The sequence below is a fragment of the Azospirillum sp. ST 5-10 genome (assembly GCF_051225715.1).
In the GTDB taxonomy this organism is placed as follows: Bacteria; Pseudomonadota; Alphaproteobacteria; order Azospirillales; family Azospirillaceae; genus Azospirillum.
Genome location: NZ_JBPJSP010000010.1, coordinates 55,907 through 166,453, shown reverse-complemented (window position 1 = coordinate 166,453; position 110,547 = coordinate 55,907). Strand labels below are relative to the sequence as shown.

The window sequence follows — 110,547 nt, the reverse complement described above, 5'->3', positions numbered from 1 at the left end:
CGACCAGACGCACCACCCGCGACCGCTCGACGGCAAAGAGCTGGGCCAGGGCGATGAGCTTGGTGGTCATGCGGCGAAACGGAAGGACGGGGCTTCGGCATCGGCCGGGGCCGACGCCATCCCGTCTATCGCAAGTGACAATCATTTTCAAGAATGACCGGCCCGGCCGGGATGACCGGGCTCGGCTCCCCGCCCGTCCGGCAAAGCGCCGGGAAAGCCGGGCGCGGTCACGGTGCAGGCCCCTCACCCACCGTCGCGTTTGTGCTTGCCCGCCCGCGGGACGCGTGGTTCCTTGGACGGGTGCACGCTCCGAGTGGCGGAGGCAGGACCATGGGTGAACCGGGACGGTGGCTGCGCCGAGCGCTGTGGTGTTCGGTCGGGGTGGCGGCGGCCGTCGCCGCGCCCGCGGCGGCGCGCGCCGACGACACCCTGGCGCGGGTGCGCGAGCGGGGCGAGCTGCGCTGCGGCGTCGACCTGACGCCGGGCTTCAGCGGCATCGACGCCGAGGGCCGGGCGCGCGGCTTCGACGTGGACTTCTGCCGCGCCGTGGCCGCCGCCACGCTGGGCTCGGCCGACGCCATCTCCGTCCACCGCATCAACACCGCCAACAAGTTCAAGGCCCTGGTGGCCGGCGAGATCGACGTCGCCTTCGGCATGACCACCTGGACCTTCTCCCGCGACACCGCGCTGGGCACCGCCTTCCCGTCGGTCTATTTCTACGACGGCCAGGGCTTCATGGCGTGGCGCGACCTCGGCGTCGCCCGCGCCGCCGACGCCGCCGGCCGCACCGTGTGCGTGCAGGCCGGCACCACCTCGGAAGCCAACCTCGAGGGTGCCATCCGGCGCGGCGAGCTGGCCCTGGTGCCGCTGCGCGCCGGCAGTTCGGAGGAGAAGTTCGCCGCCTTCGCGCAGCGGCGCTGCGATCTCGTCACCGGCGACCGCAGCGAGCTGGCGGCGCGCGCCGCCACCATGACCGTGCGCCCCGGCCAATGGGTGGTCCTGGCCGAGACCATCTCCCGCGAACCGCTGGGGCCGGTGGTGGCGCAGGGCGACCCGCGCTGGTTCGCCATCGTCCGCTGGACCGTCCTGGCGACCATGGTCGCCGAGGCCAAAGGAGTCGCGTCCGGCAACGTCGCGACCCTGGCGGACAGCGACGACGGGGAGATCCGCCGGCTCGCCGGCGGCGACGCCGCCTTCGGCGACGCCCTCGGCCTCGACGCGCAATGGGCGCGGCGGGTGATCGCCTCGGTGGGCAACTACGGCGAGATCTTCGCGCGCAACCTGGGCACCGGCACGCCGCTCGGCCTGGAGCGCGGCCGCAACGCCCTGTGGCTGGACGGCGGCCTGCACTACGCGCCGCCGCTGCGGTGAGCGGCCGCCGGCCCGCCGGCGATCAGATCGCCAGATAGTCGCGCCGCAGCTCGGCGTTCTCCAGCACCTCCCTGGCGGTCCCGGTGTAGGCGACCGTGCCCATGTCGAGGATCACCGCGCTGTCGGCGAGCTCCAGGGCGGCGATGGCGTTCTGCTCGACGATGACGGTGGTGATGCCCAGGCGCTTGACCTCCTGCAGGATCGATTCGATCTCGCGGACGATCTGCGGCGCCAGCCCCTCGTAGGGCTCGTCCAGCAGCAGGAGCTTGAGGTCGCGGGCGAGCGCCCGGGCCACCGCCAGCATCTGCTGCTCGCCGCCCGACAGGGTCGTCGCCTCCTGGCGCCGCCGTTCGGCCAGCCGCGGGAAGTGCTCGTAGATCTGCTCGATCGGCCAGCCCAGCGGTGCCGCGACCTGGGCGAGGATCAGGTTCTCCTCGACCGTGATGCCGGGGATGATGCGGCGGTCCTCGGGGACGAGCTGGACGCCGGCGCGCGCCGCCTGGTGGGCCCGCATCTGGTGGAGCGGCTGGCCGGCCAGCCAGATCTCGCCCTGGCGCAGGGCCGGGTGGTCGGCGCGGGCGATGGTGCGCAGGGTGGAGGTCTTGCCGGCGCCGTTGCGGCCCAGCAACGCCACGATCTCGCGCTCGCGGATGGTGAAGTCGACGCCCTGGACGATGTAGCTCTCGCCGTAATAGGCGTGGACGTCGCGGCAGGCGAAGTAGGCGGCGCCGGCCGCCGCCGGTGTCCGCGCCTCGTCGATGGCAATCGCGGTCATTGGTGGTGCGCTCCCCCGAGATAGGCTTCCTGGACGCGCGGGTTGGCCCGCACCTGTTCGGGCGTGCCCTCGGCGATCACCGTCCCCTGGGCCAGCACGGTGATGCGCTCCGACAGGGAGAACACCACGTGCATGTCGTGCTCGATGACGATCTTCGTCATCCCCTTGCGCGAGAGGTGGCGCAGCAGGTCGATGGTCGTGTTGGTGTCGTGGCGCGACATGCCGGCCGTCGGCTCGTCGAGCAGCAGCAGCCGCGGCTTGGCGGCCAGGCACAGCGCCAGCTCCAGCCGCCGCTTGTCGCCGCGCGACAGGTGCTGGGCCTCGTCGCGCAGGTGGTCGCCGAGGCCGACGTCGTGCAGATGCTCGGCCGCCTCGTCGAGGATGGGGTGGCCGGGCTGCAGGGATTCCAGCACGCCGAAGCTGAACTGGCCGTCGCGCCGGGCCAGCGCGGCGATCGCCACGTTCTCCTGCAGGGTGAGGCCGGGGAAGATCTGCGGCGTCTGGAAGACCCGGGCGATCCCCTTCTGGATGATGGTGTGCGGCGACAGGCCCTTGAGCGCCTCGCCGGCGTAGGTGATGGTGCCGTGGTCGGCCTGGATCAGGCCGATCAGCACGTTGAGCAGGGTCGACTTGCCGGCCCCGTTGGGGCCGATGATGGCGTGGATGGTGCCCTCCTCCACCGTCAGGTTGACGTCGTTGAGGGCGCGCAGGCCGCCGAAGCTCTTCGACACGCCGCGCACCTCGAGGATCGGCCGACCGGCCATTCGCGTCTCCATGGGTTGGGGTCAGCCCCTTCAGTCTCAGCCTTCGTCGTCGCCGCGGTCGAGGCGGCGGTGCGGGCGGGAGTCGGCGGCCGGGGACATGTCGGGGACGTTGTGGCGCCGCGCCCGGATGCGGTGGCCGGTGGCGCGCCAGAGCTGGCGGCCGAGGTCGGCGAAGCCGCCGGGCAGGAAGATGACGATGCCGACGAAGATGATGCCGAGCACCAGCTTCCACTGCTCGCCGATGAAGGCCTGCACCACGTTCTCGAAGTACAGCATGAAGGCGGCCCCCGCCATCGGCCCGATCAGGGTGCCCACACCGCCGATCACCGACATGATCACCACCTCGCCCGAGGTCGACCAGTACAGGTACTTGGTCGCCACGTAGGGCTCGTAGATCACCATCAGCGCGCCGGCCAGCCCGGCGTACATGGCGCTGATGACGAAGCCGGCGAGCTTGTAGGCGAAGACGTTGACGCCGGTGTACTCCAGCCGCATCGGGTTCTCCTTGATGGAGCGCAGCATCAGCCCGAAGGGGGAGCGGCGGATCACCATCGCCACGGCGAAGCCGAGGATCAGCAGCACCGCCGACAGCAGGAACACGGCGTGCTCGCTGAGCGGCGAGCCGAACAGGCTGGGCGACTGCAGGCCGGTCAGGCCGTTGTCGCCGCCGGTCCAGGCCTGCAGCGTGGAGGACAGCACCAGCGCGTGGATCATCTCGGCGAACGCCAGGGTCAGCACCGAGAAGTAGATGCCCGAGCGCCGCAGGGTCAGGAAGCCGAGGATCAGGGCGATGACCAGGGTGCCGCCCAGGGAGAGCGCCAGCGCCGGCAGGATGTCCGCCGACAGGTGCTTCAGCGACAGTCCGGCGAAGTAGGCGGCCGCCCCGAAGAAGGCGGCATGGCCGAAGGAGAGATAGCCGGTGAAGCCCAGCAGGATGTCGAAGCCGAGCGCGAACAGCGCCCAGATCGCGATCTTGGTGGCCAGCGCCTCGTAGCCGGCGATCCACACCAGCCAGGTCGGCATCGTCACGACGACGACGGCGAAGACCGCCAGGACCACCCAGTCGATCCGCGGGAGCCGGACGGAGGGGCGCGCCGCCGGGCGCCGCCGGGCCGCGCCGCCGCGGTCGTTGGCGGTCTCGGTGCTCGAGCTCATTCGAAGACTCCCTTGGTGCCGAACAGGCCGCGCGGCCGGACGAGGAGCACGACCACGGCGATGAGGTAGACGACGATCTGCTGCAGGCCGGTCAGCACCGCCTTCACCGTCGGGTCGCCGACCACCGCCGCGAAGCCGGTGGTGAAGCTGAGCGCCATGCCCAGCAGCAGCGCCGCCGCCAGGGCTCCCAGCATGGACCCCATGCCGCCGATCACCACCACCAGGAAGGACGGCACCAGCAGCGCCATGCCCACCGTCGGCGAGACCTGCGTCACCGGCCCGCCGAACACGCCGGCCACGCCGGCGATCAGCGCGCCCAGGCCGAAGACGATGGAGAACCGCCGCGACACGTCGACGCCGAGGAACTTCAGCATCTCCGGATCGCGCATGCCGGCCCGCACCACCAGCCCGAAGCGGGTGAACTGCAGGAGCGCGAACAGGCCGGCGATGGTGAGGCAGGTGACGAGGATCAGCAGCAGCCGCCACGCCGGGAAGAAGGAGAAGCCCTCCAGGAAGGGCATGGGGATGCGGATGCCGGGGATCGCCGCCGGCACCACGGCGCCGGCGCCGTAGAACAGCACCTGCCCGGCCCCCCAGGCCGGCAGGGCGAAGGGGATGTTGTTGGCGCCGAACATCCATTTCAGCGCCTCCTCGACGACGATCGCCAGGCCGAAGGTCACCAGGATCTGGTCGGTGTGGGGGCGCCGGTAGAAGAACTGGATCAGCCCGCGCTCCATGGCGATGCCGACGACGAACAGGATGACCGGCACCAGCACGATGGCCAGCCCGAAGCCCAGCGACCCGGCGACGTAGACGGCGAAGTAGGCCGCGATGAGATAGAGCGCGCCGTGGGCGAAGTTCACGACGCCGAGCGTGCCGAAGATCAGGGTCAGCCCGAGCGCGATCAGGGCGTAGATCGCGCCGAGCTGGAGCCCCGTCAGCACCATCAGGAAGACGCTGTTGATGGTCACGGTGGTCCCGCCTTGTTCAGCCCATGCCGCGTTGCCCCCGGTGGGGGGCGTTGGGGTCGCCCCTGTGGGGGCCTTGGGAAAGAGGGGGCGGGCGCACGACGGCGCAGGGGAGAGCGTCGCGCAGCCGGCGCCGCCCCCTCTCCCATACCCCTCTCCCGCACCGGGAGAGGGGGTCGTCGCTCCGTCAGGCCTTCGGGACGTACGGCCCGAGCTCCGCGGCCTTGCCGCCGAACGCCTCGATGTCGGGATCGTAGGTCACCTGCTCGCGCGGCACCTGCTTGACGATCTTCAGCAGGTCGTACTGGTCCTTGCGGTCCGACGGGGCCCTGCCCTCCACCACCAGGATGTCGTGGAAGCACTGGTGGTCGGCGCCGCGGTAGATCGCCTTGCCCGGGCCGATGCCCTCGACCTCGAAGTCCTCCAGCGCCTTGATCACCTCGGGCGGGAAGAAGGTGCCGGCGCGCTCCACCGCGTCGGAATAGAGCAGGGTCTGCACGTAGGCGGTGTGCGCCGCCTGGGATGGCGGGAAGCCGTACGCGTCGGTGAAGGCCTTGATGAACGCCTGCGACCCCGGATCGTCCAGCTTCTCGTTGAAGTTGGCGGTGCCCAGCACGCCCTCGATGTTGTCGCCGGCGCCCTTGGCCATCAGCTCGGAGTAGAGCGGCACGACGACCTCGATCTGCTTGCCGTTCTTCTGCATCGAGCGCAGGCCGAACTGCACCGCCTGGGTCAGCGAGTTGACCATGTCCTTGCCGTAGTGGTTGAGCACCAGCACGTCGGCGTCGGAGTTGATGGCGGCGGTGAGGAACTGCGAGAAGTCGGGTGACCCCAGCGGCGTCATGATGTTGTTGACGGTGGTCCAGCCCTGCTTCTCCGTCGCCTCCTTGATCGACTGGTACTGCGTGTGGCCCCAGGTGTAGTCGGCCGTCAGGTGGAAGGCCCGGCGGTCCTTGCCGTAGCGCTCGGCGAGGATCGGCCCCAGCGCGATGCCCGACATGTAGGCGTTGAAGAAGTGGCGGAAGCCGTAGCGCCGGCGGTCCTTGCCGGTGGTGTCGTTGGAGTGGCTGAGGCCGTTCATGAAGATCACGCCCTTCTCCTGGGCGAGATACTGCTGGGCCACCGCCACCGCCGACGAGGAGCCGCCGGAGAACATGATGATGCCGTCGCGCTCGATGGCGCGCTGGGCCGCCTGGCGGGCGGCGTCCGGGTTGGTCTGGGTGTCGCCGGTGACGTACTTCAGCTTCTTGCCGAGCACGCCGTTGCCCTTGAGGCTGAGCGGCTTCATCGTCGAGAGCATGCCGCCGCCCTCGTTGATGTGCTTGACGGCGAGCTGGTAGGCGCGCAGCTCGTCCGCGCCCTCGTCGGCGTAGGCACCGGTCTGCGGCACGATGAAGCCGTAGGTGACCTCCGGCCCGTTGGTGCGGGCGGGGAAGTTGCCGACGGCCTGTTCCGCCCAGGCACCGCGGACGAAATGCAACGGGGCCGCCAGGGCAACCGTGGTCGCCGCCCCCGCCCGGAGGACGCCGCGCCGGCTGATCCTGCTGTCGATAAACTTCATGGCTGTCTCCCGAGGTTGGTTTCCTCCCCGACGTCTTTTGCCTGATCGGGAAAGCCTGATTGTCCGCGATGCGGACCATCAGAGGCTAAATCCACTTCGCGGCGGCCTCCAGCGGCGATTGCCGAAGCGCGAAAAGTTTGTAAATTCCGGTTCACCGCGGGCCGGCGGCGTGTAAGACTTGTAAAGCCTGGACGGCCGAGAACGGAGCAACGGGAGGACCAGCCGTGGCGCGCTTGCCGGTCGGCCTGCGCATACGCCAGCATCGCCGCCAGCGGGGTGTGACGCAGGCGGCCCTCGCCAGCCGGGTCGGCATCTCGGCGAGCTATCTCAACCTCATCGAGCACGGCAAGCGCGAGGTCGCCGGGAGCCTGCTGCGCCGCCTCGCCGGGGCGCTCGACCTGGAGCTGGAGGAGGTGGCGGGGGCCGACGCCGCGCGCCTCGTCCAGGACCTGACCGAAGTCACCACCGAGCCGCTGCTGCGCGACCTGGCGCTCGATCAGGCGGGAATCAACGACCTGGTCGGCCGGCGGCCGGAATGGGGGCGTGCGGCGGTCCGCCTGCACCGCTCCTACCGCCGCGCCGCCACGCTCGCCGAGGCGCTGTCGGACCGTCTGGCCCACGATTCCGCGCTGATCGAGGCGAGCCACGAGCTGCGCACCCGCATCGCCGCGGTGCGCGCCTTCGCCGAGATCCTGCACGACCACGCCGAGATCGAGCCGGAGCGCCGCGCCCGCTTCGTCGCCCTGATGGCCGGCGAGAGCGGCCGCCTCGGCGACATCGCCGAGGCCCTGTTCCACCGCCTGAGCGAACGCGGCGAGACCGGCCGGGCCAACACGCCGGCCGAGGATGTCGACGACTTCATCATCGACCACGACAACCACTTCCCCGACCTCGAGGAGCAGGCCGAGGCGATCGCCGCCGGGCTCGCCGCCGGGCCCGATGGCGACGGCACGGCGGAGGCCGCCCTCGCCCGCTGGCTGGCCGAGCGGCACGGCGTGCGCGTCGCCATCGGCGACCCCGGCCCGATCGCCGGCCCGCCGGCGCGGCGCGGCCGCTACGACGCCGAGACCCGCGTCTTCCACGCCGCCCGCGGGCTCGCCCAGCCGACCCTGCGCTTCGCGCTGGCGCGGCTCGCCTTCGCCCTGGCGGCGGCCCCCGTGGTCGCGGCCCACGCCGACGACTCCCGCCTGCGCTCGGAAGCGGCGCGGCGGCGCGCCGTCGACGCCCTCAACAGCTACGGCGCCGGGGCGGTGCTGTTCCCCTACGGGCCGTTCCGCGCCGCCGCCGAGGAGGCGCGTTACGACGTCGACCGGCTGGCCGGCCACTTCGCGGCGAGCGTGGAGCAGATCTGCCACCGCCTCGTGACCCTGCGCCGCCCCGGCGAGGAGGGGGTGCCCTTCGCCTTCCTGCGGGTCGACCCCGCCGGCAACATTTCCAAGCGCTTCAGCCTGCCGGTGCTGCGCCTGCCGCGGTTCGGCGGTGCCTGCCCGCTGTGGGCGGTCTACACGCCGCCGCGCAACCCGGCGGCCACGGCGGTGCAGCGCGTCCGCCTCGCCGAGGGACCGGAGTTCCTGTTCATCGCCCGCACCATCGCCAAGCCGCCGGTCGGCTACGGCCTGCCCGGCGAGACCTACGGCCTGATGATCGGCTGCGAGACGATTCACGCCAGCCGCACCGTCTACGGCGACGCGCCCGCGGGACCGGCGGTGGAGACCGGCATCAACTGCCATCTCTGCCCGCGCGAGGACTGCCCGCAGCGCGCGTTTCCGTCGACCCTGGGCTCGCCCTGAGGGCTGGACTGTGCCGCGGGCGGTTTCGTGCTAGGATGCGCCCGGTGCCGAAGACGGGAGGACCACGCCGTGCGCCCGCTGGTGCTGATCGCCGAAGACGAACCGACCATCATGGAGCCGCTCGCCTTCCTGGTGGAGAGGGCCGGGCTGGCGGTGGCGTCGGCGCGGGACGCGGCGCGCGCGCTGCAGGAGATCGCCGGCCGCCGCCCGGCGGTGGTGATCCTCGACCTGATGCTGCCGGGCGGCAGCGGCCTGGAGGTGCTGAAGGCGGTCAAGGGCGACCCGGCGTCGCGGGACATCCCCGTCCTCGTGCTCACCGCCTGCGGCCGCGACAGCGACCGCAGCCAGGCCCTGGCGCTGGGCGCCGACGCCTACGTCACCAAGCCCTTCTCCAACCGCGACCTGATGGCGCTGGTGTGCCGCCTCGCCGGCGTCGCCGGCACCGGCTGACCGGAGGTCACGGGTCGACGTCCTCGCGCTCGCGCTCCGTCGGGAACAGGGCGATGGTGAGGTCGCGCACCAGGGTCCGGAACGCCGGGTCGTCCGCTCCGTGCGGCGAGTCGAGCCAGCCGCTCGCCGTCGTCAGCGCGCCGCCGCCCAGCACGCCGAAGGCGCCGAGCGGCCCCTCCCGGCCGAACAGGCCGAGGAAGCCGACGTCGCGGCAGAAGGCGGCCTGCACGGCGACCGGACCGCCCGGCGGGGCGGTCGGCACCGGCTGGTCGCCGCAGAGGGCGGCGCCGGCGACCGTCCGCGCCGGGTTGAAGGCCAGCACCACCCGGTAGTCGGGATGGGCCGACGCGTTCGGCACGGCGGTGAAATGGGTCGGCACGCCGGCGGCGTTGTCCGGCATGGCCTCGGTGACCAGGCGGACGAAGCGGTCCTGGTCCATGCCGAAGGGGTTGCCGAGGACGACCACGTGCAGGTCGCGGTTGGACGCCGCGGCGGCGGCCTCCCCCGGGGTGTAGGCCGGGGAGGGAGACCCCGGCGTCACGCGCGGCACCGAACAGGCGGCGGACATCGCGCAGAGGGCGAGGACCGCAAGACGGGGAGAACGGGTCATCATCGGGGCTCCGAACTGCAGTGGCGCTGCCGGCCGGTGCGCACTGTGCCCCATCCGCCCGCCGCGGAGAAGGCCGAGCCGAAGATCGACGCCGGCGCGCCGGCGGTGCGCGCCGGCGGTGCGGCGTTCCGCCCCGGGCGGATTCCGGCGGTGGGGGAGCACACCGATCTTGCTCTAAACATTTGAATTTAAATCGGGATCGCTCCAGGTGGAATCACCGGGAGCGATCCCGCTCTAGGGAATGAGTACGGTCGCCCCCACGGTGGCGCGCGCCTCCAGCCGGCGGTGCGCCTCCGCCGCGTCGCGCAAGGGAAGGCGGGCGCCCAGCAGCGGACGGACCAGGCCGCGGCGCAGGGCATCGAACAGGCGGTCGCTGGACTGCCGGAGCTGCGCCGGCGTCCCGACGTAGTGGCCGTAGTTCGGGCGCGACAGGGTCGCCGACCGGCTGGCGAGCGCGGCGGCGTCCAGCAGGTCGAGGTGACCGGCCGCCTGGCCGTAGCTGACGATGTGGCCGCAGGGCGCCAGCAGGGCGAGGTCGCGCGCGAGGCTGTCGCGGCCCACCGCGTCGTAGACGACGTCGGCGCCGCGACCGCCGGTCAGCGCCAGCACCCGGGCCGGCACGTCCTCGTCGGCCAGCACGACGTGCGCCGCCCCGTGGGCGCGGGCGACGCGCGCCTTGTCGCCGCTGCCGACGATCCCGATGACCGTCGCCCCGAGCGCGCTCGCCCACTGGCAGAGCAGGATCCCGACACCGCCGGCGGCGGCATGGACGACCAGCGTGTCGCCGGGACGGACCGGGTGCACGCGGTGGAGCAGGAACTCCGCCGTCATCCCCTTCAACAGCACGCCGGCCGCCACCTCGTCGGGGAGATCGTCGGGCAGCGGCACCAGCCGGTCGGCCGGCAGGGTGCGCCGCACGGCGTAGGCGCCCGGGGGCATCCCGGCGTAGCCGACGCGATCCCCGGGAGCGAAGCCGACGACGTCCGGGCCGACCGCCTCGACCACCCCGGCCGCCTCCATGCCCGGCACCGCGGGCGGCGTCAGCAGGGGGAAATAGCCGGTGCGGCAATAGACGTCGATGAAGTTCACGCCGATCGCCGTGTGGCCGACGGTCACCTCGCCGGGGCCGGGGGGCGGCACGGGAACCCGGGTCCACGCCAGCGCCTCCGGACCGCCATGGGCCCGGACGACGACGGCGTCGGTCTCCGGCCCGCCGCGCCCGGCCGGCCGAACCGCCGCCGGTACGCGCGTGGGCGCCGCGAGGTGGGCACGCAGGCCGCGGAACCCGGCTTCGTAGACCTCCTCGGCGACCAGACGGGTCAGCTCCGCCTCGCGTTCCGGCGGACAGTCGAAGGCGCACGACCACTGCCAGAACGTCCCGCCGCCGTCGGTGACCGGCCGCAGCCACACCCGCGCCACGTATCCCAGAAGCGGAAGCGGCGCCTCCAGGATGCAGTAGGACAGGCTGCGGTCGCCATCGTCGAGGGTCAGCAACCGCTCGCGCAGGACGCCGCCGGACCGCAGGCGGAAGCGGCGCACGGCGCCGACGGCGTCACCCCGCCGGCCGTCCTCGATGACGCTGGTTTCCACCAGGGGGTGCCAGGCGGCGTGACCGTTGAAGTCGCGCAGCACGCTCCACACCGCCTCGACGGGCGCGTCGACGACGGTGGAACGGACGAGGCGCGGCATGGCGCTACCGGCCCCGCATGCGTTCCTTCAGCGTGTCGAACGCCGACTGGAAGACGCCGCCGCCGATCCCCTCGGCCAGCGCGGCCTCGCGGCCGGGCTCGCAGTCGAACTCGGCCGACCATTCGACGAAGCTGCGCATCCCGTCGGTGACCGGCGTCACCTTCAGGGTCGCCATGTAGTTGCGCACCCCGAGCGGGCTTTCCAGGATGGAATAGGAGCACTGGAAGTCGTAATCGGACAGCATCAGGAGCTGCTCGCGGATGACGCCGCCGTCGGCCAGGCGGAAGTTGCGGACGCAGCCGATGCGGTCGGCGGGATCGCCGTTCTCGATGCGGCTCTCGGTGGCGAAGCTCGTCCATCCCGGCAGGCCGTTGAAGTCGCGGACGGTGTCCCACACCCGTTCCGCCGGGGCGTCGACGACGGTGGACCGGTAGACCTTGACCATGATGCTCCTCCCGATGTGAGTGGTTTCAGTGCTTGGAGTCGTCCGGCGCGTCGGCGAGCGCGCGACGCCCGACCGACGAGGCGAGCTGCCCAAGGTCGCCGCCCTCGATGCCGATCTCGCGCAGGAGCTGGTCGACCAGCGGCGCCTGGGCGCGGAAGCGCAGGGCCGAATTCACCACGCTGTCGGCGATGCCGCCGCCGGCCTCGCCGTTGGCGTGGCCGTTGTGGCCCAGCCCGTCGACCTGCAGGATCTTGATGCCCTCGATCTTCTCCATGGGCCGCACGCTCTCGCGGATGATCGCGTCGAGCTTGTCGATCAGCTTCAGCCGCATCGCCGAGACGCGGCTGTCGGCGGTCAGCACGTTCTGCGCCTCGTTCATCAGACGCGCGCCCTCGGCCTCGATCTCGTAGCGCAGGCGGGCGGCCAGGGCGCGGATCTTGTCGGCCTCGGCCTCGCCCTCGGCGGCGGTGCGGGCGGCCGCGGCGCGGTCCTCGGCCGCCTTGCGTTCGGCCTCCGCCTCGATGCGCCGGCGCACGGCGTCGCGCTCGGCCTCCTGGGCGGCGGCGATCAGCTCGACGCGCTTGCGGCGCTCGGCCTGCTCCACCTCGCGGGCGGAGAACACCCGCTCCTCCGCCGCCACGGCGAGCGCCCGGGCCGCCTCGGCCTCGGCCTGGGCCTCGCTCTGCGCCCGGGACTGCTGGGCGATGGCGGTCTGGCGCTCCTGCTCGGCCAGCTCCAGCGCCTTGCGGCGCTCGACCTCCAGCCGCTGGGTCTCGCGCTCGCGCTGGATGCGCTCCTCGTCGAGGCGCCGCTCCGTGTGGATGCGGGCGCGCTCCACCTCCTCGCGGGCGGCGAGCTGCGCCTCCTCCGCCGCGCGGTCCTTGTCGGCGCGCTCGCGCGCCACCTCGGCGCGCTGGGCGGCGCGGCGGATCTCCAGCTCGCGCTCCTGGGCCAGCCGGGCGTACTCGGATTCCCGCTCGATCTCCAGGATCAGCTTCTCCGATTCCAGGTTCTTGTTGCGGATCTGGATGGCGGTGTCCTGCTCGATGTCGTTGCGCACCTTCTTGCGCTGCTCGATCTCGTGGGTCAGGCGGGTCAGGCCCTCGGCGTCGAAGGCGTTGGACGGGTTGAAGTATTCCATGGGCGTCTGGTCGAGCGCGGTCAGCGACACGCTCTCCAGTTCCAGCCCGATCAGCGCCAGCCCCTCGGCCACGGCGGCGCGCACGCGCCGGACGTACTCGCCGCGCTTCTCGTGCATCTCCTCCATGGACATCTCGGCGGCACAGGCGCGCAGGGAATCGACGAAGCGGCCCTCCACCAGCTCCTTCAGCCCGTCGGCCCGCAAGGTGCGGGAGCCGAGCGTCTGGGCGGCGATGGACACGGCGTCGGCGGTGGGCCCGACGCGCACGTAGAACTCGGCGACCACGTCGACCCGCATGCGGTCGCGGGTGATCAGCGCCGCCTCGCGGGCCCGCTTCACCTCCAGGCGCAGGGTCGACATGTTCACGGGCGTGGTGTCGTGGATGATCGGCAGGACGATGGCCCCGCCGTTCATCACCACCCGCTGCCCGCCGAAGCCGGTGCGCACGAAGCTGATCTCCTTGGTGGAGCGGCGGTAGAAGTGATGCAGGAAATAGGCGACCACAGCCACCACGACGGCGATGGCGATCAGCCAGACGATGACGGTGCCGATGGCCTGTCCCATGGGGTCCTCCCTTTCGTCTTCGCGGGTGCCTTCTCAGCCCCGCGTGATGGCCTTGAAGGCACGCGTCCGCTCGGTCAGCGCTCCTTCCACCGGCAGCCTCTCCATGGAGGAGGCGCCGTAGAAGCCGTTGCAGCCGGGACAGCGGTCGAGGATGAAGGCGGCGTCCTCGGGCATGGCGATGGGCCCGCCGTGGCACAGGACGATGACGTCGGGGCGCACGCGCCGCGCCGCCGCGGTCCACGCGTCGATCCGCTCCGCGCACTCCTCCAGGGTGAGCGCGGTCTCCGCGCCGATGGCGCCGCCGGTGGTCAGGCCCATGTGGCAGACCACGACGTCGGCGCCGGCCTCGGTCATCGCCTCGGCGTCGCCGGCCGAGAACACGTAGGGCGTGGTCAGCAGGTCGTGCGCGCGGGCGGCGCGGACCAGGTCGACCTCCAGCCCATAGCCCATGCCGGTCTCCTCCAGGTTGGCCCGGAACACGCCGTCGATCAGGCCGACCGTCGGGAAGTTCTGGATGCCCGAGAAGCCGAGCGCGGCGAGACGGTGCAGGAACTCGTCACGGATCATGAACGGGTCGGTGCCGTTGACCCCGGCCAGCACCGGCGTGCGCCGCACCACCGGCAGCACCTCGCGCGCCATCTCCACCACGATGTCGTTGGCGTTGCCGTAGGCCAGCAGCCCGGCCAGCGAGCCGCGCCCGGCCATGCGGTAGCGCCCGGAGTTGTAGATGACGATGAGGTCGATGCCGCCCGCCTCCTCGCACTTGGCCGAGAGCCCGGTGCCGGCGCCGCCGCCGACGATGGGCTCGCCGCGGGCGATCTTGGCGCGGAAGCCGTCGAGAATGGTCTGGCGTGGAATGCGCGGCATGTCAGGGGCTCCGATCGTTCGTGTGTGGGGAGGCCGTCGCGTCGGTCCCCCACCCAGACCCTCCCCCATCGTCGACGGGGGAGGGCTTCTCTCCTCCCCCCGCGAAGTGGGGGGAGGTCGGGAGGGGGGAGCGGTGCGACCACCTCATCGCGCCCCTCCCCCGCCGATCTCCAGGAACGCCGCGACCAGCGCCTCGGCGAAGGCGGGGTCGTTCAGGTTGTAGGGCAGGCGGACCAGCCGGCGGTTCGCCGCCGGGCGGACCGTCTCCTCCAGCGCCCGGAACAGGGCCGTGTCGGCGGCCGGGTCGTGGAAGGGCCGGCCGGGGGCGTCGAGCAGCGACACCCCGCCCTCCGGGAGCAGGAAGCGGACGGGACCCTCCATGCGGTTCAGCTTCTCGCCGATCCAGCGGCCGATGCGGGCGTTCTCCTCCGCCGTGGTCCGCATCAACGTCACCTGCGGGTTGTGGACGTGCAGCGTGCGCCCGCGGAACGCCGCCGGCACGCTGTCGAGCGGCCCCCAGTTGACCATGTCCAGCGCCCCGCAGGAGCCGACATAGGGCACGCGGGCGCGGGCGATCGCGTCCAGCCGCCCCTCGCCGGCGCTGAACACGCCGCCCATCAGCAGGTCGGCGATCTCGGTGGTGGTGACGTCGATCACCCCGGCGAGCAGGCCGGAGTCCACCAGCTTCTCCATCGACTGCCCGCCGGTGCCGGTGGCGTGGAAGACCAGACAGTCCCAGCGGTCCTCCAGGGTGCGCTGCACCATCTGCACGCACGGCGTGGTGACGCCGAACATGGTGAGGCCGATCGCCGGCTTTTCCGACAGCGCGCCGCGCGGGCGGTGCGCGATCATGCCGGCCAGCGCGTGGGCGGCGTTGGACAGCACCTGCTCGGAGATGCGGTTGATGCCCTGGACGTCGGTGACGGAATACATCATGCAGATGTCCGAGGGCCCGACATAGTCCTTCACGTTGCCGCTGGCGACCGTGGAGACCATCACCTTGGGCACGCCGACGGGCAGCCGGCGCATCGCCGGCGTGGCGAGCGCCGTGCCGCCGGAGCCGCCGGCCGAGATCAGCCCGCCGAGGTCGCGGCGGGCGAGGACGAAGCGCTCGAACGCCGCCGCCATGGCGGTGACGGCGGCGCCGCGGTCGTTGCCGAACACCGCCGCGGCACCCTTGGGATGGTGGCGCGCCACCTCCGGCGGGCCGACGTCGGCGGCGCTGGGCCGGCCGGCGGTGGAAAGGTCGACGGTGACGACGCTCAGCCCCAGCGCCTGGATGCGGTTCTTCAGGAAATTCAGCTCGCGCGCCTTGGTGTCGAAGGTGCCGGCGACGTAGGCGGCGCGGCCGACCAGGCGCGCCACCGGCGCCTGCATGGCGCGCGGCGGCCAGTCCTCCACCGCCGCGGCTTCCTCGTCCGCCACGGCCACCGGTGCCGGGCGGGCGGCCGGAGCGGTGCCCCAGCGCGTCGGCAGGCGCGGGATGGCGTAGACCGGCTGGTCGGCCGGCATCTCCAGTCCGGCCGGCGCTCCCGCCTCGCCGCCGGCGCGGCGCACGGTGAAGACGGCGGTCTCCTCCGGCTCCGGCGGTTCGGCGGGCCGGTCCGCCTCGCCGATCTCGTCCTCGTGCCCGTGGTCGCCGACGCCGACCAGCCGGCGCTGCAATTCGGCGTCGCGCGCGAGATCGGCCGAGGGCAGCTCGCGGGCGATCCGCCCGTTCAGCATGACCGCGACCCGCTCGGCGACGTCGAGGGCCACGCCCAGATTCTGCTCCACCAGGAGGACGGCGATGTCGCCCTCGCCGGCCAGGCGGCGCAGCATGCCCGCCACCTGCTCGACCACGACCGGCGCCAGCCCCTCGGTCGGTTCGTCCATCACCAGGATGCGCGGGTTGGCCAGCAGGGCACGGCCGATGGCGAGCATCTGCTGCTCGCCCCCCGAAAGCTGGGCGCCGCCGTTGCCGCGGCGCAGCTTCAGGCTGGGGAAGGCGTCGTAGACGCGCTCGACGGTCCAGGCGCCGCCGCGGCCCTTGGCGGCGAGGCGCAGGTGTTCGTCCACCGTCAGCGACGGCCAGACCCGGCGCCCCTGGGGGACGTAGCCGATGCCGCGGCCGACCACCGCGTTGGGCGCCAGCCCCAGCACCTCGGCGCCGCCCACCCGCACCGAGCCGCCGGCCGCCGGCACCAGCCCCATGATCGCGTTGCACAGGGTGGTCTTGCCCATGCCGTTGCGGCCGACCACCGCCAGCACGCCGCGCTCCAGGCGCAGCGTCACCCCCTGCAGCGCGTGGGACTGGCCGTAATAGACGTGGAGATCCCGCACCTCCAGCGCCGCGGCGGCCAGGGCGAGGCTGCCGTCAGCCATGGCCTGCCCTCCCGTGGTGGCCGCCGAGATAGATGCGCTGGACCTCGGGATCATCCTCGATCTCGTGCGGCCGCCCTTCCTTGAAGATGCGGCCCATGTGCATGACGGTGACCGTTTCGGCGACCTGCAGCGCCACCGACAGGTCGTGCTCGATGATGACGAAGCCGATGTGGGCGGGCAGCGCCTTGAGGATCTCCACCAGCTCGCGCCGCTCCGCCGGGCTGAGGCCGGCCGCCGGCTCGTCGAACAGGATGAAGCGCGGCGCCCCGGCCAGCGCCATGCCGATCTCGAGCTGGCGCTGCTGGCCGTGCGACAGCTCCGAGACCAGCCGGCCGGCGACGGCGTCGAGGTGGATGGCGTGGGCGAGCCGCCGGGCCGCCAGCCGCGACGGGTGGTCCTCGCCGGGCCGCAGCAGGCTCATGCGCCGGCGCCCCACCCCGCGCACCGCGAGGTAGAGGTTGTCCTCCACCGACAGCCCCTTGAACAGCAGCGAGTTCTGGTAGGTGCGGCGCAGCCCGCGGCGGATGCGCTCGTAGGGCGGCAGCGCGGTGATGTCCTCGCCGAAGAAGCGGATGCGCCCGGCCGTCGGCGGGAAGTCGCCGGTGATCGTGTTGAACAGCGTCGTCTTGCCCGCCCCGTTGGAGCCGAGCACGGCGCGCCGCTCCCCGGCCGCCACCGTCAGGTCGACACCGGCGACCGCCGTCAGCGCGCCGAAGCTGCGCTGCACCCCCACCAGTTCCAGCGCCTGCGCGCTCGCCACGGCCCGCAGCCGTTCCGCCCGTTCCATGGATGCTCCACGTTCCGACGTCGTCGCCGGCGCCCTTCCCGTGGAGAAGGGCGCTCCCTGCCCCTCTCCCCAGGGGGGAGAGGGGATCGCCGCTACTTGCACTCCGGGTTCGTCCGGCTCGGCGGGCCCAGCTTCATGAACTCGGCCTCCGGCATGCCCATGGTCTGGGGCACCTGCGGGATGACCTCCACCACCTTGTTGTAGAGGCTGCCGTCGGCGGCCCGGTCGACCTCGGTCAGGAAGATGTCGGCGACGGCCTGGCGGTTCTTGTCCAGGGTCACCTTGCCCGTCGGGGTGTCCAGCTCCAGCTTGGCCAGCGCCGCCTGGAAGCTCTTCTGGTTGTCCGAGAGATCGCCGCCGACCTTCTCCAGCCCGGCGATCATGGCCTTGCCGGCGAGATAGTAGGCGTGGGCGAACAGCGACGGGGACGGCAGGCCGTCGGGATATTCCTTCTGGTAGGCGGCGACGAACGCCTTCCATTTCGGATTGTCCCAGCTGTCGGCGATGGGGCCGGCCGACGGGGTGCCGACGAGGTAATCGCTGCGCTTGCCCTTGGAGCTGAGCACCGTCTGGTCGACGGTGATCGAGCCGGCGATCATCGGCTTGTCGCCGCCGGACTGCTCGTACTGCGACAGGAAGTTGATGGCGTCGGCACCGCCCAGCGCCACGTAGATGGCATCGATGTCGTCGGGCATCTGCGCGATGATCGACGAATAGTCCTTGTTGCCGATCGGCACCCAGTACTTCTCGACCACCTTGCCCCCGGCCTTGCAGTAATCGAGCATGAAGCCCATCACCTGGCTGTAGGGGAAGCTGTAGTCCTCGGCGACGACGACGGCGCGCTTCCAGCCCTTGCCGTAGGCGTGGCCGCCGAGGCCGGCCTGCCACTGCACGCCGTCGGTGGAGAAGCGGAAGAAGTTCGGCGCCGGGTCCTGCAGGGTGGTGTCCTGGGCGGCCGAGCTGCCGTTGATGAAGGTGATGGTGGGCTGCGTCTTGGCGTAGTCGCGCATCGCCACGCCCTCGGAGCCCGACAGCGGCCCGATCAGGATCTGCACGCCGTCCTGCTCCACCAGCTTGCGGGCGGCGCGGATGGCGGTGTCGGGGCGGGCGTCGGAGGAGCCCTTGATCAGCTCCAGCGTCTTGCCGCCGGCCGTATAGTTGCTCTCCTTCAGCGCCAGCTCCAGGCCGCGCAGGGAATCCTGGCCCATGACGGCGAAGGCGCCTTCCAGCGTGGCGAGGCCGCCCACCTTGATGGCGTCCTGGGCGTGGACCGGCGCCGCCGCCGCCACCGTGGCCACCGTCGCGGCGGCGAGCACGCCCTTCAGCGTCCTATGCATCCCTTGTCCTCCCCTGTGTTGCGTCCGCTGCGGCGGGACCTCCGCGCCGTCCGGACAGCTTGCGCCAGAGGCCGACGAGGCCGTCCGGCGATGCCAGCACGATCGCCAGGAACGCACCCCCGATGACGAGGTTGAAGCGCTCCGGGTCGACGAGGTCGATGGCGAAGTTCTGCAAGAGAATGAAGGCCAGCGCGCCGACATAGGGGCCGATGGGGTGCACCATGCCGCCCAGCACGGCCATGATCAGCACGTTGATCGACGGCCCGGCGTCGATGCTGTCGGGCGAGATGCGGCTGTTGAACCAGACGAACAGCAGCCCGCCGGCACCGGCGATCAGGCCCGACAGCGCGTAGGCCGCCACCCGGTGGGCGTAGACGTTGAAGCCCAGCGCCAGCATGCGCCGCGGGTTGTCGCGCACCCCCTGCAGGGCGAGCCCGAAGGTCGAGCGCGCGAGGTAGGTCACGCCGCCGTAGGCCAGCGCCGCCACCGCCAGGCAGAGATAGTAGAAGGGCACCGGCTCGCGCAGGCCGACGCCGGCGACCGCCGGCGGGGCGAGGCTGGCGAAGCCGTTGAAGCCGTTGAACAGGGCGTAGTTCTGCCGGCAGAACAGGGCGAAGGCCACGGCGATCGCCAGGGTGATCATGATGGTGTAGATGCCCTCGGTGCGCGCCGCCAGCATGCCGGTCAGGGTGGCGAACAGCACCGCCGCGAGCAGGGCCAGGGGCACCGCGACCCACCACGGCCAGCCCAGCGAGATCGTGTCGGCGTTGGAGGTGCCGAGGATCGCCAAGGTGTAGCCGGCGACGCCGGCCACCGTGAGCTGGGCCAGGCTGACCATGCCGCCATGGCCGCCGACCCACATCAGCGACAGGGCGATGGTGCCGAGGAAGAAGGTCTGCGCCGCCACCTGGACGGTCCAGAAATCGTCCGCCGCCAGGGGGAAGGCGAGCAGCAGTGCGGCGAGCGCCACGTGGGCGACGGCGGCGCCGTCGGGCCGGGCCGGACGGGCGGGCGCTGCGGCGCGGGCCGCGGGATCGTTGACGGCGATGGTCATGCGCGGCGCCCCAGCAGCCCCTGCGGCCGCAGCGCCAGCACGGCGACCAGGATCAGGAAGGTGTAGACCGCCCCGTAGGTCGGGGAGTAGGCGAGCCCGTACTGCTCGGCCAGCCCGATGATGAGGGCGCCGAGCGCGGCGCCGGTGATGCTGCCGAGCCCGCCGACGATGACGACGATGAGCGAGGCCAGGAGGTAGCGGACGTCCTCGCCGGGGGCGATCGACAGGGCGGTGCCGCCGATGACGCCGGCCAGCCCCGCCAGCCCGGCCCCGACCATGAAGGTGGTGGCGAAGACGCGCTGGACGTTGATGCCCGACGCCGCGAGCATGCCGCGGTCGTCGACCCCGGCGCGGATCATCATGCCGACCCGCGTGCGGTTGAGGAACAGCCACAGGGCGACGCCGATGGCCGCGGCCGCCCCCAGCAGGGCGACCCGGTAGAGCGGGTAACGCCAGCCCGGCGTCAGCGGCAGCTGCACCGCGCCGTAGAGCCAGTCCGGGATGTCGAACTGGTAGGTCTGGCCGCCCCACGTCCACAGCATCAGGTCGGCCAGCACGATGGAGATGCCGATGGTGACCAGGGTCTGGCGGAGGTCCTGCCCCTCCATGCGGCGGAAGATCACCACCTGCAGGAGCAGCCCCAGTAGCGCCGTCGCGACGAACCCCGCGGCCACGCCGAGCAGCCAGGACCCGCTGGCGTCCGCCGCCGTCCAGCCGACGTAGCCGCCCAGCAGGAACAGCGCGCCGTGGGCCAGATTGACGTTGCGCATCAGCCCGAAGACCAGCGTGAAGCCGCTCGCCACCAGGAAATAGAGCGCCGCCAGGGTCAGCCCGTTGAGGGTGGTGAGGACGAACTGCTTCACGGCAGGCCCCCCCACCGGGCGCCCTCCGCCGGCCGCCGCCGCGGCCCCCCGCACCTCACGCCACCACCCCCAGCCCGAAGCGGGCGCGCTGCGGGGTGACGTCGGGGGCCTTGTGGAACTGGCCGTCCTTCATGATGAAGAGGAAGCGCGAGCGGTCCTGGAGGATGCGGATGTTGGCGACGGGGTCGCCGTCCACCAGGACCAGATCGGCGAGGTAGCCTTCCTTCACCTGCCCCAGCTCGTCCCCCATGCCCATGATCTGGCCGCCGTACCTGGTGGTGGCGACGATCGCCTCCATGGGGGAGAAGCCCATGCGGTCGACGAAGTATTCCAGGTCCTTGGCGTTGGTGCCGTGGGGGATCCAGGCGAAGCCGTAGTCGCCGCCGGGCAGCACGCGGATGCCGCGCCTGCGCATCTTGCGCATGGTCTCGCAGGCGATCTCCGCCTCGCGCTTGTACTTGATCGCCAGCGGCGAGGAGGGGTCGACGCCGTAGGGTCCGGCGTTGTCGCCGGTCATGATCAGCCAGGCGATGGCCGGGGCGACGAAGTGCTTGTCCTTGTTGGCCTCCAGGAGGTCGAGCGCCTCCTCGTCGGCGTAGGAGGCGTGATAGATGATCTCGATGCCGTGCCGCACGCAGAGCTTCACCGACTCCGCCGAGCGGGCGTGGGCGCACACCCGCTTGCCGCGGCGCTTCGCCTCGGCGACGGCGACCGCCACCTCCTCCTCGGCCATCGGCGTCTCCTCGGCGCCGACGCCGGCGATCTCCTCGCCCGACAGGTTCAGCTTCAGGAGGTCGACGCCGTACTTGATGAACATGCGCACCGCCTTGCGCATCTCCTCGGGCCCCGAGACGACCCAGCCGAACGACAGGTCCTGGATCTCGATGTGCGGCGGCGAGGTGTCGCCGAGGCCGCCCAGCGTGGCGATCTCCTGGCCGTTGGCGAGGTAGCGCGGCCCCGGGATCAGGCCTGCGTTGATGGCGTTGCGGATCACCACGTCGAGCCGCGGCTTGGCCGCCGCCGCGCCGACGCACGAGGTGAAGCCGGCGTCGAGATAGGTCTTGGCGACCTTCGCCGCGAACAGCGTGTGCTCCTCCGGCGGCATCCGGTGGATGGCCTCCAGGCTCGGCTGGTCGTTCCAGGAGAAGTGGGTGTGCGCCTCGGTCATGCCGGGCATCAGGGTCGCCCCGGCGCCGTCGATGACGGTCGCCCCGGCGGTGGGCAGACTGCGCGTGCCGCGGGCCACCCGATGGATGCGGTTGCCCTGAACCAGCACCTCGCCGAGGTAGGGATAGTCGCCCGACCCGTCGAGGATGCGCACGTTGGTGATCAGTACGTTCGGCATGACCGTCCTCCCATGGTGCGGTCCGGGCCGTCTTGGCGCGGCCTCGGTCCCGCCGGTCTCGTCTCGTCGATCAGCTCACCGCAGCCACTCCCCCAGCGCCGCGGTGGCGTCCGCCGCCCGCTCCAGCGTGATCCAGTGGCCGCAGCGCGGCAGCAGGCGGACCTGGGCGCCGTCGATGCGTTCGCCCAGCAGCCGCGCCACGGAGGGCGGGGCGACCGGGTCGTCGTCCCCCGCCAGCAGCAGGGTGCGGGCGCGGATGCGCGCCGCCTCCGCCGCCCGCGCCGCGGCCAGCGCCTCGCAGGTGCGGGCGTAGCCCTCGGGGCACTGCCGCATCAGGCTCTCGCGCACGAAGGCGACGACCGCCGGCTGGTTGTGCCGGGTGTCGGCCGACAGGCTGGCCTGGGCCACCGCGTCGGCGACGGGCTGCATGCCGTCGGCCCGCGCCTTGGCGGCCCGCTCGCGCAGACCGCCGCGGGCCGCGTCGGGCGGCTCCGTCAGGGCGCCGAACAGGGTCAGCGTGCGCACCAGCGAGGGCCGCTCGACGGCCAGATGCTGGGCGACGACGGCGCCGAGCGAGTGGCCGACGACATGCGCCCGCTCGATCCCCAACACGCCGCAGATCCGCACCAGGCTGTCGACGAACAGGCCGATGGAGAGGGCCGCGTCGGGCGTCGGCGAGCGGCCCGAGCCCGGCAGGTCCGGGCGCACCACGCGGAACCGGCCGGCCAGCGCCAGGACCTGGGGGGTGAAGGTGTTGGACGTCCCGCCGAGGCCGTGGACCATCAGCACCGGATCGCCCTGCCCCTCCACCTCGACGGCCATGCGCTCGATGGTCACGGTGGCCATGGCGCCTACTCCACCGCGTTCTCGAGCACGCCGATGCCGCCGATCTCCAGCTTGACCCGGTCGCCGGGCCTGAGGAACCGCGGCGGCGTGAAGCCCAGCCCCACCCCGGCCGGGGTGCCGGTCATGATGAGATCGCCCGGCTTCAGGGTCAGGCCGGCCGACAGCGTCTCGATCAGCGACGGCACGTCGAAGATCAGGTCGCGGGTGTTGGCGTCCTGGCGCAGCTCGCCGTTGATCCAGGTGCGCACCGTCGTGTCGGCCAGGTCGATCTCGTCGGCGGTGGCGATCCACGGGCCCATCGGGCAGAAGCCGTCGATGTTCTTGCCGACGAACCACTGCTTGTGGCGCGCCTGGAGGTCGCGGGCGGTCACGTCGTTGGCGATGGTGTAGCCGAAGACGTGGTCCAGCGCCCGCTCGCGCGGGATGGCCCGGCCGCCCCTGCCGATCACCACGGTCAGCTCGACCTCGTAGTCGATCTGGTCGCTCAGCCCCCGCGGGAACGGGATCGGCGCGCCCGGCCCGATGACGATCTCCGGCACCTTCGAGAAGTAGATGGCGCAGTCGGGAACCGCCTCGCCACCCTTGCCCGCGCTGGTGTCGAACCCCGACCGCGCGAACTCGTGCGCGTGGTCGTGATAGTTCTTGCCGACGCAGAACACGTTGCGGAACGGCACCGGGATCGGCGCCAAGAACTCAAGCTCCGACAGCGCAATCCCCGGCCCGTGCGGGCGCAGTTGCGGTGCGTAATCGCGAAACCCCCGGATGAGCGCCAGCATGTCGAACGGCTGCGGAGCCCAGGCGGGCGGTTCGATCAACCACCCCCGGCCGGCAACAGCGTCGACGAGTGCCAGGCGCGCCCCATCCTCCCTGCGGACGGTCGCCAGCTTCATCGGCTGAACCTTATGGTTTGATTTTGCGGCTTGTTGGTCTACTATATGCACCAACAATCCGGGCAGTCAACAGACCAATAGGGCATAATCCTGAACCAATGCAGGAAAAGATCGGGAGGGACGCCGGAATGGTTCAAATTGGTTCAACCAATGACGACGGCCCGCCCGACTTCGGCGCGACGAAGACGCTGGGCAAGGCGCGCATCGCCTATGACCACCTGCACCACCACATCGCCGAAGGGCTCTGGACCGCCGGAGCGCGTCTGCCGACCGAGCGCAGCCTGGCCCAGGACCTCGGACTCGCCCGCAACACGGTGCGCCGAGCGCTCGACCGCATGGAGGCGGAGGGACTGATCGCCCGCGGCGTCGGTCGCGGCACCTTCCTGGTCCGCGGCCGCACACCGGGACCGCCGGCCGAGCCGGTTCCCTTTCCGCTGCCGGCGATCCTCGTCGACGCCAGCCCGGCCCAGGTGATGGAGCTGCGCATCCTTCTGGAACCCTCGGTCGCCGAGTGCGCGGTGGTCCGCGCCACCGCCGCCGACCTGGCGGCGATGCGCCGCTGCCTCGCCGAGAGCGAGGCCGCGGTCACCGTCCCTGAGTTCGAGCACTGGGACGGCGCGCTGCACGCCGCCATCATCGCCTGCTGCCGCAACGACCTGCTGGACGGCATCTACGCCCTCCTCAACCGGGTGCGCAATCAGGCGGAATGGAGCCGCCTGAAGGAGCGCAGCGTGACGCCGGAGCGCCGCGCCGCCTACCAGCAGGATCACCGCACCATCGTCGCCGCGCTGGAGGGCCGCGATCCGGCGGCGGCGCGCGAGGCAGTGCGCCGCCACCTCATCGCCGTGCGCGACAACCTGTTCGCACCGTGATGCGCGTCGGCGCGGCGTCCCGGCCGGCCGCGATCCGACAGGCTCGTCCCTCAATGGATCTCCGGTTCCGGCACGGCGCCCGCCGCCTCCAGCACGTCGAAGTCGCAGCCTTCGTCGGCCTGGCGGATGTGCCGGGCGAACAGGGCGCCGTAGCCGCGGGGATAATGCGGCGGCGGCGGCGTCCAGGCGGCGCGGCGGCGGGCCAGCTCGTCGTCGCCGACGTGGAGGTGCAGGCGCCGGGCCGGCACGTCGACCTCGATCTCGTCGCCGCTGCGCACCAGCGCCAGCGGCCCGCCGACGGCGCTCTCCGGCGCCACGTGCAGGATGCAGGCGCCGTAGCTGGTGCCGCTCATGCGCGCGTCGGAGATGCGGACCATGTCGCGCACCCCCTGGCGCACCAGCTTCCCGGGGATCGGCAGCATGCCCCACTCCGGCATGCCGGGGCCGCCCTGCGGGCCGGCGTTCTGCAGGACCAGCACGTGGTCGGGCGTGACCTCCAGGTCGTCGCGGTCGATCTCCGCCGCCATGTGGTTGTAGTCGCGGAACACCAGCGCCGGGCCGCGGTGGCGGCACAGCCGCGGCTCGGCCGCCGCCGGCTTCATCACGCAGCCCCGCGGCGCCAGGTTGCCGGTCAGCACCGCGGTGGCGCCCTCGGCGTAGATGGCGCGGTCGGGGGTGCGGATGACGTCGTCGTTCCACACCCGGGCCGTCGCCAGCGCCTCCCCCAGGGTGCGGCCGTCGACGGTGCGGCAGGACAGGTCGAGACGGTCGCGGATGCGGGTCAGCAGGGCCGGCAGGCCGCCGGCGTAGTAGAAGTCCTCCATCAGATAGGCGCCGGCGGGGCGCAGGTTGGCGATCACCGGGACCTCGCGCGACAGCCGGTCGAAGCGCTCCAGGCCGAGCGGCACGCCGGCGCGGCGCGCCATGGCGACGAGATGGATGATGGCGTTGGTCGACCCGCCGAGCGCCATGTGCGCGAGGATGCCGTTGTCGAAGGCGCCGGGGGTGAGGATGTCCGCCGGGGTCAGGTCCTCCCACACCATCCCGACGATGCGGCGGCCGGCGGCGGCGCACATCCGGGGGTGGTTGCTGTCGGCGGCGGGGATGGCCGAGGCGCCGGGCAGCGTCATCCCCATGGCTTCGGCGACCGACATCATGGTGGCCGCCGTGCCCATGGTCATGCAGGTGCCGTGCGAGCGGGCGATGCCGTTCTCGATCTCCGTCCAGTCCTGCTCGGTGATCGCGCCGGCCCGCATCTCGTCCCAGTACTTCCAGGCGTCCGACCCGGACCCCAGGACGCGCCCCTGCCAGTTCCCGCGCAGCATCGGCCCGGCCGGCACGAAGAGCGCCGGTATGCCCATGGAGATGGCTCCCATCAGCAGGGCCGGCGTGGTCTTGTCGCAGCCGCCCAGCAGCACCGCCCCGTCGATGGGGTGGGACCGCAGCAGCTCCTCGGCCTCCATCGCCAGGAAGTTGCGGTAGAGCATGGTGGTCGGCTTGACGAAGGGCTCCGACAGGGACATCGCCGGCAGCTCCAGCGGGAAGCCACCGGCCTGCAGCACGCCGCGCTTCACGTCCTCCGCCCGGGCCCGCAGGTGGGTGTGGCAGGGGTTGATGTCGCTCCAGGTGTTGACGACGGCGATCACCGGCTTGCCGGCGTAGTCGGCCGAATCGTGGCCGATCTGGCGCAGGCGCGAGCGGTGGCCGAAGCTGCGCAGGTCCTTCACCCCCAGCCAGCGGTGGCTGCGCAGATCCTGCGGGGTCTTGCGCGGTTTGCCGGTCATCGCCGTCTCCTCATTCGCCGGCGCCGAGCGGGGCGGCGGCCGGCCGGCGCTGCGCCCAGAGCTGGGCGGCGACCACCGTCCCGGCCAGCGCCAGCCCGGCGGCGTCGGTGAGCAGCCCCGGCTTGATCAGGGTGAAGGCGGCGGCCACCAGCAGCACCCGCTGCCAGGCGGTCGCCCGGACGATCAGGTAGCCGTGCAGGCCGGCGGCCAGGAAGACCACGCCGAAGGTGGCGGAGACGGCGGACCCCAGCACGGTCGTCCAATCGCCGACCATCAGCAGCGACGGCCCGAAGATGAACATGTAGGGGATGACGTAGCCGGTCAGGCCCAGCTTCACCGCCGCCACCGAGCTTTCCCACAGGGCCGCCCCCGACAGGCCGTTGGCGGCGTAGACGGCGATGGCGACGGGCGGCGTGATCGCCGACAGGATGGCGAAGTAGAAGACGAACATGTGCGCGCTCTCCACCGGCACGCCGAGCTTCACCAGGGCCGGCACCAGCAGCGCGACCTGGATGATGTAGGCCGGCGTCGTCGGCATCCCCATGCCCAGCACGATGCCCGCCGTCATGGTCAGCACCAGGGCCAGCAGCAGGGTCTCGTTGGCGGCGCCGATCACGAAGGCGCTGAAGCTGAGGCCGGCCCCGGTCAAGGTGATGACGCCGATGACGATGCCGGCGCTGGCGCAGGCCAGCGCCACCACCACCGATCCCAGCGCCCCGTCGCGCAGAGCCTCGACGATCATCCGCAGGTCGATGGCGTCGCGGGTCGACTTGCGCAGCAGGGCCGTCGGCACCACCGAGGCGATGCCGCACAGGGCCGAGAAGGGCGCGCTGTAGCCGGCCAGCAGGACGGCGACGATGACGACCAGCGGCAGGAACAGGTGGCCGCGCTCGCGCAGCACCGTCCCGAGGTGCGGCAGCTCGTGGCGCGGCAGGCCGACCAGGCCGATGCGCTTGGCCTCGAAGTGCACCGCGGCGAAGACGGCGAGGTAGTAGAGCAGCGCCGGGATGGCGGCGTAGGCGGCGACGGTGAGGTAGCTCACCCCGAGGAACTCGGCCATCACGAAGGCGGCCGCCCCCATGATCGGCGGCATGATCTGGCCGCCGGTGGAGGCGACCGCCTCGACCGCGCCGGCGAAGGCCGGGCGGTAGCCCAGCCGCTTCATCAGCGGGATCGTGAAGGCGCCCGTGGTCATGACGTTGGCGACGGCGCTGCCCGACACGCTGCCGAACAGGCCGCTGGTGATGCAGGCGACCTTGGCCGGGCCGCCGGCCTGGTGACCGGTCAGGCTGATCGCGAAGTCCATGAACAGCCGTCCCGCCCCGCTGCGCTCGACGAAGGCGCCGAACAGGATGAACAGCACCACGTAGGTGGCCGACACGCCGGCGGGGATGCCGAAGATGCCCTCGGTGGTGAGGTAGAGCTGCTCCAGCAGCAGCAGCGGCGCGGTGCCGGTCAGCAGCAGGGCGTAGCCGAGGAACAGCGCCACGGTGATGGGGAGCACCCAGCCCATGGCGCGCCGGGTCGCCTCGAAGATCAGCCCCACCATCAGCACCCCGAAGACGACGTCGCCGGTGCGCAGGTCGTCGATGTAGATGAAGCGGTTGAGGATGTAGTCGAGGTTGAGCACGGGATAGGCGGCGGCGGCCACGCTCAGCGCCACCAGCGCCCAGTCGTGGAGGCGCGGCCCCCGCCCGGCGTCGCCGGCGCGCCAGGGCAGCGTCAGGAACGCCAGCACCAGGGCGAAGCCGATGTGGGTGCTGCGCAGGGTGAAGGCGTCGGGCGGCCCGGAGAAGGCGATGTAGAGGTGGTAGAGGCTCATCGCCAGGGCGACCGCCAGCACGGCCGCCGTCGTCACGCGCGCGTACATGGGGACTCAATCCTCGCCGGAGGGCGGTGCCGGACCGCGGAAAGGCGCGGCTACATCGCGCCCTGTTCCTTGTAGAAACGCACCGCGCCCTTGTGCATGGGCACGCCGATGTCCTCGGCCATCTGCTGCGGCGTCAGCCCGGCCATGGCCTTGGCGATGGCCTGCAGGTCGCCGAGGCTGGCGTGGATGTTCTTCAGGATGGCGTAGGCCGTGTCCTCGGGCAGGTCGCAGCGGGCGATCAGGTGGGTGGCGTAGCCGATCGCCGGCACCGCCTCGCTCTGGCCGGGGTAGCTGCCGGCCTTGATCGTCAGCTTGGTGAAGCCGGGATTCATCTTGCGCATCTTCGCCATCATGTCCTCGGACAGGCCGATGAGCGTGATGTCGGCGGCGCTGGCGAGGTCCATGATCGACGAGGCCGGCACCGTGGTCCCCAGGGTCATCACCGCGGCGTTGTTGTCCTTCATCAGCGACACGCCGTCGGAGTAGGAGACGAAGTGCACCTTCGACAGGTCGTCGTAGCCGAGTTCGGCGGCCTGGAGGAGCTGACGGGTGATGTCCTCGGCGGTGTTGCCGCGGGGCTGGGTGGCCAGCGCGCGGCCCTTGAAGTCGCGCACGTCGTCGATGCCGCTGCTCTTGAGGGCGACGATCTGGAAATACTGCGGATAGAAGCTGGCGAGGTTGCAGACGTTCTTCGCCTTGGCGTCGAAGGGGCTGCGCCCCTCGATCGCGTCGACCGTCGACACCGAGTTGGCGAAGGCGATGTCGGCCTTGCCGGCCTCGACGCCCTTGACGTTGGCGACGCCGCCGCCCGGCAGCACCTGGACGTCGTTGCCGTTCATGCCCTTCTGCACGATGTTCTGGATCGCCCCGCCCAGCGGGTACCAGGAGCCGCCCTGCGGCCCGGTCATCAGCTTGAAGGTCTCGGCCGAGGCCGGCCCGGCCAGAGCGGCGGCGGCGGCGGCGGCGGCGACGGTGGCGGCGACGGCGGCAGCGGCCGCCAGCGGCAGGGACTTGGTGCGCATGTCTCTCCTCCCCTTCGTTCTCGTGACGAACTCACGCTGCCGGCCGCGCCAGCAGGTCCTCCGCCCCGGCGGCGCGGGCGATCGCACCGACCGTGTCGGCAAGGCTGCGGGGAACCGGGACGCCCTCGCGCAGCCGGCGCTCCCGCGTGCGGTGTTCGGGGTCGCCGGCGACCAGCACGGGCCGGGCCGGATCGACCGGTGCGGTGGCCCGCAGCGCCTCGACGACGGCGTCGAGATCGGCCTCGAAGCCACCGTCGTCGCGGAAGGCGTGCGGATCGAGCGCCAGGAAGAAATGGCCGACGTCGTTGCGCGCGGCGCCGTCCGGGCGCAACGGCGCGAAGCTGGCGCCCGCCAGCACCGTCGACAGCACCTCCACCATGGCGGCGAGGCCGTAGCCCTTGTGGCCGCCGAGCTCGCGCGAGCCGCCCAGCGGGGTGAGCAGCTTGTCCGCCAGGGCCCGGTCGGGATCGCTCTGGGAGCGGCCGTCCGGCGTCAGCGCCCAGCCCTCGGGCAGCGCCGTGCCGGCGCGCGCCGCCAGCTTCAGCTTGCCGACGGCGGCGGTGCTGGTGGCCATGTCCAGCAGGAAGGGCGGGTTCCGCCCGGCGGGGGCGGCGAAGGCGATGGGGTTGGTGCCCAGCATCGGCCGGGTGCCGAAAGTCGGCACGATGGCCGGCCGGTGCACCGCCGTGGTGGCGACGCCGATCAGCCCTTGGCCGGCGGCGCGCAGCGCGTACACCCCGGCGGCGCCGTGATGGTTGGAGTTGCGCACCGCCACGGCCCCCAGGCCGAAGGTGCGCGCCTTCGCCGCCGCCAGGTCCATGGCGCGCAGCGACGGGACCGCGCCCAGCCCGCCGCCGCCGTCGATCAGCCCCGTGGCCGCGCCGTCGCGGACGACGCGGACCTCGGCCGCCATCACCAGGCGGCCGGAACGGCGGAGCTCGTCGTAGAGCGGCAGCAGGGCGAAGCCGTGGCTGTCGATGCCGCGGAGGTCGGCCTCCAGCAGCACGTCGGCGGTCTCGCCGGCGTCGGACGCCGGCATGCCCCAGGCGCGGAGCACCGCGACGAGCTGGCGGTGCAGCCGTTCCGCCGGGACCAGCGTCGTGTCCATGGCGCGGGCCTCCGTCAGGCCGCGACGCGGGCGTTCGTGCGGTCGTAGGCGAGCAGCGCCCGGGCCGCCTCGGCGACGCGGCCGCGCTCGGGCTCCGGCAGGTTCTCCAGGAGCGGCAGCATCGGCCCCATGTCGGCGATGCCGGCCCCGGTCACCGCGTCGTGCAGGACACGGATCGGGCTCAGCGCGTCGCGCAGATCCTCCAGCGGCAGGAAGGCGGCGCGGATGCGTTCGGCCTCGTCGGCGGCGCCGGCCTTGAGCGCCGCCAGCAGCCGCATGGAGGCCGCCGGGGCGACGCAGACCGAGCCGGAGGTGAAGGCCGGCAGGCCGAAGTCCCGCATGTGGACGATGGCCGGACGCTCGCCGATGCCGCTGATGACGCGGTCGCGGCCGACGGCGTCGACGAGGCGGGCGAGATACGGGTCGTCGGCGGGGTCGGGGCGCACCACCGCGTACTTGATGGCGGCGACCAGGCCGTCGTCGCACAGCGCGCGGACGAGATCCACCGTCAGGTAGCCCTCGAACTTGATGTAGACGATGACGGGCCGTCCCAGCGCCTCGGCGAAGCGGCGGATGCCGCGGGCCGCCCCGCCGGGCGTCGCCGGAAAGGTCAGCGGCAGCACCATGGCGGTGGGAAAGGCGCGCTCCCGCAGCACGGCCACCTGGTCCATCATCTTGCCGAAGTCCGGCCCCGCCGACGGGATCACCCAGCTGTCCGCACCCGCCGCTTCGGCCAGGAGGTCCAGCGCCTCGGCGTACTCGTGCAGGCCGATGTGGTAGAAGTTCGCGTTGCCACCGTACATCAGGGTGCGCACCCCGCCGCCCTCGAGGTGGCGGATCAGGGCGGCGTTGGCGTCGCGGTTCAGCGTCAGGTCGGCGTGGCGCGCCAGCGGCGGCACCGCGAGAACCGAGCGCGCGACGTCGTCGACCGTGACGGCGGTCGTCTTCATGGCAACTCCTCCCCCGACCATTTTGTTCGTGCAGCCTTCAGTCCGCTTGGCGAACAGAGTCGGCTTGTCGGCACAACTTGTCAAGCGACGTTACAAGTTGCCGGGCCGCGCCGTTCGGTCTACCGTTTCCGGCGGAGGCGATCATGGAACGTGCGGTGTCGGACCCGGCGGACGGCGACGGCGATCGCGGCGCGGCGACGCCGGCCTTCTTCACGCCGCACCGGCAGAGCCCCCTGCCCGACCAGGTGTACGAGCAGCTGCTGCTGCAGATCGGCAGCGGCCGTTTGGCGGTCGGCGGGCGCCTGCCGTCGGAGCCGCGGCTGTGCGCGGCGTTCGGCGTGTCCCGGCCGGTGGTCCGGGCGGCCCTGGCGCGGCTGCGCGCCGACGGCGTCGTCGAGTCCCGCCGCGGCTCCGGCAGCTTCGTGCTGCGCGAGCCGAGCCGGGAGTTCCTGCGCGTCGCCCCCAGCGGCAGCATCGCCGAGCTGATGCGCTGCTACGAGATGCGCGTCGCCCTGGAGGGCGAGGCGGCGTTCCTGGCGGCGCAGCGGCGCGGCGCGGCGGAGCTGGCGGCGATGGAGGCGGCGGCGCGGCGGCTGGAGCAGGCGATCGCCGCCAACGACATCGGCGCCGACGCCGACGTCGCCTTCCACCACGCCGTCGCCGAGGCGACCCACAACCACCTCTTCGTCCAGGCGATGGAGAGCATGCGCCGGCCCCTGCGCGACGGCATCGCCACGGCGCGCCGCCTGTCGCAGATGGCCGCCGCCGAGCGCCTGACCCTGGTCCAGCGCGAGCACGCCGCCATCCTCGACGCCGTCCGCGCCGGCGACGGCGAGGCGGCGCGCACGGCGATGCGCCTGCACATCGAACGCTCGCGCGACCGCATGGTCGGGTTCATGGGCTAGCGTCGGCCCTCCGGACGGTCAGTCGGCTACCGCACCGCGTCGAGCGCCCACATCCAAGCGGCCAGCACCACCGCCCCGGCAAGCAGGAAGCGCCCGTTCCAGCCGCTCCCGGCGGTGCCGCCGGGCACCCCGGCCATGCGGGCGATCATCAGCGTCGCCGCCCCCACCGGCGTCGTGCAGGCCGACAGCGCCCAGGCACCCATCAGCCCGCTCGCCAGCACCATCGGCTCGATGCCGTGCTGGGTCAGGTGGGCGAAGCCCTGGCCGAACACGGTCACCGTGACGATCTGCGGCACGCCGTAACGGGCCAGCACCATGATCGCCCAGGCCAGCAGCACCATGATGGCGAGGCCGGGCAGCGGCAGCGCGGCGACGAGGCGGGCGGCCTCCTGCGGCGGGATGAAGGCGGCGCCGACGGTGCCGACGAAGGTGGCGCCGCCGATGATGACGAACTCGTTGCGGAACGCCGGCATGCTGACGGTCAGCCGGCCGCCCAGCCGGCGCGCCGCCTGCCAGGGAGCGGCGAAGCCGGCGCCGCGGTGCTGGGCGGTCAGCCACAGCCACGCCGCCACCGGCACCGCCATCATCGCCCCGGCGATCGGCCGCACCCCCAGCGCCAGCGCCAGCGCCATGGCGCCGGCCACCACGGCGGCGATCAGCCCCGTCAGCCCGGCGAGCGGCCGCCACGCCATCGCCGGGCGCTGCGGCGGCACGGCCGGCCGCGGGAATTCGGAGCGGTCGACCGCCCACGCCACCCCCAGCAGGATCGCCCCCAGCAGCATCTGCAGCGGCATCAGCCGCCACCAGTCGAGCCCCGGGATGGCCGCCGTGGTGACGGCGAAGGACACCGACAGCGGCGACCACACGGTCATCGTGACGAAGCCGCGCAGCACCGCCGTCAGCATCCGCCGCGTGCGGATCGCGGCGATGCGGGCGTCGCCGCCGGCGGCCTCCAGGGTGTTGCCGCGCAGGACCATGGTGCCCAGCAGGGTCAGGACGCCGAAGTTCAGCACCACGGCGATGAGGTGGCTGCCCACCGCCAGCACCAGGAAGCGGCGCCCCGGCGGCTGGCGCACCATCAGGTCGCCGCAGCGCTGCACCAGCGCCGAGCTCTGCGCGGCGTCGCGCAGCAGGCTGAGCGAGGCGAGCAGGCCGACGACCAGCGCCGCCCCGGTGAGGCCGCGCAGCACGGTGGCGCCGGGCGCGTCCAGCAGCGCCCAGGCGGCCGCCGCGCAGGCCAGGCAGGCGCCCAGCATGATCCGGCCGCCGCGGGCCAGCGCCGGCGCCTCGAGCGCCATGAACAGCAGCATGGCGGTCGCGGCGACGGCCTTGACGGCCGGCTGCCCGGTCAGCTCCCAGGCGACGGCGCCGCCGGCGATGACGGCGACCGCCAGCGTCGACAGCAGTGCGGCAAGACCCGGCGGCAGGCCGGACGAACGCAGGGGGATGGACAAGGGGTGTTCCTACCGGGCTCCGGGTGCGGCGGCGTGCGAGGTGCGGACATTGTCGTAGAAGCGGCGCTCGCCGCAACGCAGTTCCCGTCATGGCACCCCGTCGCACGGCGGGCGGGGGCGACGTCTGCCGGGGCCGTCCCGCCAGCGGACGGAAGCGCGCGGTTGTCCTGACGACCAACAATGCAGCGTATCGGCGATTCTTGTGCAACCGCGAACAGTGCTTCGGGTAGAGTGGCGTCGCCGCCGCCGCCGGGGCGGCGGCCCAGCAGGAGGAACGACGATGCTTCTGCACAGGAAACTCGACGAGATCCTCGGGGACGAAGGCGCGGTCCAGCGCAGCGCCCCGTCGGTGGAGATCACCGGCCACGACCCGATCTACCCCACGCCCTTCCGCGTCGGCGAGGCGGGGGCGGTGGCGCTCGCCGGCTACGCCATGGGCATCAACGAGATCTGGCGCCAGCGCAGCGGCCGCGGGCAGACGGCGGTGATCGACGTGGCGGCCGCCGCGGTGTCGCTGAAGAGCGTCGCCCACCTGCTGCAGCAGGGCTATCCCGTGCCCTTCCCCGATCCCGCCTACCCGCTGACCGACTTCCACCGCTGCCGCGACGGCCGCAGCATCTTCCTGCACGCGGGCTATCCGAAGCTGCGGGACGGGCTGCTGAAGCTGCTGGGCTGCCCCAACGACCGCGCCGCCATCGACGCCGCCGTGGCGACCTGGGATTCCGGGGAACTGGAGGACGCGGCGGCGGCGGCGGGCCTGTGCGCCGGCATCGCCCGCAGCGCCGCGGAATGGGAGGCGCACCCGCAGGGCCGCCTCCTCGCCGCCGAGCCGGTGGTGCGCATCGACCGCATCGGCGACGGCGCGCCGCAGCCCTTCGCCGCCGCCGCGCGGCCGCTGGCGGGCGTGCGCGTGCTCGACCTCACCCACGTGCTGGCGGGCCCCACCGCCACCCGCACCCTGGCCGAGCAGGGGGCGACGGTGCTGCGGGTGCGGGCGCCGCAGAACCCGACCATCCCCTCCTTCGTCATGGACACCGGCCACGGCAAGCTGTCCACCGTGCTCGACCTGACCCAGGCGGGCGCCGCCCGGCGCATCGAGGAGCTGATCGGCGAGGCCGACGTGCTCGTGCAGAGCTACCGCCCGGGTGCGCTCGACGCGCTCGGCTTCTCGCCGGCCGCGGTGGCGGCACGGCGGCCCGGCATCGTCTACGTCTCGGTGAGCTGCTACGGCGACGAGGGGCCGTGGGGCCAGCGCCGCGGCTGGGAGCAGCTGGCGCAGTCGGTCACCGGCATGGCGGTGGTCCAGGGCTCGCCCGACGCGCCGGCGCTGAGCCCGGTCTACCCCAACGACTACGTCACCGGCTACCTCGCCGCCTACGGCGTGACGGCGGCCCTGCTGCGCCGCGCCGAGACGGGCGGCAGCCACCACGTGCGGGTGTCGCTGTGCCGCACGGCGATGTGGCTGCAGTCCTTCGGCACCGTGCCGGCCGACCGCATCCCGGCCGAGCCGCAGGTCCCGCCCGGCCTGCTGCCCCGGCTGATGCTGGCGCGCCAGACGCCCTACGGCCGCCTCGACTTCCTCGGCCCGGTCAGCTCCTACTCGGAGACCGTTCCCTCCTGGGAGCGCCCGACCGTGCCGCTGGCGGCCGACCCGCCGGTGTGGCCGCGCTTCCCGGCGCTGGAACCGGACGAGGCCGCGACCGCCGAGGCCGTGGCGGTGTGACGGCGGCGGTCCGGCGGCCGCGCACCGGCCCTCCGCTCAGGGCGGCAGGCGCCGCGGCGGCGGCTGGGCGGGCGCCGCCGGCAGCCCGTTCTTCAGCCGCAGCACGTAGGTGATGACCTCGGCGACCGCCTGGTAGTGCTGCAGCGGGATCGGCGCGTCGACCTCGGCGGTGGCGTGCAGGGCGCGGGCGAGCGGCGGGTTCTCGACGATGGGCACGCCGTGCTCCTGGGCCACGGCGCGGATGCGCAGGGCGACCAGGTCGGCGCCCTTGGCCAGGCACATGGGCGCCGGCATGCGGCCGCGCTCGTACTCCAGGGCGACGGCGAAATGGGTCGGGTTGGTGATCACCACCGTCGCCTTGGGCACGTTCGCCATCATCCGCCGCTTGGAGCGCGAGCGGCGGATCTCCTTCAGCCGGGCGCGGGCGTGGGGATCGCCCTCGATCTGCTTGTACTCGTCCTTGACCTCCTGGAAACTCATGCGCAGGCGCTTGCGCCACTCCAGCCGGTTCCACAGCACGTCGACCGCCGCCATCAGGACGGTCGCCAGCAGGACCGCCAGCAGCAGGCGCAGCGTCACATCGCGCAACAGCACCGGCAAGCCGGCGACGTCCATGCCCACGCTCCCCTCCGTCCATGCGATGTAGGGCGCCACGGCGTACCACGCCGCGGCGCTGATGATGCCCAGCTTGACCAGGCTCTTGACGAACTCCACCACCGCTTGGCGCGAGGCGATCCGCTTCCAGCCGGACGCCGGCGACAGGTGCGACAGCTTCGGCCGGATGCGTTCGGTGGCGAACAGGAACGGCCCCTGGCCGAGCGCCGACACCACCACCCCGACCGCCAGCACCCCCAGCACCGGCAGCAGCGCCGCGCCGACCCCGAGGATCAGCCAGTGCAGCCGGTGGACGACGTCGAAGGCCGTGCCGTCGAGGCGGATGTCGTCGGGATTCTCGATCAGCGGCAGCAGCAGCGACGCCATGTTCGACATGGCGCCCGGCGCCACCAGCAGCACGATCATCCAGGCCGCCGCCATGGCGGCCAGCAGGCCGACGTCGCGGGCGCGCGGCACGTCGCCCTTCTCCGCGGCCTCGCGCAGGCGTTTCTCGGTCGGCTCCTCGGTCTTCTGGTCGTCGTCCTGCTCCGCCATCGCGCCGCCCCGCCTCAGTGCCCGTAGAGCCAGGTGGCGAGCGCGTCGACGAAGCCGCTGAGCATCGCCCCGGAGGTCACCATGAACAGGCCGAGCCCGACCAGCAGCAGGACCGGGGTGCCGACGAAGTAGACCGGCATCGCCGGCATCACCCGGTTCACCAGCCCGAGCGTGATGTTGAGCACCAGCCCGAACAGAAGGAACGGCGCGGCGAGGCCGACGCCGAGCCGGAAGGTGGCGGCCACCAGCTCGGCGAAGCGCCGGGCCAGCGCCCCCAGCTCCGGGAACACGCCGACCGGCCAGGTCGCGTAGGAACGGAGCAGGGCGCCGATCATGAGATAATGGACGTCGGAGGCGAACAGCAGCGCCAGCCCGCCGATCAGCAGCACGCCGGACAGCACCGAGCCGCCCTCGAAGCCGCCGGCGTCGACCGTGAAGGGGTTGCTGAGGCCGATCACCTGGGCGGCCAGCCCGCCGGTCGCCTGCAGGGCCGCCAGGAACAGCTTGGCCCCCAGGCCGAGGAAGGCGCCCACCAGGATCTCGCCGACGAACAGCCCGACCAGCACCGCCGGATCGTCCGGCACCGTCCCGGGCAGGCCGGGCACGGCCGGCAGCAGGACCAGGGTGACGAGCAGCGCCACCGCCAGCCGCACCGGCACGGGCACCGCGTTCTCGCCGAATCCCGGCATGGCGCCGACGGCGGCGGCGACCCGCACGAACACCAGGAAGGCCCGGAAGACCTCCTGGACCAGGAGCTGCGCCAGCGGGTCCGCCACCGGGTCCATGGCCGGCCTCACACCTGGTCGATGGTCTTGAGCGCCGCCTTGCGGTGCAGCTCGGCGTGGCTGAGCACCGGCGTCATCGGGCTCACCCGCTCCAGCAGCGAGCGCACGAAGGGCCGCACCTCGGCTCCCACCAGCAGGGCCGGCCAGACCTGCGGCGTGGCGTGCTTCTGGATCTTCAGGCGCAGCGCCGTCAGGAACTCCTGGACCTGGCTCGGCGGCATGACGAAGCGGCGGTCGTCGCCCTCGACGACGATGTTCTCCATCAGCACCTGCTCCCATTTCGGCGACAGCGCGATCACCGGCACGAAGCCGTCGGACCCGGCCAGGCCCTGGCAGATCTGCTGGCCGAGGCGGGCGCGGACGTGCTCGGTGATCAGGGTGATGTGGCGGGTCCAGCCCACCGCCTCGGCGACCGCCTCGACGATGATCGGCAGGTTGCGGATCGACACCCGCTCGGCCAGCAGCGCCTGCAGCACCCGCTGCAGCACGACCATGGAGATCTGGCTGGGCACCATGTCGTTGATCAGCTTCTGGTACTCGCGCCCCAGCCCGTCGATCAGCTTCTGCAGGGCGGCGAAGGTCAGCAGGGTCGGCAGATGGTCCTTGATGACCTCGGTGAGGTGGGTGGTGATGACGCTCTCCGGGTCGACCACCGTGTAGCCCTTGGCGACCGCCTCCTCGTGGCGGGCCGGGTCGATCCACTTGGCGTGCAGGCCGAAGGTGGGCTCGCGCGTCGATTCGCCCTGCACGTCGGCCACCTCGCCGCCGGTGGGATCGATGGCCAGCAGGTGCTTGGGCCGCACCTCGCCCTTGGCGACCTCCACCCCCATGATGCTGACGACGTAGCTCTTGGGCGCCAGGAAGCTGGAATCCTTGATGCGCACCGAGGGCAGGACGAAGCCGAACTCCATGGCGAAGCGCTTGCGCAGGGTCTTCACCTTGCTGGTCAGCGGGCCGTTCTTGTTGAGGATCAGCGGCACGAGGTGGTTGCCGACCTCGACCTTGACCTCGTCGACCTTGAGCATCTCCTCGACCGGCTCCTCCGGCGGCTGGGCGGCGGCCGGCTTGCGGCTCTCCTCCAGCTTGGCCAGCGCGGCCAGCCGGGCGCGTCGGCGCGGCGCGTACCAGCCGAGCGCGCCGAAGCCGCCGGCCACAGCCATGAAGGGCGCGAAGGGCAGGCCCGGCGTCAGGGCCAGCAGCCCGAGGAGGCCGGCCGCCACCATCAGCGCCTTGGGATGGGCGCCGAGCTGGTCGACCACCACCTTGTCGGCCGAGCCGGTGTTGCCGCCCTTGGTGACGAGCAGGCCGGCGGCCAGCGACACCACCAGCGCCGGGATCTGCGTCGCCAGCCCGTCGCCGACGGTGAGCGTGGTGTAGGCCGAGGCCGCCGCCTCGAAGCTCATGCCCTGCTGGACGATGCCGATGGCCATGCCGCCCAGCACGTTGATGCCGGTGATGATGAGGCCGGCCACGGCGTCGCCGCGCACGAACTTGGAGGCGCCGTCCATGGCGCCGTAGAAGGTGCTCTCGTCCTCCAGCTCCTTGCGCCGCCGGCGCGCCTCGACGTCGTCGATCATGCCGGCCGAGAGGTCGGCGTCGATCGCCATCTGCTTGCCCGGGATGGCGTCCAGGGTGAAGCGGGCGCCGACCTCGGCGATGCGGGTGGCGCCCTTGGTGATGACGACGAAGTTGATGACGACGAGGATGCAGAAGATCACCACGCCGATGACGAAGTTGCCGCCCATGATGAACTGGCTGAAGCCCTGGATCACATGGCCGGCGGCGGCGGTGCCGCTGTGGCCGTCGCTGAGGATCAGCCGGGTCGAGGCGATGTTGAGGGCGAGGCGCAGCATGGTGACGACCAGCAGCACCGTCGGGAACGACGAGAAGTCGAGCGGCTTGGGGATCCACAGCGACACCATCAGGATCAGCACGCTGACGGCGAAGGACAGGGTCAGCCCCATGTCGAGCATCCACGACGGCACCGGCAGGAACAGCACCGCCAGGACCAGCAGGATGGCGACCGCGAACAGCACGTCGCGGTTCGCCATGCCGAGGTCGCCGAGGATGCCGAAGCGGGTGCGGACGTGTTCGGTCAGCGTCATGGCGTCACGTTGGCTCCGAAGGAAGAGGCCCCCGCGGCCCCGCCGGGCATCCTAGGGGGGCGCGGTAAAACCGGGATTTAAGCCGGCCGCTCAGGGGCGGGCGTCGGGCAGCAGCGGCTGCGCCGGCGCGTCGGCGAACAGGCTCGACAGGAAGGCCAGCCGGCCCAGCTCGGCGGTCGTCCACACCGGCGCCGCGCCGCGGCGCTCCGCCGGCTGCCGCGGCCCGGCGGCCAGCGCCTCCAGGTAGCCGAGCGCGTGCGCCACCCAGCGCCGGTTGCCGACGACCCGCTCGCGGTAGGCGGCGCCGCGCTCGGACTGGGCGGAGTGGTAGCGGGCGATGGCGGCCTCCAGCGACCCCTGGTCGCGCCGCAGCCCGCCGAGGAAGGCGGCGGCGTAGGCGGCGTTGGCGCCGGGGTCGAACGCCGTGTCGAGATCGGCGAAGGCGTCGGGGTGCCACTTGAGGTTGATCTGCAGGCAGCCCACGTCGATCGAGCGCACGCCGCGGTCCTGCTCGGCCCGCACGAAGGCGACGGCGGCGGCGCGGCTGGCGAAGTAGCGCGACCGTCCCTCGCTGTTGACGGTCCACGGCCACACCGTGAAGAGGCGGTCGTCGGTGCGGCGCCCGGCCTCGGTGAACCCCATCGCCAGCAGCAGGTGGTCGGCGATGCCGGCCGCCCGCTCGGCGTCGAGGATGGCGGCGATGCACTGCGCCTCGGGCGGCAGGGCGCGGCGCGGCGGCACGGCGGCGCCGGCCCCCGGAGGCGGCGCCGGCAGGGCGTAGAGGGCCGGCGTCCAGGCGCCGATCTGCGACGGCGACGCCGCGGCCACCGCGGCGGCCCAGCCGCCCAGCAGAGCGGCCAGCGCGGCGGCGATCGTCCCGCGGCGGCGCGCCGGCCCCATGGCCCTACTCGACCGACACGATCAGATCGGTCAGCCGTTCCGAGTAGGTGGCGAGCGCGCCGTACATGAACGGCAGCGCCAGCACCACGACGACCAGGATGGCGACGATCTTGGGCACGAAGGTCAGGGTCATCTCCTGCACCTGGGTCAGGGCCTGGACCAGGGAGATCGCCACGCCCACCACCACGGCGACGGCCAGCGGCGGCGCGGCGACCAGCAGCACCGTCCAGATGCCGCTGCGCAGCACCTCCAGGACGTCGGCCTCGTTCATGGCGGCTGCCCTCACACGCCCATGCGCATGATTTCCTGATAGGCCTGGACCATCTTGTCGCGGATGGCGACCACCGACTGCACCGTCATCTCGGCGGCGAGCACGGCGCGGACCACCTCCTGGGCGCTGGCCTTGCCGGCCACCGCCGACATCGACACGCGCTCGCTCTCCTGCAGCGTGTCGACGGCGTCGGCGATCTGCCGGTCGAGGAAGGTGCCGAAGTCCGTCTCCGCGGCGCCGCCGGCCGGCGCCGTGCCGAAGGCGCCCTCGGCGGCGGTCGGCATCGTCGGCGCCGGGGCGGCCAGCGCACCGCCGCGGTTGGCGGCGTAGGCGGCGGCGACGCGGGCGATGGGCATCTCGATCATGGACAGGCTCCTCAGCTCCGCAGCAGGTCGACGACCCGGTTCATCATGGCGCGCGACTGTTCGATGACGTTCATGCTGGCCTCGAAGGCGCGGCCCGCCTCACGCATGTCCATCATCTCGATCAGCGGTTCGACGTTGGGCTGCTTGACGTAGCCCTTGTCGTCGGCCGCGGGGTGCGAGGGATCATAGGCGAGCGAGAAGTCGCTGCGGTCGCGGCCGATCTGCTTGACCCGCACCACCTCGGCGCCGAGCTCGCGGTCCATCACCGAATCGAAGGACACGGTCTTGCGGCGGTAGGGATCGCCGCCCCTGGTGGACGCCGTGGAATCGGCGTTGGCGAGGTTCTCCGCCACCACCCGCAGGCGCGTCGCCTGGGCCTGCAGACCCATGCCGGCGATCTTCAGGGTGGCGGTCAAGGCATCGTTCATGGTCTCTTTCCTCCTCCGCCGGGACGCGGGTCACGCCGGCCGTCAGCCGCCGGACCGCCACGCCAGGCGCAGCATCTGCATGTTTCGCTGGAACAGCCCGGTGGTCAGCGCGAAGGCGTCGCCGGTGTCGCTCGCCTTCGACATCTCCTGATCGAGCGACACGGCGTTGCCGGACGGCGTCGTCTCCCAGGGCACATAGGCGTGGTCCTCCCGGAAGCTGCCCGCCGGACGCGCGCTCGCGAGGTGCAGCGCCGCGGTGCGGGCCGGCACGACCGGTTGGATGTCGTTCAAAATCGCATCGAATGGCTTCAGGTCACGCGACTTGTAATCCGGAGTGTTGGCGTTCACGACGTTCTCGGCGATCACCTTCTGGCGCTGCGCCAGGTAATCGAGCCGAAGTCCCGCCAGCTTGAACACGCCGATTTGGCTAAAATCCATGGCGCCCTCTTCATGCGACGTTGGAAGGGACGATGAGGCGGGCGGTTTAAAACCGGATTTAAATCGGCCCGTCTATGGTGCCCGGCGCAGGAAGCGACGGAGAGACGGGCGCATGCGGGTGCTGGAAGCGTTGGCGGCGGAGATCGAACGCCTGCCGATGACCACGTGGCGAGGGAGCATCCGCGCCGCCACGGGCATGACGGTGGAGGTCGACGGGCTGCAGCGGGTGCTGTCGGTCGGCGACAAGTGCCACGCCGAGACCGTGCACGGGCGGCGCGTGCTGTGCGAGACCGTCGGCTTCCGCCACGGGCGCTCGCTGCTGATGGCGTTCGACGCCCTCGACGGCGTCGCCGAGGGCTGCGCGGTGCGCACCGACGACACCGCCTCCACCCTGCGCCCCGGCATCGGCTGGCTGGGGCGGGTGGTCGACGCGCTGGGCCAGCCGGTCGACGGCAAGGGGCCGCTGCGCAACGGCGAGCACCCCCGTTCCCTGCGCCAGCCGCCGCCGGCCGCCTGCGCGCGCCGCCGCGTCGGTGCGCGCATCGACACCGGCATCCGCGTGGTCGACGCCTTCGTGCCGCTGTGCCGCGGCCAGCGCCTCGGCGTGTTCGCCGCGTCGGGGGTCGGCAAGTCGACGCTGCTCTCCATGTTCGCCCGCAACGCCGCCGCCGACGTCATCGTCATCGGCCTGGTCGGCGAGCGCGGCCGCGAGGTGCGGGAGTTCATCCAGGACGACCTCGGGGCCGAGGGGCTGGCCCGCTCGGTGGTGGTGGTCGCCACCTCCGACGAGCCGCCGCTGATGCGCCGCCAAGCGGCGCTTTTGTGCATGACGGTGGCCGAGGAGCTGCGCGACCAGGGGCTTCACGTGCTGTGCCTGATGGACAGCGTCACCCGCTTCGCCATGGCGCAGCGCGAGATCGGGCTGGCCGCCGGCGAGCCGCCGACCAGCAAGAGCTATCCCCCCAGCGTCTTCGCCGAGCTGCCCCGCCTGCTGGAGCGCGCCGGCCCCGGTCCCGACGATTCCGGCGGCCGCCCGCCCGGCGACATCACCGCCATCTTCACGGTGCTGGTCGACGGCGACGACCACGACGAGCCGATCGCCGACGCCGTGCGCGGCATCCTCGACGGCCATCTCGTGCTCGACCGCAAGATCGCCGAACAGGGGCGCTACCCCGCGGTGGACGTGCTGCGCAGCGTGTCGCGCACCCTGCCCGGCTGCCACAGCGCCGCCGAGAACCGCAGCGTCGCCCGCGCCCGCGCCGCCATCGCCACCTACGAGAACATGCGCGAGATGATCCGGCTCGGCGCCTACAAGCGCGGCACCGACCCGGACGTCGATTCCGCCATCCTGCTCCAGCCCCGGCTGGACGAGTTCCTGCGCCAGGGCAAGGACGACCGCCTGGCCGCCGCCGCCACCTTCACCCGCCTCGACCAGCTGCTCGCTTCCCCGGGAGATCGGCCATGAGCGTCAACACCACCCTCGCCAGCCGGGCCCTGTCGCCGACCCAGGCCAAGGACCGCTCCACAGCCGAGGCCGACACGGTCCCGGCCGAGTCGCCGGGCATCGGCTTCGAGGACGTGCTCGACGCGGTCAACCCGCTGCAGCAGCTCCCCGTCGTCTCCGCCGTCTACCGCGAGACGACGGGCGACACCATCTCGATCCCGTCGCGGCTGGCCGGCGGTCTCCTGTTCGGCGGCGTCGCCGGCCTGATCGGCAGCGCCGCCATGGTGCTGTTCGAGGAGGCGACCGGCGACAGCGTGCTGGGCCACCTGCAGACCATCGCCGACGGCGCCCTGGCCGAGCCGGCCGCCGCACCCGGAGCCGCCCTGCCCTACCTGGCGCGGCCGGACGCGGCGCCCCCGGCCGGAACGGGCGAGCCCTCGGCGGCCGCCCTGGCCGAGGCGCTGAAGCGCAAGGTCAATGCCGCCGCTGCGGCCGGCGAGGCGCAGGCCGCCGCCGCGCCGGCGCTGGACCCGAAGCTGCTGGCCCAGCTCTACGAGCTGGAGGCGACCGACGCCCGCGAGGAGGGCGCGATCCGCCTGTAGCGGCGGCGCCGTCGCGGCCGGCCCGGCCCGGCGCCGCGCCCCCGTCGGCAAGCGCCGATTCCGTCGGCGCGCGGCGGCGGCACGCACCGGCGCCGGCGCCGTCGTGACCGGGCCGGTGCCGGCCGAGACGACCGTCCGGGGACCGGGCCCCCCGGAGACCGGCCGCCGCGAAACGTTAACGCCGCTTTTCCAGACCCCGCATAGCGTGGCTCCCGCATCCCGCCGAACGGAACGGACACCGCGATGAACCGCAAGCAGCGCAGGATTCAGGCGAAGACGGCTCCGCAGGCGGGGCCGGCGCGGACGTTCGATCTGGCCGTCCGCCATCACCAGGCCGGCCGACTGGCCGAAGCCGAAGCTCTCTACAACCGTGTCCTCGCGGTGGATGCCCGCCACGCCGACGCGCGGAACATGCTCGGGGTGATCGCCCACCAGACCGGCCGGCAGGAGCTGGCGCACCACCAGATCCGAACGGCGATCACGCTCCATCCGGACGCGCCGGATCATCATGCGAAGCTCGGCATCGTCCTGCGCGCGCTCGGTCGCCTGGAGGAGGCTCTGGCAGCCTACGACAGGGCGCTCCAGCTCGATCCGGGTGCGGCCGACGCTCACTCCAACGGCGCGATCGCGTTGTTGGACCTCGGCCGAGCGGACGAGGCCCTGAAAGCCTGCGACGCCGCCCTCGGCATCCAGTCCGACTACCCCGAAGCGCATTGCAACCGCAGCAACGCCCTGCGCAAGCTGGGGCGCCCGGCGGAAGCCCTGGCCGCCAGCGAAGAAGCGCTGCGGATCAGACCCGATTTCTCCGAGGCGCACTGCATCCGCAGCCAGGCCTTGCGCAAACTGGGACGCCTGGAGGAGGCGCTGGTCGCTTGCGACGAAGCGCTGCGGATCAAGCCGGACGACTTCGAGGCGCATTTCTACCGAGCCAAGGCTCTGACGGACCTCGGCCGCCTGGAGCAGGCACTGGCGGCGTACGAGGCGGTGCTGCGGCTCAAGACCGGCCACGCCGCGTCCCATTCCAACACGCTCATGAACTTGCATTACCGGGAGACGGACTCGAAGGGCGCCATTCTCGCGGCGGCCCGGTGCTTCGGTTCCGTGTTCGACCGGCCCCCTTGCGACCCCTTCGCCAATGCGCCGGTTCCCGGGCGCCGGCTGCGCGTCGGCTACGTCTCCGGCGACTTCTGCCAGCACCCCGTGGGCTATTTCATCGAAGCGGTCCTCGCCCATCACGATCCCGCCGCGGTCGAGGTCTTCTGCTACAGCACCCTCGACAAAAGCGACGACGTCACCGCCCGGCTGCGGGCCCATGCCGGCCACTGGCGCAGCCTCGTCGGCCTGAGCGACGACGCCGCCGCCGCCCTGATCCGCGCCGACGCCATCGACCTCCTGGTCGACCTGTCCGGCCACACCGCCGGCAACCGGCTGCTGGTGTTCGCCCGGAAGCCGGCCCCGGTGCAGGTCTCCTGGCTCGGCTATTTCGGCACCACCGGGCTCTCGGCGATGGACTACGTCCTGGCCGACCGCCACGTCGCCCCGGAGGCCGACGACGGCGCCTTCACCGAGCGGGTCTGGCGCCTGCCGGGCAGCTATCTCTGCTTCACGCCCCCCGATCTCGACGTCGCCGTCACGCCGCGCCCGCCGCGGCCGGTGACCTTCGGCAACTTCAACAACAACCCCAAGACCTCGCCCGCCACCATCGCCCTGTGGGCGCGGGTGCTGGCCCGGGTGCCGCAGTCCCGCCTGCTCCTCAAGACCAGGGCGCTGGGCGACGCGGCGGTCCGCCGGCACCTGACGGAGCGCTTCGCCGCCCACGGCGTCGCTGCGCCGCGCCTGATCCTGGAAGGGGGCGTGCCCCGCGCCGAGCTCCTGGCCGCCTACAACCGGGTCGACGTCGCCCTCGATCCCACCCCTTACGGCGGCGGCACGACGACGGCGGAAGCCCTGTGGATGGGGGTGCCGGTGGTGTCGCTGCGCGGCGGCACCTGGGTCGGGCGGGTCAGCGAGAGCATCCTGACGACCGTCGGGGTCGGCGAGCTCGTCGCCCCCGACGCGGACACCTACGTGTCCATCGCCGCCGCGCTGGCCGACGACGGCGCGTTGCGCGCCGTCCTGCACGCCCAGCTGCGCCGGATGCTCGAAACCTCCCCCCTTTGCGACGGCGCCGCCTTCACCCGCCAGTTGGAAGCCGCCTTCCGCGGCATGTGGCGCGCCTGGTGCAACAGCAAGACCACGGGACGGCGTGGCCACGGGCACGACCCGGCTCGTCCCGGCGGCGGACCGCCCGGGGCGCGGAGCGCCGTCGAAGACCGGCCACCGCGAAACGTTAACGCCGCTTTTCCCAGCCTCACGTAGCGTGGCCTCCGCATCCCGCCGAACGGAACGGACACCGCGATGAACCGCAACCAACGCAGGGCTCAGATGAGAGCGGCCCCGCAGCCGGCGTTGGCGCAGACGTTCGAGCTGGCCGTCCGCCATCACCGGGCCGGCCGACTGGCCGAGGCGGAAGCTCTCTACAACGGTATCCTCGCGGTGGACGCACGCCACGCCGATGCGCAGAACATGCTCGGCGTGATCGCCCATCAGACGGGCAAAAGCGCGTTGGCGGTCGAGCGGATCGAAAGGGCCATCGCCCTCGATCGGAACGCGCCGGGCTATCGTTCCAACATCGGCATCGTCTTGCGCGCGCTCGGTCGCCTGGAGGATGCCCTGGCGGCCTACGACGCGGCGCTCCGGCTCAATCCGCAATTGGCCGACGCCCATTCCCACCGCGGCGTGATCCTGTTGGACCTCAACCGCACGGCAGAAGCCCTCGCGGCCTTCGATGCGGCGCTCAGGTTCCGATCCGACTATCCCGAGGCTCACGCCAATCGCAGCATCGCCCTGCTTACCCTGGGACGCGTGGAAGACGCTCTCGCCGCCAGCGAGGACGCGCTGCGATTGAGGCCCGACTACGCCAAGGCCCATGTCCATCGGGCCAACGCCCTCACGGGTCTCGGTCGCTGGAAGGAAGCGCTGGCCGCTTGCAAAGACGCGTTGCGATTGCACCCCGACTATCCCAACGCGCATTTCGTCCGGGCGAACGCCCTCACGAATCTCGGTCGCTGGGAAGAAGCGCTGGCCGCCTGCAAAGACACGCTGCGTTTCAAGCCCGACCATGCCGAGGCCTGTTTCACCCGGGCCAACCTCCTCGTGCTTCTCGGTCGGCCGGAAGAAGCGCTCGCGGCGTACGACACGGCGCTGCGCTTGAAGATCGACGATCCCGACCCACACGACAACAGACTCCTCGCCCTGCATTATCGCGAGACGGATGCGCAAGGCGCCATTCTCGCGGCGGCCCGGTGCTTCGGTTCCGTGTTCGACCGGCCCCCTTGCGACCCCTTCGCCAATGCGCCGGTTCCCGGGCGCCGGCTGCGCGTCGGCTACGTCTCCGGCGACTTCTGCCAGCACCCCGTGGGCTATTTCATCGAAGCGGTCCTCGCCCATCACGATCCCGCCGCGGTCGAGGTCTTCTGCTACAGCACCCTCGACAAAAGCGACGACGTCACCGCCCGGCTGCGGGCCCATGCCGGCCACTGGCGCAGCCTCGTCGGCCTGAGCGACGACGCCGCCGCCGCCCTGATCCGCGCCGACGCCATCGACCTCCTGGTCGACCTGTCCGGCCACACCGCCGGCAACCGGCTGCTGGTGTTCGCCCGGAAGCCGGCCCCGGTGCAGGTCTCCTGGCTCGGCTATTTCGGCACCACCGGGCTCTCGGCGATGGACTACGTCCTGGCCGACCGCCACGTCGCCCCGGAGGCCGACGACGGCGCCTTCACCGAGCGGGTCTGGCGCCTGCCGGGCAGCTATCTCTGCTTCACGCCCCCCGATCTCGACGTCGCCGTCACGCCGCGCCCGCCGCGGCCGGTGACCTTCGGCAACTTCAACAACAACCCCAAGACCTCGCCCGCCACCATCGCCCTGTGGGCGCGGGTGCTGGCCCGGGTGCCGCAGTCCCGCCTGCTCCTCAAGACCAGGGCGCTGGGCGACGCGGCGGTCCGCCGGCACCTGACGGAGCGCTTCGCCGCCCACGGCGTCGCTGCGCCGCGCCTGATCCTGGAAGGGGGCGTGCCCCGCGCCGAGCTCCTGGCCGCCTACAACCGGGTCGACGTCGCCCTCGATCCCACCCCTTACGGCGGCGGCACGACGACGGCGGAAGCCCTGTGGATGGGGGTGCCGGTGGTGTCGCTGCGCGGCGGCACCTGGGTCGGGCGGGTCAGCGAGAGCATCCTGACGACCGTCGGGGTCGGCGAGCTCGTCGCCTCCGACGCGGACACCTACGTGTCCATCGCCGCCGCGCTGGCCGACGACGGCGCGTTGCGCGCCGTCCTGCACGCCCGGCTCCGCCGGATGCTCGAAACCTCCCCCCTTTGCGACGGCGCCGCCTTCACCCGCCAGTTGGAGGCCGCCTTCCGCGGCATGTGGCGCGCCTGGTGCAACAGCAAGGAATCCCGGTCATGAACGCTCCATTGTTCCGCGAGGCCACCTGCCCGGCCTGCGGGCACCACGTCGCGATCCCGTTCCTGGACGGCGGACTGCAGCCGCTGGCCACCATCGCCTGGCCCAGATCGGCCGCGGACGCCCGCAATCTGCCGCGCTACCCGCTCGACTTCGTCCGCTGCGTCGCCTGCGGCCACGTCTCGAATGTCGCGTTCGACTACGGCAAGGTGCCGTACACGGACAAGCCCAACCTGATGTTCAACCGGGCGGCCAAATGGTCGGCCTTCCTCGACGAGACCAGCAGCCGCGTTCTCTCCTTCCTCGGCGATGCGCCGACGGTCGTCGAGATCGGCTACGGCGACGGCAGCTTCCTGGCGGCGCTGGCCGAGCAGCGGCCCGGCGGGCGCTACATCGGCTTCGATCCGCACGGCGCCAGCGGCGGGGACGGCCCCCTCGAGTTTCGACGCATGCTGTTCGATCCCGCCGTTCATCTGGCCGAGCTGCGTCCGGACATGCTGATCAGCCGCCATGTCCTCGAGCACCTCGTCAACCCGCTCGGCTTCCTGCAGGGCATCGCCTTCGCCTCGGCGTCGCTCGACCTGTCGCCGCTCGCCTATTTCGAGGTTCCCTGCATCGACAACGCCCTGCGGCACGGACGGACCGTCGACTTCTACTACGAGCACAGCTCGCAGTTCACGACCACCTCGTTCCACCGCATGCTGTCGCGTTCCTCGTGCGAGATCATCGACCTCGGCCACGGCTACGGCGACGAGGTGGTCTACGGGCTCATCCGTCTGGACGGCGGCGCCGCCTTCCTCAAGTTCGCTCCCGGCGCCAAGACCTTCAACGAGGTCACCCGGGAGGCCATGAAGACGATTCCCGCCACCCTCGACGCCCTCCATCGCTCCGGCCAGCGGGTGGCGGTGTGGGGCGGGACCGGCAAGTCGGCGGCGTTCATGTGCCGCTACGGCGTCGACGCCGAGCGCTTCCCGCTGGTCGTCGATTCCGACCCTGCCAAGGTCGGCACCTTCGTGCCGGGCACGGGGCAGGAGATCCGCTCGCGCGACGCCCTGCGCGAGCCGCCGGTCGACGTGGTGATCATCCCGCCGCAGTGGCGCGCCGCCGACATCGTGCTGGAGATGGACAGGGCGGGGATCGCCGCGGCGGCGATCCTGATCGAGCATCAGGGCCGGCTGATCGATTTCCACAAGGACCGGCATCCCTACCGATGACGCCGGGGGCACCCGTCGGACGCTCCACCGCTGAACCGCGCCGGGATTGCCGGAGGCCATTCGGCTTGATCGCGCCGCGATGGCGACCTCTTCGGCTCGAGCATAGTAGCGCGCCTCGGCGGGACGAAGGTTGCCGATGGGTTCGAGCAGGCGCCGGTGGTTGAACCCGTGGCCCCATTCCAGGGTGGCGACCTCGACGGCTTCCAGAGTGCGCCACGGTCCGCGGCGCCGGATCACCCCGGTCTTGCAGAGGCCGTTGATCGTCTCCGCCAAGGCGTTGTGGCTGTGCTGGCCCTACGGGCCCGCAACGGTCGCCGACGCCGACCACGGAGGGTCCGCCGATCGCCCGGTCCCTCCCCTCACCACAGGGCGGCGCGCGACGACCGCTCGATGCCGCGGATCTGCGACAGGCCGGGGAGGATCTCGGAGCGGATGAACTCCAGGCGGCGGATCGGCCCGCCGCCACGGGCGAAGCGGGACTTCCACAGGCTCATCTTGACCGCCAGGCCGCACAGCACGCCGCCGATGGTCAGATGGTGGGTGATGATCAGGTTGCGGATGAAGTGGAAGCTCTCCGCGTTGATGTCGCGCCAGAACTCGCGGGAGCGGTTGTCGAAGCTCTCGAAGCGGCCGGTGATCGAGGTGGTGATCTCCGTGAGGTCGCGCCCCACCTCGTCGAGCATCCGCCCCTGGCGCGCGTCGCGGCGCACCTCGTTGGCCTCGTGCAGCTCCAGCATCCAGTCGAGGAAGGCCTGGACGTCGGGGACGATGTCGTCCAGGCAATGCTTGAAATAGGCCAGCGACAGGAAGATGTCGGCGTATTCCTCGAGGAAGCGCGGGATCGCCGAGAGCGGGATGTCGAGACGGTCGGCGGTGAGCTGCAGGCGGCGCCGCGCCTCCTCGACGTCGGGCGCGGCGAACATGCGGATGAGCTGCTCCAGGCTGGAGATGCTGTCGTCGCCGGTGCCGTAGACGTGCTCGATCAGCGGCCGGGTGAAGACCCGCATGTAGCCGGTCAGCTCGGCGCGCTTGGCGTCGGACAGGCGCAGGGAACGCGCCTCGTCGACGTCGATGTTGAGGCGCCGCAGCTCCAGGCGCAGGCTGTAGATGTCGAAGCTGGCGGCCGTGGCGATCTGCGACAGCATGTGGACGTCCTGCCGCATGACCGCCTCGTCGACGCCGAAGCACACCGGCAGCTGCTCGATGCGCACCTGGCCGCTGCCGGTCTGGGCGTCGTTGAAGACCTCGGCGACGGTCTCCAGGCGGACGTTCTTGATCAGCCGCGCCCGCCGCAGCGCCGGGTTGCTGAGAGGCAGGATCGACAGGGGCAGGATGTGCAGGGCGTCGCGCCCCTCGTCGGCGAGGTTGCGCCCGCCGCGCGGCGGAGGGGTGGCGGCAGCCGGCATCCGACTCCGGTAGCGCCCCCTGCCGTCCCGCGCCTCCAAATGCAAGCCCTCCCCCGCCGCCGTGCACGCCCGCGCGTTCAGAAGCGCGGGAAGTTCAGCAGGGTCATGGTGATGGATGGGTCGATCGAGATGATCGACGACCCGCCGCCCGACAGCGGACCGATCGACGGCGTGGCCGCGGCCACCGTCGCGCTCCCATTCTGGATGTCGTACATCACCGCGAACCGGTCGAGCATCTTCGCCACCTTCTCCGGATCCTTGAAGTCGGCGACGTCCATCCGCTTGGACAGGATCTCCTTCTGCTTGTCGACGTCGAGCATGCCCAACTCGTCGGGCAGGTCGAGCATCGTGTAGACGACCTCCCGCAGGGCCTTGTCGGCCATCACCTGGTACCAGTTCGTCAGGGTCGGCGCCTTGCGCTGGAAATAGAGGCCGAGACGCACCGCCGGGTTGGTCTCCTCGGATTCCACCTCCAGGTTCACCCGGACGTAGCGGTCGACGATCGCCTGGACGACCTTCGGCTCCTTGAGCGCCAAGCCGCCGGTCTCGGCGAAACTGAGGACCGTCGCCATCTCCTTGAACTTGCTGTCGTTCAGGCGGTTGGCGAGGGCCCCGTCATCGACCACGCCCTGCTCCAGCACCTTGCGGATCAGGGCTCTGGCGTAGATCTGCGATTCCAGGTCGAAGGCTTCCATGACGAAACGGTAGAGCCGGTCGTCGGCCATGAACGCGTCGACCGTGGACACCTTGCCGATGTTGGCCTTGAAGTATTCGATGTCGCGGGTCACCGACGGCTGCTTGAGGATCATCTGCTCGTAGCGGTCCTCGTTGGCGGTGACGAGCCGCAGGTCGGTGATCGTGGTCATGCCTCGATCTCCCCGCCTGGAGGCGCGGCGCGCCCGGTCCCGCCGTCGTCGCCCCCGCCGCCGTCGCCCTCCGCCTCTTCCACCTCGTCGGGGGAACGGTAGCCGGCGGGAATGCGCATGATGACGTCGCCGGTCGCGGTGTCGAGCACCTCGGTGTACATGCGGCCGGTGCCGCCTTCGAGGTTGACGCGGTAGGGCTGGACCATCGGCTTGCGGGCGATCTCCGCGGCATCGCTCCTGGCCGATTCCTCGACGACCTCGGTCGGCTTGGTGGTCTCCGCCTGGGCGGCGCGCAGCCGCTCGGCCTGGCGCAGGCGCGCCTCGGCGATGGTCTCGGCGCTGGCCGGCGGGCGCTCGCCCGAGGGGCCGGTCACGCCGGTGACGGGGGACGTCATGGCATCATCCTCCCGGATGGTGGTTGGCGGCGTCCGCGGCCGGCTTGGGCGGCGGCGACGCCAGCAGCGTGTCCTCGTACTCCATCACCGGCCGCAGCGCGGCCAGCGCCTTGTAGTAGTCGCGCTCGCCGATGTGCCCCATGGAACGGGCGATCCGGTCGCGGATCTCGGGCCGCAGGAAGGCGGTGTAGAGGGCGGCCATCATGTCGGTCACGGTGCCGATGCTGGTCGCCGCGAGTTGCGGGTCGAGCAGCATGCTCTGGATCAGGAAATAGGCGCGGCGCACCGGGGTGCGCGCCTCCTCCTCCTGCAGGATGTCGCTGCCACGGATGATCTGCGCGAAGTTGGACACCGTGAGCGTGTAGCGGCGGTTCTCGTTCTGCACCACGCAGCCGTTGATCACCACCCTTTCACTCGGTTTCAGGCGGAGCTTAAGAGCCATGGGCCAGATCCTCGGCGGGCTGGGGGACGCCTTGCAGGCCCTGCATCACCGCACGGTTGATGTCGATCAGCAGGGTGGGCGCCCCCTCGCCGCGCAGGATGCGCCTCGTCTCCCGGTCGACCGTGAAGGACAGGGAGACGAGGCCGGCGCGCAGCGCGTCGGGCAAAGCGTTCGCCTCGTCCAGGAGATCGGCGCGCAGGACGCTCCACAGCTCGAGGTTCCGCCACAGGGCGTCCTTGAGGGCGGGAGAGTTGCGGTCCGCGTCGCGGTGCTTCTCCAGGGCGACCGTGATCCGCAGGAAGACTCGGTACTCGATCCTGCGGGGAGGGTCGCACTCGGCGATGGTCTGCTGATAGGCGGCGATGCTCATAATCGCACCTTTGGCGTTTGTCAGGAAAGGCGTCGCGGCGGCACGATCTCGGCGCCGACCGTCGGTTCGACCACGCCGGGCACGGCAAGGCGGGGGAAGCCGGCGCCGGCCCCGAAGGGAACCGGCGCCGGTCCGGCGGGTTAGCGGAACAGCGACAGGATGTTCTGCGGACCCTGGTTGGCGATGGACAGCGCCTGCGTGGCGAGCTGCTGCTGGACCTGGAGGGCCTGCAGACGGCTCGATTCCTCGGTCAGGTCGGCGTCGACCAGGAGGCCGATGCCCTTGTTCATCGAGTCGGTCAGCTTCGACAGGAAGTCCGTCTGGATGCCGATGCGGTTCTCGATCGAGCCGAGCACGGCGGCCTTCTCGATGACCTTGGTCAGCATGTCGTCGATCGCCTGCAGCGAGCGAGCGGCGTTGTTCTCCATGTCGAGCTGCCGCAGCTGGGCGAGACCGCCGAACGCGTCGCTCTCCTTGGTCTCCATCCACACGCCCTCGATCTTGGCCGTGTAGTTGGTGTCCGCGACGGTGTTGGTCGCCGCCAGAGGATCGGTCGCCGTGTCGTCGGCCTTGTAGCCGCCGGCCACGGTGAACTGGAGCTGGCGCGAACCGCCGATGGTGGCGAAGGACACGCTGAGGATACGGTCCTTCAACTCATTCTCGGCGGTGGCGTAGTCGACCGGCGCGCCGGCCGTGTTGTCGCCGAGGAAGTCCTCCGCGATCGTCGCGATGTCCGCCTCGGCCTGGGCGATCGTGCCGAGCTTGATCGTCGTCGTGCCGGTGGTGGAGGTGACGCCGCCCGTGGTGGCGGCCGACAGGTCGTAGGTTTCCGCCGTGCCGTCCGCGTCGATGTCGTAGACGAAGGCGCTGTTGGCGCTGTCGAAGGCCGCGCCGACCGCCAGGGAGGTCGCCTCGGCGTAGGACGTCGCACCCTCGAAGTCGTTGGCGTTGGCGGCCAGGTACCCCGCATAGGCGGCGTCGTAGGCCGTCTTGACCGAAATCTCGCGCTCCTTGGCGACCGCGAGTTCCTTGGACTGCTCGAACACCGCCGGCAGCATCGCCGCGTAGGACTGCTTGGCGATGGTGTCGTTGATGCGCTCGACGATCGCCGCCTCGGTGGTCGCCTGGTCGGTGTCGTAGACGATGTCGCTGAGGTCGACCTCGATGTCCACCGCGACCGGATCCATCACGAGCGTCTGGACGTCGCCCGCGCTGTCCGTGTAGTTGATGGTCATCGCCTCGGTGGTGAACTTGAACGACAGGTTGTCGAGGCCGAGGTTCTGGCCATCGATGTAGGTGCCGGTCGCCGTGCCGACGTCGAACACCATGGAGGCCTTCGCCGAGACGGTGGAGTCCACCTCCTGCTCGATGGTCGCGCGGCCGATCACCGAGTCGGAGCGCATGTCCTGGCGGTTGAAGGAGATGTAGCTCGGGGTCACGCCGCCGTCGGCACGGCTCAGGGTCGACAGGACGTCGACCTCCAGGTCCTTGGCCGAGCCGTCCGGCGAGTAGCTGACCTCCAGCCAGTTGTCGCCGTTGAACGAGGCGGCGTTGACGATGCCCTCGATCTGGCCGATGAACTGGTTGACTTCGTCCTGGATGAACTTCGGATCGGTGCCTTCGGACTGAGCGGCGACGATGCGCTGCTTCATCTCCGTCAGCATGTCCTTGACGCTGTCGGCGCCGTTGGCGGCCGAGATGGCCGTGGAGGAGCCGAGGCCGAGCGCGTCGGAGACCGCCTTGAAGCCGGCGACGTCGGACTTCATGGTGGTGGCGATCGACCAGTAGGCGGCGTTGTCGCTCGCCATGGCGACCTTCAGGCCGGTCGAGATGCGGTCCTGGGTCGTCTCCAGATCGCTCGTGACCTTGCGCAGGGTCTGCAGCGCGGTCATCGCCGAGGCGTTGGTCAGAATCGAGGCCATGTGTATCTCCATTCGCGAGATTCATAGCGCCTTTCTGACGCCGGGGCCCGGTCGCGCAGGCCTTCCCGATCATGTGCGGGAGCGCGACTGGCAAAATCATCGTGACCAAACCGGTTTAAGCCGAGGTAAAAAATCCGGACGGGTTTCCCGTCGTTGGTTTTCCCTTACCCTCTCACCAGTACTGACCGGATTTTTAAAACAAATACATCACTCTTCCACGAGGTCAGCGGCCGACGGCCCGCAACGGCGCTCCCGCCACCGCCGGTGCGGCGGGATACATCGCCAGCCGGCCGGTTCCCTTGGGGGCCGTGTGCAGCAGGCGCTCGCGCAGCCGGGCGCTGATGTCGGTGACGACGTGCTCGGGCGGCGCCTCGAACTTGTAGCCCCGCCCATAGACGGTCTCGATGTAGCGGCCGCCGCCGGTCGCCTGGTCGATCTTCTTGCGCAGCTTGCAAATGTAGACGTCGATCACCTTGTCGAGCGGGTCCGATCCGGAGAGGCCGTAGACCTCCTCGTAGATGTGCTCCTTCGACACGACCCGGCAGTGGTTGAGCGCCAGGACGGTGAGGATGGCGTGCTCGCGCTGGCTGAGGCGCAGCCGCGTGCCGTCGACCTCCGGGTCGCGCCCGTCGAGGAACACGGTCAGGCGTCCGACGGTGACGGCGTTGCTGGTCAGCCCGTAGGAGCGCCGGCAGATCGCCTCCAGCCGGGCCCGGATCTCGGTGCTCACCACCGGCTTGACCAGGACGTCGTCGGCGCCCGCCCGCAGGATGTTGGCGGTGGTGTTGGCGCAGCGCCGGTCGATCAGGCAGACGATCGCCGCCGTCACATGGTTGGCGCGCAGCAGCGACACGCACCCCACGGTGTCGCCGACCTCCCCGATGATGATCGCGTTGTAGTTCAGGGCGACGTGCCCCCGGTCGTTCACCAACTCGTGAAGCCCGGCAAGGTCGATTCGGTCATGGTTAATCTTGCAGAGATCGAGCTGCCTCCCGATGGCTTCGGCGATCAGGTCTCCTGGTTCGATCAGCAACGTCCGCATGGGATTCTCCATCGCGCAGCAAGCAAGGGGAACACGTTGCCTTTTAGCCAATTTATTGCGTGTCACACCCTTATCACAGCACCAAAGAAGCCCGCACTTCCGCACGATGTCAATAGTCTGAGGTACCTTGTAAGGTTTATGCAAAACGGCGGATTAACCCGTTTTAAAGGATCAGTGCACGTCATAATGCCATATAAAATTTTAAGCGATGGCGGTTTTACTGTATTGGCGCAGCGAAAACTCAAAGCGAACGGCCATCCCCGCCCCTGACCGCTTGGTCGGACATGGTTAACGGCGAGGAGAGTCGGTTAAGCCGGCGTAGGAAAGCGTAAATGCGCGTTTAACCCTAACTTGATAATTAACCGGCCGTGGAAACTCTGGAGGCTCGCATGTGCGAAAGCGTCACGGCTGGAACTGCGATCGGGCTGTCCGCTGCTTTTGGATTGCTGGCCGCCGCCTGCACGCCGATCGCCGCCGCGCCCGACAGCGACTATCGCCAAGCGCTTGAAAATGCAGCGTACGCAGGACAGTGCAGCGGTCCGGCCGTGGACCGGCTTTGGACAGCATACCGGCGCTGGTACGCCGCCGGAACGGCGGTCGCCGGCTATGACCGGACCGACGAGGCCGCCGCCCTGCTGCGCCAAGCGGGCGTGTTCGCGACCATGGACTGCCCGGAACAGGCCCGGGCGTCCTACACCGCCGTGCTGGAGCGCTATCCCGAACCGGGCTTGGCGGGGCTGCGCGAGAGCGCCTCGGACGCCCTGCGGACCCTGCCGCCGGCGCCCGCCGAGTCACAGCCGGGAGCACCGCCCCCGCCGCCCCCGCTTCCGGAGAACCAGCCGGTCGTCCTCCATCCCTGAGGCGGAGCGCCTCAGCCCAGGCTGCGAATTGCCCGCACGCTCGCCTCGTGCTCGGCGCGCAGACGCGCCACCAGCGTCGGCGCCCCGCCGTCGCCGTGGCGCAGGGCGGCTTCCAGGGCCGCGGCGACGGCCGACAGCCCCCCGGCGCCGACGTACAGGCTGGACGACTTCAGCGAATGGGCGGCGGCAAGAGCCTCCGCCGGGGTGCCGCCGGGAGCCGTGCCGCGCTCGACCGCCGCCACCAGATCGGCCGCCGAGGCGACGAAGCTGTCCAGCGCGGCGCGGAGCGCCGCCGGCTCGTCGCCGACCAGCGCCTTGAGACGGGCCAGGTCGAGGGGCGCGGCCGCAGCCCCGGCGCGCCCCTCCCCCGCTTCCCCGGTGCCGGGCTCGGCCGGCCGGCGCAGCCGGTGCGCCACGGGAAGGTGGCGGGCGAGCGCCGCGTCCAGCGCCTCGATGCGGATCGGCTTGCTCAGGTGCTCGACCATGCCGGCGGCGCGGCAGGCTTCGGCCGTCCCCTTCACCGCGTCGGCGGACAGGGCGAGGATCGGCAGTGGCCGGCCGTCGCGATCCGGACGGGCGAGAAGGGCCCGCGCCAGCCCGTACCCGTCGAGGCCCGGCATGTGGAGGTCGGTCAGCACCAGGCCATGCCGGTCCGGCCGCAGCAGCGCCAGCGCCTCGGCGCCGTCGGCGGCGATGTCGTGGACGACGCCCAGCCGCTGCAGCACCCGCTGGAGCACGAGGCGGTTGGTCGGGTTGTCCTCCACGCACAGGACGACGGCGCGCTGCGCCTCGGCCTCGGCGCGGTCCGGCGCCCGCCAATGGCCGACGCCGCGCGGCGCGCCCTCCGCCGCCGCCGGCGCGTCGCAGGCCGGAGCGGCGATCTCGAACCAGAACAGGGAGCCGACCTCGGGCGTGCTCGACACGCCGATGGTGCCGTCCATCAGTTCGACCAGACCGCGGCAGATCGACAGGCCGAGGCCGCTGCCGCCGAACCGCCGGGCGATGCTGGCGTCGACCTGGACGAACGGGCGGAACAGGGTCAGCCGCTGCTCGCCGGAGATGCCGATGCCGCTGTCCTCGACCTCGACCCGCAGCCGGCCCGCCGCGGGCACCGAAAGGCGCACCGCCACCCAGCCGTGCTCGGTGAACTTGACGGCGTTGCCGACCAGGTTGATCAGCACCTGGCGCAGGCGCGCGCCGTCGCCACGCACCCATGCGGGAACCTCCGCCGCCAGCGCGACGCTGAAGCGGAGCCCCTTCTCGCGGGCGCGGGGCCGCAGGATGGCGGCCATGCCCTCGACGACGGACGCCGGCGCGTAGGGGCGGTCGTCGGTCTCCATCCGGCCCGCCTCGATCTTCGAGAAGTCGAGCACGTCGTCGAGGATCGACAGCAGCGATTCCGCCGACGCGCGGATGGTCTGCACCATGTCGCGCTGGTCGGCGTCGAGCGCCGTGCCGGCCAGGAGATCGGCGATGGTGGCGACGCCGTTCATCGGCGTGCGGATCTCGTGGCTCATGGTGGCCAGAAAGGCCGAGCGGTAGTGGGCGGCGCGCTCGGCCGCCTCGCGCGCCTGCTGCAGCTCGGTCACGTCGTAGACCCAGACGATCATGGCGTCGCCCGGCCCGTGGGCCACGGTGCCGAAGGAGAGCTGCAGGGTGCGCGTCCCGCCGTCGGGCCGGACCGCGTCGACGGCGACGGCCCGGCCGTTCATGCCCTGGGCGAGGATCGGCCCCTGCAGCATCGCCGCCACGGCCGCGCTCAGCGGTTCCCCCTCCACCCCGAGGATGTCGGCGATGCGGCTGTTGCGGTAGAGGACGGCGTAGGATTCGTCGAGGATCAGGGCACCGATCGGCGCCTCGTCGAGCATGTCGGCGAAGTCGGGCCCGATCGCCACGGGCACCGCCGGAAACGCGAACGGGTCCACCGTTCAGCCCTCGGTCGCGGCGATGACGAACACGACCGGCGGGATCATGTGCATGTCGGCGAGGTCGGACAGGCGGGCGATGAGGGCGCGGTCGAGCCGGATGTGCGACGGCACGATGATGGACCCGCCGTTGTGCGCCCGGACCGGCGCGGCCAGGATGGTGCCGGGCACGAGGTCAGCGACTGGCATCTCCGCCCGGGTGCTGCGCGGCGCCGGCTCGACGGCCGGTTCGGGCGGCGGCGTCGGCAGCGGCAGCGGCGCCACCGGCCGCCGCACCGTCTCCGCCGCCGCCGGGTCCGGGATCTCGACCTTGCGGTAGACCTCCGCCGGCTTGAGATCGAACGGAATGGTGCCGGCCCGTTCCATGCGCGTGAACAGCGTCTCCTTCGTCACCGGCTTGACCACGTACCCGTTGATGTCGAGCTCCATGGCGGTGCGGACCAGGCCGCTGTCGGCGCGGCCCGTCAGCATGACGATCGGCAGGTCCCGCGGCACGTGGCCGAGGCCGGAGCGGACGGCGCGCGCCACCTCCAGCCCGTTGCCCTGGGGCATGACGAAGTCGAGCAGGGCCAGGGAGATGGGCGGCTTGGGGGCGCACAGCCGGTCGATGGCGTCCCGCCCCGAGGCGGCGATCTCGACGTCGCAGCCCAGGGTGCTGCGGATGATGGCGGCAACGATGGACCGCATGAAGGCGTCGTCGTCGGCGAGAAGAACACGGTCCTGGCCGCTCCCGGTCCATGACGGCATGGCGCCCTCCCCAGATGCCCGTCGCAACACACCCGCATTCAGCAAGTACGGCCGAAGGCCGCGCCAGCGCAATGGTTCGTTTGCGAAGGAGAGCGCGCTTTTAAGGAGTTTTTAAGATGCATGACCGCCACGCCGCGGCCGGCCGCGACGCCCCCTACAGGGCGACGTCGGAGGCGAGGCCGTCCTCGAAGCGGAGCCAGTCGCCCGCCAGCGGCCCGACCGTCAGGCCGCCCCGCAGCCGGCAGGCGTCGAGGGCGGCGCCGGCGCTCTCGTGCAGTTCGGCCAGCAGGGGCGCGGGCAGGCCGCCGGCCGTCTGCAGCGCCACGTCGAGCCGGCGGCCGGCCATGGTCGCCGTGAGCTGGACCGCTCCCAGCGTCGCCGGCCGCAATTGCAGCACCACCGTGAAGCCCCCCTCCTCGGCGTCGTCGGCGAAGCTGGTGGCGCACAGCAGCCCCGCCGGCACCACCGCGCCGGTGACGGGATCGAGCAGAGGGACGCGGACGACCTGCCAGACGCGGCCGCCGACGAGACGCTGCCGCGGCTCCAGGGCGGCGTCGCATTCGTCGAGCACCAGCCCGTCGTCGAGATCCTCGAGCCGGGCCGCCGCGTCGGCCGTGAACCAGCCCCGGCAGCCGCCGGCGGTCATCGCCAGGAACAGCGCCAGCCCGGCCCCGAACGTGGAATCGCAGCGCGGCAGGCAGCCGCGGGCCAGCGCCGCCTCCTCCGGGTCGAGGGTCGCCAGCAGGTCGAGCAGACGCGCCACCGGGGCGGCGGCGTCCGCGTCGTCGGGCACGGCCGGCCCGGCGGCCGGGCGGGCGGCTTGGAAGCGGGCCGCCAACCCGCCGCCGAGGGGCGGCCGGAGCATCCGGCCGGCACCGTCGGGGTCGGGCACGGCCGGCGGCCAGGGATCGGCGCCACCCATCAGTAGACCACCGCGTCGCCGTCCTCGGACTGGGGAATGACGATGACCCCGTCGTCGGCGAGCGTCTTGGCCATGGCGACGATCTCCGCCTGGGCGTCGTTGATGTCGCGCATCCGCAACGGCCCCATGTTCTCGATCTCGTCGAGCAGGATGAGACGGGCCCGCTCCGACAGCACCGACAGGAAGTGCTCCCGCTGCGCCGCCTGGGCGCCCTTGAGGGCGATGGCGAGCTGGCCGGTGTCGCAGCGGCGGATCACGGTCTGCAGCGACACCCGGTCGAGGCGCATCAGGTCCTCGAAGGTGAACATGAGCTGCTTGATGCGCTGCGTCGGCTCGGGCAAAGCCGGCTCCAGGTCGGAGAAGATCTCGGCCATCGTGTCGCGGTCGATGCGGTTGAAGATGTCGGCCATGCGCTCCAGCGAATCGTTGCCGTGGGTGCGCGCGTAATTCGCCATGAATTCGTTGTGCAGGATCGACTCGATGTCGAGCAGCACCTCGCGCTGCACCGACTCGATCTGGATCATGCGCTCGATGACCTCGCCGCGCACCGCCTGCGGCAGCAGCACCAGCGCCTTGGCGGCGTGCTCGGGGCGCATCTTCGACAGGATGACGGCGGCGGTCTGCGGGTACTCGCCGGCGAGATAGTTGGCGAGCACCGTCTCGTTCACGTTCGACATCTTCTCCCACATGGTCCGGCCGGCCGGACCGCGGATCTCGCCCATGATCTCGGCGACGCGGTCGGACGGCAGGAAGCGGGTCAGCATGCGCTCGGTGCTGTCGTAGGAGCCGATCACCGACCCGGTCTTGGCGAACCGCTCGGTGAACACGCGCAGCAGCGATTCCACGAGGTTCGAGGTGACGTTGCCGAGCGTCGCCATGGCCCGGCTGACGATGCGGATCTCGTCGTCGTCGAGCCGCTCCATCAGCCGCGACCCGCGCTCCTCGCCGAGCGCCAGGAAGATGATGGCGCTCTTCTCGGCGCCGTTCAGGCTCTTGTAGTTCTCACGGATCTTCACGGGCGATCCCATGGCGGCACCTCAAAGGGAGCAGTCGGCGGAAGGGAGGTCGTCGGCGGGGCCGGCCGGCGGCTCGGCGAGCAGGCGGTCCTGGCGGAACGCCCCCGCCAGGACGGTGCCGGCGACCAGCAGGAGTTCGTGGGGGATCAGCGGGTGCGGTTCGAGCGCCGCCAGCACGTCGAGGATGGTCGCGTCGTCGGCCGGCGGGACCCCGCGCCGGCGCGCCAGAGCGATCAGGCTGTCGGCCAGGCTCGCGGCGGCGCCGGCCGGCGGCAGGGGGGAGGTCGCGGCGGCCATCGCGTCAGCCCCCCGTGCCGTAGGAGCGGATCAGGCTGCCGGCGATCAGGAACCAGCCGTCGGTCAGGACGAAGAAGATGATCTTGAAGGGAAGCGCGATCATCACCGGCGGCAGCATCATCATGCCCATGGCCATCAGGATCGCCGCGACGACCATGTCGATGACCAGGAAGGGCAGGAACAGCAGGAAGCCGATCTCGAAGGCGCGGCGCAGCTCCGACAACAGGAACGCCGGCATCAGCAGGCGCAGGTCGACGGACTGGGCGGTCGCCGGCGCCGACCGCGCCGCTCCGGCGGACGGCGCGGCGGCGGCCGGGCCGTCCGGCGCGGCGTCGGCCCGGGCGGGCCCGGAGAAGGCGGCGAAGGCGTTGAGGTCGCGGCCGCGCACGTGGGAGAACATGAACTCCCGGAACGGCTCCACCATCCGCTCCAGCCCCTGCTCCTGGGTCACCTGCTCGTTCAGCAGGGGGCGCAGGCCGTCCTGCCAGGCGCGGTCCATGACCGGCGCCATGATGTAGAAGGTCAGGAACATCGCCAGGCTGATCAGCACCATGTTCGGCGGCGACTGCTGCAGGCCCAGCGCCGAGCGCAGCAGCGACAGCACGACGATGATCCGCGTGAAGCAGGTGACCATGATCAGCAACCCCGGCGCCACGCTCAGCACCGTCAGGAGGACGATCCCCTGGATGATGCGCCCGGACAGGCTGCTGCTCTCGCCGAGTGCGCCCAGGCTGTCGAGCCCGAAGTCGAGCGACGCCGCGGCGGCGGGCGCCGCGACGGCGCTCAGGGCGCCCGCGGCCAGCGCGAGGAGGAGGACCGGGACGGCCGCGCGTCGGCGGTTCATGGCCGCAACCCCGCTCAATCGAGGTCCAGTTCCGCGTTGCGCACGATCTCCGTGAGGGTGACGCCGAGGCGCTGGTCCTCGACGATGACCACCTCGCCGCGGGCGACGAGGCGGTGATTGACCAGCACCTCGACCGGCTCGTCGACCTTGCGTTCGAGCTCCAGCACGGCGCCGCGGCCGAGCTTGAGGAGTTGGGCCACCAGCATGCTGGTGCGTCCCAGCACGACCTGAACGTCGACCGGCACGTTGTAGATGGCGTTGATCGGCCCGTCCAAGCCCTTGTCGCCGGTCTTGGTCTCGTCGATCAGGGTGTCGAGGTTCAAAGGAGGCATGATGCGTTCTCGCTTCTGTCGAAGACGGTGATGTCAGTGGGCCGCGCCGGCGGCGGGCCCGAGGGGCGCCGTCCCGCCGGCGTCGGCGAGGGTGCCGAGGGTGCGCTCGACGACGGCGGCGAGCGCGCGTTCCAGCTCGGCCGGGTCGCGCCGCAGGCCGCCGGCGTCCCACGCGGCGTCGAGCGCGCCGCGGGCCAGCCCGTCGTCGGCGACGACCTCGATGCGCCCGCGGAAGCCGGCGTCGGCGGCCATGGCGCCGAGCCGGCGGTCGAGCGCGTCTTGCAGATCGGGATGGACGCGCAGTTGCAGTTCGGGAGACGCGCCGGCCGCGCGCAGCGCGTCGCCGGCCGCCCGTTCGACGTCGGCCCGGGCGTTGGCGGCGAGCAGCCCCGGGGCGAGCCGCCCCACCAGGGCGACGATCAACGCCGCCCCATGGGCTTCCAGTCGGGCCATCAGGGCGCCGTGCCGCTCCTCCAGACCGGCCAGCTCGTCCAGCAGCCGGCCCACGGCACCGGCGAGGTCGGCCTCCACCCGCTCGCGCGCCTGGGCTTCGCCCTCGCGCCGGCCGCGCGCCACGCCCTCCGCCATGGCCTCGCGGCGCGCGCCGGCCAACGCGGCCTGCAGAGCGCGTTCGGAATGCCGCGGCACGTCCAGCGGATCGACCGGCTTGACCTCCTCGCGCGGCGGCGGCGGCGCCTCGCGGCGCTCGCCGAAGCTGCGGTCGAAGCAGTACCGCTGGTAGGCCATCACGCGGCCTCCTCATAGAGCCAGGAGCGCAGGATGTCGATCGCCTCGTCGGGATACTGGTCGACCATCTCGCCGAGACGGCGGATCGACGAGGCGCGCACCCGTCCCTCGACGGCCCGCAGCTCGATCAGCTGCTCCATCGTCTCCTCGATGCCCTGCATCGGCAGGGCGGTCTCCGGTCCGCCCTCCTCGCCGGCCTCCAGCGCCGCCGACGCGGCGGCGCCGGCCTCGCCTCCCGCCGCCGCCGAGGCCGGGCCGGCCAGCTGCGGGATCGCGCCGGCCGCCGGACCCGGCAGGGCGTCGGCGGCCTCCGCCGCCTCGGCGACGGGCGCCGGGAAGACGCGGCGGATCAGCGGCCGCAGGCCGACCAGGATCAGCAGGGCCGAGAGGATCAGCAGGATGACCCACTGGATCAGGGTCATGACGTTGCGGACCAGCGTGTCGGCGATCTCCTGCATCGGGTCGCGTTCCGCCAGCTCGGGCGCCAGCTCGACGAACTCGAGGTTCTCGACGGTCACCCGGTCGCCGCGCTCGGCGTCGAACCCCATGGCGGACTGCACCAGCTCGGTCAGGCGCTGCAGTTCCTCGGCCGAGCGCGGCTGGTAGGTGCGGGCACCGTCGGCCGCGGTCGTCCACAGCCCGTTGACCAGGACGGCGACGCTCAGCCGGCGGACGTCGCCGGGCTCGATCACCGTCTCCCGCGCCACGTTGGAGATCTCGTAGTTGATGGTCTCTTCCTGGCGCTTGGTGTCGTTGCTGGACTGGGTGTTCTGCCCCTGCGCCTGCACCTCGTTCTGCGGCAGGTTCTGCTCGGCGGTGACCGGCGGTTCGCCGCTGTTGTCGACGCTGCGTCCCTGCTCCTCGACGAGCTGGGTCGAGCGGACGACCTGGCTCGCCGGGTCGAAGGTCTGGCTGCGCACCACCTCGCGCTTGGTCTCCACCTCGGCGGCCACTTGCACGCGCACGTTGCCCGGCCCCAGGCGGGCCACCAGCATCTGCTCGATCGCCCGCGCCACGCGCTGTTCGGTGGCGGCGCGCATCCCGTCGGCGCGCGCCGACGCCAGGCCGGGCCCGTCGTCCTCGCTGAGCAGCAGGTCGCCCGAGGAGTCGAGCACGGTGACCGCGCTGGCCTTGAGGTTCGGCACCGCGGCGGAGACGAGGTGGCGGATCGCCAGCGCCTGGCGGCGCTCCAGGACGGCGCGCCCGCGCATGCGCACCACCACCGACGCGGTCGGCGTCGGCGCCTCGCGGGAGAACTCCTCGCGGTCGGGCAGCACGATGTGCACGCGCGCCGCCTCGACGCCGGCCAGGGTCTCGATGGTGCGGCCGAGCTCGCCTTCCAGGGCGCGCAGCCGGTTCATCCGCTGCATGAAGCTGGTGATGCCCAGCGGCTTGTCCGTGTCGAACAGCTCGTAGCCGACGCCGCCGGCGGACGGCAGCCCCTGCTCGGCCAGCAGCATGCGCACGCGCGACGCGTCGTCCTGCGGGACCTCCACGGTGGAGCCGTCGTAGGGGGCCGACACCGGCACGCCCATGCCCTCGATGGCCTTGACGATGCGGCCGGCCTCGGCCGGTTCCAGGCCGCTGTAGAGCGTGGTCATGTGCGGCCGCGACAACAGAAGGGCCATGCCGGCGATCGCGACCACGATCCCGATCCCGGTCCCGGCGAGCGCCAGGAGGCGTCCGCGCCCCAGCGATCGCAAAGTGTCGATCAGACTGTCCACGCCACCCGCACCTTTAAAGTTTCCGAAAATCGGGGGACCTACTGTGGGCCCCGAACGCCGGCTCAGACTATCGGCGGCACTTTTAAGCGGAGTAAAAAAACCGGGCTCCCATCAATCACAAATTCGATAAAACTCTATTCAACTAGGTTTCTGATAAAATTTCCGGCAATCGCTAGCGGGCGTGACAGCATGAATACACGAACGGACGAGCTCAACGCGGAGATGTTGAACAGCCTGACACGGTCGCGCAGTGTATTCGTGGTTGTCCTGCCGCTGGCTCGCCTGCTCCTCGGCGCCGCCGCCGTCGCCGCCATCGGCGCGGCCGGGATCACCGGCTACTGGCTGGCCGTCGGCCCGGAGGGGATCGAGCGGCTGATGGCGCCCCCGGCCGAGGAAGAGGTCGAGACGGAACGGCTGATCGACATCCCCGAGACGATCGTCAACCTGCGCCGGGACACGCCGTCGCGCTACCTGAAGATCGGCCTGACCCTGGTGGCGGCCCCCGGCCGCCAGGGGGCGGTCGAGGAGGCCATGCCGCTGCTGGTCGATTCCATGCAGGAGTTCCTGCGCAACCTCGACCAGGACGACCTCGACGGGTCGGCCGGCCTGCACCGGCTGCGCAGCGAGCTGAAGCGGCGTTTCAACCTCCTGCTCGTCCCACCCGGCGGCAACGGCCGGGACGTCGTCACCGACGTCCTGCTGCGCAGCCTGCTCACGCAATAGCGACCGCGATCCAACCGCAGAGGCACGGATGACCAATCCCACCGACGGCGAGACCCACGGGTCGGACCAACCTCAGCCCGACCAGCCCCGCACCGCCGCCCCCGACGGCGACGCAGGGCCGGCCGCCGACCGGAGCGCGGCACCGGTGGTCCCGCCGGCGGCCGAGCCGGCGCTCGACGCCGACTGGAGCCAGGCCATCCTGAACGCCGCCGGGGCCTCGGCCGCCGCCGGGGCGGCGGCCGGCGACGGCGAAATGGTGGCGGACTCGAAGATCCTCAATCAGGAGGAGATCGACCGCCTGCTCAACTTCGCCATGCCGTCCGCCGCCGACGAGCCGCCGAACGCCATCAAGCTGCTGGTCAGCTCGACGACGATCAACAAGGACCGCCTGCCGATGCTCGACGTGGTGTTCGACCGCATGGTGCGGTTGCTGAACACCTCGCTGCGCCAGTTCGCCTCGAGCAACGTCGAGGCGTCGCTGATGCGGATCGAGTGGCTGCGCTACACCGACTTCCTCGACACCATCGAGCTGCCGGCGCTGATCGGCGTCGCCCGTGCCGAGCAGTGGGACAACCAGATGCTGCTGTCGATCGACAGCGCGCTGATCTACTGCATGATGGACGTCCTGCTCGGCGGCCGCCGGGCGCGGCCGGGCCGGGTGGACGGGCGCGCCTACACCTCGATCGAACGCAAGATGACCGAGCGGCTGATGAAGGTGGTGCTCCAGGACCTGGGGCAGTCCTTCGACCCGCTGGCGCAGGTCGACTTCGTGTTCGACCGGCTGGAGGTGAACCCGCAGTTCGCCACCATCACCCGCGCCACCAACGCGGTCATCCGCGTCCGCATCGCCGTGGAGGTCGAGCGGCGCACCGGCCACATCGACGTGGTCATCCCCTACGCGACGCTGGAGCCGGTGCGCGGCAAGCTGGTGCAGATGTTCATGGGCGAGCGGTTCGGCCACGACACGGTGTGGGAGAACCACCTCAAGGGCGAGCTGATGCGCTCGAAGCTGGAGCTGGTCGCCGTGCTCAGCGAGACCCAGGTGCCGCTCGGCGAGGTCCTGAACTGGCAGAAGGGCCAGTCGCTCAAGCTGCGCATCAATCCCGACGCGCCGGTGCTGGTGCTCAGCAAGACCATCCCGCTGTTCGCCGGCCACATGGGCCAGCGCAACGGCAACATCGCCGTCAAGGTCGAGACCGACCTCGACACCAAACAGGAGCTGATCGATGGTCTCCTTTCTCATTGACGCCGCGCTGGCCGTCATGCTGGTGACGGCGACCGTCTATCTGGTCATCGTCAACCAGAGGCTGAAGCTGCTGCGCACCGGGCAGTCGGAGATCAACGCGCTGATCAGCACCTTCTCGCGGTCCATCGACGACACCGACGCCTCCATGAAGCGCCTGGTCGGATCGGCCTCCGACGTCGCCGGGCGGCTCTCGGAGGACCTCGACCGCGCCAAGGCGCTGAAGGAGGACATGGCGCTGATCCTCGGCTCGTGCGAGCGCACCATGGCGCGCATGGAGGAATCCGTGCAGCACGCCCGCGGCCTGCTGCGCCGTCTCGACGAAGGGGCGATGCAGCGCGCCGCCCGCCGCGTGCCGGCGCCGGCGCCGCGGCGCCTCGCCGAGGCCGCCGCCGCGACGGCGGAGATCGACGGGACGGCGGACGCCGACGAGACGGCACCGTCGATGGCCACGGGGGCGTCCCGGCTGCCGGTGTTCGCCGACGACGACGAGCCGCCGCCGGCGGACACCGCCCCGCACGCCGTCGCCATCCTCGACCGGGAGGTCCAGCCGGCCGCCGCGGAGGACGCCGGGGGGCCCGACCGGCAGCGGCCGATCGGCGCCTTCTACGCCCGCCTGCGCACCATCGGTTCGGAGGGCTGATCCATGCTGCGCATCCTGCCGATCACCCTGATCGCCGTCCTCATGGTGCTGCCCCTGAAGCTGGGTGCCCTGGTGGACGGCCTGCCGGCGATCGCCCAGCAGTTCGACCGCGAGTTCGGCAACCACGACCGCCCCTGGGCGACCGACCTGGCACCCGACGCGCCGGCGCCCGGCGCCCCCGGCAGCGCTGCGGCCGACCCGCCGCCCGCCGCCGCCAACACCGCCGCCGATGCCGCCCCCCCGGCGGGCGCCGACGGCGGAAGCCTGGCCCCCGTCGCCCTGGCCGCTCCGTCCTGCAGCGACCCGCTGCTGCGCGACGCCATCCGCGAGCAGAAGGCCGAGACCGCCGCCCGCGCCCAGAGGGTGCGCGAGACCGAAGCCGTGCTGACGGCGACCGAAGCGCGCATCGGCACGCAGATCCAGCGCCTCGGCGCGGTGAAGCGCGAGGTCGAGGCGCTGATGGCCCAGCGCTCCACCCTGCAGCAGGAGGATCTGCGCCGCATGGTCGCGATCTACGAGGCGATGAAGCCGCGCGACGCCGCCCGCATCCTCGACAGCCTGGAGACGGCCGAGGTCGTCGACGTCCTCGACCGCCTCGCCGAACGCCGCGCCGCGCCCATCCTGGCGGCGATGAGCGACACCAAGGCGCGCGAGGTCACCCAGGCGATCCTGCAGCGCCGCGCCCTGCCGGGCGATCGCAAGCCCGCCGCCGCCCTGCCCCGCACCACCCTGACGAACTGACCGCCATGACGAGCATGACCGACGTCCTCACCGCGCCGCCGCGGCCGGCGACCGACGTCCGCACCGCCGCGCCGGCCGCCGCCGACCGCGACGCCGACGGCGACTCCGGCTCCGCCTTCGACCGCCTCGTGGAGGAGCAGGACGGCGAACGCGACCGCCGGTCCGAGCGCTCCGGCGAACGCCCGCGCCGCCCCCGCCCCGACGCCACGGCCAGCGCCGCCACCGCCGGCCCGGACGCCGCCTGGCTGCCCGCCACGCCGCCCGCCCCCGCCGCGCCGCCGCCCGGCAGCGACGCGGCGCTGCCAGCCGCCGCCGGCGCGCCCGCCGCCGCCCCGGGCGAGGCCGGCGATCCCGCGGGCGCCCTCCTCTCCGCGACGGCGGCACCGTCGGCAACGGCCCTCGCCGCCGCAACCTCCGGCACCGGCCAGAGCGGCACGGCGACGGCGGCGGCGACCGCCGGCGCGGCGGCACCGACGGGAACTGCGGCTGCGGCGGGAGCGGCGGCGGCAACGGCGGCCACCGACGCGAGCGCCGTCGGCACCGTACCGGCGGCGGCCGTTCCCGCCCTCGCCGATGCCACCGGCGCCGCCCCGCCGCCGGCCGACGGTGCGGCCGCGGCGAACGCGGGACCGGCCGCGACGCCGACCGCGACACCGGCCCCGGCGTCGCCCGCCGTCGCCGCGACCGCGCAGCCGGTGGCGGTGCCGGCGGCCGGTCCGGCCCGCGACGCCGCCGCCGAGGCGGCCGGCGACCCGCGCCGGTCCGGCAAGAGCAGCGGGCGGACCGCCGCCGCGCCGCAGGGCAACGGCGGCGGCAAGCCCGACCCCGGGACGACGCTCGCCGGCGCGGGCACCGGACCGTCGGGCGGCGCCGGTCAGCCCGACGCCGGAACCCTGGCGGATCTCCCCTTCGCCGCCGCGCCGGCGGCAACCGGCGGCGCCGACACGGCGCCGGCGGACGGGCTGCCGTCGCCGTCGTCGGCCGCGGCGCCGGGCCAGCACGCGGCCGGCGCGACCGCCCAGGGCCGTGCCGCCGCACCGCCGCCGCCGATGGCACAGCTGGCGGCACCGCTGGTGCGCGTCGCCAGCGCCGGCGGCGGCACCTTCCACATCGACCTGTCGCCGGCGGAGCTCGGCCGGGTCCAGGTGATCGCCGACGTCAAGGAGGGTCACGTCACCCTGTCGGTGCAGGCGGAGCATGCCGACACGCTCTCGCTGCTGCGCCGCGACGTGACCCAGCTGGAGAAGGCGCTGGGGGATGCCGGCCTGACCCTGAACAACGCCACCCTGCAATTCTCGCTGCAAGGCGACGGGCAGTCGCGCGGCTTCGCCGCCTTCGACCAGGGCTCGGGTGGCCGTGGCGGCCGGCCCGGACCGGCCGCCGTGATCGCCGCGGAAGCCGCGCCCGAGCGCATCCTCACCCCGGTCGACGGGCTGGTCGACGTCATCGTCTGAAAGGAACCGCTCCCATGACCACCACGGGCGCCACGGGCGCGACCGGCGGCGGCGCCTCCGCCACCGCCACCGCCACCGCCGACAAGAAGTCTACGGTCGACTACGAATCGTTCCTCCAGCTGCTGACGGCGCAGCTGCGCAACCAGGACCCGCTGGCGCCGATGGACGCCACCCAGTTCATGACCCAGCTGGCCCAGCTCTCGACGGTCGAGCAGGCGATGCGGACCAACGACACGCTGACCGAGGTTCTCGACACGCTCAAGAGCAGCGGCATGCGGATGGACATGGCCTTCCTCGGCCGCAAGGTCGAGGTGGCGTCCGACACGCTGGCGCTGGTGGACGGGAAGGCGAGCGCGGCCTACACCGTGGACGGCGCGCCGGCGAGCGTGAAGATCGAGGTCCTCGACAGCGCCGGCAAAACCGTCTACAGCGCCGCCGGCACCCCGGCCACGGGGCGCCAGGCCTTCACCTGGGACGGCAAGCGCAGCGACGGCGCCACCGCCGCCGACGGGCTCTACACGCTGCGGATCACCGCCAAGGACAAGGACGGCGCCGCCCTGCAGACGGCCAGCGTCATGACCGACACGGTGACCGAGGTGCGCAACGTCGACGGCGCCACTCGGTTCGTCCTGAAGAACGGCGCCACCGTCGCCGCCGACGCCATCCTGTCGGCGTCCTGAGGCTCAGCGCCGGCTGTTGTCCTGGCGCAGAAGGCGGTCGATCAGGACCGCCTTCACCGGCCCGGCGGAGAACTGGCCGTTGGCGCTGGCGCGCAGGGCGCCGGCCACCGCGGCGGGATCGACGGCGGGGCCGTCGAAGGCGCCGGACTGGGCGAGACCGAACAAGCCCTCCAGCATGGCGCTGCGGGCGTGCGGCAGGCGCCGGCGCACCAGGTCGGCCCCTTCGCCGTCCCCGGCCTCCAGCGTGACCTGCGCCAGGATGAACGCCTCGGTGCGGCCCTGCGCCAGGACCGGCACGACGAACTGGCCGGCCTCGACGTAGTACGGGCCGGCGGCACCGTCCTCGCCGGCGCGGCCGGCCGGCTCTTCGGCCTCCTGCGCCCCGTCGGCCGGCGGCGCCGCCGCGCGGGCCGCCAGCTCGTAGCGCCCCGCCCCGTAACCGCCGGCAAACGCCAGCCCGGCGGCCACCGAGAACAGGAGCAGCGCCTTCATCGTCTTTCCCCTTCGTGGCACCGGCGTCGCCCGCCGTCGCGTCAGAACGGCAGCACCACGTCCAGCACCTGCTGGCCGTAGCGCGGCTGCTGCACGTCGGTGATCTGGCCGCGCCCGCCGTAGGTGATGCGCGCCTCGCCGATCTTGTCGTAGTCGATGGTGTTGGTGTTGGTGATGTCCTCGGGGCGGATGACCCCGGCGATGCGCAGTTCGCGCAGCTCGTAGTTGACGCGCATCTCCTGGCGCCCGGCGATGACGAAGTTGCCGTTGGGCAGCACCTGGGTGACGAAGGCGGCGACCCGCATGGCGATGCGCTCGTTGCGCTGGATCGTGCCGTTGCCGCTGGAGGTGCTGTTGCTGTCGAGATCGACGAGGCTCTCGGGATCGACGGCGTCGGGGAGGATGGCGGGCAGCCGGCTCTCCAGGCCGAAGAAGTTGGTGGCGCCGAACCCCTCGGCGTTGGTCCGCGCGCGCTGGGTGCGGTTCTGCAGCTGGGCCTGGTCGGAGATGTCGATGATCACCGTCAGCAGGTCGCCGACCGCCTTGGCACGGGGATCCCGGAAGAAGTTGCGCGACCCCGTCTGCCACAGCGAGCTCGGCGTCTGGTCGACGGCGACGGGCTGCGGCATCGGCATGGAGATGACCCGCGCCTCGGGCTGGAGCGCGGGGTTGGAGATCTCCGACAGCGCCGGGGCGCTGCCGATGTCCGACAGGCGGGAACACCCGGCCGCGGCGACCGAGAGCAGCATCAGGGGAACGACGGCGGCGCGCATGGCAAGGCTCCGTTTCACGGCATCGACGATTCGGCGCCCGTCGCGACGGCGCCGGGAAGCCGGGGTCCGTTCACCGACACCGTCTCGACCCCGGTGATGGTGCCGGTCACCACGGCGTTGCTGGACACGTTCATGACCCGGACGAGGTCGCCGACGCCGCCGTCCTGCAGCGCCCGGCCGCGGGCGGCGAGCAGCAGCGGCCCGTCCTCGTAGACCAGGGTCACCGGGCGGTTGCGCTGCACGACGATGGGCGCGCCGACCGCGTCGACGCGGATCAGCCGCCCCGCCATCATCGTCCGCCGGGGCGACAGGCCGATCAGCTGGTCGGCGGCGGTGACGAAGCCGCCGCCCAGGCGTTCCAGCGGCATGCGGATGGACGTCAGGTCGGCCGCGGTGATGATCTCGCCGGGGCGCATCCGCCGCACGCTGACGGGGACGGCGACCTCGACGGCGACCTGCCCGGCCAGCTCGACGAGACGGCCGGCGCTGCTCACCAGCGCGCGGAAGCTGCCGTCGCGGGGGTCGTACGACATCTCCCGCACCGCCTCGACGGCGCCGGCGAAGGGCCGGCCCAGGGTCAGCGACACCTCGGCGTCGGCCGGCACGGCGTCGCCCAGGGTCGCCCGCAGCTCTTCGGCCAGCCTCGACTCCACCGGTCCGGCGGCGGCGGGCGCCGCGGCCAGGGCGGCCAGCGCGAGCAGGGCGGCGACGAGCGGGCGGGCGCGCCGCCGCGACGGGGTGCAGCGGGCCATGGCGCTCACCGCATGTTGGTCAGGGTCGATGCCATCTGGTCGCCGGCTTCCACGACCTTGGCGTTCATCTCGTAGGCCCGTTGCGCCGAGATCAGCTCGGTGATCTCCTGGACCACGTTGACGTTCGAGGATTCCAGGTACTTCTGGCGGATGGTGCCGAATCCGGCCTGGCCGGCCAGGCCGTCCTGCGGTTCGCCCGACGCCGGCGTGGCGCGGAACAGGTTGTCGCCCAGCGCCTCCAGGCCGGATTCGTTGACGAACACCGTCATCGCCAGCTGGCCCTGGTTGAGGGGCTGGGTCTCGCCGTCCACGTAGGCGAAGACCTCGCCCGACTTGTTGATGACCACCTCGCGCGTGCCCTGGGGCACGGTGATGCCGGGGGCGATGGTGTAGCCGTCGGCGGTGACGATGGTGCCTTCCGGCGACAGCTTGAAGCTGCCGGCGCGGGTGTAGACGGTGTCGCCGCCGGGCTCGGTGACGTTGAAGTAGCCGCGCCCCTCGATCGCCAGGTCGAGCTCGTTGCCGGTCGAGGTCAGGCTGCCGATGGTGTTGATGCGGTTGACCGAGATCGGCCGCACGCCCAGGCCGACCTCGATGCCGGTGGGAATGATGGTGCCGGTGTCGGTGGACTGGGCGCCCTGGCGCCGCTCCGACTGGTACATCAGGTCCTGGAACTCGGCGCGGCCGCGCTTGAAGGCGGTCGTGTTGATGTTGGCGATGTTGTTGGAGATGACCTCGACGTTCAGCTGCTGGGCCATCATGCCGGTCGACGCGATGCTGAGCACGCGCATGAACGAAACTCCTTACTGGGGTTTGCCGAGGCGGTTGATGGCGTTGCGCAGCAGGTCCTGCCCCTCGTCCACCATCTTGCTCACCGCCTGATAGTCGCGGGACAGCTCCATCAGGCGCGTCACCTCGAGCACGCCCTGGACGTTCGACCGTTCCACCTTGCCCTGCACCAGCCGCGTGTCGGGTGCCGGCAGCGCCACCGCGTCGTCGCCCGCCTCGAACAGCAGGTCGCCGGTCTGCGTCAGCGCCTGCGGGTTCTCGAAGCGCACCACGGCCAGGCGCGCGATCACGTCGCCATCGGCCGACACCAGCCCGTCGCTGGCGATCGTCACCGTGCTGTATTCGGAATCGATGGTGATGGGCTGGCCGCCGTCGTCGAGCACGGGAAAGCCGTTGGCGGTGACCAGCTGCCCGTCGGCGTCGCGCCGCAGGCGGCCGTCGCGGGTGTAGCGCACCCCGTCCGGCGTGTTGACCGTCAGCAGGCCGTCGCCGTCGACCGCCACGTCGTAGGGGTTGCCGGTCTCGGAGAAGGTGCCCGGACGCAGATCGGTGTAGGTGGCGCGGTCGATGGTGAAGGCGATGCGGTCGGTGGGCTTGTTGCCCCCCCGCTCCATCGCCGCCTCGAACAGGCTGCGCTCGCCGCGGAATCCGACCGTGTTCATGTTGGCGATGTTGTTGGCGACCACATCGAGCTGCCGCCGCAGCGCCATCTGCCGCGACAGCCCGATGTAAAGTTGGTTCTCCATCGCTGGACACCTCTGGATTTGAACTCCGCCTTAATCTGGACGATGCAGTTTAAAGCCGGGTTTCAACTCCGGACGAGTGACGCCGGAGCCGGTCTCTTCTGCTCCGCCTTGAAATTGATTTAGATAAAATTCGGGATGACTGCGATGCATCGGCGCACCGAGCTCGGCATGACCGTCGCCTCCACCCTTGCCCTCGTCCTGATGGCGCTGCCCTCCTCCACCCGCTCCGAGGTGCCGGTGACCGCCCAGCTCGGCGACCACGGCGCCTTCTCGCGCCTGGTGGTGAGCGTCGCCGGCGGCGCGCTGCCGCGGGCGGTCTCCGATCCCTGCTCGGTGCGCCTCGAACGGGACGAGGCGACGGCGTGGCCGCTCGACACCCTGAACGGCGTCTGGGCCTCGCGGATGTCCGGGTTCCAGTCGCTCGACGACGGCCGCACCATGGCCGCGTCCATTCCCTGCGGCGCGCGGGTCACGGCCCTGCGCGAGCGCAACCTGCTGATCGTCGACGTGGCCGCCCCGCCGATCCCCGCGCGCAAGCCGGGATCCACGCCGCCGGCACCGGCCATGGCGGAGCCCGGCGGGCGGGAGGACGCACCCGCGGCGGTCGCCACGGCGGCGGCGCCTCCGCCGGCCGGAACGCCGGCGGCGCAGGACACCCCGTCGCCGCTGGCGGCGGTCGCCGCCGCGGTGAATCCGGTGGCGGTCGCCCAGGCGCAGCCGGTGGCGCCGGCGGCGGTCACGGCGATGCCGCCGGTGGGGGGCGCGGCGATGCCGCCGGCAGCGGCGACGCCCGCCACCGCGCCGGCCCCTGCTGCCGGGGCGCCGCCGCCCGCCGCCGATCCGGCGAGCCTCGAAGCCGCCGTCCAGCGCAGCGTCGAGCAGACCCTGCGGCTGCTCGAAGGCCGCCCCGCCAGCCAGCCGGCGGCGGCGGAACGGCGCGAGCCCGATCCGCCGCCGATCGGCCCGATGGACCTCGCCGCCTGGGCCGGCGACGACTTCACTGAGACGCGCGCGACCTTGCAGCAGGCGCTGTCCGACACCCTGGCGCGCGCCCGGGTCGACGCCTTCGTCGCCATGGCGCGCTTCGCCCTGGCGCGGGCGCTGGAGGAGGAAGGGCGCGCCACGCTCGACGCCGCGGCCGCCCAGAATCCGGCCGCCGACCAGCGCTACAGCCTGCAGGTGCTGAACGACGCCTTCCGCGCCCTCGACCGCAGCGCCGATCCCGACGCCAGCCTGTTCGTGCGCATCCCGCCCGGCGCCTCGCCGGACCATCACGTCTGGCGCAGCGCCACCCTGGCGCCCACCCGCTGGGCGGCGGCCCACGAGGGGCTGCCGATCGCCCTGAAGCGGCTGCTCGACTATCCCGCCGAGCTGCGCAGCCGGCTCCTCAGCCTGCTGGCCGAATCGGCGGACGCGGCGCGCGACGCCGACGCGCTGAACCTGATCGTGCTGGAGATGATCACCGTCGACGCCCGCAGCATGGCGGACGGACGGCTCGACTATTTCCGCGGCCGCCTCGCCGAGCTCCGCGACACGCCGGAGACGGCGCTGCAGCACTACCGCAAATCGGCGGACGTCCGCGGCGGCCCCTTCGGGCGGCGTGCCGAGGTGCGCGCCATCGAGCTGCGGCGGACCACCGGGGCGCTGGACGACGAAGGCGCCATCGCCGAGCTGGAGGCCCTGCGCTACGCCTGGCGGGGCGACGACGTCGAGATCGACGCTCTGGCGGCGCTCGGCGGCGCCTACGCCCGCACCGGGCGGACCGAGGCGGCGCTCGACATGTTCGGCATGCTGGGGCGGCGCTTCGGCGCCACGGCGCGCGGCCGCGATGCGCTCGCCGCCGGCCGCGGCCTGCTGAAGGCCGTGCTCGAGCGCATCGAGGGCGAGGCGCCCGGCGGTCTCTACGCCCTGGCGCTCCAGGCGCGCCACGGCCGTCTGGTGACGCTCGCCGACGACGACGAGGCCACCCTGCGCCAGCGCCTGGCGCGGGCGTTGGCGCGCGACGGCTTCACGGTCGAGGCGATCCGCGTCCTCGAAGGGCTGACCGGGCAGGCGACCGGGGCCCGCCAGGCCATGCTCGGCGCCGCCCTGGCCCGCACCCTGATCGATGCCGGGCGGGACGCCGACGCCCTCGACGTCCTGAACCGGACCGGCAACGCCGCGCTGGACGCCGGGCTCGCGGAGCGGCGCACGCTGCTGCGGGCGGAGGCGCTGATCGCCGGCGGCGAGACGGTGCGGGCGCTCGACAGCCTGCGCGGGATGCCCGGCGTCGCGGCGGCGCGCCTGCGGGCGCGCAGCCTGTTCGACTCCGGCGAATGGACCGCGGCGCGCGACGCCTTGGCCGAACTGGTCGACGGGCAGCCGGCACCGGCCGCCGAGGACGTGGCGCTGCTCGGGCTCGCCGCGCACCTGGCCGGCGACGGCGCGATGGTGCACGACCTCGCGGCGCGCCACGGCGCCCGCCTCGCCGGCACCCGCTGGAACGGGCTGCTCGACGCGCTGGCGCCGCTGCCGGCCGACGACCGGCCGGTCAAGGCGGACGACGTCGCCCGCCAGCTCGCCGCCGCCGACGCCATCGAGCGCCTGGCCCGCCGCTGGCAGACCATTCCCTGAATCGTAAAGCCGCTTTAAACGCCGGGGGTTAGCGTCGAATCACGGCGCTCCCGGCGAGCGGACGATGGCGCAGCCGTCCCGGAGAAGGAAACATGCGACTGTTACTCGGTTTGATCGCGGTGTTCGCCAGCGTGCTGGGCGGATTCTGGGCGATGGGCGGCCGGATGGCCGTGCTCTGGCAGCCGGTCGAGATCATCATCATCATCGGCGCGGGCTGCGGCGGCTACGTCATCGCCAACACGCCCACCGTCCTACGCGAGACCTGGCGCACCGTGGTCGCCATCGCACGCGGCCGCCGCACCTCCCGGAACGACTACATCGACGTGATCGCGCTGGTCTACGGCCTGCTGCGCGTCGCCAAGTCCAAGGGCATGTCGCAGATCGAGAGCGACATCGACCGGCCCTACGACAGCCCGCTGTTCACCCAGTATCCCACCGTCCTGCGGCACGAGCGCTGCATCACCTTCCTGTGCGACTACCTGCGCCTGGTGGCGCTGGGACAGGACAACCCGCACGACCTGGAATCGCTGATGACGGAGGAGCTGGACACCCTGGGCCGCGAGCTGAACCAGGTGCCCAAGGCGCTGCAGAACCTGGCCGACGCCCTGCCGGCGCTGGGCATCGTCGCCGCCGTGCTCGGCGTCATCAACGCCATGAGCGCCATCAACGAGGCGCCGGAGGTGCTCGGCCACATGATCGGCGGCGCGCTGACCGGCACCTTCCTCGGCGTCCTGCTGTCCTACGGCATGGTCGGCCCGATCGCTTCGGCGGCGCGCCAGCGCCGCGAGTCGGAGCTCAACATGTACATCTGCGTCAAGGCGGCGCTGTGCGCCTATCTCCGGGGCTGCCCGCCGCAGGTCTGCGCCGAGTTCGCGCGCAAGGTGCTGTACACCGACATCCAGCCGAGCCTCGCCGAAGTCGAGGTCGCCACCACCCTGTCCTCGCAGGCCAAGAGCCGCGAGGGACGCCAGGCCGCGTGAGCGCCCATGCCCCGCAAATCCACCGTCACCCCCATCGTCGTCAAGCGCCACGGCCTCGACCACGACGGCGACGAGCACAACGGCACCTGGAAGCTGGCCTACGCCGACTTCGTCACGGCGATGATGACCTTCTTCCTGGTGATGTGGTTGATGAACATCACCACCACCGAACAGCGCAAGGGCATCGCCGACTATTTCAACCCGGTCGCGGTGTCGGAGAGCAACTCGGGCGCCGACGGCATGCTGTCCGGCCGCTCCGTCGACGACACCGGGTCGCTCACCACCCCCAACGCCGCCGCCGACCAGGCCGCGCCGGTGGCGTCGCCGCCGGTCATCGCCTCGGTCGGCGACAGCGACCGCCAGCCCGCCGGGCGCAAGGATGCGATGCCCCACCCGCTGGGTTCCCCGGCGGCGCCGCGCGAGCCGGGCGACGCCGTCAACCTGCTCGGCCCCGCCGCGACGCCGGCGGCGCCCCGCCAGGAGGCGCCGGCCGGGGCGCCGCCGGCCGGCGGCGGCACCCTGGTGACGCGGGCCGAGCTCGAGGCGCTGCTCGACCACAAGTCGGCGGCGATCCAGGAGCAGGCGGCGCTGGAGTCCCTGGAGCGCGACCTGCGCCGGCAGATCGCCGCCTCGCCGGAGCTCAGCGCCCTGTCGGACAGCGTGCTCATCGAGCAGGTGCCGGAGGGGCTGCGCGTCCAGCTGACGGACCAGGCGCGCTTCTCCATGTTCCACGTCGGCTCGGCGCAGATGAACGAACCGGGCCGCCGCCTGATGGCGCTGGTGGCGTCGGCGCTGGCCGGGGTCGCCAACCCCATCAGCATCACCGGCCACACCGACGGGCTCGCCTACGCCGCCGCCGCCAAGTACGGCAACTGGGAGCTGTCGAGCGACCGCGCCAACGCGGCCCGGCGCGCGCTGATCGCCAGCGGCGTGCCGGCCGAACGGATCGTCCGCGTCGAAGGGCGCGCCGACCTCGACCACCTCGTCGCCGGCGCCCCGCTGGACCCCAGCAACCGGCGCATCAGCATCGTCCTGCTGCGCCGCCGGTCGGGATGACCCGGCCGGCGCCGTCCGGACGCTGAAGACAATCTGGCCGGTTTTTTAGGAAAACCGGCCGTTTTTCCTTTAAAGCGCCTTTAAAAGCAACCGCCTATCGTCACGCTCGACAGTCGTTCGTGGAGAAGCCCGGCACGGCTCGCCCCCTTCCGTTCGCAGGAACACCAGAGGATTCCACGATGAGCCTGTACAGCGCCATGCGGTCCGGTGTGAGCGGCATGTCCGCCCAAAGCTCTCGGCTCGCCGCGATCTCCGACAACATCAGCAACTCCGCGACGGTCGGCTACAAGCGGGCCACGGTGGACTTCTCGACCCTGGTGACCGCGCCGGGACAGACCACCACCTATTCCAGCGGCGGCGTCAGCTCGCACGTCCGCTACAAGGTGATGGAGGACGGCACGCCGATGGCGAGCGGCTCGGCGACCGACCTGGCGCTCAGCGGCCGCGGCTTCTTCGTCGTCGCCAACGGCACCACCGGCGCGGCGCAGTACTCGCTGACCCGCGCCGGCAGCTTCACCACCGACGACAACGGCTACCTCCGCAACACCGCGGGCCAGTACCTGGAGGCGTGGAAGCTCAATCCGGACGGCAGCCTGCCGGCGGTCAACGCCAGCGCCTTCGACGACCTGGTGCCGGTCAACGTCGGCAACCTGCTCTACGGCGGCAGCGCGACGACGCAGATGAGCTTCTCCGGCAACCTGCCGGCGCAGGCGGCGAACGGCGACACCTTCACGACGTCGCCCGCCTTCTACGACGGCCTGGGCAATCCCCAGACGGTCAATCTGACCTGGACCAAGACGGCGACCGCCAACCAGTGGACCCTGACCGCGACCGGACCGGCCGGCTACACCGTGGCCGGCGTGCCGGTAACTCTGGACTTCGCCGCCACCGGCCCCTACGCCGGCATGCCGATCGACACGGCGACCGGCGATCCGCTGGATCCCATGCCGACCTTCACCATCACCTCGCCGGCGACTCCGACGTCGGACGTGGTGACCTTCGGGTTCAGCAACGTCACCCAGCTCAACGGGGACTACGTGCCCCAGGTGGTGCGTGACGGCAGCGCCGTCGGCCGCGTCACCACCGTCGACATCGACGAGTCGGGCGTCCTCTGGGCCCTCTACGACAACGGCGCCAAGCAGGCGCTCTACCAGATCCCGGTGGCCGACGTCATGAACCCCGACGGGCTGGTCACCCAGGACGGCAACACCTACACCCTGGGCGCCGATTCCGGCGCGCTGAGCCTCAACCAGGGCGGGACCGGCTCGGTCGGCGCGGTGATCGGCTGGGCGCTGGAGCAGTCGAACGTCGACATCGCCGACGAGCTGGTCTCCCTCATCGAGACGCAGCGCGCCTACTCGTCGAACGCCACCATCGTCCGCACGGCCGACGAGATGGTCGACGAAACCAACCGCCTGAAGCGCTGAGCGCGCACGCAAGGGACCGCCGACCATGAGCATCCAGCTTGCCCTGGCCTCCGCCGCCTCCGGCCTGCGCGCGTCGCAGCAGCAGGCCGCGCTCGCCTCCCACAACATCGCCAACGCGACGACCGCCGGCTATGTCGGGCGCGACGTCGCCCTCTCCTCGGCGGCGGTGGCCGGCCGGGGGGCCGGCGTGCGCATCGAGGGAATTTCCCGCAACGTCGACGAGCTGCTGATCCGCGACGCCCGCCATGCCCAGAGCCTCTACGCCGGGCAGGAGGCGCGCGCGTCGGCGCTGGCCGACTACGCGCTGGTGCTGGGGCAGCCTCAGGACGAGCGCTCGGTCTCCACCGAGCTGTCGCAGCTCCAGCAGGCTTTCGAGCGGCTGCACGACATGCCGAACGACGCCGCCGCCCAGAGCGCGGTGGTGGCGCAGGCGTCGGCCCTGGTGGACAGCCTCCACGCCGCCGCCGATTCGGCCCTCTCGGTGCAGGCCGACGCCCGCGACCGGCTCGCCGACTCGGTGGACATCGTCAACGCCGCGCTGCACAAGGTCAGCGAACTCAACACGACGATCGCCGCGCTGGAGGCCCGGGGCGGCGACGCCGGCGACCTGCGCGACGAGCGCGACCGCCAGCTCGACCAGATCTCCGAGGAGATCGGCATCCGCACCTACAACCGCGACGACGGCCAGGTCGTGGTGATGACCCGCAACGGCCAGACCCTGCTCGACCACCCGCTGGCCGAGGGCGAGACGCCGCTGACCCTCGTCGGCACCGACCTCGCGGTGAACGGGTACGTCCTCTCCGACGATCCCGACAGCGAGATCCAGAGCGGGCGGATGATGGGCTACGTGCAGACCGCCTACCAGGACATGCCGCGCGCGCTCGACCAGCTCGACCAGCTCGCCGCCGGCCTCGTCCAGATGTTCCAGGGGGCGGAGGCCAACCCGACGCAGCAGGGCATGTTCACCGACGCCGGCGCCGCCTACAGCACGGACGCCGGCCTCGCCTCGCGGATCGAGGTCAACAGCGTCCTCTTCACCGAGAGCTGGCGGGTGCAGAGCGGCGTCCAGGCGGCCGCCCCCCTGGACGCCGGCGACCAGACGCAGATCACCCGCTACATCGACGCCTTCAACACGGACACGGCGTTCACCGCCGCCGACCTGCCGACGTCGGCGACGCTGGGCGGGTTCGCGTCGGCCCTGGTGTCGACCCAGCAGGGCTACCGCACCACCGCGGAAGCGGAGATGAACTCCCGCAAGATCGGCGCCGACACGCTGCAGAACGCGCGGGTCAACCGCGACGGCGTCAACATCGACGACGAGATGCAGAAGCTCCTGCTGATCGAGCAGAGCTACGGCGCCAGCGCCCAGGTGATCCAGGTGGCCGGGCGCATGATCGACCTCCTCCTGCAGATCAAGGCCTGAGCCATGCTGTACAACTCCGTCTCCACGCTCGGCATGAGCCGGCGCCTGCAGAGCACGATGACCGATCTGCAGATCGAGTACGTCCGGGCCAACGAAGAGGCCGCGACCCTGGTGCACGCCGACGTGGCCGCCACCATCGGCGCGCGCACCGGCCGCGACATCAGCCTGCGCAACCTGTTCGACCGCACCGAGGAGTACCACAAGACGACCACCCTGCTCGACGGGCGCATGGCGACCATGGACAGCGCCCTGACGAGCATCCTCGACGCCGGCACCGAGCTGATGGCCACCGCCTCGACCGGGCTCGGCCAGCAGTCGCCGACCGGCTCGTCGCTGCAGATCCAGGCGCGCGGCGTGATCGACCAGCTGGTGGCGCTGCTCAACGCCTCCGCCGGCGACAGCTACCTGTTCGCCGGCACCGCGCTCGACGAGCCGCCGATGCGCGCCGTCGACGCCGACGAGCCGCCGCTGCGCTCGCCCCTGCAGATCGTCCAGGACACCATCGCCCTGGCGGCCGACGGCTCGGCGATGCCGGTCACCGCCGCGCAGACGGGCGCGGTGATCGACGCCCTCGACGCCCTGTTCTCGGTGCGCGACCCGGCCACCTCGGCGCCCCTGGTCACGGTGGTGCCGGCGGACCCGACGGCGCCGCTGCCGCCGCCGGCCGCGTTGTCCGACACCTTCGAAGGCGGCTTCTACACCGGCACCACCACGCTGCGAGCCGGCGGCACCGCCAACCCGAGGGTCGCCGGCCGGCCCGCCGACGACACCACCATCGCCTACGGCATCCAGGCCAACGACCCGATGATCCGCGAGATCCTCGAGGGCGCCTACATGCTGGCGGCGGTCGACACCTCGAAGATGGAGCCGGCGGCCTACGACGATTACATGTACGCGGCCGTGAGCAAGCTGTCGGGCGGGCTGAACGACCTGCGCGACTCCATCGCCCAGCTCGGCATCCAGCGCAACCAGGTCACCACCCTGGCCGAGCAGCACAAGACGCAGATCGCCATCCTCAACACCCAGATCCACAACCTGGAAGGCGTCGATCCCTACGAGGCGAGCGTGCGCATCAGCCAGCTCGAGACGCAGATCGACGCCACCTCCAGCGCCACCGCGCGCATCGCCAAGCTGCACCTCACCAACTATCTCTAGGCGCCCGCCATGCCCGCTCCCGCGTTCCGGCTCGCCCGAACCGTCCGAAGGATCGCCGCCGCCGTCGCGCTGGCGGCGGCCGTCCTGCTCGCCCCGGTGGACGGTGGCGCGCCGGCCGTGGCGCAGACGCGGATCAAGGACCTCGTCAACTTCGACGGGGTGCGGCGCAACCAGCTCATCGGCTACGGCCTGGTGGTCGGCCTGGACGGCACCGGCGACCGGCTGATCAACACGCCCTTCACCGAGCAGAGCCTGAAGGGCATGCTGGAACGGCTCGGCATCAACACCCGCGGCGAGACCCTGCGCACGCGCAACACCGCCGCGGTGATGGTCAGCGCCACCCTGCCGCCCTTCGCCCGCCAGGGCTCGGCGGTGGACGTGACGGTGTCGGCGCTGGGCGACGCCACCAGCCTGCTGGGCGGCACCCTGGTGGTGACGCCGCTGCTGGGCGCCGACGGCGAGGCCTACGCGGTGGCCCAGGGGCCGCTGTCGGTCGGCGGCTTCTCCGCCGGCGGCGTCGCCGCGTCGGTGACCAAGGGCGTCCCCACCACCGCCCGCATCGCCAACGGCGCCACCGTCGAGCGCGAGCTGAAGTTCGCCCTCAACGACGTCGGCGCCGTGCGGATGGTGCTGCGCAACCCCGACTTCACCACCGCCAACCGCATCGCCGACGCGGTCAACCGCCGCCTCGGGCCGTCCGCCGCCCGGGTGCTCGACCTGTCCACCGTCGACGTCGCCATCGCCGGCCCCTACGTCGGCCAGGTGGCGCGCCTGATCGGCGCCATCGAGCAGCTGCCGATCCAGCCCGACAGCATCGCCCGCGTCGTCGTCGACGAGCGCTCCGGCACCATCGTCATCGGCGACGACGTGCGGGTCAGCCGGGTCGCCATCACCCAGGGCAACCTGACGGTGCGCGTGGTCGAGACGCCGCAGGTCTCGCAGCCGCAGCCCTTCGGCCGCGGCGAGACCGTCGTCGTGCCGCGCACCGACGTCCAGGTGGAGGAGGGCAACGGCCGGCAGTTCGTGACGGTCGGCGGCAACGTCAGCCTGCAGCAGCTGGTCAACGGCCTCAACGCGCTCGGCGTGGGGCCGCGCGACATGGTGGCGATCCTGCAGGCGATCAAGGCGGCCGGCGCCCTGCACGCCGACCTGGAGATCATCTGACCAGCAGCGCATGACCAATCAGCGCATGGGGGACCGCACATGGACATCAGCACGGTGAACGGCCGCCCGGCCGCCCGGACGGAGACGGCGCTCCCCGCGACCGGCACCGCCGAGCAGGTGGCCAGGGACTTCGAGGCGATGGTCGTCGGCCAGATGATGGAGACGATGTTCGCCGGGCTCGACGACAACACGGTGTTCGGCGGCGGCGACGCCGAGAAGCCGTGGCGCAGCTTCATGCTGCAGGAGTACGGCAAGGCCATCGCCGAGGCGGGGACCCTCGGCATCGGCGACCTCGTCCGCGAGGAGGTGGCGCGCCTCTACGCCGTCCAAGGGGCCGTCCAAGGGGCCGCTCAAGGGGAGGGCACGCCATGAGTCCTGCAACCGTCACCCTGAAGGACCTGATCCACGAATTCGCACCGGATGCGATGCCCGTGGCCGCCGCCGACGGGCCGGTGGCCGAGGGTCCGGCCTACGACGGGCCGACGGCCCTCGCCGTCACGGAGTTCCTCGACGCCGTCGAGGCGCTGGCGGCGGTGCTGGAGGAGGAGACGGCGTGCATCGGCGCGGGCACGCTGGACCGGCTGGAGGTCTTCGCCCACCGCAAGGCGGCGATGGCCGAACGGCTGCAGGCGGTCGCCGAACAGGCGCGGGCCGACGGCATCCGCCTGCCCGACGACCTGCGTTCCATGACCCTCGACCGGGTCGAGCGGCTGGAGAAGGCCATCGACGCCAACGCCAGCGGGCTGGTGGCGCTGCGCAAGGCGGTGCTGACGGTCAGCCGCAACCTGCTGACGGCCCTGGAGAAGGCCTCGAGCGACGGGCTCTACGCCCGCAGCGGACACGCCGTGCGGCCGGTCGAGCTGTCGGCCTCCGGCCTCAACACGACCCTGTGATGCCCCTCACGGCGAGCGGGGGCGCACGCTCGCCAGCTCCCCCGCCTCCTCCAGCTTGATGATGCAGGCGACCAGCGCCCGCTGGAAGGCACGGGACTCCGCGGGCAGCCCGACGCCCTGGCCGGTCGGCCAGAACTCGACGAAGGCGTGGTTGGCGTCGGCCTCGCCGGTCGGCCACTCGATCGTCAGGCCGATGCCGACCTCGGCGGTCTGGCGGCGGTGGTCGGTCACGCCGATCTTCGCCTCCCAGTGCATGCCGCCGCTTCCCCGCTCGGCGCGCTGCTGGCTCCACAGCCGGAGATAGTCGCGGAAGCTCTCGGACTTGCGGTCGAGCTGGACGTAGGTGGAGCGGTCCACCACCGGCGCCGCGAACCTGGCCGTGTAGCGCGCCTGCGCCAGCGCCTGGGTGACCTCGGCGCACAGCGCGTCGATCACGGAGAAGGTGCGGCGCACGTTGTCGGCCAGGGAGGTCGCCAAGGCCGCTCCGCTCAGCGCCCGCCGGGCTTCCCGGTCGCTGCGGTAGAGGTCGAACAGATCGTCGGAATCTCCCATCGGTGCCCTGGTTCCCCCAGCCGTGCGACCAGCCGCTGCGACACGCCTGAATCCAGCAAAAAGGTATTAATGCGATGTGAACCGGACGGAAGATTCCAGCCGGCGGCGGCGCGCCGCCGGGACGGGAGGGGACCGGCCCCGCGTGCGACATTGTGACCGCCGGCCGGCGACGCGCACATGGTCCTTGCCCCGATCTAATATACTAGTATACTCCAAGGCGGAACCGACGAGCCCGACGCCGGGAACGCCGCGGGCGGTGGGACCACCGCCGCGACCGCCGCGCCGTCCCGCCCGGGTGCCGACAGCCCCGCTAGGAAAGGCCAACGCCATGAAGATCACCACGCGGTACGCATCCCACCCGGATGCCGTGCGCGGGTTCGACACCCAGACCCTGCGCGACCATTTCCTGGTCACCTCCCTGTTCCAGGCCGACGAGATCGCGCTGACCTACAGCCACGTCGACCGCTTCGTGGTCGGTGGCGCGATGCCGGTCGCCGGCCCGCTGGACCTGGAAGGGGTCAAGGAGATCGGGTCGAAGACCTTCCTGGCGCGCCGTGAGCTGGGCGTCATCAACGTCGGCGGGCACGGCCGGGTGACGGTCGACGGCCAGGCGATCGACCTCGACACCCGCGACGGGCTCTACGTCGCCCAGGGTACCGAGGCGGTCCGCTTCGAGAGCCTCGACCGCCGCTCCCCGGCCAAGTTCTACCTCAACAGCACGCCCGCCCACGCCCGCTTCGAGACGCGGAAGATCTCCATCGCCGACGCCAAGCAGCGCCACCTCGGCGATCCGGCGACGTCCAACGAACGGACCATCTTCCAGATGATCCACCCCGACGTCTGCCGCACCGCCCAGCTCGTCATGGGCATGACCATGCTGAAGCCCAACAACATGTGGAACAGCATGCCCTGCCACACGCACGAGCGGCGCTGCGAGGTCTACTTCTACTTCGACCTGCCGGAGAGCGCCCGCGTCTTCCACTTCATGGGCGAGCCCAGCGAAACCCGCCACATCGTCATGGCCAACGAAGAGGCGGTGATCAGCCCGAGCTGGTCGATCCACTGCGGCGTGGGCACCCACAACTACACCTTCATCTGGGCCATGGGCGGCGACAACCAGGATTTCGACGACATGGACGCCGTGCCGCTGGCGACCATGCGCTGACGGGAGACACCGACATGCCCCATCCCTTCGACCTCTCCGGCAAGGTGGCGCTGGTCACCGGCGCCAACACCGGCATCGGCCAGGCCATCGCCGTCGCGCTCGCCACGGCCGGCGCCGACATCGCCGCCGTCGACATCGCCCCGCTCGACGAGACCCGGGAGCGGGTGACCGCCGCCGGCCGCCGCTTCCACGCCATGAAGGCCGACCTCACCTCGATCGCCCCGGTCCAGGGGCTAGTCGACGAGACGCTGGCCAACTTCGCCCAGCTCGACATCCTGGTGAACAACGCCGGCCTGATCCGCCGCGCTGACGCCGTCGACTTCACCGAGGCCGACTGGGACCTGGTGATGAACATCAACGTCAAGACGCTGTTCTTCCTGTGCCAGGCCTTCGGCCGCTACGCCATCGGCCAGGGCCGCAAGGGCAAGATCATCAACATCGCCTCGATGCTGTCCTTCCAGGGCGGCATCCGCGTCCCCTCCTACACCGCCTCCAAGAGCGGCGTCGCCGGCATCACCAAGCTGCTGGCCTGCGAATGGGCGGGCAAGGGCATCAACGTCAACGCCCTCGCCCCGGGCTACGTCGCCACCAACAACACCGCGGCACTGCGCGCCGACGAGCAGCGCAGCGCCGAGATCCTCGGCCGCATCCCGGCCGGACGCTGGAGCGAGCCGGCCGACCTCGGCGGTCCCGCCGTGTTCCTGGCCTCCGCGGCGTCCGACTACGTCCACGGCACCATCCTTCCCGTCGACGGCGGCTGGCTGGCGCGCTGACGCCGCCGGCCGCCCCGGCACGGTCTCTCCCCCGGCCGACGGGCCGGACACTCGACGGCGCCGGACACCCCCCGGGGACGTCCGGCGCCGCCTCCTTCCCACGCCTCCCCCCACGTCCCCCTTCCGACCGGAGCCGCTTCGCCATGAGCACAGGCATCCCCATCCGCCGTCACCGGCAGACCAAGATCGTCGCGACGCTGGGCCCCGCGTCGTCCACGCCGGCGATGGTCCGGACGCTGCTCGAGACGGGCGTCGACGTCTTCCGCCTGAACTTCAGCCACGGCAGCCACGACGACCACGGCGCGCGGGTGCGCGCCATCCGCGCCGCCGAGCGCGACACCGGCCGGCCGGTCGCCATCATGGCCGACCTGCAGGGACCGAAGCTGCGGCTCGGCCGCTTCGCCGCCGGCGCGGTCGCCCTGGTTCCCGGGCAGCGCCTGCGCCTCGACCTGTCGCCGGAGCCCGGCGACGCGACGCGCGTCGGCATGCCCCACCCCGAGATCTTCGCCGCCCTGAAGCCGGACGCCGAACTGCTGCTCGACGACGGCCGGGTGCGCCTGCGCGTCGCCGACTGCGGCCCCGACTTCGCCGACACCGTGGTGGTCACCGGCACCGCGCTGTCCGACCGCAAGGGCGTCAACGTGCCCGGCGTCGTTCTGCCGCTGTCGGCCCTGACCGCCAAGGACCGCGCCGACCTCGCCTTCGCGCTCGACCAGGGGGTCGACTGGGTGGCACTGTCCTTCGTGCAGCGCCCCGAGGACGTGGCGGAAGCCCGCCGCCTCATCGGCGGCCGTGCCGCCCTGCTCTCGAAGCTGGAGAAGCCGCAGGCGATCGACCATCTGGAGCGCATCGTCGAGATGTCGGACGGCGTCATGGTGGCGCGCGGCGATCTCGGCGTCGAGCTGCCGCCGGAGGACGTGCCCGCCATCCAGAAGCGCATCGTCCGCCAGGCGCGCGAGGCCGGGAAGCCGGTGATCGTCGCCACCCAGATGCTGGAGTCCATGGTCGCCGCCCCCGCCCCGACCCGCGCCGAGGCCTCCGACGTGGCGACCGCCGTCTACGACGGGGCGGACGCCGTCATGCTGTCGGCCGAAACCGCGTCGGGCGCCTATCCGGTCGAGGCGGTGTCGATCATGGACCGCATCGCCCGGCGGGTGGAATGCGATCCGCTCTACCGCACCGTCATGGACGCGCAGCACCCGGACCCGCAGGAGACCTCGTCCGACGCCATCACCGCGGCGGCCAGCCAAGTGGCCCACACGGTCCACGCCGCGGCGATCGTCACCTACACGACCTCGGGCTCGACGACGCTGCGCGCCGCCCGCGAGCGGCCGGAGGTGCCGATCCTCTGCCTGACCGCCAGCGTCGAGACGGCGCGCCGGCTGCAGATGGCCTACGGCGTCCACAGCGTGCACACCGAGGACGTCGGGACCTTCTCGGAGATGGTCCACAAGGCGGTGCGCCTGGCCAGCTCCCATGGGCTGGCCCGCGAGGGGCAGCGGGTGGTCATCACCGCCGGCGTCCCCTTCGGCATGCCGGGCAACACCAACATCCTGCGCATCGCCTGGGTGGAGCGCCCCTCCCAGCCATTGCCGGCGGCCCACGCCGAGGCCGACCTCGTGCCGGCCGGCGACGACTGACGCACCGGCCGGACCCCCGCGCACGGACCCGCCCCCCACCCTTCCCGCCGCGCGGGAACGGGAGGGGGGCGGTCGTCGTGCGTCCGGGAGGAACTGCCGCCCGGCGCCCCGCCGCCGTTCACCGGGCGGCGTTGCGCGACGGCGACACCGCCCGCGCCATCGGGCGGAATCCTCCTTCACCGGCCAATTTCCCCCTTGCGGAAGGAGTAATATATTAGTATTGTAGATTTGTTCTCGCCGTGTTGGCTCCCTCTTGCGGCCGGTACGGCGACGGGCGTTTCCTCCCTAGACTCGGGCCGCCGGACTCCGGCGGCCTTTTTTCTTGCACGCTCCCTGACCGGCGCCATCCCATCGGCGGGCGGCGGGGAGGCGCATGCGCGCCGTCCCGGGCGGGCGCGCGGTCATGCCGGACCATCCCCCGGAGCGGGCGCCCCGTAGCGGATCACGCGGACCCGCTCGAGGGTGACGGTGCCGGTCTCCATCATCCGGTCGAGCACCGGCAGGAAGGCGTTGATCCGGTCCTCGTCGTCGACGATCTCGACGACCAGCGGCAGGTCCAGCGAGAGGTCGAGGATCTTGCTGGTGTGGATGTGGCTGTCGTGGCCGTAGCCGATGACCCCGCGGAGCACGGTGGCCCCCCGCAACCCCAGCTCGCGGGCTTTCAGGACCACCGCCTCGTAGAAGGGCTTGCCATCGCACTTGTCCTGCTCGCTGGTGTGGACACGCAGCAGCACTGCATCGCTGGGTGTCTGCATGGCCTAAGCTCCCTTGAGTTGGTTCAGGCTGGCGGCGGCGACGTGGCCGAGCCAGACCGCGATCATGCACAGGACGACGGACAGGACGACGTTCCATCCCGCCTGAAGCCACTCGCCGTCCTGCATCAGGTTGAGGGTCTGAAGGCTGAAGGAGGAGAAGGTCGTGAAGCCGCCGCAGATGCCGACCATCACGAAGGTGCGGGCCTCCGACGGCACCATCAGGCGGCCGTCCGGACCGGTCAGCGTGGCGGTGAAGCCGATGATGAACGAGCCGACGACGTTCACCACCAGGGTGCCCCACGGGAAGGTCTGCCCGAACGCGGCGGCGACCAGGCCGGAGCACCAGAAGCGGGCGACGCTTCCCATGGCGCCACCCAGGGCGACCCACAGGTAGGTGGTCATGGCGCGCCTCCGGCGGTCCGCCGGGACGCCGCGGGGGTCCTGGCGACGGGTGCGTGCATCGAGGCTGGAGCGTCGTCTACGGGTGCGACCATGCGGATACTCCTGTGGTGACCGGCGGAGCGACGCATGGACGCGGGCGGGGTCCGGGCGGAGTCCCGCTGCGGGCATGCGCAGCAGGAGTCATCAGCCCTCGCGGGCGGTTTCGGGGGACCCCATCCCCATCGCCGGCTAGGTTACACGCATCGGCCGGGGAATCAACGGCCGACGGACCGGCGCCGCCTCCGGCCCACATGCCGCGGGACGGAGCCGGTCCGGGTGGGAGCCCGGCCGGCGGTGAGCGCCGGCCGCTGCCGCCAGGGCAAGATCGCTTTTGGCCGATCCGGACGAAAGCGTGAATCCTGCTCGAAACATCTGAGATTAGGGCGGGATTCACGCTCCAGGGGATTCCACCCGGAGTGATCCTGCTCTAGGGGGCGAGGCCCTCGGGCTCGCTCAAGGCTCTGCAAAGGAAGGCGAGGAATCGGCCGCCCATGGCGCCGTCGATGACCCGGTGGTCGTAGACCAGCGACAGCGGCAGCACGGGCCGGGACACCAGGCGGCCGTCGCCGGCGTCCACGATCTTGCGGCCGGCGCGCGCCACGCCGAGGACCGCCACCTCCGGCGCGTTGATGGTCGGGGTGAAGCCGTTGCCGCCGAGGGGACCGAGATTCGACACCGAGAAGCAGCCGCCTTCGGCGTCGCTGAAGGCCAGCGTCCCGGCGCGCGCCTTCTCGGCCAGTTCGGCGATCCCTGCGGCGATCTCGAAGACGTCCTTGCGGTCGACGTCCTTCAGGACGGGCGCCAGCAGCCCCACCGGCGTGTCGACGGCGAACGTGATGTGGCAGTACTTCTTGAGGACGAGATTGTTCCCCGTCGCGTCGAGCGACGCGTTGAAGTCGGGAAACTCCCGCAGGGCCAGCGCGCAGGCCTTGACGACGAACGGCAGGACGGTGAGCTTCAGCCCCCGCTCCTCGGCCTGCGGCCGGAGGCGCTGGCGCAGCGCCTCCAGGGCCGTGCTGTCGACGTCGTCGAACTGCGCGACCTGCGGCACGTTCACCCAGGCGGCGTGCAGCCGTCTGCCGATGATCTTCCGGACGTTGCTGAGCGGCCGGACCTCGACCGGCCCGAACAGGGCGTAGTCGTAGGTCTCCACCGTTGGCAGACCGGCACGCGTGTCGGATGGTGAAGCCATGGTCCGTGTCCTTCTCCGAAAGCCGCCGATGCCGCGGCGACGCGGGCGCCCGTGGGTCAGCCGGCGAACAGGTCGTCCCCGCTCTTGCCGCCCAGGCCGGGATGGCCGTCGAAGCGGACCACGCCGACCGCGGCGCGGCCGGCGACCGCCCGGGCGATCCGCGCCACCCCGGCGTTGCCGAAGCCGCCGCAGAGCTCGAACGCCTGCACGCCCTCGTCGAGGAGCGCGTGCACCGCGGCTTCGGCCTGGCGGTAGTCGGCGACGCCGACGGTGACGACCTCGACCTCGGGCGTCCGCACCGTCCCCCGGTGGACGGCGGGGTCGGCGCCCGGGGCGAGGAAGAGGAAGGCCGCTCTCAGAGTCATGATCGCCTCCTGCGATGATGCTGCACGACCGCGATCACGCCTGCTCCTCCGGCCGGAAGGCGGCGACGAAGGCGTCGATGGCGGTGTCGGGAACCTCCGCCGGCGCGATGACGCCGATCAGCGCGCCCACCGGCAGGGTCGCACCGCGTTCCGCCACCTGCCGCCGCAGGATGCCGGACGCCGGCGCGTCGTGGACCGCGGTGATCTTCGACGTCTCGACGTCGACGATCGGCTGACCTTCCGCGACCGCGCCGCCCGGCGCGACGTGCCAGGCGGCGACCGCCCCTTCACGCATGGTCAAGCCCAGCTTGGGCATGGTGAGGGCGTGGATGGTCGCGGGCATCAGCCGTACCTCACCGTCTCGCGGACGGCCGCCTGGATCTTGGCGGCGTCGGGAACGTAGAGGTCCTCCAACTCGGGGGCGAAGGGCACCGGCGTGTGCGGCGGCGTCACCATCCGCACCGGCGCCTTCAGCGACGCGAAGGCGTTCTGCGCCGCGAGGGCGGCGATGTCGCTCGCCATGCCGCAGCGCGGGCCGGCTTCGTCGACGACGATCAGCCGCCCGGTCCTCTCAACGCTGCCCAGGATCGCGCCGGTGTCGAGCGGCGAGGTCGTGCGCGGATCGAGGACGGTGCACTCGATCCCCTCGCGGTGCAGGGCCTCGGCGGCCCGGCTTGCGAACTGGACCATGCGGCCGATCGCCACGACGGTCGCGTCGGCGCCCTCCCGCACCGTCCGGGCCGTGCCGAAGGGGATGGCGTAGGGCTCGTCCGGCACCTCCTCGACGTCGTCGTACATCGCCTTGTGCTCGAAGAAGATCACCGGATCGTCGTCGCGGATCGACTGGATCATCAGTCCCTTCGCCTCGTACGGGGAGGACGGGACGACGACCTTCAGGCCGGGGATGTGGGTGAAGATCGGGTAGAGGCACTGGCTGTGCTGACTGGCGGCGCGCGCGCCGGCGCCGAACAGCGTGCGGATCACCACCGGAGTGGTCGCCTTGCCGCCGAACATGTAGCGGAACTTCGCCATCTGATTGATGATCTGGTCGCCGCACACGCCGAAGAAGTCGACGAACATCAGCTGGGCGATCGGCCGCAGCCCGTTCACCGCGGCGCCGGCGGCGGCGCCGATGAAGGCGCTTTCGCTGATCGGCGTGTCGAAGACGCGCTCGCGCCCGAACCGCTTCAGCAGCCCCTTGCTGGCGCCCAGCACGTCGCCCCACGCGTCCTGCTCGCCCTTGGCCCCCATGCCGCCGGCGATGTCCTCGCCCAGCACGATCACCGTGGGGTCGCGCTCCATCTCCTGCCGCATGGCCTCGTTGAGCGCCTGACGGAACGATTTCCTGCTCATCTTCCCCTCCCTCAGTAGGCCTTGTAGACGTCGCGGAGGAGATCGTCGGCCGGCGGCGGCGGCGCTTTCCGCGCCTCGGCCACACAGGTGTCGATCAGCCCGTCCACCTCGGCGTCCACGGCGTCGAGCGCGCCGTTCTCGACGAGCCCGGCACCGGTCACCCGGGCGCGGAAGATCTTCAGGCAGTCGAGGAGGGCGCGTTCCTCGGCCACCTCGCCGGGCGGCCGGTAGGTCATGGCGTCGCCCTCGAAATGGCCGTAGTAGCGGGTGAACTCGATGTGCAGGAAGCGCGGGCCGCCGCCGGACCGCAGGTGCCCCACGGCCTCCGCGGCGGCGCGGTAGACGGCGAAGAAGTCGTGGCCGTCGACGCGCGAGCCGGGAATACCGAAGCCTTCGGCGCGGCGCACCGGGTCGTGGCCGGCGATCGACCAGGAGCTGGCCGTCGACTCGGCGTACCCGTTGTCTTCCAGCACGAAGAACACGGGCAGCTTGTAGACGGCGGCGAAGTTCATGGACTCGAGGGTCGTTCCCTGGTTGAAGGCGCCGTCGCCGAAGAAGGCCACGGCGACGCCGCCGGTCTTCCGCACCACGGCGGAGAGCGCCGACCCGCACACCAGCGGCGGACCGCCGCCGACGATGCCGTTCGCGCCGAGCATGCCCCTGCTCACGTCGGCGATGTGCATCGAGCCGCCCTTGCCCTTGCACAGGCCCCCCTGGCGGCCGAAGATCTCCTTCATCATTCCGCCGACGTCGCACCCCTTGGCGATGGCGTGGCCGTGGCCGCGGTGGGTGCTGGCGATCTGGTCCCGCTCGTCGAGCTGCATGCACACCCCCACCGCCGACGCCTCCTCGCCGGCGTAGAGGTGGACGAAGCCGGGGATCTGTCCGGTGGCAAACTCCTTGTGGACGCGCTCCTCGAAGGCGCGGATGGTCCGCATGGTGCGGTATGCCGCCAGAATGTCATCGCGACTCAGTTTCATCGGCGTCACTCCCAAGGTCGGCCGCTCCCTTGGCCAGGATGCGGCATGGCGGCCGGGAAGGCCCGAGGCCCGCCGCGCCGAACCCCGGTCGATGGTCCAGGATCCGGCGGCGGCCCCCGTCGTGCTTTCTCGGCGGCCGTTCGCCGACCGGATCGGTTCACCCGCCGGCCGGCGACCGCGCCGCGGCGCGGACCGATTGCATGCATGCAGGATGCGGCGGCAACCTCCGGTGGGGCCTTAACCCAGATTAAGGTTCCCGGTTCGCCGCCCCTTCCCCTGCCGCCCTGCCGCCGCTATCGTCGCAGCGGCACGACCTTCGGATGGACCCGATGACAGACCCCGCGGCGGCGACCGGACCGGACTCCATGGTGACGCCCGCCGACATCGCCGCGGCGGCCCGCCGCTTGGCCGGCCACGCCGTGCGCACGCCGCTGCTGGCGGTGCCCGATCTCGACGCCCGGACCGGCGGGCGCGTCTTCCTCAAGGCCGAACCCCTGCAGCGCACCGGGTCGTTCAAGTTCCGCGGCGCCTTCAACCGCATCGCGCAGATCGACCCGGCCGCCGCGCCGGGCGGGGTGGTCGCCTTCTCGTCGGGCAACCACGGGCAGGCGGTGGCCGTCGCGGCGCGGCGGTTCGGCCTGCCGGCGACGGTCGTCATGCCGTCCGACGCGCCGGCCATCAAGATCGAGCTGACCAGGGCGCACGGCGCGCGGGTGGTGCTCTACGACCGCCACGGCGAGGACCGCGCGGCGATCGCCGGAGCCATCGTGCGCGACACCGGCGCCGTGCTCGTGCCGCCCTTCGACGACCCGCACGTCATCGCCGGCCAGGGCACCGTCGGTCTGGAGATCGTCGAGGATCTCGCAGCCCTCGGCCTGGCGCCGGACGTCGTGCTGTCCTGTTGCGGCGGCGGCGGGCTGACCGCCGGCACGGCGACCGCGGTCAAGGCCGCCGTGCCGGCGGCGGCGGTCTACGCCGTCGAGCCCGAGGGGTTCGACGACACCGCCCGCTCCCTCGCCTGCGGCGAGCGCCAGCGCAACGCCGCCGGGGCGGCGACGATCTGCGACGCCATCGTCACGCCGACGCCGGGCGACCTGACGTTCCCCATCAACCGCCGCCTGCTGGCGGGCGGCCTGAGCGTCAGCGACGACGCGGTGCGGGCGGCCATCGTCTACGCCGTGCGGCACCTCAAGCTGGTCGTCGAGCCGGGCGGCGCCGTCTCCCTGGCCGCCGTGCTGGCCGGCAAGCTCGACCTCGCCGGCAAGACCGTCGCGGTGATCCTGTCCGGCGGCAACATCGACGCCTCCCTGCTGGCGGCGATCCTGGCCGCCGCCTGACCGCAGCGCCCGCTCCGGCCCGTTCCGCGGTGCGGCATTTTGTCGATTCCCCCAATCGGCCTCCGGTCTTTGTTGCATCGCAACTAATATATTAGTATGTAATTCTTAGTCACCGGCGCCTGAGACGAAGCCCAGCCGCAGCGGCGCACGCAGCGCCGCCACCCGCCGGCCACCGGATGACCAAGCCTTTTTCAAGCGGAGTGTTCCGTTATGCCTGCCAGTGAAGGACCCAAGGTCCGCGGTGCCGGAGCCCCGATCGAGAACGTCCCGTTCGACGAGATCCGGATCGGCCAATCGGCGAGCCTGTCGCGCCGCCTCACCCCCACCGAGGTCGAGCTGTTCGCCGCCGTGTCCGGCAACATCGACCCCGCCCATCTCGATGCCAAGTTCGCGGCCGACGGCCGGTTCCAGAAGGTCATCGGCCACGGCATGTGGTCGGGGGCGCTGATCTCCGGCGTGCTCGGCACCAAGCTGCCGGGCGCCGGCACCATCTACGCCGGGCAGGACCTGCGCTTCCGCCGGCCGGTGACGCTCGGCGACGAGGTCACCGCGACCGTCACGGTGACGGAGAAGCGGCCGGAGAAGTCCCTGGTCGTCTTCGACTGCGTCTGCGTCAACCAGAACGGCGAGGTGGTCACCACCGGCACCGCCACCGTCATCGCGCCGACCCGCAAGGTGAGCCTGCCGGCCCACGAGCTGCCGCAGATCCAGATGATCCGCCACGACCAGCACGACGCGCTGCTGGCCCGCTGCGACGCCCTGCCGCCGGTGACCACCGCCGTCGCCCATCCCTGCGACGAGAGCGCCCTGCGCGGCGCCGTCGAGGCGGCCGAGGCCGGCCTGATCGCCCCCGTCCTGGTGGGTCCGGAGGCGAAGATCCGCGCCGTGGCCGAGGCCCACGGCCTCGACCTGACGCCGTACCGCATCGTCGACGTCCCGCATTCCCACGCCGCCGCCGAGACCGCGGTGGCGCTGGCCCGGTCCGGCGAGGCCGAGGCGGTGATGAAGGGATCGCTGCACACCGACGAGCTGATGGCCCAGGTGGTCAAGAAGGACACCGGCCTGCGCACCGCGCGCCGCATCAGCCACGTCTTCGTGATGAACGTCCCGACCTATCCGCGGGCCCTGCTGATCACCGACGCGGCGATCAACATCCAGCCGACGCTGGAGGACAAGGTCCACATCGTCCAGAACGCCATCGACCTCGCCAAGGTGCTGGGCGTCGACGTGCCGAAGGTGGCCATCCTGTCGGCGGTCGAGACCTTGAACCCGAAGATCGAGACGACCCTGCAGGCGGCGGCGCTCTGCAAGATGGCCGACCGCGGCCAGATCCGGGGCGGCGTGCTCGACGGCCCGCTCGCCTTCGACAACGCCATCTCCGCGGAGGCCGCGCGCACCAAGGGGATCACCTCGCCGGTCGCCGGCCAGCCCGACATCCTGCTGGTGCCCAACCTGGAGGCCGGCAACATGCTGGCCAAGCAGCTCTCGTTCCTCGCCAACGCGGACGCCGCCGGCATCGTCCTGGGCGCCAAGGTCCCGGTGATCCTGACCAGCCGCGCCGACACGGTCCGCGCCCGCCTGGCGTCGTGCGCCGTCGCCTCGCTGATCGCCGCCGCCCGCCGGGCGCCCGCCCTCACCCTCGCCGCCGAATGAGGGAAGCCGCCATGTCCCAACGCAACGCCTATCTCGTCATCAACGCCGGCTCGTCCAGCCTGAAGTTCTGCGTCTTCCGCGACCAGGGCGAGGATGGCCCGGCGCCGGCGGTCTCCGGACAGATCTCCGGCATCGGCACCGCCCCCCGGTTCGAGGCCAAGGACGCCGCCCGGCGGGTGCTCGCCGACGAGGCCCTGAGCGGGCCGTCCGCCGCCGACCGCACCGGCCTGCTGACCTTCCTGCTGGACTGGCTGGCCGCCAACCTGCGCGACGCCACCCTGGTGGCGGCCGGCCACCGCGTGGTGCACGGCGGCACCCGGTTCGCCGCCCCGGTGCGCATCACCGCGGAGGTGATGGAGGCGCTGGAGCGGCTGGTGCCGCTGGCGCCGCTGCACCAGCCCCACAACCTGGCCGCCATCCGGGCGCTCGCCGGGGCCTTTCCCGACCTGCCGCAGGTGGCCTGCTTCGACACCGCCTTCCATCAGGACCGGCCATGGCAGGCGCAGGCCTTCGCCCTGCCGCGGGCGCTGACCGACGAGGGCATCCGCCGCTACGGCTTCCATGGCCTGTCCTACGAGTACATCGCCCGCCGCCTGCCGCAGATCGACCCGGCCCTGGCCGCCGGCCGCGTCGTCGTCTGCCATCTCGGCAGCGGGTCCAGCCTGTGCGCCCTCAGGGCCGGGCGCAGCGTCGACACCACCATGGGGTTCACGGCGCTCGACGGCGTGCCCATGGGCACCCGCCCCGGCGCCATCGATCCCGGCGTGCTGATCTACCTCATGCGCGAGAAGGGGATGGACGCCGACGCCCTGGAGACGCTGCTGTACAAGCAGTCGGGCCTGCTCGGCGTGTCCGGGGTGTCGAACGACATGCGCGACCTCCTCGACTCCGACGATCCCCACGCCGCGGAGGCGGTGGAGCTGTTCTGCTTCCGCGTCGCCAAGGAGGTGGCCGCGCTGGCGGCGTCGCTGGGCGGCCTGGACGGGCTGGTGTTCACCGCCGGCGTCGGCGAGAACTCCGCGCCGATCCGGGCGCGGCTGGGCGAACGGCTGGGCTGGCTGGGCGTCGACCTGGACCAGGCGGCCAACCGGGCGCGCGCCTCGCGGATCTCCACGGCGGCCAGCCGCATCCCGGTGTACGTCATCCCCACCGACGAGGAGCGGATGATCGCGATGCACACCCTCGCCGTCCTCGCCGGCACCGCCCCCGTCGCGGCGGCGGCGTGACGCCGCCCCGGGGCACGGAGACCGCCATGATCGACCGCGACGAACGCACCCTGGCCCGCCGGCGTCTGCTCGACGAAGGACACCGTCTCGGCCTGCCTGCGGACTGGCTGCGCCACCTGCCGCGGGCGTTGTCGCTGCCGGGCAACTGCCCGGCGGCGGCGCGCGGCATGGACACCTTTCTCACCTGGAAGCGGCAGGAGATGCTGGCCCGCCAGGGCCGTCTCGACGAGCTGGCGCCCGGCCTCGTGGTCCGGGCGTTGGAGGAGGCCGCCGCCGCCGACGGACCGCGGCGCCTGCGCGAGGCCGCGGAATGGCTGATGTTCGCGCTGGTCTGGCCGCGCCGCGGCGCCAGCCTGCTGGCCCAGCAGGCCACCGCGCTCGCCGATCTGCGCCACTGCCTCGCGCAGTCGCCGTCGATGCACCTGTTCGCCGATCTTCCCGACCTCTGGCGCAGCGCCCGCGACGCGGCCCTGCGCCTCGACGACCGCCTCGACCTGCCGAGCGCCTGTCCCTGGCCGTCGCTCGCCGCCCTGATGGAGGCCGCCGAGGTCCCCGCGTCGCCACGGGCGTCCGCCGCCTGAGCGCCGCGGACGCCGCCCGCAACCGGCAAGGAGGCCGGTTCCCATGGCAACCCTCAACCCCGTTCTCTACGCCCTCACGGCCGTCTTCTTCATCCTCGCCCTCAGGGACGCGCCGAAGCGCGCCACGGCGCGCCGCGGCTCCGTCTGGTTCCTGACCGCGCTCTCCCTCTTCGTCGGCATGGTCACGGCGAACGTCTTCCAGCCGTCGGCCGCCATGCTGCTCGCCCAGATCGTCACCTCGCTGTCGGTGGCCCTGATCGGCTTCTTCGCCCTCGACCACCGCCTGCGGCGGTCGGACACGCGGTCCTTCGGGGATGACTGACGTCGAGGCCGGCCCATCCGCTGCCGCCGCGCCGCCGGCGGCGCTCGCCGACGACGCGCGCTCCGGCATCCTGTCGATGCTGGCGGCGGTGGCGCTGATGGCCGTCATGAACGCGGTGTCCAAGCTCCTCGCCGACGGCTACTCGCTGGCCGAGATCGCCTTCTTCCGCAATCTCTTCGCCCTGCTGCCGGCGACCGCCATGGTGGCGGCGGCCGGCGGCGCGACGGTGCTGCGGACCGCCCACCCGCTGGGCCATCTCTGGCGCTCGCTGATCGGCCTGACGTCGATGGTCCTGCTGTTCTGGTCGTACCGCCTGCTGCCGCTGGCCGACGCGGTGGCGATCTCCTATTCCGCGCCGCTGTTCCTCACCGCGCTCTCCGTGCCGCTGCTGGGCGAGCGCGTCGGCCCGGTGCGCTGGGGCGCCGTCGCCCTCGGCTTCGCCGGCGTGGCGGTGATCGCCCAGCCGGGCGGCAGCGTGGAGCCGGGCGCCCTGGTGGCGCTCGCCGCGGCGGTCGCCTACGCGCTGGCCCAGATCGCCATGCGCCAGCTCGGCCGGACCGAACGTCCGGTGACCACCGTCTTCCACTTCACCGCCCTGTCGACCGTGCTGTGCGCGCTCGCCCTGCCCTTCGCCTGGACCACGCCGTCGGCGCGCGACCTCGCGCTGATGGCGGTCATGGGCCTGGCCGGCGGCGCCTCCCAGCACTTCATCACCCGCGCCTACGCCCGCGCCCCGGCCGCCCTGGTCAGCCCCTTCGGCTACACCGGGATCGTCTGGGCGGCCCTGTTCGGCTGGCTGCTGTGGGGCGACGCCCCTGCCCCCCACGTGGTCGCCGGAACCGCCATCATCGTCGCCGGCGGCCTCGTCATCCTGATCCGCGAAGCCCGCCGCGCCCCCACGCCGCGCTGATCCCTGCGACACGGTGTCCGGGCCGGAACGGCCCGGCACGGGCCGCTTGCCAACAGAACTGATATACTAGTATTCTTTGACAACCGTGGGAAAGGGGATCATGGCTGTGCGGATAGCGATCGACGAGTCGGGCCGCAGCGGCGCCGGCGCCGTCGACGGCACCACCGTCGCCATGGCCGCCACCCGCTGATCGTCCCAGCCGGAACCGGGCCGCGGCGTTCGGCGGCGGCCCAGAGCCAACCGACCCAGACCCAACCGGCCCAGACCCAACCGCCCTCGCCGGGGAGAAGCATCATGGCTGTACCCACCCGCGCCGTCGCCGCCCTCGGCGAATGCATGATCGAGCTGTTCCGCCGTTCCGACGGCGCGCTCACCATCGGATTCGGCGGCGACACGCTGAACACGGCGGTCTATCTCGCCCGCCTCGGCACCGCGGTCGACTACGTCACGGCGCTCGGCGACGACACCATCAGCGACGGCATGGTCACCGCCTGGGCGGCCGAGGGCGTCGGCACCGACCGCGTGCTGCGCGTGCCGGGGCGCCTGCCCGGCCTGTACCTGATCGAGACCGACGAGGACGGCGAACGCCACTTCCTCTACTGGCGCGACCGCGCGCCGGCGCGCGACCTCTTCGTCCTGCCGCAGTCGCCCGCCCTGCTGGCGGCGTTGGAGGGCTACGACGTGCTGTACCTCTCCGGCATCAGCCTCGCGATCTGGGGCGAGGCCGGCCGCGACGTGCTGTTCCAGCTGCTCGACCGCGTGCGCCGGCGCGGCGGGCGCGTCGTCTTCGACACCAATTGGCGGCCGCGCCTGTGGCCCGACCGGAAGACGGCGCAGCGCGCCTACGACGCCATGCTGGAACGCACCGACATCGCCCTGCCCGGAGTCGCCGACCTGCGCGACCTCTACGGCGACGACGGGGTCGAGGCGATCGTCGACCGCGTGCGCGCGGCCGGCGTCGCCGAGATGGTCGTCAAGCTGGCGACGCCCGGCTGCCGGGTGATCGCCGAGGGCGAGGACGCGCTGGTTCCGGCGACGCCGGTCGCCACGGTGGTCGACACCACGGCGGCCGGCGACAGCTTCAGCGCCGGCTACTTGGCGGCGCGCCTCGCCGGCGCCACGGCCGAGGCCGCCGCACGCTCCGGCCACCGCCTGGCGGCGCAGGTGATCCAGCACCGCGGCGCCATCATCCCCCGCGAGGCCATGGCCGCCGCCGCGCCGTGACCCGTTCCCGTCGAGCCGGCCCGCCGCCGGAAAGGAGCAACCGTCATGGCACCCGCCCCCCGCGAGGTCCATCGCGGCAGCACCGCGACCACCGTCTACCGCGCCCTGCGCGAGGACATCGTCTCCCTGCGCCGCAAGCCGGGCGATCCGATCGTCGAGAAGCAACTCGCCGAAACCTTCGGCGTCAGCCGGACACCGGTGCGTGAGGCGGTCCTGAAGCTCGCCGACGAGGGCCTCGTCGAGATCTTCCCGCAGTCGGGCACCTTCGTGTCGCGCATTCCCCTGCCGGCCCTGCCGGAGGCCGGGCTGATCCGCCGTTCGCTGGAGGGCACGGTGGTCCGTCTGGCGGCGGAGCGGGCCTCGCGCAGCCAGATCGCCCAGCTGCGGACGCACCTCGCCAAGCAGCTCGAGGCCGACGCCGCCCACGACCTCGACGGCTTCCACCAGGCCGACGAGGCGTTCCACGCGACCATCGCCGAGATCGCCGGCGCCCCCGGCGTCTGGACGGTGGTCCGCGCGGTCAAGGTCCAGGTCGACCGCTGCCGGCGCCTGACCCTGCCGGTGGCCGGGCACATCGCCAAGGCCATCGCCGAGCACGAGGCCATCGTCGACGCCATCGCCGCGCACGACCCCGAGCGCGCCGCCCGGGCGGTCTCCGACCACCTGGACGGGCTCGAGCTGACCATCGACGACATCCGCCACGCCACCCCGCTCTACTTCTCCCGGACCCTCACCAACCGGGAGTGGAGCACCGCCTGATCCCCATCGCCCCCCACCCGTCCCCCACCGCGAGACCCCCATGCCCGCCACTCCGCCGCCCGCCCTGCCGCGCCTCGAACCCGCCCTGACGGGACCGCGCGTCGTTCCCGTGCTCGTCCTCGACGACCCCGGCGAGGCCGTCGACCTCGCCCACGCCCTGGTCGCCGGCGGCCTGCGCACCCTGGAGGTGACGTTGCGCACCCCGGCCGCCCTCGCCTGCGCCGAGGCCATCGCCGCCGCCGTGCCGGCCGCGCTGGTCGGCCTCGGCACCCTGACGCGTCCCGAGCACTTCGCCCAGGCGCGCGACGCCGGCGCGCGGTTCCTGGTCAGCCCCGGCCTGACCGACCGGCTGGCCGCGGCGGCGCTCGCCACCGGCCTGCCCTACCTGCCCGGCATCGCCACCCTGTCCGAAGCGCTGATCGCCCGCGAGCACGGATTCGTCGAGCAGAAGTTCTTTCCCGCCATGCTCAACGGCGGCGTGCCGGCGCTGCGGGGCATGGTGCCGCTGCTGCCCGACGTCCGCTTCTGCCCCACCGGCGGCATCCGCGCCGAGCACGTCGGCGAGTTCCTCGCCCTCCCCAACGTCTTTGCGCTGGGCGGCACCTGGCTGACGCCGGAGGCCCTGGTGAAGGAACGGCGCTGGGGCGACATCGAGCGGCTGGCCCGTGCCGCCGCCGAAGCCGCCCGCCCCGCCTGACCCGGCGCGACCGGCCAAGTCTCTCCCGCCGCTTCGGCAAATCCTTTGCTGCGCCCGCTCCCTCTTCGTCCAGAGGAGCGGGCGCACTGCTTTTCCGGAACGCTTCCCGGCACCCCGCCAATACTGGGTGCGACATTGTGTCAGGCGGCGCCTTCCGCCTCCGTCGGTCCTTGCCGCCTAACTGATATACTAGTATAACTGTGGCGACGGACAGGAACGGCCACCGACGGGTCCGTCACCGACCTCGACCGCTGGACCGGACGCCCGCATCGCCGGAAGCCGTCCGGCCGAGGCCTGGAGAGGAGCAATCCAATGATCTGGCTCAACACCCGGGGCGCCCGCCGCGGCGACACTGGACACGCACGCCCGAACCGCGCGAACGGACCCCGCCCGGACCACAGCCATCGATGCCTGCGACCGTCCTCCGCCCATGGGCACCGCCGCCGACGACGACCGCGCTGACCGGCGCGTCCCGCCTGCACCGCGCGTGGCCGCCGGAGGCCGCCGAACCGCCCTACGCACCGCATCGCTCCAGCGATCCCAAGGGAACAACGAAGCGCTGGACGGCCCAAGGAGTACCGACATGAACATCAAAGCGCGGATCGACCGCATTCCCGGCGGAATGATGATCGTCCCCCTCTTCCTCGGCGCCTGCCTCAACACCTTCGCCCCCTGGACGGCGGACTTCTTCGGCTCCTTCACCAAGGGGCTGATCACCGGCACCTTGCCGATCCTGTCCGTGTGGTTCTTCTGCATCGGCGCCAGCATCAGCCTGAAGGCGACGCCGCTGGTGCTGCGCAAGAGCGGCGTGCTGGTGTCGGTCAAGGTCTTCACCGCCGCCATGGCCGGCGTGATCGCCTCCTGGTTCATCCCCACCGAAGGCATCACCTCGGGCTTCTTCACCGGCCTGTCGGTGCTCGCCATCATCGCCGCCATGAACGACACCAACGGCGGCATGTACATGGCGCTGATGCAGCAGTACGGCACCAAGGAGGAATCCGGCGCCTTCTGCCTGATGTGCCTGGAATCGGGTCCCTTCATGACGATGGTCACGCTGGGCCTGGCGGGTCTCGCCAGCTTCCCCTGGCAGACCATGGTCGGCGCCCTGCTGCCGTTCCTGGCCGGCTTCGCGCTGGGCAACCTCGACAAGGACCTGCGCGCCTTCTTCAGCCAGGGCGTGTCGGTGATGGTGCCCTTCTTCGCCTTCGCGCTCGGCAACGGCCTCAACTTCAGCGTCATCCTGAACACCGGCCTGCTCGGCATCGTGCTCGGCCTGGCGGTGATCCTGGTGACCGGCACCACGCTGGTGCTGGCCGACATCTTCCTGGCCAAGGGCAACGGCACCGCCGGCGTGGGCGCCGCCTCGACGGCCGGCGCCGCGGTGACGGTCCCGCCGATCATCGCCTCGATCGAGCCGTCCTTCGCCTCGGTCGCGCCGGCCGCCACCGCCCTGGTCGCCACCAGCGTCGTCGTCACCGCCCTGCTGACGCCGGTCCTGACGGCTTGGTGGGCCCGGCGCTGGGGCGTCCTGTCGGCGCGCTACCAGGAGACCGAGCGCCGCGCCGCCGAGGCCGCCGTCCTGAAGGTCGCCACCCCGGCGGAATGACCGGACCGGTCCCAGCCACGGCCGCCGCGGCCGGGAGAGGCGCCCCCGCACCGGGCGTCCTCCCCTCCGGGGCGGCCCTTCCCACGAGGTTCTCGCCATGCCCGACACCCTGACCGTCGCCCCGGCCCTGGCCGCCGCCGTCGACGCCCTGCTCACGGCCCGCCGCACCGGCACCCGGCTGGACGCGCTGCCGCGGTCCGCCCGCCCCACCACCAAGGACGAGGCCTACGCCATCCAGAACGCGGTGGCCCGCGAGCTCGGCCCGGTGACCGCCTGGAAGGTGGGAGCCCCCGCCCCCGACGCCGAGCCGAGCTGCGCGCCGATCAACCCGGACACGCTGTTCTTCGAGATCGACGAGCTGCCGGCCGACCGCTTCCACGTCATCGGCATCGAGGCGGAGATCGTCTACCGCCTCGCCCGCGATCTGCCGACCGACGGCCGGATCTGGACGCGTGCCGAGGTCCTCGACGCCGTCGCCTCCGTCCATCCCGCCTTCGAGATCTGCGACACCCGCTTCGCCGAATACGGCGCGCAGGACCCGCTCAGCCACCTCGCCGACCAGGCCAACCATGGCGCCCTGATCGTCGGCCCGGCCGCCGCCGACGGACGGTCGATCGACCCGGTGCGCCAGCCGATCACGCTGGAGATCAACGGCCGCACGGCGGTCGAGGTGATCGGCGGCAACTCCGCCGGCGACCCCGTCAACCTGCTGCTGTGGCTCGCCAACGTGGGATCCCGGCCGTTCGGCGGTCTGCGCGCCGGTGACTGCGTGACAACCGGCTCCTGCACAGGCACGCTCTTCATCCAGCCGGGCAGCCGCGCCGTCGCCCGCTATCCCGGCCTCGGCACCATCGCCCTGGCCGTTCCCTGACCCGCGGCCGCCGCGCCCGCCCCGACGGCGGGCGCGGCGGCACCCCGACCATTGGAAGGCCCCATGGACCGCAAGCGCATCGCCCTGGTCGCCCACGACGCCCGCAAGAGCGACCTCATCGCCTGGATCGGCGCCAATCTGGGACGGCTGGAAGGCCACGCCTTCTGGGCCACCGGCACCACCGGGCGGCAGGTCCGCGACGCCCACCCCGGCCTGGAGGTCACCGCGCTGAAGAGCGGCCCGCTCGGCGGCGACCAGCAGATCGGCGCGATGATCGCCGAGGGACGGATCGACCTTCTGGTGTTCTTCGTCGACCCCATGACGGCGCAGCCCCACGACGTCGACGTCAAGGCGCTGACCCGGCTGGCCACCCTCTACAACATCCCGATGGCGTGCAACCAGGCGACCGCCGACATGATCGTCGCCTCGCCGCTGTTCAGCGACGGCTACGCGCCGCGGCCCGCCGACTTCGGCGGCTACGAGTCCCGTCCCTTGTGAGGGCGGTCACCGGCCGACGTGGAGCAGGGCGGTCGCGATCACCAGCCCCATGAGCGCGGCGCCGACCGCCGCCGCCGCCGCGAACGCGGCCGGCGGCACGACGCGCTCGCGCAGCGCGGCCCCCGCCACCACCGCCGAGACCGGACCATAGAGCAGGACCGCGGTCGCCAGGCCCGGGGAATAGCGCCCGTACAGCATCGTGGTCACCGCGTGGAAGACGGCGTTCCAGAACAGGTGGCCGCTCGCCCAGGACAGGAGGACGAAGGCCGACACCCGTGACGGGCGCGCCCAGGCCCAGGCCGTCAGGCCGAGCAGGACCGCCATGAACACGGCGTTGTTCTGCAGGAAGGCCGGCACCGTCATCGGGCTGCCGAGCGTCGTCGTCGCCCAGTCCGGGAAACCCGCCGCGTACTCCTCGGCGAGGTGCGGCACGAACGCCGCCGGCATCAGCCACACCGCGGTCCGGAAACGGGGACGGCCGGTCGGGAAGGCGGCGGCGGGCACCGGTCACGCCACGAAATATTCGGGCGTCTGCCGTTGGGCGTCGTTGATGCCGAGCTGCAGGTCGTCGAGGTGGTGCGTGATCTCCCGCGCGGCGCGGTCCGGGTCGCCGGCGGCGATGGCGTCCAGGATCGCCTCGTGCTCGGCGATGGCCTTCTGCACGCGCCCGACCACCGGCAGGGTCAGGTGGCGGTAGCGGTCGACGTGGATCTTGACCTGCTGGGTCACCGTCCAGAAGCCGGGATAGCCCGCCGTCTCCGCCAGCAGCGCGTGGAACGCCTCGTCGGCGTCGTGGAAGCCGTCGAGGTCGCCGGCCGCCTCCTTCTCGTGCTGCAGTTCCAGATTGGCGCGCAGCGCCGCGACCTGGCTGCGGCTCGCCCGCTCGGCCGCGTAGCGCACCGTCGCCTCCTCCAGCACCCGGCGGATGGCGATCGCTTCGGGCAGGCCGGCGAGCGGGATGCGGGCGACGAAGGTGCCGGACTGCGGAAAGATCTCGATGAGGCCCTCGTCGGCGAGCTTGAGCACCGCCTCGCGCACCGGCGTCCGGCTCACCCCGTACGTCTCGGCGATCTGCTTCTCGACGATCGGCTCCCCCGGCTTGCGGTGGACGGCGATGATGGCGTCCCGCAGATCCCGGTAGATCGTCGCCGCCGCCGACGTCCCACGCTGCACGGGGCGCCCGACCGCCTTGGCGGGACCGCGGCGCCGTGTCTGGAGTTCGGTCGAGGCATCCCGTTGCGTGTTCGGATCCATCATTTCCCGCGTTCCGTCGGGCCGTCGTTCCACGGCATCTAATATACGACGTCGCGGACTGTGATGGAAAGGACTTGTCCGGGATCGGCGACGACCAGCGCGGCGGCGGCGATGCCGCGGTCCAGCAGGCGCGAGTTCAGGGTCGGCGCCGGCCGGCCGTTGACATTGCGGAGCGGCGCCCCGAACCTGCGACCTTTCTTCGCCGCCGGTGAAGCATGGACCATCTCGACCCGAGCCTCCTGCGCACCTTCCTGGCCTTCGTCGACAGCGGCTCGCTGAGCCGGGCGTCGGCCGTCGTCGGGCGGTCGCCGTCGGCGGTCACCGCGCAGATGCAGCGCCTGGAGGAGGCCGTCGGCGAGCCGCTGGTGCTGCCGTCGGGCCGCGGCCGCACCCTGACCCCGGCGGGGCAGGAGCTGGCCGGCCACGCCCGGCGGATTCTCGCCGCCCACCGCGCCGCCCTGCTGAGCCTGAAGGGAAGCCGCGCCGAGGGACGGCTGGCGATCGCCACCACCCAGGACTTCGCCGAGCACGGGCTGGCCCCCCTGCTCCGCCTGTTCGCCGCGACCCATCCGCGGGTGCGGCTGAACCTGCGGGTCGGCCGGTCGGCCGAGCTGGGGCGGGCGTTCGCGGCCGGGGAGAGCGACGTGCTGGTGGCGATGCGCGCGGCGCCCGGCGCCGACGAGGTCGCGGTCGTCCGCGAGCCGATGGTCTGGCTGGCGGGCGGCGACGGTCCGGCGGCACCGGACGACGAGGTGCCGCTCGCCCTGCTCGATCCGCCCTGCGGCTTCCGCGACGCGGCGCTGTCGGCCCTCGACCGCGCCGGGCGCCGCTACCGCATCGTCGCCACCAGCCAGAGCCTGTCGGGGCTGCGCACCGCCGTGGCGGCGGGGCTGGCGGTCACCGTGCGCACGCCGCGCTGGAGCCGCGACGGCGTCGGGCCGGCGCCGCCGGCCCTCGGCCTGCCGGAGCTGGAGGACGCCGCCTTCGCCATCCGGGTGCGCCCCGACGCCGTGCCGATGGCGCACGACCTGGGCCGGCTCCTGGCGGAGGGGCTGGCGGTCGATCTCGATCCGTGAGGCGGGCGCGATCCGTGAGGCGGGTCGGGCGCCGGCGCTACAGCACCCGCGCGCCGGGGCGCGCGGCGGCCGTCGCCGCGGAGCCGGGGCCACGCCGAAGGCGTCGATGAAGGACGCCGCCATGGCTGGTGCTTCCGGATGGGGGTTGGGCGGAAGGATGTCTGAACCGCGGCGTTGCCCCCGGTCTACACACTCCGCCGGGGGAGGGTCAGACCGGATCGCCCTTCAGGAGATGTGCGAATCCGCCGGCCCGGAGTGGGAGAGGGCGGCAACGGCCGGTCACCGGCCGTCCGGCGCGAGGTGGCGGTGCAGGAAGTCCCAGCCGGCGCCGGCGGCGCTCCGCAGGTCGTTCACGGTGGTGAAGTGCCGCGCCCCGGGCAGCTCCTGCAGCCGGTTTCCGGGCGACGCCGGCAGGCGGGCGTGGAATTCCGCCGACTGCCGGCGGAACTCGTCGGACTCGTCGCCGCCGACCACCACCATGGTGGGCGGCACGACGCCGGTCAGCCGGCCGGTCACGCTGGCCGCGGCGACCTCCGCCGCGCTCAGGCCGAGCGCCGCGTTGCGGCTCGACCGGGCGACCGGCTCCAGGTCGTACATGCCGCTCACCAGATAGGCGCAGGCCGGCGGCCGCGGACCGCCGGCCAGCCCGGTCGCCAGCGCCAGCGCGGCGAGGTGCGCCCCCGAGGAATGCCCGGCGAGCGCGATCCGCTCGGGCCGCACGCCGAAGCGTCCGGCGTGCGCCTGCAGGTGGCGGAAGGCGCGGGTGACGGCGGCGGCGATCGCCGGCAGGCGGGTGTCCGGCATCTTCGGCAGGTTGACGGCGACGAAGGCGACTCCCTGCCCGGTCACGCAGTCGGCCCAGAAGCTGGTCTCCGCCGTCGTGTTGAACCGCCACTGGCCGCCGTGCACGAAGAGCAGCGCCGGCGCCGGGCCCGCTCCCGGCGGCGCGAACACGTCATAGGTCTCCAGCGCCGCGGCGCCGTAGGGGACGTCGGCCGCGAAGGGCAGCGCGCCGCGGTTGCGCCGGCTCTGCGCGCGCAGGGCGGCGAGATCGGCGTCCGCCTGCGGCGTGCCGGTGTTGGTGTACTGGGCGTCCAGTTCGGCCTGGCTGTAGCGCTCGTGATACGCCGGGGCGGTCATTGCTCTCTTGCCATAATACATTGCCCGTGACACATCGGAAGCGATGAGACATCGGGCGACCGTAACGCGCCCGCCTGCGGGGGAACAAGCACCATGACCAGCGTCGAGGCGACCGCCCTCGCCATGCCGCTCGACCGCGACGGCGGCAAGCCGGTCTTCGCGCAGATCCGCGACCGTCTGGTCGGGATGATCGGTTCCGGCGCGCTCGCCGACGGCGCCCGGCTGCCGCCGATCCGGACGCTGGCCGAGGCCCTGGGCGTCAACGCCATGACGGTCGCCAAGGCCTACCGCGAGCTGGCGCAGGGCGGCTTCACCGAGGCCCGCGCCGGCGGCGGCACCTACGTGCGTGCGCCGGCGCCGCCGGGGCGGCCCGCGCCGGCCGGTGCCGGCGTCGCGGCGGGCGAGGCCGGCGAGGCCGAGCCGGTGCCGCTGACCGCCCGCCTCTTCGAGCTGGCCCGGGCGCCCGGCGTCATCGGCTTCACCGGCAACTACCCCGGCGCCGAGGAGAGCCGGGTCGAGCTGTTCCGGCGGCGGATCGCGGCGCTGGCGGCCGGCCCCGCGGCCGACCGCTTCTTCCGCTACGACCCGCCGAACGGCCGCCAGTGCCTGCGCGAGGCCACGGCCTCCTTCCTGGCCGACCAGGGAATCGCGGCGCGGCCCGGCGAGATCATGGTGACGTCGGGCGGCCAGCAGGCGATCGACCTGGCGGTCCGCGCCCTGGTCCGTCCGGGCGACCTGGTGGTCGTCGAGCGGCCGACCTATCACGGTGCCCTCGCCGCCCTGCGCGAGGCCGGCGCCCGGCTCGCCGAGGTGCCGCTCACCGAGGACGGCCCCGACCTCGACCGGCTGGACGCGCTGCTGGCCGGCGAGCGGCCGCGCCTCGTCTATCTCAACCCGACCTTCCAGAACCCCACCGGCACCACCATCGGCCTGACGGCGCGCCAAGCCATCCTCGACCGGCTGCGCGCCCGCGGCGTGCCGCTGCTGGAGGACGACCACTGCCCGGAGCTGCGCTTCCGCGGCGCCCCCGTCCCCGCCTTCCGGGCGC

General features: G+C 72.2%; 110 protein-coding genes, 1 pseudogene and 1 riboswitch (2 of these 112 only partly in view). Of the genes and pseudogenes, 44 read left to right on the top strand and 67 right to left on the bottom strand.

Features of this window, described 5'->3' with window-relative positions:
* Positions 1–70 carry the 5' portion of an RNA polymerase sigma factor gene (locus ACSBPG_RS14135; RefSeq protein WP_435537818.1) on the bottom strand. 428 nt of this gene lie to the left of the window's left edge, so 70 of the gene's 498 nt are visible here — the first part of the coding sequence; its start codon is at positions 68–70; its stop codon lies beyond the left edge, outside the window.
* A 260-nt stretch (positions 71–330) separates the two neighbouring features.
* On the opposite strand from ACSBPG_RS14135, the gene ACSBPG_RS14130 reads away from it, so the two are divergent.
* The gene (locus ACSBPG_RS14130; protein WP_435537817.1) at positions 331–1,371 is read left to right on the top strand and encodes an amino acid ABC transporter substrate-binding protein; all 1,041 of its coding nucleotides are present in this window, start codon (positions 331–333) and stop codon (positions 1,369–1,371) included.
* A 22-nt stretch (positions 1,372–1,393) separates the two neighbouring features.
* On the opposite strand, the gene ACSBPG_RS14125 is transcribed toward ACSBPG_RS14130, so the two are convergent.
* The 5 genes from ACSBPG_RS14125 to ACSBPG_RS14105 form a co-directional block, all read right to left on the bottom strand.
* The gene (locus ACSBPG_RS14125) at positions 1,394–2,146 is read right to left on the bottom strand and encodes an ABC transporter ATP-binding protein (protein ID WP_435537816.1); all 753 of its coding nucleotides are present in this window, start codon (positions 2,144–2,146) and stop codon (positions 1,394–1,396) included.
* On the bottom strand, positions 2,143–2,910 hold the full coding sequence (locus tag ACSBPG_RS14120; protein ID WP_435537815.1) for an ABC transporter ATP-binding protein: 768 nt from the start codon (positions 2,908–2,910) through the stop codon (positions 2,143–2,145). Before ACSBPG_RS14120 ends, ACSBPG_RS14125 begins: the two co-directional genes overlap by 4 nt.
* Positions 2,911–2,946: 36 nt before the next feature.
* Positions 2,947–4,065, bottom strand: coding sequence for a branched-chain amino acid ABC transporter permease (locus ACSBPG_RS14115; RefSeq protein ID WP_435537814.1), 1,119 nt, complete (start codon positions 4,063–4,065; stop codon positions 2,947–2,949).
* Entirely contained in the window at positions 4,062–5,036 is a 975-nt protein-coding gene (locus ACSBPG_RS14110) for a branched-chain amino acid ABC transporter permease (protein WP_435537813.1), read from the bottom strand. Before ACSBPG_RS14110 ends, ACSBPG_RS14115 begins: the two co-directional genes overlap by 4 nt.
* 184 nt (positions 5,037–5,220) lie before the next feature.
* On the bottom strand, positions 5,221–6,594 hold the full coding sequence (locus tag ACSBPG_RS14105; protein WP_435537812.1) for a substrate-binding protein: 1,374 nt from the start codon (positions 6,592–6,594) through the stop codon (positions 5,221–5,223).
* 224 nt (positions 6,595–6,818) lie between these two features.
* Between ACSBPG_RS14105 and ACSBPG_RS14100 the strand changes: the two genes are divergently transcribed.
* On the top strand, positions 6,819–8,384 hold the full coding sequence (locus ACSBPG_RS14100) for a helix-turn-helix domain-containing protein (RefSeq protein WP_435537811.1): 1,566 nt from the start codon (positions 6,819–6,821) through the stop codon (positions 8,382–8,384).
* A 69-nt stretch (positions 8,385–8,453) separates the two neighbouring features.
* On the top strand, positions 8,454–8,834 hold the full coding sequence (locus ACSBPG_RS14095; protein WP_435537810.1) for a response regulator transcription factor: 381 nt from the start codon (positions 8,454–8,456) through the stop codon (positions 8,832–8,834).
* A 7-nt stretch (positions 8,835–8,841) separates the two neighbouring features.
* Here ACSBPG_RS14095 and ACSBPG_RS14090 read toward each other — a convergent pair whose 3' ends face one another.
* The 13 genes from ACSBPG_RS14090 to ACSBPG_RS14030 form a co-directional block, all read right to left on the bottom strand.
* Positions 8,842–9,444 (bottom strand): hypothetical protein, encoded by a 603-nt coding sequence (locus ACSBPG_RS14090; RefSeq protein WP_435537809.1) that lies wholly within the window; start codon positions 9,442–9,444, stop codon positions 8,842–8,844.
* 234 nt (positions 9,445–9,678) lie between these two features.
* On the bottom strand, positions 9,679–11,133 hold the full coding sequence (locus ACSBPG_RS14085) for a zinc-binding dehydrogenase (protein WP_435537808.1): 1,455 nt from the start codon (positions 11,131–11,133) through the stop codon (positions 9,679–9,681).
* A gap of 4 nt (positions 11,134–11,137) precedes the next feature.
* Entirely contained in the window at positions 11,138–11,578 is a 441-nt protein-coding gene (locus ACSBPG_RS14080; protein WP_435537807.1) for an SRPBCC family protein, read from the bottom strand.
* A 25-nt stretch (positions 11,579–11,603) separates the two neighbouring features.
* On the bottom strand, positions 11,604–13,283 hold the full coding sequence (locus ACSBPG_RS14075) for a flotillin family protein (protein WP_435537806.1): 1,680 nt from the start codon (positions 13,281–13,283) through the stop codon (positions 11,604–11,606).
* A 33-nt stretch (positions 13,284–13,316) separates the two neighbouring features.
* Complete coding sequence (locus tag ACSBPG_RS14070; RefSeq protein ID WP_435537805.1) at positions 13,317–14,150, bottom strand: phosphoenolpyruvate hydrolase family protein; 834 nt, start codon at positions 14,148–14,150, stop codon at positions 13,317–13,319.
* A 144-nt stretch (positions 14,151–14,294) separates the two neighbouring features.
* Positions 14,295–16,514 (bottom strand): ABC transporter permease, encoded by a 2,220-nt coding sequence (locus tag ACSBPG_RS14065; protein WP_435537804.1) that lies wholly within the window; start codon positions 16,512–16,514, stop codon positions 14,295–14,297.
* Positions 16,507–17,301, bottom strand: a complete 795-nt coding sequence (locus tag ACSBPG_RS14060) for an ABC transporter ATP-binding protein (protein ID WP_435537803.1) — start codon at positions 17,299–17,301, stop codon at positions 16,507–16,509. The genes ACSBPG_RS14065 and ACSBPG_RS14060 overlap by 8 nt, the downstream gene beginning before the upstream one ends.
* A 92-nt stretch (positions 17,302–17,393) precedes the next feature.
* Positions 17,394–18,638 carry an ABC transporter substrate-binding protein gene (locus ACSBPG_RS14055; RefSeq protein ID WP_435537802.1) on the bottom strand — a complete coding sequence of 415 codons (1,245 nt, stop codon included), beginning with the start codon at positions 18,636–18,638 and terminating at the stop codon, positions 17,394–17,396.
* Positions 18,631–19,692 (bottom strand): branched-chain amino acid ABC transporter permease, encoded by a 1,062-nt coding sequence (locus tag ACSBPG_RS14050; RefSeq protein ID WP_435537801.1) that lies wholly within the window; start codon positions 19,690–19,692, stop codon positions 18,631–18,633. The genes ACSBPG_RS14055 and ACSBPG_RS14050 overlap by 8 nt, the downstream gene beginning before the upstream one ends.
* The gene (locus ACSBPG_RS14045; protein WP_435537800.1) at positions 19,689–20,555 is read right to left on the bottom strand and encodes a branched-chain amino acid ABC transporter permease; all 867 of its coding nucleotides are present in this window, start codon (positions 20,553–20,555) and stop codon (positions 19,689–19,691) included. Before ACSBPG_RS14045 ends, ACSBPG_RS14050 begins: the two co-directional genes overlap by 4 nt.
* 55 nt (positions 20,556–20,610) lie before the next feature.
* A complete protein-coding gene (locus ACSBPG_RS14040; protein WP_435537799.1) occupies positions 20,611–21,900 on the bottom strand; it encodes an amidohydrolase family protein in 1,290 nt (429 codons plus the stop codon).
* Between the two features lie 75 nt (positions 21,901–21,975).
* On the bottom strand, positions 21,976–22,746 hold the full coding sequence (locus ACSBPG_RS14035; protein ID WP_435537798.1) for an alpha/beta fold hydrolase: 771 nt from the start codon (positions 22,744–22,746) through the stop codon (positions 21,976–21,978).
* A gap of 5 nt (positions 22,747–22,751) precedes the next feature.
* Positions 22,752–23,435, bottom strand: coding sequence for a fumarylacetoacetate hydrolase family protein (locus ACSBPG_RS14030; RefSeq protein WP_435537797.1), 684 nt, complete (start codon positions 23,433–23,435; stop codon positions 22,752–22,754).
* A gap of 329 nt (positions 23,436–23,764) precedes the next feature.
* Here ACSBPG_RS14030 and ACSBPG_RS14025 point away from each other — a divergent pair, with 329 nt between their 5' ends.
* Entirely contained in the window at positions 23,765–24,508 is a 744-nt protein-coding gene (locus ACSBPG_RS14025; protein WP_435537796.1) for a FadR/GntR family transcriptional regulator, read from the top strand.
* A 50-nt stretch (positions 24,509–24,558) separates the two neighbouring features.
* On the opposite strand, the gene araD is transcribed toward ACSBPG_RS14025, so the two are convergent.
* Genes araD through ACSBPG_RS14000 form a run of 5 tightly spaced genes read right to left on the bottom strand, consistent with a single transcriptional unit; the run spans position 24,559 to position 31,242 of the window.
* On the bottom strand, positions 24,559–26,292 hold the full coding sequence (gene araD / locus ACSBPG_RS14020) for an L-arabinonate dehydratase (protein WP_435537795.1): 1,734 nt from the start codon (positions 26,290–26,292) through the stop codon (positions 24,559–24,561).
* A gap of 10 nt (positions 26,293–26,302) precedes the next feature.
* Positions 26,303–28,162 (bottom strand): TRAP transporter permease, encoded by a 1,860-nt coding sequence (locus tag ACSBPG_RS14015; RefSeq protein ID WP_435537794.1) that lies wholly within the window; start codon positions 28,160–28,162, stop codon positions 26,303–26,305.
* Positions 28,163–28,212: 50 nt separating this feature from the next.
* Positions 28,213–29,184, bottom strand: a complete 972-nt coding sequence (locus ACSBPG_RS14010; protein WP_435537793.1) for a TAXI family TRAP transporter solute-binding subunit — start codon at positions 29,182–29,184, stop codon at positions 28,213–28,215.
* Positions 29,185–29,215: 31 nt separating this feature from the next.
* The gene (locus ACSBPG_RS14005) at positions 29,216–30,292 is read right to left on the bottom strand and encodes an Ldh family oxidoreductase (protein WP_435537792.1); all 1,077 of its coding nucleotides are present in this window, start codon (positions 30,290–30,292) and stop codon (positions 29,216–29,218) included.
* A 14-nt stretch (positions 30,293–30,306) separates the two neighbouring features.
* A complete protein-coding gene (locus ACSBPG_RS14000; RefSeq protein WP_435537791.1) occupies positions 30,307–31,242 on the bottom strand; it encodes a dihydrodipicolinate synthase family protein in 936 nt (311 codons plus the stop codon).
* Between the two features lie 143 nt (positions 31,243–31,385).
* Here ACSBPG_RS14000 and ACSBPG_RS13995 point away from each other — a divergent pair, with 143 nt between their 5' ends.
* Positions 31,386–32,147, top strand: coding sequence for a FadR/GntR family transcriptional regulator (locus ACSBPG_RS13995; protein WP_435537790.1), 762 nt, complete (start codon positions 31,386–31,388; stop codon positions 32,145–32,147).
* Between the two features lie 26 nt (positions 32,148–32,173).
* Here the strand turns inward: ACSBPG_RS13995 and ACSBPG_RS13990 are convergent, their stop codons facing one another.
* A complete protein-coding gene (locus ACSBPG_RS13990; RefSeq protein ID WP_435537789.1) occupies positions 32,174–33,601 on the bottom strand; it encodes a hypothetical protein in 1,428 nt (475 codons plus the stop codon).
* 280 nt (positions 33,602–33,881) lie between these two features.
* On the opposite strand from ACSBPG_RS13990, the gene ACSBPG_RS13985 reads away from it, so the two are divergent.
* On the top strand, positions 33,882–35,324 hold the full coding sequence (locus ACSBPG_RS13985; protein ID WP_435537788.1) for a CoA transferase: 1,443 nt from the start codon (positions 33,882–33,884) through the stop codon (positions 35,322–35,324).
* 36 nt (positions 35,325–35,360) lie between these two features.
* On the opposite strand, the gene flhB is transcribed toward ACSBPG_RS13985, so the two are convergent.
* The 8 genes from flhB to ACSBPG_RS13945 form a co-directional block, all read right to left on the bottom strand.
* Positions 35,361–36,473 carry a flagellar biosynthesis protein FlhB gene (flhB, locus tag ACSBPG_RS13980; protein ID WP_435537787.1) on the bottom strand — a complete coding sequence of 371 codons (1,113 nt, stop codon included), beginning with the start codon at positions 36,471–36,473 and terminating at the stop codon, positions 35,361–35,363.
* A 14-nt stretch (positions 36,474–36,487) separates the two neighbouring features.
* Positions 36,488–37,258, bottom strand: a complete 771-nt coding sequence (locus ACSBPG_RS13975) for a flagellar biosynthetic protein FliR (RefSeq protein ID WP_435537786.1) — start codon at positions 37,256–37,258, stop codon at positions 36,488–36,490.
* Positions 37,259–37,266: 8 nt separating this feature from the next.
* Positions 37,267–39,363, bottom strand: coding sequence for a flagellar biosynthesis protein FlhA (flhA, locus tag ACSBPG_RS13970; RefSeq protein WP_435537785.1), 2,097 nt, complete (start codon positions 39,361–39,363; stop codon positions 37,267–37,269).
* A gap of 90 nt (positions 39,364–39,453) precedes the next feature.
* Positions 39,454–40,263 carry a lytic transglycosylase domain-containing protein gene (locus ACSBPG_RS13965; RefSeq protein ID WP_435537784.1) on the bottom strand — a complete coding sequence of 270 codons (810 nt, stop codon included), beginning with the start codon at positions 40,261–40,263 and terminating at the stop codon, positions 39,454–39,456.
* A gap of 4 nt (positions 40,264–40,267) precedes the next feature.
* Positions 40,268–40,534, bottom strand: coding sequence for a flagellar biosynthesis protein FliQ (fliQ, locus tag ACSBPG_RS13960; protein ID WP_435537783.1), 267 nt, complete (start codon positions 40,532–40,534; stop codon positions 40,268–40,270).
* A gap of 11 nt (positions 40,535–40,545) precedes the next feature.
* Positions 40,546–40,899, bottom strand: a complete 354-nt coding sequence (locus ACSBPG_RS13955; RefSeq protein ID WP_435537782.1) for a flagellar hook-basal body complex protein FliE — start codon at positions 40,897–40,899, stop codon at positions 40,546–40,548.
* Positions 40,900–40,910: 11 nt separating this feature from the next.
* Positions 40,911–41,327 carry a flagellar basal body rod protein FlgC gene (gene flgC / locus ACSBPG_RS13950; RefSeq protein WP_435537781.1) on the bottom strand — a complete coding sequence of 139 codons (417 nt, stop codon included), beginning with the start codon at positions 41,325–41,327 and terminating at the stop codon, positions 40,911–40,913.
* Positions 41,328–41,369: 42 nt separating this feature from the next.
* The gene (locus ACSBPG_RS13945; RefSeq protein WP_435537780.1) at positions 41,370–41,765 is read right to left on the bottom strand and encodes a flagellar biosynthesis protein FlgG; all 396 of its coding nucleotides are present in this window, start codon (positions 41,763–41,765) and stop codon (positions 41,370–41,372) included.
* A 112-nt stretch (positions 41,766–41,877) separates the two neighbouring features.
* On the opposite strand from ACSBPG_RS13945, the gene fliI reads away from it, so the two are divergent.
* The 5 genes from fliI (at position 41,878) to ACSBPG_RS13920 (ending at position 49,525) form a co-directional block, all read left to right on the top strand.
* Complete coding sequence (fliI, locus tag ACSBPG_RS13940; RefSeq protein WP_435537779.1) at positions 41,878–43,230, top strand: flagellar protein export ATPase FliI; 1,353 nt, start codon at positions 41,878–41,880, stop codon at positions 43,228–43,230.
* On the top strand, positions 43,227–43,811 hold the full coding sequence (locus ACSBPG_RS13935) for a hypothetical protein (protein ID WP_435537778.1): 585 nt from the start codon (positions 43,227–43,229) through the stop codon (positions 43,809–43,811). The genes fliI and ACSBPG_RS13935 overlap by 4 nt, the downstream gene beginning before the upstream one ends.
* A 243-nt stretch (positions 43,812–44,054) precedes the next feature.
* On the top strand, positions 44,055–46,169 hold the full coding sequence (locus ACSBPG_RS13930; protein WP_435537777.1) for a tetratricopeptide repeat protein: 2,115 nt from the start codon (positions 44,055–44,057) through the stop codon (positions 46,167–46,169).
* A gap of 39 nt (positions 46,170–46,208) precedes the next feature.
* Entirely contained in the window at positions 46,209–48,314 is a 2,106-nt protein-coding gene (locus ACSBPG_RS13925; RefSeq protein ID WP_435537776.1) for a tetratricopeptide repeat protein, read from the top strand.
* Positions 48,311–49,525 carry a methyltransferase domain-containing protein gene (locus ACSBPG_RS13920; protein ID WP_435537775.1) on the top strand — a complete coding sequence of 405 codons (1,215 nt, stop codon included), beginning with the start codon at positions 48,311–48,313 and terminating at the stop codon, positions 49,523–49,525. Before ACSBPG_RS13925 ends, ACSBPG_RS13920 begins: the two co-directional genes overlap by 4 nt.
* Positions 49,526–49,597: 72 nt before the next feature.
* On the opposite strand, the pseudogene ACSBPG_RS13915 reads toward ACSBPG_RS13920, so the two are convergent.
* The 8 genes and pseudogenes from ACSBPG_RS13915 to ACSBPG_RS13880 form a co-directional block, all read right to left on the bottom strand.
* Positions 49,598–49,819: pseudogene (locus ACSBPG_RS13915) on the bottom strand (IS3 family transposase); the annotation flags it as partial.
* Between the two features lie 65 nt (positions 49,820–49,884).
* On the bottom strand, positions 49,885–50,931 hold the full coding sequence (locus ACSBPG_RS13910; RefSeq protein ID WP_435537774.1) for a hypothetical protein: 1,047 nt from the start codon (positions 50,929–50,931) through the stop codon (positions 49,885–49,887).
* A gap of 77 nt (positions 50,932–51,008) precedes the next feature.
* Entirely contained in the window at positions 51,009–51,797 is a 789-nt protein-coding gene (locus ACSBPG_RS13905; RefSeq protein WP_435537773.1) for a DUF1217 domain-containing protein, read from the bottom strand.
* Positions 51,794–52,192 carry a hypothetical protein gene (locus ACSBPG_RS13900; protein WP_435537772.1) on the bottom strand — a complete coding sequence of 133 codons (399 nt, stop codon included), beginning with the start codon at positions 52,190–52,192 and terminating at the stop codon, positions 51,794–51,796. Before ACSBPG_RS13900 ends, ACSBPG_RS13905 begins: the two co-directional genes overlap by 4 nt.
* Positions 52,193–52,196: 4 nt before the next feature.
* Positions 52,197–52,634, bottom strand: a complete 438-nt coding sequence (locus ACSBPG_RS13895; protein ID WP_435537771.1) for a flagellar biosynthesis repressor FlbT — start codon at positions 52,632–52,634, stop codon at positions 52,197–52,199.
* Positions 52,624–53,004 carry a flagellar biosynthesis regulator FlaF gene (flaF, locus tag ACSBPG_RS13890; protein ID WP_435537770.1) on the bottom strand — a complete coding sequence of 127 codons (381 nt, stop codon included), beginning with the start codon at positions 53,002–53,004 and terminating at the stop codon, positions 52,624–52,626. The genes ACSBPG_RS13895 and flaF overlap by 11 nt, the downstream gene beginning before the upstream one ends.
* 140 nt (positions 53,005–53,144) lie before the next feature.
* The gene (locus ACSBPG_RS13885; protein ID WP_435537769.1) at positions 53,145–54,926 is read right to left on the bottom strand and encodes a flagellin; all 1,782 of its coding nucleotides are present in this window, start codon (positions 54,924–54,926) and stop codon (positions 53,145–53,147) included.
* A 223-nt stretch (positions 54,927–55,149) separates the two neighbouring features.
* Complete coding sequence (locus tag ACSBPG_RS13880; protein ID WP_435537768.1) at positions 55,150–55,968, bottom strand: response regulator transcription factor; 819 nt, start codon at positions 55,966–55,968, stop codon at positions 55,150–55,152.
* Between the two features lie 545 nt (positions 55,969–56,513).
* Between ACSBPG_RS13880 and ACSBPG_RS13875 the strand changes: the two genes are divergently transcribed.
* Positions 56,514–56,828 (top strand): hypothetical protein, encoded by a 315-nt coding sequence (locus ACSBPG_RS13875; protein WP_435537767.1) that lies wholly within the window; start codon positions 56,514–56,516, stop codon positions 56,826–56,828.
* Positions 56,829–56,839: 11 nt separating this feature from the next.
* On the opposite strand, the gene ACSBPG_RS13870 is transcribed toward ACSBPG_RS13875, so the two are convergent.
* From ACSBPG_RS13870 to fliF, 9 genes are all read right to left on the bottom strand, one after another.
* Positions 56,840–58,753, bottom strand: a complete 1,914-nt coding sequence (locus tag ACSBPG_RS13870; protein ID WP_435537766.1) for an ATP-binding protein — start codon at positions 58,751–58,753, stop codon at positions 56,840–56,842.
* Between the two features lie 3 nt (positions 58,754–58,756).
* Positions 58,757–59,500 (bottom strand): response regulator, encoded by a 744-nt coding sequence (locus ACSBPG_RS13865; protein WP_435537765.1) that lies wholly within the window; start codon positions 59,498–59,500, stop codon positions 58,757–58,759.
* Between the two features lie 154 nt (positions 59,501–59,654).
* On the bottom strand, positions 59,655–60,422 hold the full coding sequence (locus ACSBPG_RS13860) for a hypothetical protein (RefSeq protein ID WP_435537764.1): 768 nt from the start codon (positions 60,420–60,422) through the stop codon (positions 59,655–59,657).
* A complete protein-coding gene (locus tag ACSBPG_RS13855; RefSeq protein WP_435537763.1) occupies positions 60,422–61,450 on the bottom strand; it encodes a flagellar motor switch protein FliG in 1,029 nt (342 codons plus the stop codon). The genes ACSBPG_RS13860 and ACSBPG_RS13855 overlap by 1 nt, the downstream gene beginning before the upstream one ends.
* A gap of 9 nt (positions 61,451–61,459) precedes the next feature.
* Positions 61,460–61,735: a hypothetical protein gene (locus ACSBPG_RS13850; RefSeq protein WP_435537762.1), complete on the bottom strand. Its 276-nt coding sequence runs from the start codon at positions 61,733–61,735 to the stop codon at positions 61,460–61,462.
* A 4-nt stretch (positions 61,736–61,739) separates the two neighbouring features.
* Positions 61,740–62,579, bottom strand: coding sequence for a flagellar type III secretion system pore protein FliP (locus ACSBPG_RS13845; RefSeq protein WP_435537761.1), 840 nt, complete (start codon positions 62,577–62,579; stop codon positions 61,740–61,742).
* A 14-nt stretch (positions 62,580–62,593) separates the two neighbouring features.
* A complete protein-coding gene (gene fliN, locus ACSBPG_RS13840) occupies positions 62,594–62,911 on the bottom strand; it encodes a flagellar motor switch protein FliN (RefSeq protein WP_435537760.1) in 318 nt (105 codons plus the stop codon).
* Positions 62,912–62,944: 33 nt separating this feature from the next.
* Positions 62,945–63,658 carry a flagellar assembly protein FliH gene (locus ACSBPG_RS13835; protein WP_435537759.1) on the bottom strand — a complete coding sequence of 238 codons (714 nt, stop codon included), beginning with the start codon at positions 63,656–63,658 and terminating at the stop codon, positions 62,945–62,947.
* Positions 63,658–65,382: a flagellar basal-body MS-ring/collar protein FliF gene (gene fliF, locus ACSBPG_RS13830; RefSeq protein ID WP_435537758.1), complete on the bottom strand. Its 1,725-nt coding sequence runs from the start codon at positions 65,380–65,382 to the stop codon at positions 63,658–63,660. Before fliF ends, ACSBPG_RS13835 begins: the two co-directional genes overlap by 1 nt.
* Before the next feature lie 189 nt (positions 65,383–65,571).
* Between fliF and ACSBPG_RS13825 the strand changes: the two genes are divergently transcribed.
* From ACSBPG_RS13825 to ACSBPG_RS13800, 6 genes are read left to right on the top strand one after another with little or no spacing between them, the layout of a single operon-like run.
* Positions 65,572–66,105, top strand: coding sequence for a flagellar basal body-associated FliL family protein (locus ACSBPG_RS13825; protein ID WP_435537757.1), 534 nt, complete (start codon positions 65,572–65,574; stop codon positions 66,103–66,105).
* A 28-nt stretch (positions 66,106–66,133) separates the two neighbouring features.
* A complete protein-coding gene (gene fliM / locus ACSBPG_RS13820; protein WP_435537756.1) occupies positions 66,134–67,351 on the top strand; it encodes a flagellar motor switch protein FliM in 1,218 nt (405 codons plus the stop codon).
* Positions 67,332–67,991 carry a DUF6468 domain-containing protein gene (locus ACSBPG_RS13815; RefSeq protein WP_435537755.1) on the top strand — a complete coding sequence of 220 codons (660 nt, stop codon included), beginning with the start codon at positions 67,332–67,334 and terminating at the stop codon, positions 67,989–67,991. The genes fliM and ACSBPG_RS13815 overlap by 20 nt, the downstream gene beginning before the upstream one ends.
* 3 nt (positions 67,992–67,994) lie before the next feature.
* Positions 67,995–68,732 carry a MotE family protein gene (locus ACSBPG_RS13810; RefSeq protein ID WP_435537754.1) on the top strand — a complete coding sequence of 246 codons (738 nt, stop codon included), beginning with the start codon at positions 67,995–67,997 and terminating at the stop codon, positions 68,730–68,732.
* Between the two features lie 5 nt (positions 68,733–68,737).
* Positions 68,738–70,186, top strand: coding sequence for a flagellar hook-length control protein FliK (locus tag ACSBPG_RS13805; RefSeq protein WP_435537753.1), 1,449 nt, complete (start codon positions 68,738–68,740; stop codon positions 70,184–70,186).
* A 14-nt stretch (positions 70,187–70,200) separates the two neighbouring features.
* Positions 70,201–70,866: a flagellar hook assembly protein FlgD gene (locus tag ACSBPG_RS13800; RefSeq protein ID WP_435537752.1), complete on the top strand. Its 666-nt coding sequence runs from the start codon at positions 70,201–70,203 to the stop codon at positions 70,864–70,866.
* Between the two features lie 3 nt (positions 70,867–70,869).
* Here ACSBPG_RS13800 and ACSBPG_RS13795 read toward each other — a convergent pair whose 3' ends face one another.
* The 5 genes from ACSBPG_RS13795 to flgF are packed head-to-tail and all read right to left on the bottom strand — an operon-like array spanning position 70,870 to position 74,418.
* A complete protein-coding gene (locus ACSBPG_RS13795) occupies positions 70,870–71,358 on the bottom strand; it encodes a hypothetical protein (RefSeq protein ID WP_435537751.1) in 489 nt (162 codons plus the stop codon).
* Positions 71,359–71,399: 41 nt separating this feature from the next.
* Positions 71,400–72,131, bottom strand: a complete 732-nt coding sequence (gene flgH, locus ACSBPG_RS13790; protein WP_435537750.1) for a flagellar basal body L-ring protein FlgH — start codon at positions 72,129–72,131, stop codon at positions 71,400–71,402.
* A gap of 14 nt (positions 72,132–72,145) precedes the next feature.
* A complete protein-coding gene (gene flgA / locus ACSBPG_RS13785; RefSeq protein WP_435537749.1) occupies positions 72,146–72,883 on the bottom strand; it encodes a flagellar basal body P-ring formation chaperone FlgA in 738 nt (245 codons plus the stop codon).
* A 5-nt stretch (positions 72,884–72,888) separates the two neighbouring features.
* A complete protein-coding gene (flgG, locus tag ACSBPG_RS13780) occupies positions 72,889–73,674 on the bottom strand; it encodes a flagellar basal-body rod protein FlgG (protein ID WP_435537748.1) in 786 nt (261 codons plus the stop codon).
* A gap of 12 nt (positions 73,675–73,686) precedes the next feature.
* Positions 73,687–74,418, bottom strand: coding sequence for a flagellar basal-body rod protein FlgF (gene flgF, locus ACSBPG_RS13775; protein ID WP_435537747.1), 732 nt, complete (start codon positions 74,416–74,418; stop codon positions 73,687–73,689).
* Between the two features lie 144 nt (positions 74,419–74,562).
* On the opposite strand from flgF, the gene ACSBPG_RS13770 reads away from it, so the two are divergent.
* The 9 genes from ACSBPG_RS13770 to ACSBPG_RS13730 all read left to right on the top strand — a co-directional run bounded on the left by ACSBPG_RS13770 (position 74,563) and on the right by ACSBPG_RS13730 (position 85,129).
* On the top strand, positions 74,563–77,031 hold the full coding sequence (locus ACSBPG_RS13770; RefSeq protein ID WP_435537746.1) for a hypothetical protein: 2,469 nt from the start codon (positions 74,563–74,565) through the stop codon (positions 77,029–77,031).
* Between the two features lie 92 nt (positions 77,032–77,123).
* Positions 77,124–78,011, top strand: coding sequence for a flagellar motor stator protein MotA (motA, locus tag ACSBPG_RS13765; RefSeq protein WP_435537745.1), 888 nt, complete (start codon positions 77,124–77,126; stop codon positions 78,009–78,011).
* 6 nt (positions 78,012–78,017) lie between these two features.
* On the top strand, positions 78,018–79,067 hold the full coding sequence (locus tag ACSBPG_RS13760) for a flagellar motor protein MotB (RefSeq protein ID WP_435537744.1): 1,050 nt from the start codon (positions 78,018–78,020) through the stop codon (positions 79,065–79,067).
* 179 nt (positions 79,068–79,246) lie between these two features.
* On the top strand, positions 79,247–80,494 hold the full coding sequence (locus ACSBPG_RS13755) for a flagellar hook protein FlgE (protein WP_435537743.1): 1,248 nt from the start codon (positions 79,247–79,249) through the stop codon (positions 80,492–80,494).
* A 25-nt stretch (positions 80,495–80,519) separates the two neighbouring features.
* Positions 80,520–81,917 carry a flagellar hook-associated protein FlgK gene (gene flgK, locus ACSBPG_RS13750; protein WP_435537742.1) on the top strand — a complete coding sequence of 466 codons (1,398 nt, stop codon included), beginning with the start codon at positions 80,520–80,522 and terminating at the stop codon, positions 81,915–81,917.
* 3 nt (positions 81,918–81,920) lie between these two features.
* On the top strand, positions 81,921–83,072 hold the full coding sequence (locus ACSBPG_RS13745; protein ID WP_435537741.1) for a flagellin: 1,152 nt from the start codon (positions 81,921–81,923) through the stop codon (positions 83,070–83,072).
* Between the two features lie 9 nt (positions 83,073–83,081).
* A complete protein-coding gene (locus ACSBPG_RS13740; protein ID WP_435537740.1) occupies positions 83,082–84,236 on the top strand; it encodes a flagellar basal body P-ring protein FlgI in 1,155 nt (384 codons plus the stop codon).
* Positions 84,237–84,275: 39 nt separating this feature from the next.
* Positions 84,276–84,608 carry a rod-binding protein gene (locus tag ACSBPG_RS13735; RefSeq protein ID WP_435537739.1) on the top strand — a complete coding sequence of 111 codons (333 nt, stop codon included), beginning with the start codon at positions 84,276–84,278 and terminating at the stop codon, positions 84,606–84,608.
* Positions 84,605–85,129 carry a flagellar protein FlgN gene (locus tag ACSBPG_RS13730; RefSeq protein ID WP_435537738.1) on the top strand — a complete coding sequence of 175 codons (525 nt, stop codon included), beginning with the start codon at positions 84,605–84,607 and terminating at the stop codon, positions 85,127–85,129. Before ACSBPG_RS13735 ends, ACSBPG_RS13730 begins: the two co-directional genes overlap by 4 nt.
* 6 nt (positions 85,130–85,135) lie before the next feature.
* Here ACSBPG_RS13730 and ACSBPG_RS13725 read toward each other — a convergent pair whose 3' ends face one another.
* Positions 85,136–85,681 carry a hypothetical protein gene (locus ACSBPG_RS13725; RefSeq protein ID WP_435537737.1) on the bottom strand — a complete coding sequence of 182 codons (546 nt, stop codon included), beginning with the start codon at positions 85,679–85,681 and terminating at the stop codon, positions 85,136–85,138.
* Between the two features lie 328 nt (positions 85,682–86,009).
* On the opposite strand from ACSBPG_RS13725, the gene kduI reads away from it, so the two are divergent.
* The 3 genes from kduI to pyk all read left to right on the top strand — a co-directional run bounded on the left by kduI (position 86,010) and on the right by pyk (position 89,259).
* Positions 86,010–86,846: a 5-dehydro-4-deoxy-D-glucuronate isomerase gene (gene kduI, locus ACSBPG_RS13720; RefSeq protein ID WP_435537736.1), complete on the top strand. Its 837-nt coding sequence runs from the start codon at positions 86,010–86,012 to the stop codon at positions 86,844–86,846.
* Positions 86,847–86,860: 14 nt separating this feature from the next.
* Positions 86,861–87,619, top strand: a complete 759-nt coding sequence (gene kduD / locus ACSBPG_RS13715) for a 2-dehydro-3-deoxy-D-gluconate 5-dehydrogenase KduD (RefSeq protein WP_435537735.1) — start codon at positions 86,861–86,863, stop codon at positions 87,617–87,619.
* Positions 87,620–87,762: 143 nt separating this feature from the next.
* A complete protein-coding gene (pyk, locus tag ACSBPG_RS13710; RefSeq protein ID WP_435537734.1) occupies positions 87,763–89,259 on the top strand; it encodes a pyruvate kinase in 1,497 nt (498 codons plus the stop codon).
* 401 nt (positions 89,260–89,660) lie between these two features.
* On the opposite strand, the gene ACSBPG_RS13705 is transcribed toward pyk, so the two are convergent.
* The 7 genes from ACSBPG_RS13705 to ACSBPG_RS13675 form a co-directional block, all read right to left on the bottom strand.
* Complete coding sequence (locus ACSBPG_RS13705) at positions 89,661–90,014, bottom strand: DUF190 domain-containing protein (protein ID WP_435537733.1); 354 nt, start codon at positions 90,012–90,014, stop codon at positions 89,661–89,663.
* Positions 90,015–90,017: 3 nt separating this feature from the next.
* The gene (gene crcB / locus ACSBPG_RS13700; RefSeq protein WP_435537732.1) at positions 90,018–90,416 is read right to left on the bottom strand and encodes a fluoride efflux transporter CrcB; all 399 of its coding nucleotides are present in this window, start codon (positions 90,414–90,416) and stop codon (positions 90,018–90,020) included.
* A 167-nt stretch (positions 90,417–90,583) separates the two neighbouring features.
* Positions 90,584–90,645, bottom strand: a riboswitch (Fluoride riboswitch).
* 237 nt (positions 90,646–90,882) lie between these two features.
* Positions 90,883–91,647 carry a 2-oxo acid dehydrogenase subunit E2 gene (locus tag ACSBPG_RS13695; protein WP_435537731.1) on the bottom strand — a complete coding sequence of 255 codons (765 nt, stop codon included), beginning with the start codon at positions 91,645–91,647 and terminating at the stop codon, positions 90,883–90,885.
* Positions 91,648–91,703: 56 nt separating this feature from the next.
* Complete coding sequence (locus tag ACSBPG_RS13690; protein WP_435537730.1) at positions 91,704–92,012, bottom strand: DUF6506 family protein; 309 nt, start codon at positions 92,010–92,012, stop codon at positions 91,704–91,706.
* 34 nt (positions 92,013–92,046) lie between these two features.
* Positions 92,047–92,355 (bottom strand): biotin/lipoyl-containing protein, encoded by a 309-nt coding sequence (locus tag ACSBPG_RS13685; RefSeq protein ID WP_435537729.1) that lies wholly within the window; start codon positions 92,353–92,355, stop codon positions 92,047–92,049.
* The gene (locus ACSBPG_RS13680) at positions 92,355–93,365 is read right to left on the bottom strand and encodes an alpha-ketoacid dehydrogenase subunit beta (protein WP_435537728.1); all 1,011 of its coding nucleotides are present in this window, start codon (positions 93,363–93,365) and stop codon (positions 92,355–92,357) included. Before ACSBPG_RS13680 ends, ACSBPG_RS13685 begins: the two co-directional genes overlap by 1 nt.
* An 11-nt stretch (positions 93,366–93,376) precedes the next feature.
* The gene (locus ACSBPG_RS13675; RefSeq protein WP_435537727.1) at positions 93,377–94,345 is read right to left on the bottom strand and encodes a thiamine pyrophosphate-dependent dehydrogenase E1 component subunit alpha; all 969 of its coding nucleotides are present in this window, start codon (positions 94,343–94,345) and stop codon (positions 93,377–93,379) included.
* Positions 94,346–94,674: 329 nt separating this feature from the next.
* Between ACSBPG_RS13675 and ACSBPG_RS13670 the strand changes: the two genes are divergently transcribed.
* The 12 genes from ACSBPG_RS13670 to ACSBPG_RS13615 all read left to right on the top strand — a co-directional run bounded on the left by ACSBPG_RS13670 (position 94,675) and on the right by ACSBPG_RS13615 (position 106,029).
* Positions 94,675–95,682 (top strand): threonine ammonia-lyase, encoded by a 1,008-nt coding sequence (locus tag ACSBPG_RS13670; protein ID WP_435537726.1) that lies wholly within the window; start codon positions 94,675–94,677, stop codon positions 95,680–95,682.
* Positions 95,683–95,892: 210 nt separating this feature from the next.
* On the top strand, positions 95,893–97,335 hold the full coding sequence (locus ACSBPG_RS13665; protein ID WP_435537725.1) for a bifunctional enoyl-CoA hydratase/phosphate acetyltransferase: 1,443 nt from the start codon (positions 95,893–95,895) through the stop codon (positions 97,333–97,335).
* An 11-nt stretch (positions 97,336–97,346) separates the two neighbouring features.
* Complete coding sequence (locus ACSBPG_RS13660; RefSeq protein WP_435537724.1) at positions 97,347–98,561, top strand: acetate/propionate family kinase; 1,215 nt, start codon at positions 97,347–97,349, stop codon at positions 98,559–98,561.
* 26 nt (positions 98,562–98,587) lie between these two features.
* Positions 98,588–99,142 (top strand): hypothetical protein, encoded by a 555-nt coding sequence (locus ACSBPG_RS13655; RefSeq protein WP_435537723.1) that lies wholly within the window; start codon positions 98,588–98,590, stop codon positions 99,140–99,142.
* Positions 99,143–99,185: 43 nt separating this feature from the next.
* Positions 99,186–99,464, top strand: coding sequence for a hypothetical protein (locus ACSBPG_RS13650; protein ID WP_435537722.1), 279 nt, complete (start codon positions 99,186–99,188; stop codon positions 99,462–99,464).
* Positions 99,457–100,374 carry a DMT family transporter gene (locus ACSBPG_RS13645; protein WP_435537721.1) on the top strand — a complete coding sequence of 306 codons (918 nt, stop codon included), beginning with the start codon at positions 99,457–99,459 and terminating at the stop codon, positions 100,372–100,374. Before ACSBPG_RS13650 ends, ACSBPG_RS13645 begins: the two co-directional genes overlap by 8 nt.
* A gap of 294 nt (positions 100,375–100,668) precedes the next feature.
* Positions 100,669–101,598 carry a sugar kinase gene (locus ACSBPG_RS13640; protein ID WP_435537720.1) on the top strand — a complete coding sequence of 310 codons (930 nt, stop codon included), beginning with the start codon at positions 100,669–100,671 and terminating at the stop codon, positions 101,596–101,598.
* A 45-nt stretch (positions 101,599–101,643) separates the two neighbouring features.
* Positions 101,644–102,357 (top strand): GntR family transcriptional regulator, encoded by a 714-nt coding sequence (locus tag ACSBPG_RS13635; RefSeq protein WP_435537719.1) that lies wholly within the window; start codon positions 101,644–101,646, stop codon positions 102,355–102,357.
* Positions 102,358–102,397: 40 nt separating this feature from the next.
* Entirely contained in the window at positions 102,398–103,054 is a 657-nt protein-coding gene (gene eda, locus ACSBPG_RS13630) for a bifunctional 4-hydroxy-2-oxoglutarate aldolase/2-dehydro-3-deoxy-phosphogluconate aldolase (RefSeq protein WP_435537718.1), read from the top strand.
* Between the two features lie 583 nt (positions 103,055–103,637).
* The gene (gene kdgT / locus ACSBPG_RS13625) at positions 103,638–104,660 is read left to right on the top strand and encodes a 2-keto-3-deoxygluconate transporter (protein WP_435537717.1); all 1,023 of its coding nucleotides are present in this window, start codon (positions 103,638–103,640) and stop codon (positions 104,658–104,660) included.
* Positions 104,661–104,757: 97 nt separating this feature from the next.
* Positions 104,758–105,531: a 2-keto-4-pentenoate hydratase gene (locus ACSBPG_RS13620; protein ID WP_435537716.1), complete on the top strand. Its 774-nt coding sequence runs from the start codon at positions 104,758–104,760 to the stop codon at positions 105,529–105,531.
* A 63-nt stretch (positions 105,532–105,594) separates the two neighbouring features.
* A complete protein-coding gene (locus ACSBPG_RS13615; RefSeq protein ID WP_435537715.1) occupies positions 105,595–106,029 on the top strand; it encodes a methylglyoxal synthase in 435 nt (144 codons plus the stop codon).
* 6 nt (positions 106,030–106,035) lie between these two features.
* Here ACSBPG_RS13615 and ACSBPG_RS13610 read toward each other — a convergent pair whose 3' ends face one another.
* Genes ACSBPG_RS13610 through ACSBPG_RS13600 form a run of 3 tightly spaced genes read right to left on the bottom strand, consistent with a single transcriptional unit; the run spans position 106,036 to position 107,507 of the window.
* Positions 106,036–106,533, bottom strand: a complete 498-nt coding sequence (locus ACSBPG_RS13610; protein WP_435537714.1) for an HXXEE domain-containing protein — start codon at positions 106,531–106,533, stop codon at positions 106,036–106,038.
* Between the two features lie 3 nt (positions 106,534–106,536).
* Positions 106,537–107,286, bottom strand: coding sequence for a GntR family transcriptional regulator (locus ACSBPG_RS13605; RefSeq protein WP_435537713.1), 750 nt, complete (start codon positions 107,284–107,286; stop codon positions 106,537–106,539).
* A gap of 35 nt (positions 107,287–107,321) precedes the next feature.
* Positions 107,322–107,507 carry a hypothetical protein gene (locus tag ACSBPG_RS13600; protein WP_435537712.1) on the bottom strand — a complete coding sequence of 62 codons (186 nt, stop codon included), beginning with the start codon at positions 107,505–107,507 and terminating at the stop codon, positions 107,322–107,324.
* Here ACSBPG_RS13600 and ACSBPG_RS13595 point away from each other — a divergent pair.
* Positions 107,499–108,359, top strand: a complete 861-nt coding sequence (locus tag ACSBPG_RS13595) for a LysR substrate-binding domain-containing protein (RefSeq protein WP_435537711.1) — start codon at positions 107,499–107,501, stop codon at positions 108,357–108,359. The genes ACSBPG_RS13600 and ACSBPG_RS13595 overlap by 9 nt on opposite strands.
* A 279-nt stretch (positions 108,360–108,638) precedes the next feature.
* On the opposite strand, the gene ACSBPG_RS13590 is transcribed toward ACSBPG_RS13595, so the two are convergent.
* Entirely contained in the window at positions 108,639–109,499 is an 861-nt protein-coding gene (locus ACSBPG_RS13590; RefSeq protein WP_435537710.1) for an alpha/beta hydrolase, read from the bottom strand.
* A gap of 93 nt (positions 109,500–109,592) precedes the next feature.
* On the opposite strand from ACSBPG_RS13590, the gene ACSBPG_RS13585 reads away from it, so the two are divergent.
* Positions 109,593–110,547 carry the 5' portion of a PLP-dependent aminotransferase family protein gene (locus tag ACSBPG_RS13585; protein ID WP_435537709.1) on the top strand. The gene runs 551 nt beyond the window's last position, so the window shows 955 of its 1,506 coding nt (coding positions 1–955); the start codon lies at positions 109,593–109,595; its stop codon lies beyond the right edge, outside the window.

Bases quoted from the DNA above. Each gene is read 5' to 3' on its own strand.
- ACSBPG_RS14130 (WP_435537817.1), top strand. From the start codon at position 331: ATGGGTGAACCGGGACGGTGGCTGCGCCGAGCGCTGTGGTGTTCGGTC.
- ACSBPG_RS14125 (WP_435537816.1), bottom strand. From the start codon at position 2,146: ATGACCGCGATTGCCATCGACGAGGCGCGGACACCGGCGGCGGCCGGC.
- ACSBPG_RS14120 (WP_435537815.1), bottom strand. From the start codon at position 2,910: ATGGCCGGTCGGCCGATCCTCGAGGTGCGCGGCGTGTCGAAGAGCTTC.
- ACSBPG_RS14115 (WP_435537814.1), bottom strand. From the start codon at position 4,065: ATGAGCTCGAGCACCGAGACCGCCAACGACCGCGGCGGCGCGGCCCGG.
- ACSBPG_RS14105 (WP_435537812.1), bottom strand. From the start codon at position 6,594: ATGAAGTTTATCGACAGCAGGATCAGCCGGCGCGGCGTCCTCCGGGCG.
- ACSBPG_RS14090 (WP_435537809.1), bottom strand. From the start codon at position 9,444: ATGACCCGTTCTCCCCGTCTTGCGGTCCTCGCCCTCTGCGCGATGTCC.
- ACSBPG_RS14085 (WP_435537808.1), bottom strand. From the start codon at position 11,133: ATGCCGCGCCTCGTCCGTTCCACCGTCGTCGACGCGCCCGTCGAGGCG.
- ACSBPG_RS14080 (WP_435537807.1), bottom strand. From the start codon at position 11,578: ATGGTCAAGGTCTACCGGTCCACCGTCGTCGACGCCCCGGCGGAACGG.
- ACSBPG_RS14075 (WP_435537806.1), bottom strand. From the start codon at position 13,283: ATGGGACAGGCCATCGGCACCGTCATCGTCTGGCTGATCGCCATCGCC.
- ACSBPG_RS14070 (WP_435537805.1), bottom strand. From the start codon at position 14,150: ATGCCGCGCATTCCACGCCAGACCATTCTCGACGGCTTCCGCGCCAAG.
- ACSBPG_RS14065 (WP_435537804.1), bottom strand. From the start codon at position 16,514: ATGGCTGACGGCAGCCTCGCCCTGGCCGCCGCGGCGCTGGAGGTGCGG.
- ACSBPG_RS14060 (WP_435537803.1), bottom strand. From the start codon at position 17,301: ATGGAACGGGCGGAACGGCTGCGGGCCGTGGCGAGCGCGCAGGCGCTG.
- ACSBPG_RS14055 (WP_435537802.1), bottom strand. From the start codon at position 18,638: ATGCATAGGACGCTGAAGGGCGTGCTCGCCGCCGCGACGGTGGCCACG.
- ACSBPG_RS14050 (WP_435537801.1), bottom strand. From the start codon at position 19,692: ATGACCATCGCCGTCAACGATCCCGCGGCCCGCGCCGCAGCGCCCGCC.
- ACSBPG_RS14040 (WP_435537799.1), bottom strand. From the start codon at position 21,900: ATGCCGAACGTACTGATCACCAACGTGCGCATCCTCGACGGGTCGGGC.
- ACSBPG_RS14035 (WP_435537798.1), bottom strand. From the start codon at position 22,746: ATGGCCACCGTGACCATCGAGCGCATGGCCGTCGAGGTGGAGGGGCAG.
- ACSBPG_RS14025 (WP_435537796.1), top strand. From the start codon at position 23,765: ATGGTTCAAATTGGTTCAACCAATGACGACGGCCCGCCCGACTTCGGC.
- araD (WP_435537795.1), bottom strand. From the start codon at position 26,292: ATGACCGGCAAACCGCGCAAGACCCCGCAGGATCTGCGCAGCCACCGC.
- ACSBPG_RS14015 (WP_435537794.1), bottom strand. From the start codon at position 28,162: ATGTACGCGCGCGTGACGACGGCGGCCGTGCTGGCGGTCGCCCTGGCG.
- ACSBPG_RS14010 (WP_435537793.1), bottom strand. From the start codon at position 29,184: ATGCGCACCAAGTCCCTGCCGCTGGCGGCCGCTGCCGCCGTCGCCGCC.
- ACSBPG_RS14005 (WP_435537792.1), bottom strand. From the start codon at position 30,292: ATGGACACGACGCTGGTCCCGGCGGAACGGCTGCACCGCCAGCTCGTC.
- ACSBPG_RS14000 (WP_435537791.1), bottom strand. From the start codon at position 31,242: ATGAAGACGACCGCCGTCACGGTCGACGACGTCGCGCGCTCGGTTCTC.
- ACSBPG_RS13995 (WP_435537790.1), top strand. From the start codon at position 31,386: ATGGAACGTGCGGTGTCGGACCCGGCGGACGGCGACGGCGATCGCGGC.
- ACSBPG_RS13985 (WP_435537788.1), top strand. From the start codon at position 33,882: ATGCTTCTGCACAGGAAACTCGACGAGATCCTCGGGGACGAAGGCGCG.
- flhB (WP_435537787.1), bottom strand. From the start codon at position 36,473: ATGGCGGAGCAGGACGACGACCAGAAGACCGAGGAGCCGACCGAGAAA.
- ACSBPG_RS13975 (WP_435537786.1), bottom strand. From the start codon at position 37,258: ATGGACCCGGTGGCGGACCCGCTGGCGCAGCTCCTGGTCCAGGAGGTC.
- flhA (WP_435537785.1), bottom strand. From the start codon at position 39,363: ATGACGCTGACCGAACACGTCCGCACCCGCTTCGGCATCCTCGGCGAC.
- ACSBPG_RS13965 (WP_435537784.1), bottom strand. From the start codon at position 40,263: ATGGGGCCGGCGCGCCGCCGCGGGACGATCGCCGCCGCGCTGGCCGCT.
- fliQ (WP_435537783.1), bottom strand. From the start codon at position 40,534: ATGAACGAGGCCGACGTCCTGGAGGTGCTGCGCAGCGGCATCTGGACG.
- ACSBPG_RS13955 (WP_435537782.1), bottom strand. From the start codon at position 40,899: ATGATCGAGATGCCCATCGCCCGCGTCGCCGCCGCCTACGCCGCCAAC.
- flgC (WP_435537781.1), bottom strand. From the start codon at position 41,327: ATGAACGATGCCTTGACCGCCACCCTGAAGATCGCCGGCATGGGTCTG.
- ACSBPG_RS13945 (WP_435537780.1), bottom strand. From the start codon at position 41,765: ATGGATTTTAGCCAAATCGGCGTGTTCAAGCTGGCGGGACTTCGGCTC.
- fliI (WP_435537779.1), top strand. From the start codon at position 41,878: ATGCGGGTGCTGGAAGCGTTGGCGGCGGAGATCGAACGCCTGCCGATG.
- ACSBPG_RS13935 (WP_435537778.1), top strand. From the start codon at position 43,227: ATGAGCGTCAACACCACCCTCGCCAGCCGGGCCCTGTCGCCGACCCAG.
- ACSBPG_RS13930 (WP_435537777.1), top strand. From the start codon at position 44,055: ATGAACCGCAAGCAGCGCAGGATTCAGGCGAAGACGGCTCCGCAGGCG.
- ACSBPG_RS13925 (WP_435537776.1), top strand. From the start codon at position 46,209: ATGAACCGCAACCAACGCAGGGCTCAGATGAGAGCGGCCCCGCAGCCG.
- ACSBPG_RS13920 (WP_435537775.1), top strand. From the start codon at position 48,311: ATGAACGCTCCATTGTTCCGCGAGGCCACCTGCCCGGCCTGCGGGCAC.
- ACSBPG_RS13910 (WP_435537774.1), bottom strand. From the start codon at position 50,931: ATGCCGGCTGCCGCCACCCCTCCGCCGCGCGGCGGGCGCAACCTCGCC.
- ACSBPG_RS13905 (WP_435537773.1), bottom strand. From the start codon at position 51,797: ATGACCACGATCACCGACCTGCGGCTCGTCACCGCCAACGAGGACCGC.
- ACSBPG_RS13900 (WP_435537772.1), bottom strand. From the start codon at position 52,192: ATGACGTCCCCCGTCACCGGCGTGACCGGCCCCTCGGGCGAGCGCCCG.
- ACSBPG_RS13895 (WP_435537771.1), bottom strand. From the start codon at position 52,634: ATGGCTCTTAAGCTCCGCCTGAAACCGAGTGAAAGGGTGGTGATCAAC.
- flaF (WP_435537770.1), bottom strand. From the start codon at position 53,004: ATGAGCATCGCCGCCTATCAGCAGACCATCGCCGAGTGCGACCCTCCC.
- ACSBPG_RS13885 (WP_435537769.1), bottom strand. From the start codon at position 54,926: ATGGCCTCGATTCTGACCAACGCCTCGGCGATGACCGCGCTGCAGACC.
- ACSBPG_RS13880 (WP_435537768.1), bottom strand. From the start codon at position 55,968: ATGCGGACGTTGCTGATCGAACCAGGAGACCTGATCGCCGAAGCCATC.
- ACSBPG_RS13865 (WP_435537765.1), bottom strand. From the start codon at position 59,500: ATGCCGTCATGGACCGGGAGCGGCCAGGACCGTGTTCTTCTCGCCGAC.
- ACSBPG_RS13860 (WP_435537764.1), bottom strand. From the start codon at position 60,422: ATGGGTGGCGCCGATCCCTGGCCGCCGGCCGTGCCCGACCCCGACGGT.
- ACSBPG_RS13855 (WP_435537763.1), bottom strand. From the start codon at position 61,450: ATGGGATCGCCCGTGAAGATCCGTGAGAACTACAAGAGCCTGAACGGC.
- ACSBPG_RS13850 (WP_435537762.1), bottom strand. From the start codon at position 61,735: ATGGCCGCCGCGACCTCCCCCCTGCCGCCGGCCGGCGCCGCCGCGAGC.
- ACSBPG_RS13845 (WP_435537761.1), bottom strand. From the start codon at position 62,579: ATGAACCGCCGACGCGCGGCCGTCCCGGTCCTCCTCCTCGCGCTGGCC.
- fliN (WP_435537760.1), bottom strand. From the start codon at position 62,911: ATGCCTCCTTTGAACCTCGACACCCTGATCGACGAGACCAAGACCGGC.
- ACSBPG_RS13835 (WP_435537759.1), bottom strand. From the start codon at position 63,658: ATGGCCTACCAGCGGTACTGCTTCGACCGCAGCTTCGGCGAGCGCCGC.
- ACSBPG_RS13825 (WP_435537757.1), top strand. From the start codon at position 65,572: ATGAATACACGAACGGACGAGCTCAACGCGGAGATGTTGAACAGCCTG.
- fliM (WP_435537756.1), top strand. From the start codon at position 66,134: ATGACCAATCCCACCGACGGCGAGACCCACGGGTCGGACCAACCTCAG.
- ACSBPG_RS13815 (WP_435537755.1), top strand. From the start codon at position 67,332: ATGGTCTCCTTTCTCATTGACGCCGCGCTGGCCGTCATGCTGGTGACG.
- ACSBPG_RS13810 (WP_435537754.1), top strand. From the start codon at position 67,995: ATGCTGCGCATCCTGCCGATCACCCTGATCGCCGTCCTCATGGTGCTG.
- ACSBPG_RS13805 (WP_435537753.1), top strand. From the start codon at position 68,738: ATGACGAGCATGACCGACGTCCTCACCGCGCCGCCGCGGCCGGCGACC.
- ACSBPG_RS13800 (WP_435537752.1), top strand. From the start codon at position 70,201: ATGACCACCACGGGCGCCACGGGCGCGACCGGCGGCGGCGCCTCCGCC.
- ACSBPG_RS13795 (WP_435537751.1), bottom strand. From the start codon at position 71,358: ATGAAGGCGCTGCTCCTGTTCTCGGTGGCCGCCGGGCTGGCGTTTGCC.
- flgH (WP_435537750.1), bottom strand. From the start codon at position 72,131: ATGCGCGCCGCCGTCGTTCCCCTGATGCTGCTCTCGGTCGCCGCGGCC.
- flgA (WP_435537749.1), bottom strand. From the start codon at position 72,883: ATGGCCCGCTGCACCCCGTCGCGGCGGCGCGCCCGCCCGCTCGTCGCC.
- flgG (WP_435537748.1), bottom strand. From the start codon at position 73,674: ATGCGCGTGCTCAGCATCGCGTCGACCGGCATGATGGCCCAGCAGCTG.
- flgF (WP_435537747.1), bottom strand. From the start codon at position 74,418: ATGGAGAACCAACTTTACATCGGGCTGTCGCGGCAGATGGCGCTGCGG.
- ACSBPG_RS13770 (WP_435537746.1), top strand. From the start codon at position 74,563: ATGCATCGGCGCACCGAGCTCGGCATGACCGTCGCCTCCACCCTTGCC.
- motA (WP_435537745.1), top strand. From the start codon at position 77,124: ATGCGACTGTTACTCGGTTTGATCGCGGTGTTCGCCAGCGTGCTGGGC.
- ACSBPG_RS13760 (WP_435537744.1), top strand. From the start codon at position 78,018: ATGCCCCGCAAATCCACCGTCACCCCCATCGTCGTCAAGCGCCACGGC.
- ACSBPG_RS13755 (WP_435537743.1), top strand. From the start codon at position 79,247: ATGAGCCTGTACAGCGCCATGCGGTCCGGTGTGAGCGGCATGTCCGCC.
- flgK (WP_435537742.1), top strand. From the start codon at position 80,520: ATGAGCATCCAGCTTGCCCTGGCCTCCGCCGCCTCCGGCCTGCGCGCG.
- ACSBPG_RS13745 (WP_435537741.1), top strand. From the start codon at position 81,921: ATGCTGTACAACTCCGTCTCCACGCTCGGCATGAGCCGGCGCCTGCAG.
- ACSBPG_RS13740 (WP_435537740.1), top strand. From the start codon at position 83,082: ATGCCCGCTCCCGCGTTCCGGCTCGCCCGAACCGTCCGAAGGATCGCC.
- ACSBPG_RS13735 (WP_435537739.1), top strand. From the start codon at position 84,276: ATGGACATCAGCACGGTGAACGGCCGCCCGGCCGCCCGGACGGAGACG.
- ACSBPG_RS13730 (WP_435537738.1), top strand. From the start codon at position 84,605: ATGAGTCCTGCAACCGTCACCCTGAAGGACCTGATCCACGAATTCGCA.
- ACSBPG_RS13725 (WP_435537737.1), bottom strand. From the start codon at position 85,681: ATGGGAGATTCCGACGATCTGTTCGACCTCTACCGCAGCGACCGGGAA.
- kduI (WP_435537736.1), top strand. From the start codon at position 86,010: ATGAAGATCACCACGCGGTACGCATCCCACCCGGATGCCGTGCGCGGG.
- kduD (WP_435537735.1), top strand. From the start codon at position 86,861: ATGCCCCATCCCTTCGACCTCTCCGGCAAGGTGGCGCTGGTCACCGGC.
- pyk (WP_435537734.1), top strand. From the start codon at position 87,763: ATGAGCACAGGCATCCCCATCCGCCGTCACCGGCAGACCAAGATCGTC.
- ACSBPG_RS13705 (WP_435537733.1), bottom strand. From the start codon at position 90,014: ATGCAGACACCCAGCGATGCAGTGCTGCTGCGTGTCCACACCAGCGAG.
- crcB (WP_435537732.1), bottom strand. From the start codon at position 90,416: ATGACCACCTACCTGTGGGTCGCCCTGGGTGGCGCCATGGGAAGCGTC.
- ACSBPG_RS13695 (WP_435537731.1), bottom strand. From the start codon at position 91,647: ATGGCTTCACCATCCGACACGCGTGCCGGTCTGCCAACGGTGGAGACC.
- ACSBPG_RS13690 (WP_435537730.1), bottom strand. From the start codon at position 92,012: ATGACTCTGAGAGCGGCCTTCCTCTTCCTCGCCCCGGGCGCCGACCCC.
- ACSBPG_RS13685 (WP_435537729.1), bottom strand. From the start codon at position 92,355: ATGCCCGCGACCATCCACGCCCTCACCATGCCCAAGCTGGGCTTGACC.
- ACSBPG_RS13680 (WP_435537728.1), bottom strand. From the start codon at position 93,365: ATGAGCAGGAAATCGTTCCGTCAGGCGCTCAACGAGGCCATGCGGCAG.
- ACSBPG_RS13675 (WP_435537727.1), bottom strand. From the start codon at position 94,345: ATGAAACTGAGTCGCGATGACATTCTGGCGGCATACCGCACCATGCGG.
- ACSBPG_RS13670 (WP_435537726.1), top strand. From the start codon at position 94,675: ATGACAGACCCCGCGGCGGCGACCGGACCGGACTCCATGGTGACGCCC.
- ACSBPG_RS13665 (WP_435537725.1), top strand. From the start codon at position 95,893: ATGCCTGCCAGTGAAGGACCCAAGGTCCGCGGTGCCGGAGCCCCGATC.
- ACSBPG_RS13660 (WP_435537724.1), top strand. From the start codon at position 97,347: ATGTCCCAACGCAACGCCTATCTCGTCATCAACGCCGGCTCGTCCAGC.
- ACSBPG_RS13655 (WP_435537723.1), top strand. From the start codon at position 98,588: ATGATCGACCGCGACGAACGCACCCTGGCCCGCCGGCGTCTGCTCGAC.
- ACSBPG_RS13650 (WP_435537722.1), top strand. From the start codon at position 99,186: ATGGCAACCCTCAACCCCGTTCTCTACGCCCTCACGGCCGTCTTCTTC.
- ACSBPG_RS13645 (WP_435537721.1), top strand. From the start codon at position 99,457: ATGACTGACGTCGAGGCCGGCCCATCCGCTGCCGCCGCGCCGCCGGCG.
- ACSBPG_RS13640 (WP_435537720.1), top strand. From the start codon at position 100,669: ATGGCTGTACCCACCCGCGCCGTCGCCGCCCTCGGCGAATGCATGATC.
- ACSBPG_RS13635 (WP_435537719.1), top strand. From the start codon at position 101,644: ATGGCACCCGCCCCCCGCGAGGTCCATCGCGGCAGCACCGCGACCACC.
- eda (WP_435537718.1), top strand. From the start codon at position 102,398: ATGCCCGCCACTCCGCCGCCCGCCCTGCCGCGCCTCGAACCCGCCCTG.
- kdgT (WP_435537717.1), top strand. From the start codon at position 103,638: ATGAACATCAAAGCGCGGATCGACCGCATTCCCGGCGGAATGATGATC.
- ACSBPG_RS13620 (WP_435537716.1), top strand. From the start codon at position 104,758: ATGCCCGACACCCTGACCGTCGCCCCGGCCCTGGCCGCCGCCGTCGAC.
- ACSBPG_RS13615 (WP_435537715.1), top strand. From the start codon at position 105,595: ATGGACCGCAAGCGCATCGCCCTGGTCGCCCACGACGCCCGCAAGAGC.
- ACSBPG_RS13605 (WP_435537713.1), bottom strand. From the start codon at position 107,286: ATGATGGATCCGAACACGCAACGGGATGCCTCGACCGAACTCCAGACA.
- ACSBPG_RS13595 (WP_435537711.1), top strand. From the start codon at position 107,499: ATGGACCATCTCGACCCGAGCCTCCTGCGCACCTTCCTGGCCTTCGTC.
- ACSBPG_RS13600 (WP_435537712.1), bottom strand. From the start codon at position 107,507: ATGGTCCATGCTTCACCGGCGGCGAAGAAAGGTCGCAGGTTCGGGGCG.
- ACSBPG_RS13590 (WP_435537710.1), bottom strand. From the start codon at position 109,499: ATGACCGCCCCGGCGTATCACGAGCGCTACAGCCAGGCCGAACTGGAC.